Here is a 115,343-nt window from a genome sequence, read left to right on the forward strand (position 1 = left end):
TGCTGTGCACCAGCCCTTTGGGGCGGCCCGTGCTGCCAGATGTGTAAAGCAGAAACAGCGGATCACACGCGTTCATCACTTCTGGCGGGCAATCCGGTATTTCAAGCGCCACTTCTGCTGTGTAGGACAGGTCCCGCCCTTTTTGCATGGGTACATCAGCACCCGTTACAGGCACCACCAGCACATTGCGCACCGCACTTTGTGCCCCGCACAATTTTATGGCCTCATCCATTGTGGTCTTGCTGGGGATTTTCTTGGGGCCACGGCGTGCCACATCTGCGGTAATCACCACCACAGCGCCGCTATCTGTCAGCCGTTCGGCCAGACCCTCGGCAGAAAAACCACCAAACAGCACCACGTGCACGGCCCCAATACGGGCGCAGGCCAGCATGGAAATAACACCCTCTGCCACCATGGGCAGATGGATGGCCACGCGGTCTCCCTTTTTTACACCCAGACGGCGCAGCACATTGCCCAAACGGCACACACGGGCATGCAGTTCACGGTATGAAAGTACCTCGCGGTGGCCGTCTTCCTGCCCCTGCCAGATCAGGGCAGCATTATCGGGCTGATACAGAACGTGCCGGTCCAGACAGTTTTCAGCCGCATTCAGCCGCCCGTCTTCATACCAGGAAATCCGCACATCGCCGGTAAAGTCAGAGCGGGATGCGTGCATGGGTTGCGTATGCCATGCCAGCCTTTGCGCCTGAGCCAGCCAGAATTCCTCCGGATCACGTTGCGCCCGCTGCACAAGATCCTGATACCGATCAGAAACGGGGTTATCCGTTGCGGGGAAAAACGCATCTACCACTCTGTCTGGCCCTTTCGGCTTCTGTTGTTCTTGTTACGAAACAGAACTGGTTTGACCATATTGCACGCCTGCGTGAAAGACCCTGCACCGCATGAACACCAAATAAAGTGCGTTCATACAGAAAAAGGGCCAGCCACTTTGCGTGACTGACCCTTCCATCATGCCGTGTTCAGCGTGATCCGGCCTTATCAACAAAACCGGAATAACAGCCTTGTGCTTACAGAGAAGCCTTGGCCCGTTCCAGCACAGCCTTACAGGTTTTCTGACGCACTGGCAGAATAGCCATGGCAATGGTGTAGGTGCGGTTGTTGGCATGCAGCAGACCGGCAGAACCATTGGCGTAAGACATGTTGCCTTCCTGCCCTTCTGGAACGGCGTTGGTCTTTTTGTTGTATTCCTGCAGCGTGCGCCAGCCGTCGTCGTAATCAACGTATTCGTTCTGCACACAGTAGTTCAGCAGGCCAGCGTTTTCTGCCGGATCAATGGAACCAACAAAGCCAGACGGATCTACATCTGTCAGGCGGGACGTATCTCCGGCGCGTGTTACGGGCGCATCTGTGTTTTCCTGCGCATGGGCAGACACAGCAGCCCCTGCCAGCAGAGATGTGGTGAGGGCAAGCGCCGACAGGGCACGTACGGCAATCAGTTTCATTCAGAATCTCCCTAGCGGAATATGCCTCAAACTGCCCTGTATCTGCCCGAAAGATCAAGCAGCCCCATTGCGCACCCCGCACATGGCAGACCACAGATATATCAGGGTTTTTCCGCAACCCCTCATCCAGCACTTACGTTACGTGTCCTACGCACCTGCCTATATATAGCGCCAGCACCGCAAGCGCCGCCTGCCCGCTTATGCATGGCAAAGATACGAATATTGGTGAATCTGCCTCACTTTTCTCAATTCCACCACAACACGAAAAGTCGGATTTTTGTGAACTTCGCTGTTGCGCTTACCCCGGATGAGCGGGTAGTCCTGAGTGATCTGCGCATGTTATAACAAAGTGCCCAGCAGGTGCTATTGGCGGCTTCTTTCAGCCCTCACGCCAGATCACGATCTAGTGAGTGCATAGGCGAAGTGAGACCATTCACCCAAATATACGCCCAACTTCCACCGAAGATTGGACAGCCAGCCAACCAGCAGGGTACAACGTTAACTTGTATCGAAAAAGAAACGACAAGCGGGAATATCCAGGCATGCTGCCAGCCAGCCTTTTTGCAAAAACAGAAATAACAGGCCACGGCACCGCTTCTGAAGCCATATGCGATGCCCTGCGCCGCGCCATTCTGGAAGATCAGATTCAGCCCGGCCAACCCTTGCCGCAATCTGAACTGGCCAGTGGGTTTGGTGTAAGCATTATTCCTGTACGCGAAGCCCTGAAACATCTGGAAGCCGAAGGACTTGTCACCTTCATGCCCAACAAAGGGGCAATGGTGATTGGCATGAATGAGTCGGATATTCTGGAATACTCCCAGATCCGTGCCATTTTAGAGGAACGCGCCGCCGCAGAAGGTGTGCGCAACATGACACGTGTTGATTTTGCCCGCGTGGAAGATGCGTATGAAGCCTTTGTAGAAGGTGTGCATGGCCCTTCTGGCCGTATCCGCTCTGGCGCGCTCAACCGGGCTTTTCATAATTCCATTTACGCCTCGGCCCGCAGCCCCCGCCTGCTTGAAATGATAGAAGACCTGCACGTGCGGCTTGATCGCTATATCCGTGGGCATCTGGTGATAGAGGGCCGCAAGGATATTACAGATCTGGAACACAAGGCGATTCTGGATGCTTGCCGCAACCGCGATGCCGATTTGTGCGCCAAACTCACACGCGCGCATATTCTGGAAGCGGCTGCCATTTCCATAGATGTGTTCCGCAGCCGCAAAGCCGCAAAAACCGCCGCAACAGGCACCTGAATTCCCCTCACGGGAATTCACAAAAACCCCAGCGCTACAGGTCGGATTTAAAGAGCGGAACACCTCTGCATTTCTGGATAATATATTATGTTGCAAATCATATATTATCATGTCAGGAGGGAATAATCATTATGAAGCCAAAACTACCTGCACACATGGCAGGCCCGGTTCTGGCTCACCAATCCGGAATGAAAAGCCCATGTCATCCACAGACACGTTCGCTCCTGATTTTGCATCCCGCACCCCACTTCGGCAGGCTATTATTGAAGCCATGCGCCGCCCCGAAGCCCAGTGCGTGGAAACCCTGACACCAGATGCCACATTAACAGAGGCAGAAAACACCTCTGTTGCCAGCATGGCTTCCAAACTGGCCGAAGCCCTGCGTGCGCGCCGCAGCCCGGGGCTGGTGGAAACACTGGTGCAGGAATTCTCGCTTTCCTCCACCGAGGGCGTGGCCCTGATGTGTCTGGCCGAAGCGCTGCTGCGTATTCCAGACGTTGCCACGCGCGATGCGCTGATTCAGGACAAGATTGGTGAAAGCAACTGGCTTTCTCATGTAGCGCGCGGCAAGCCCCTGTTTGCCAACGCCGCCGCATGGGGGCTGGCACTTACCGGCAAGTTGGTGACCGAGCATGATGAAGGCACGCTGGCCAGCTCTCTGCTCAACTTTGCCGAACGCACATCCAAACCCATTATCCGCAAGGCCGTAGATGCCGCCATGCGCCTGATGGGCGAACAGTTTGTGCTGGGCCAGACCATTGATCAGGCCCGCAAGAACAGCGCCAAACTGGAAGCAGTGGGTTTTTCCTATTCCTACGATATGCTGGGCGAGGCCGCGTTTACCGCGCATGATGCTGAACGCTACCGGCAGGATTACATCAACGCCATCAACACCATTGGCCGCAGCGCAACCGGCAACAATGTGTATGACCGGCCCGGCATTTCCATCAAACTTTCTGCCCTGCACCCACGCTACGCCCGCGCGCAGTATGACCGCGTGATGGGCGAACTGCTGCCGGTTGTGCAGGAACTTACGCTGCTAGCCCGCAAATACGATATCGGCCTGAACATTGATGCGGAAGAAACAGAACGGCTGGATGTCTCTTTAGATATTCTGGAAGCCCTGTGCGCTACACCGGGGCTGGAAGGCTGGAACGGTATTGGCTTTGTGGTGCAGGCTTACGGCAAGCGCTGCCCCTATGTGCTGGATTACATTATTGATCTGGCCCGCCGCACCAACCGCCGCATTATGGTGCGTTTGGTAAAAGGTGCTTACTGGGATAGCGAAATCAAGAAAGCACAGGTTGAAGGTATGGCGGATTTTCCCGTTTATACCCGCAAGTGCCACACGGATATCAGCTACATTGCCTGCGCCCGCAAACTGCTGAACGCACGAGATGTCATCTTCCCGCAATTTGCCACGCACAATGCCCGCACGCTTTCCACCATTTACACACTGGCGGGTGAAAAATTCAAGCTGGGCTCTTACGAATTCCAGTGCCTGCATGGCATGGGCGAATCGCTGTACAAACAGGTTGTGGGGGCAGACAAGTTCAACCGCCCATGCCGCATTTATGCACCTGTTGGCACGCATGAAACCCTGCTGGCCTACCTTGTGCGCCGCCTTTTGGAAAACGGGGCCAATTCCTCCTTCGTCAATCAGATTGGGGATAGCGCCATTCCGCTTTCATCCCTGATTGAAAACCCCATTGATGTGGCCCGCCGTTACACACCCTACGGCGCACCGCACACAGAAATCCGCAACCCGCGTGATCTGTTTGCGCCAGAACGCATCAACTCCGCAGGGGTGGATCTGGCGGATGACAAGGTTCTGTCCGCACTGGCAACCGGCATTAAAGATGCCCCGCAAACGTGGGAAGCCAGCCCCATGGTTGTGGGCGTGAAAAAGAAAGGCGCTTTCCGCCCCGTTACCAACCCGGCAGACCGGCGCGATGTGGTGGGCAAGGTCTCCTACGCCACGCCAGATGTTGTGAAAAAGCGGTGGATGCCGCGCAGAAAGGCCAGCAGGACTGGGCCAACCGCAGCCCGGCAGAACGCGCAGACATTCTGCAAAAAGCCTCTGACATTCTGGAAGAACGCACAGATGATCTTCTGGCACTTCTGGGGCGTGAAGCGGGAAAATCCCTCCCCAACGCCGTAGCAGAAGTGCGTGAGGCTGTAGACTTCCTGCGCTATTACGGCGCCACCATCCGGCGGGATTTTGATAACACCACCCACAAGCCGCTGGGAATTGTTACCTGCATTAGCCCGTGGAACTTCCCGCTGGCCATCTTTATCGGCCAGATTGCCGCAGCCCTTGCTGCCGGTAACGTTGTGCTGGCCAAACCGGCGGAGGAAACACCCCTTGTTGCCGCCGTGGCCGTGGGCATTTTGCAAGAAGCAGGCGTGCCCCCCGCAGCCCTGCAACTGCTGACTGGTGAAGGTGACGTAGGCGCCGCCGCCGTGGCGGATGAACGCGTAATGGGCGTGATGTTCACCGGTTCCACCACCGTAGCGCAGATTATCAACCGTCAGCTTCTGGAACGGCGTACAGCCACCGGCCAGCCCGTGCCATTTGTGGCCGAAACCGGCGGCCAGAACGCCATGATCGTGGATTCCTCCGCACTGGCAGAACAGGTTGTGGCCGATGTTCTGGCCTCTGCCTTTGATAGTGCAGGCCAGCGCTGTTCCGCCCTGCGTGTTCTGTGCGTGCAGGAAGATTGTGCTGACCACGTTCTGGCCATGCTGCGTGGCGCCATGCGTGAACTGCGCATTGGCAACCCCGCGCATCTTTCCTGCGATGTGGGCCCGGTGATTACCGAGGAAGCTGCTGCCAACATTACCGCGCATGTTAACGCCTTTAAGGCCCGCAAAGCCCCGGTTATGGCGCTGCCTGTGCCAGAAGCCTGCGCCAACGGCAGCTACGTGCCACCCACGCTGATTGAAGTGCTGAACATTCGGGAAATTGGGCCAGAAGTGTTTGGCCCCGTGCTGCATGTTTTGCGCTTTGAGCGTGACAAGCTGGAAGAACTGCTGCTGGAAATTAACGATACCGGCTACGGGCTAACATTCGGCCTGCACACCCGGTTGGATTCCACAATCAAAAGCGTGCTCTCTCAGGTTGAGGCTGGCAATCTTTACGTCAACCGCAACACCATTGGCGCGGTTGTGGGCGTGCAGCCTTTTGGTGGGCGCGGCCTTTCTGGCACCGGCCCCAAGGCGGGTGGCCCGCTTATTCTGCGCCGTCTGCTATCCGAAGCCCCAGCCGTGGCGCAGATTGTGCGTGGCCGCACCACGCCAGAAATGGCGCAGTGGACAGACTGGCTGCGTGAAAAGGGTGAAAGCAAAGCCGCGCAGATTGCTGGCAACCTTGCACGCCTGCCGCTGGTGGGCGGAGAAATCACCCTTCCCGGCCCTGTGGGTGAGCAGAACATCTACCGCCTGAGCGCACGCGGCAACGTGCTGTGTGTGCCCATCACGCTGGCCGGGCTGTATGATCAGATCTCTCTGGCACTGGCTGGCGGCAATACCGCGCTGGTGCTGGCAGAAGAAGAACTGACAGGATGGCTGGACAGACTGCCGGATATTCTGCGCCAGGCCATTCGCCCGGTTGCCAGCGCAACGGCCCTGCCCTGCTCTATTCTGCTGGGAGAAGATGATAACGCCATCTTCCGCAGTGCACGCAGAACACTGGCAGAAGCCAATGGCCCCATTGTTTCCGCCTTTGTAACGGGCGCAACATTGCCTTCTGTTGAAGTGGTGCTGGAAGAACAGTCCCGCAGCATCAACACCACCGCAGCGGGTGGCAATGCCAGCCTGATGACGCTGAACTAATCAGCTTACTCTGAATACACCAAGCCCTCGGCGTTTTTGTGCGCCGGGGGTTTTGTTTGTACGGTTGTGCCTCCAGCGTAGGGCATGGCTCATCTTACCAGAGATCATCTTTTCGTGAGCAGAGATGGTGATATAACGCGCATCCTTCTATTAAAAAATGCGCATAAAACCTCTCTTTTCATTCTTTTTCTTTAGAGGAGAAATCATGACAGCCCGTACGGGACATGATGCCAAGCTGGTTATTGCCATTCTGATGGTTACAATGGCAATGGGCATGCTGGATGCCATATCCCTACTGCATCTCAAGATTTTTGCAGGGTATATGACAGCCACCATTATTCTTATGGCTGTTAACATTGCCACGTCTCAGGCCATTGTTCTTTCTGGCCTGGAGGCCATTGCCTGCTACTTTACGGGGGCCATTATTGGTGGCCGCCTGGTACGGCGAGAACGCCATACGCGCCTTGTGGTGGGGGATATCCTGCTAGGTGTTGGCTGCCTTGTGGGGCTGGCCGCATTTGTGTGGTGCGCACAGCTTAGAGGCGGCATTTACATTACGCTGGGCATGCTCTCGCTAGCCATGGGGCTGCAAACTTCTGCCACGCGCCATGCCAAACTGCCAGATATGGTGCTGCCTGCCGCCACTATGGTGCTGCACGGGCTAGCCCATAACAGCACAGTGGCTGGGGGCACAAACTCTGGCACGTGGCGCAGATTAGCCGCTATTGCCAGCCTGTTTGTGGGGGCCGTTATTGGCACTCTGGTTTCTGATAAAAATGTTGGAATTGGTATTGCCGCTGCGGGTGCTACCGTTTTTGCGGCGGGTGGCCTACTGCATTGGCGCCGCCACCCTCTTGCCCTGCATCTGGACAAAATGAGTATTCCCTAAACAACGGGAATACTCAGTAAATACAAAGCTCAGCCAGCTTTCTTGTTATTGGTGGCAAAGTAAACAGCCATAAGGTAGCACACCACCGAGCTGCCCATGGTTGCCAGAGCTGTCATCCGTTCGGATGGGTTGAGCAACATGGCCACAAACACCAGCACCACACCAGCAAGTGTTACGTAATTGCACAGCGGGAAAAGCGGCAGCGTGTAATTTTCTGCCTCTGTGCCAGCCTGCCGCGCAGCACGGCGCGTAACGATGTAAGATGTTACAATCAGGCTGTAGATCAGCAGGATAACGCCACCGCTACAGCTTAGCAGGAAAGCAAAAATGGTGCCCGGTGCCAGAATGGATGAGAAAGCCACCAACGTGCCCGCAAGGCTGCTGACGATAATGGCCTTACGCGGCACAACAGCAGCAGAGCTACGTGCCAGAAAGCCCGGAGCATCACCCTGAGCCGCGAGCTCTGTAAGAATGCGCGATGTAATATACATAGCGGAGTTCAGGCAGGACAGAATGGCGCTCAGCACCACAATGCGCATCAGCAAACCGGCACCGGGCACACCCATAACATCCATAGCCGCCACAAAAGGAGACTTACCGGCGACAATGTTTGTCCACGGCACCACAATCAGGATCATGCCCACAGCGGCCACGTAAAACAGTGTAATACGGCGGCCAAGGCTGCGGGTTACGCGGGCCACGTTCTTACCCGGTTCTGGAGATTCAGCAGCGGCCACTGTGGCAATTTCTGAACCCATCATGGTGAACAAAATGGTGGGAATAATAGAAAGCAGCGCCACAACACCGTGCGGGAAAAGCCCGCCATGCCCTAGCAGATTTTCCTTTACGGAAACGCCTGGCCCAAACACATGCGCCGCATACAAAAGGGAAATGGCAATAAAGGCGATAATGCTGAAAACCTTAATGGCGGAAAGCCAGAATTCACATTCACCAAAAACGCGTGGGGCAGCAAAGTTGATAAGTTTAAGAACAAGAATAAGCACAACAGAGAGCAGCCAAACCGGCAGATGCACCCAATCTTGCAACAGAATGGCGCCGGCTATGGCCTCACTTCCCAACACCACCACCCAGAAGAACCAGTAAAGCCACCCTGCGGTAAAGCCTACCTTATCTCCATGTGCGGCGCGAATGTATTCTACAAAGGACCCGCGCCCGGGGTCCGCCACCACCATTTCCCCCAGCATGCGCATAACCAGGATAACCAGAAATCCTACCAGCAAAAACGCCAGCAGAACCGCAGGCCCCGTTGCTGCAATGGCAGCGCCACTGCCAACAAACAGACCAGCCCCAATAGTGCCGCCCAGAGCGATCATGGCTATGTGGCGATTACGCAGCCCGTCTGCGGGTTTTCCCGCAGGAAGGGTCGTCGGTTCGGGCATCAGGAAATCCTTTATTCTTGTTGTCCTGTAAGTTTCTACCCCAAAACGAAACGTTTTGGGAAATTCTCGTTAGAAATGCTTGTAAAAATAGGCCTCCAGCACGCCTGCATGCCGCCCGATATTGTGCATGCGGTACCCCGTTGGTACCCCTGCGCGAGAAAGCGCACGCCCTGCCGGGCCACTAAAGGCTGTGCCTGCGGCAACAGCGGCTGATGTGGTTTCGTCCAGCATATATTCGGCCGTAAAATCCACTTCGTTGGAAACATGGCGGCCCACGTTCTTCAGCCCCATGCCGGAGGGATACAGCAGGGAGAGATCGTAAAAATGCACACCCAGCTTAAGCTCATCCTTTTTACGGAACAGGTGCACAGGCGGCGTGCCTGTTAGGTCAAACTGATGCACTTCCAGATCAGAAAGCGGGGCCAGATACATGCCCACAATTTCACCCGGCCAGTACCCGCCATAGGTGTAGCGCTTACCATCATACAAAAAGAACGTATCGTAATTGCGCTTGACCGAACCTTCGGCATTCTTGCCGCCGCCAAAACGCGTGTACCGATAAAACAGATGCGGTTTCCACGGCAGCATGGAGAACGTATAGCCGGGTTCGAAAAACATGCCGTAGGCTTCTACAGATTTGTAGCCATTGCCTGCGTGGCTGTTCTGTTCAGATACAAAGTTTCCATAGAACGTAAAGTTCTTTGAAATCCCTAATGCCTTGACGGGAAACAACGTGCCACCCCAGCTTAAGGCCGCTACGTTCATGCCGTTACGATCTGCACGTGTAGAATAATCGTAATGAGATGACCCATCTGCATCACGCACATGGAAGTAGGTTAACGTTACATACGCCGCACGATCTGCATATGTAGACCCACCATGCCCACCGGGTTTGTTTTTGAACCAGGAGACATCAAACCCGACAAACTTGGTTTTGGGGCGATCATATCCGCGGTCAATGTCATTGTCGGAATTGCTTTCCAACATAAAGACATCCCCACGCACGGAATCACCTTCCAGCTTGATCACACCGGGGCCAGAAAACGCATATCGCGGGGCATACCACCATGCGCCTCTATCACCCGCGCTGTAGGTGCCTTTACCAATCAGAAAGCCATCATCCACCGCAAAGGCCTGTCTGCCGCCCTGCACTGTCAGAATCTGGTGACCGCCTGCCATCTTGAGCGGCACTTCTACGCCCAGATTGGCTTCTTCCAGATAAATGGAGCGCGGCGTACCCGATGTTTGAGAAACTTCCTCCGCATCACCATCACCCAGCGTGGTGGCGCCAATAGCAGAAGCCTTGCCAATAACGGTAAAGCCCCAGCCTGTCTGCCAAGACCCCATAAGCATGGGCTTGCCGTAAAATTCGCCATAGGTGCTGTTTTTATGGCGCACCAGAGCACCAGAGGATTTGGTGCCGTAAGAGCCGGCGCCAAAGTTGGTATTGGGCAGGAAAAAAGCAGACCCACCAATATCCAGCGCACCCTGAAGGGTGATACCCTTAATGGAAACGAGCGTTTGTTCTGCCCGCACCTCCTCTGGTGCGGCAAAAGCCGCCAGACCGAGTGCGACTAAAGAACAGCTTGCCTTAACAAACCCGCGAGACCCGCGACACACTGAAGTGGCATGAGAACGCGCATGCCGGACAAAGGAATTACTCATAATCAGCCAGCGCCTGCATGAAGTTGAAACCCAGACGCACACGCACAAAAAAAGCGGTAAAGCCGTTTCTGTACAAAAATGATATCCTGCATCAGATATGCCACGTGTAGAGGATCTCCTTGTTGCAATCTGTTACGGGACAGATATGTACTGCATATACACATCTCTTTTTATAATCATCACACAACAATATATGATATTCAAGAGATTATAATAAAAAATTCCAAATCTTTTTTACTTCTATATTTTGTATAATCAAGATGTATTGTTAAATAATAAAAAGAGTATTGTGTATTTCTTTTATGTATTCCAAAACAAAGAATGCTTACCATATCGGATGTGAAACAATAATTTCATGAAAAATTATCTTGCGGCATGCACAATGTACATGCCTGCAAGCGCGCGTGCGCCTTTAGTTGGTTCTGATTTTATACACGGTATGTATAATTAATTTTCTTACCAATAAAAAACAGAACGTATTTCTACAAATTTTTCATTTTATAATTATTTTTTATGTTAATACTTTTATACATATCAAAATTATCACACATTTCATGATGATTTCAAATGATACTTTAAATATATATATATCTGATTATTTTTAACGCCAAACCAGCAACACAGAAAATACTCTGCGCGTTTCCGTGCCACAAACGCTATATTTTTTAAACGAAAAAACTGCGCCCTGTTCCAATATTGTGTGAACGATCACAACAACATTAAAACAGGGCCGTCCCGCATTACTGCGGCATGCTGGGGTATTTTACGGGCACGTGCTCAGATATGCCGCCGTCCCACACACCGCCTTTAGTGGTATCCGATGTATCCGGATCTTCCACCTTTACCTTCCTGTCTGTCCCGCCATCCCATACACCGCCTTTAGTGGTATCGGGCTGATCCGGGTTTTTGACCTCAACATGTCTGGAAACGCCACCATCCCATGTGGCGGCAGAAGCACTCTGCACAAACCCGAGGCCAAGAACTGCGACACACATATAAAGTGTCTTTTTCATTTTTCTCTCCTCGTTTAACAAAACTGTAACAGAATGTATTTCTTATTTGTTCTTTTTCAACACGAGTACTGTGCTTTCTCCGTATGTCTGCTCTTTAAAAAGCAGTCATCACGCACTGCCCCGCCCATATGCCGGGCTGCAATATCGCCATAAAAAAAGGAACCCAAATGGGTTCCCTGCGCAGAATTTATGTTGTGTGGAGAAGGCATTTTGCGAATTGAATGCTTTTTCATCCGCAAAACTGCAATGCCCGCCGTGTAACGCAGACTGACAGCGCCAACAGCAGAGGCCAATCACAACCAATTGAAATTTCTGAATTTTAAGGAAATGGAGCGGATGAAGGGAATATCCTTGGAAAAACTCCACCTTCATATAACCCGCAGAAAACTGCCAAAAATCAGCAAGGACTTGTAACGTTTTCAGTCTGTATCTGTGCGGTTGTGAGGTTGGTCACACCTTTTTGCCATCAATGAGACAGCCATAACGGAGCAAAGCAGACCCGGCAAGAGAGCCGTTTCTTCTCCTTTGCCTAATTCACCAGAAGCCCATGCCCGAAGAGTGTTATAACAAGCATCAAATCCGCATCATCACACGAGAAACACCCGCTGCCGTCCAGACCTTCCCGCCTCTTGCCGTCCTGATTCCCTGCTCTGTGAGCTTTGCAGCCACTTGGCGCAATGATAGACCTTGTCCGGTCAATTCCTTCACCATCGGCCCCACCTGCTCAGCAAAGCCCTGTGCTGCTTTCCTGCGTGCTTCTGAGGCTGCTTGTGTGCCCTCCGCTGGATTGAGTGCAGGGCCTCCACGATAGCCCCCAAGCTTCACGCCACGAGCCTTTGCCGCTGCAAGGGCCGCTTTGGTGCGTGCTGAAATAGCTTCCCGCTCCTGCTGTGCCACCAAGGCCATGATGCCGACCGTCAGCCTGTTTGCATGAGGCATGTCAGCAGCCACAAACTCCACCCCAGCCTTTTCCAAACCAATCAGGAAATGAGCATCACGGCTCAATCTGTCGAGCTTGGCTATAAGCAGCACGGCACCTGTCAGCCTACAACGCTGCATGGCCTGCGTAAGCTGTGGCCTGTCATTCCTTTTGCCGCTTTCCACTTCCACAAACTCAGCCAGCACCTTGCCACCAGAGGAAGCCGCATAATCCTGCACAGCCTTCTTCTGAGCTTCCAGACCAAGGCCAGATTGCCCCTGCCTCTGGGTGCTGACACGGAGATATGTCACGAAGGTTGGCAAGTCCCGCATCACGGCTTCCTTGTGTTTCATCATCTGCAACGTTGGTTGTGCGGTATTGATACACACCCAAGCAGACAAGAAACCATGCACACTTTGGAATCGCTGGGATTCCTGCACGGCATGCCTTGCTGACTTGTCAGCCTTGCTGGCTCATAGAAGCTCATAGAAGCCCGCACAGCGCCCTTGCAGACATTCCTGCATGAATGACAGCAGACAAGAAGCAGACCGCACTCAGCGGGCATATATGAGGCTTTTAGAAAAACTTGAAAGAGGCCAAGAAGGTTCCTTGTTTTCAAATCACGGTTTCATGGTGACTTCAAAAAGGGGTATTAAAGCCTGCCATGCTGGTGGTGTTGGATACAAGACTTCCTCTTTGTCCACGATGAGTTCATGAGCCACGCAGGTAACATGCAGGGGATGCGTAAGATCATCTTGGAGATGCTATGGAGGCTCTATGAGAAGTGGTCGCCCAAGGGCTGACAAGGCCAGCATGTGGGCCATCTATGATGAGGCAGGCTTGAGGCTGTCTGATGCAGGCTTCCAGTTGCTTCAAGGAAAGCCTGTTGAGGGTGATAAAAGGAAGCCTGTTGGTCCTCCTCCACTACCCGGTGAGTTGTGTCTTGAAGGGGTTTTAGAGGCCAAATATGCGTTCGCTTAAGGTTTCATAAGGTTGTAGATATATACTAGAAGATACGTGAAAACCTTAACGTAGGTGCCATCCTTACTATAAGACATCTTAAAGGAGCCCTGAAAGCCCATATTGCTGAAGCAAAATCAAGCCATGAAAAGCATGATTATAGAGGCCATAAAGAGGGCCGGATAGATTTCATAAGGTTGTAGATATATACTAGAAGGTTTCTCAAAACCTCAACGTAGGGTCCAAGACTACTATAAGACATCTTAAAGAAGCCATAAAGACACCCAGCAAGATGGTATAATGCTGAAGCATAAATAATGCTATTTGGTGTTAATCCATAAAGACACCCAGCAAGACACCCTGCCAAGACTCTCAGCGATACCACCGAAGGTTTGCTGCTGAGGACACTGGCAGACACTCTCTATCATAACTCACAAGGCTCATTTCTCATGAGCTTCATAATCCAATTCAAACAACATGAAGGCAGGAAAGATCATGCCCACAATGGAGAAGAACACATGCACACAGAAGCATCACACAACCACCATGACACACTAAAAGCCCCCAGCACGGCCCCCAAGCCGCACCGAAAGAAACGTGCAGACGCTGGAAAGCCTCAAGGCCCCAAGAAGCCTCACGCACCCAGCAAGACCATTGCTCTTGATAACGGCACCACCAAGGTTTCCCTGCAAGGTCGGCACGGCAACGGCAAGCACCTGCTGGTGAGCACCCAAGACCTTCCAGACCTCCTCAGCTTCTCAGACAATGGCATCCGCCTGCATGTGGTGAATAACGGCACAGGCCGTCCATATGTCAGCATTCATGGCCACAAGGCTCAGGCATGGAAGCACAGCAGCAACCCTAAAGACCTCCTGACAGTTGCCCGCTTCCTTGTCGGTGAGACACACGGAGGGCGGCGTATCACTTTCAAGGATCACAACCCATTCAATTGCACACGCGATAACTTGGAAGTGCTGGTGCCTGCCATTGAACAGACCTTCACTATCGACTGGGAAAAGGCTGAGGCTGCACGCCACGCCAAGGCTGCTCAAGCACAGAAAGCCCTTTGAAGCCTTCAAGAGCCTCATTCTCAGGCCGCTAGCTGATAGATTGCCCGCACGCTAGAAACTAACGAAGGCTGACAAGCCAGCTAGCCACAGATGAGCCATATAGGCCCATACAGCCTCATATTTGCCCGCTGATAGCCTTCAAGACCTTCTCTGGTGTCATTCACCAGCCGGAAAGCCTGAAAGACTCTCAGCGGGCTTCTTTTTGACTCTCATCAAGCATTGCAGCCCTCACCTTCTCAGACATGCCCTTTTCAACCATGCCAAGGATGGCTTCTGAATAGAGAGACCAATCAAGCTGCTTTGCTGCATAGGTGTTTGCTGCAAGCCTTTCCGCCTTGTGTCCAATGAGGTGATCAATCACCAAATCAGTGCAGGCAGTCACACCATTGGCCCTTGCCACTTCCATGAAGGTTGAGAAGCATCTTCTGGTGCTGTGGAAGTCTGTGCCATTGCCTTCAGCACCCAAGACAGCCTTCCGATAGCGCAGGAAGTCCTTTGAGAACGTCCAGCCCCTTTTGTTATCTTCACCACCCGGAGGGCACTCAGGAAACAAGGGTGCATCCAAGTCATCTGCTAGCGGGCTTGTGCAGTCTTTCAGGCGTCTTTCCACAATCTCTCTTGCCAAGGGATGAAGCGGGATTGTCCTGACGCTGTTTTCCGTCTTGCTGACATCCTCAGTCACCTCAACGCCCCAAAGCTCGGCAGGATCAGCAGGCACCACCACACGGCCTCTTGTGAGGCTGCAAAGCTCATTCTGCCTTGCCCCTGTCAGCAAGCCCAAGCGGAACACATCCTTGATCATCTGGGCACGCTGTCGGCTGCTAGGCTGGCCTTTGAGCAGGAGCAGCAATTCATCATCAGTGAAGGGCCGCTTCTCACCTCTTGCCTTTGCATCCCTCTTGGCAAGCTTCTTCAAGCCCCCAGACATGCCAGACCAAGGATTGCTGTCACTCACCTCCCCAGCATCATCCAGCCACGTCCAGAAAGACCGCAAAGAGGACAAATACGAATTGACTGTGTTTGCTTCCTTGCCCTTGGCTATCAGCCACTCCCTGAAGCGCCTTGCCTGCCTCTTGTCCACCTTCTGCACAACACGCGCCACACCAACGCTGTCCAGATATTTCCAGAAGATCGTCAAGACTCTCCTGTGCCTCTTCAGAAGGCCGTTAGAGACCAAGCGCCTAGCATCAGCCAGCCAACGTTCTGCAAGTGGTTCCAAGGGCGTTTCTTGGCCCTCAGCAATGCCCATGACAGTGTTGTAGTAGCGCAGGCCCTCCGCCGGAGGGAGTTTTTCAGAAGCTTCAAGCACCAAGTCAGCCACAACGGCCCTGATGTGTTCCTTCTCAGACGTGGGAGCGCCTTCTGCAATCGTTCCCGGCACTATCCCTTCACATGGCTCATAAGCTTCTGAGGCTTGATCAATCTGCTTTTTATAATGAAGGCCAGCTTCTACAGCCTTCTCAGGTGCAGCCCACCAGTTAGGCACATAATCACCATGCAAGGGTGGAAGGTTTGCATCTGTCAGCTTGGCGTTGACTTCCTTCCTGATAGCCTCAAGGGCAGCATCACGGCGCTTCACGGCTTCCCGATAGTCACGAGTGCCCAAGGTGCGGACAATCTCATCTTTCATGCCACTCTTGGCACCAAAGACCTTTCCGACATCTGCACGTCTATCTTCAGGCACGTTGAAGCGGACAGAATAACTGTTCCCACGCTTCAGCATATTCCGCATATCTTCAGCACCCTTCTTTGTATCGAAAGGTGTAACGCTGACCCTGTAACGCACGCTTACAGACCGAGTAACGTTGCTATGAGGCAAGTGCTTGATTTCATTAGGTTTTTGGAAGTTGGAGCGGATGAAGGGAATCGAACCCTCGTATGCAGCTTGGGAAGCTGCCGTTCTACCATTGAACTACATCCGCATCTTTGTGGGGCGCACTATACCGATACATTGTGCAAAAGGCAACGCATCAGTTTTACTCGGCCTCCATTTCTGCACTTACCAGATCAGAAATATGGCCGATTTCACGCAGATGCAGCCCCTCCGGCGGGCGAGAACGCGTGTTGCCGCGTGCAATGCGGCGAGGCAGCACGGCACGGTCAAACCCCAGCTTGGCGGCTTCCTTCAAACGGGCATCAGCCTGTGCCACCTGCCGCACCTCGCCCGAAAGACCGACCTCACCAAAATAAACCTCTCCGGGGCTGGTGGGCACGCCACTGGCAGCAGAAACCAGCGCAGCCGCCACAGCCAGATCTGCCGCAGGTTCCGCCACTTTCAGGCCGCCTGCCACGTTCAAATATACATCCATGCCAGAGAGTTTGAGCCCGCAGCGCGTTTCCAGCACAGCCAACAACATGGAAAGGCGGCCTGTATCCCACCCCACCACGGCACGGCGTGGTGCGCCATCTCCACCTTTGGGGGCCAGCAGGGCCTGCACTTCCAGCAAAACAGGGCGCGTACCTTCCAACCCGGCAAACACGGCAGAACCGGCAATATTGCCCCGCCTTTCGGCCAGAAATAGCGCAGATGGGTTGCTCACCTCCTCCAACCCTCGGTCGGTCATGGCGAATACGCCAATTTCATCCGTTGCACCGTAGCGGTTTTTGGCAGCCCGCAAGATACGGAACTGGTGGCCTCTATCGCCTTCAAAATACATTACGGCATCTACCATGTGCTCCAGCACACGTGGGCCTGCCAGCGCACCTTCCTTGGTTACATGCCCCACCAGAATAAGGCTGAAGCCCCGGCGCTTGGCCGCACGTATCAGCTCAAACGCACAGGCCCGCACCTGAGAGACCGTGCCCGGTGCGCTATCTATGGTTTCCAGCCACATGGTCTGGATGGAATCAATCACCACCGCCCGCACATCGGGTTCGGCTTCCAGCGTGGCTACAATATCCGCCACGTTGATAGATGCCGCCAAGTCCAGCTTGGCCCCTGCCACACCCAGCCGCTGGGCACGCAGGCGGATCTGATCCACCGCTTCTTCACCAGAGATATACAGAACCCGCTCGCCCTTGCCTGCCAACTTGCTGGCGGCCTGAAGCAGCAGGGTGGATTTACCTATGCCGGGGTCTCCCCCCACCAGCACAACAGAGGCAGGCACAAGGCCACCGCCCAAAACCCGATCAAGCTCTGCAATGCCTGTTTGGGTGCGTGGTGGAAGTTTGATCTCCCCTTCCAGCGCCTGCAACGCCACGCGCCGCCCCTTACCACCGCGCACTGCGGCAGAAGATGCGGCCAAGGGTTCCACAGCCATTTCTTCCAGCGTGTTCCATTCACCGCAGGCATCGCACTGCCCAGCCCATTTGGCATGTACAGCGCCACAATTGGTGCAAACATAGGTGCGGGAAGGTTTTTTAGCCATCAGGCAAGCTCTTTTGCTGTCCGGTTCATCCCCCTTGATGTGGAATAAAACAGGAACAAACTCAAGGGCTCACCCGCACTGTTTTTACGCGTAACCCAATTGGGCGTTCAGATCGGCCATGCCGGATTTGTGGAAATATGCCTCAAACACATCGCACCACGGGTCTGGCTGCTGCCGGGCTTCGCCAGAAAATGTTGGGGTGCGTGCGCCATAGGTCTGCACAAATGCATCAGACAAACGCTGCGTAAATTCCGGATTGATAGCCTGCAATTTTTCAATGTTATGAGGCTGCAAATCACCCTGCTTCAGGCTTTCATAGCGCAGCACAATGCTTTGGGGGGATGTATCCGCCAGTATCATGCGGGCCATCTGGCGCACATGCTCCAGCCCCCGTTCATGCTCTACGGCCAGAAAAGCTGTTACGCGGGCATCGCCTTCCTGCTCACGCCAGAACTGGCCCAGAAAATCGTCTGGTTCAGGCGGGATCATGTACAGCAAAAAGCGGAACATGCTTTTCATGATATCGCGCAGGTTGCGCACAACAGAAAGCACCAGAATGCCCTGGCTGCGCACATGGTCTATAACATGCTGAAAATCGCAATGCGCCACAACATGCCCACCTTGCAGCGTGGCGGTTACCAGATCCAGCGGGCAATACAGCCGCAGGGTTTCGGGCATAATATGCACGCGCTCATCCGGCAGGCCGCGGTAATCATCCACCACATCCTCACCCCCCAGATGCAGACGGTGGGAAGGGCACCCTGCGGCCTTTAACGCGGCTTCCACATAATACGTGCCAGCTTTGGGAATGGTGTTGACCATAACCGGCGGCAGGCCCGGTGTTTCACACGTATCTGTTGTTATCAGGGTGTTAAGGTAAAGTGGGTATCTGCGGTCTTCTACCGTGCCTGCCCATCCGTTTCCCGTACGATGATACCGACTGCTCACCTGCCCCTGAATATTTAACAGGCACAGTTCTTCCCCATCCATACGCCATGTATGTTCGTTTTCGTGCTGATACCCATAAAGTTGGCCGTTGGGCAGAAAAACAACCTTGCCGTAGTTACTGTTGCAAGGAGAACCAAACACAAAAACAGAACGGGAAACATCATCCATAATTGAACACCCTCATATTCTACCATTTCGCAAAATGGCTGGGCGCTGTTTGCCACCTCTGTTCGTAAATTTAAACAAAATTTATTATTTGAAAACGCAATACCCCCTGCTCCACCACACAACGATGCTTTGACGAACCCGCCCGCACAGGTTACGGCTGCTGGAACTGCCTTTTTCACACTTCAGCAGGAACGGACAGTCCACACTCATGGACATGGTGCTTGATCTTGTGGCCCGCCTTGGCCGCGCTACACTTTCCCTTATTCGCGCGGCGGGGGCTTTGGCCCTGTTTGCGGCTTCTGGGCTTTCGCACATTGTGCGCCCTCCGTTTTATGGGCGAGTGTTTTTATCCACCTTTTTAGAAACAGGCTTTTTCTCTTTGCCTGTGGTGGCGCTTACAGCGCTGTTTTCTGGCGGGGTGATTGCGCTGCAATCCTATACCGGGTTTGCGCAATACCATGCCCAAAGCGCCATTGCCGGTATTGTGGTGCTGGCCGTTACGCGTGAACTGGGGCCGGTGCTGGCTGGGCTTATGGTGGCTGGCCGCGTAGGCGCTGCCATGGCCGCCCAAATTGGCACCATGCGCGTAACAGACCAGATAGATGCGCTTACCACCCTTTCCACCAACCCCATGAAGTATCTGGTGGCCCCGCGCCTGCTGGCCGGGCTTATTGCCCTGCCCCTGCTGGTGCTGGTGGCAGACATACTGGGTGTGGCAGGCGGCTTTACCGTAGCGGTGGTTAAGCTGGGCTTTTCTGCCCCCGCTTACATTACAGCCACGCTGAACTCCCTCAAGGCCATTGATGTAACCGTAGGGTTGGTAAAGGCCGCGCTGTTTGGGTTCCTTATTGCACTGATGGGCTGCTACTACGGCTATAACAGCAAAGGCGGGGCAGAAGGTGTGGGCTCAGCCACAACAGCCGCTGTGGTGGCCGCTTCCATCATGCTGCTGGCCTTTGATTACCTGCTGACAGACCTGTTCTTTTCACAATGAGCCAGACCATGACAGGCACCACGCCTAAAATCCGTATTCGGGACCTGCACAAATCCTTCGGCGCCAAAAAGGTGCTGGATGGTGTTTCCATGGATGTTGCGCAGGGCACATCCTTTGTTGTTATCGGCGGGTCTGGCTCGGGCAAATCCGTGCTGCTGCGCTGCATTCTGGGGCTGATTACCCCGGATTCCGGCGTTATCGAAATTGATGGCGAAAACGTTCTGGAAGCCCCGGAAAAACGGCGTGAAAAACTGCGCAGTGAAATTGGCATGCTGTTCCAGAACGCTGCCCTGTTTGACAGTTTGACCGTATGGGAAAACGTGACATTCGGACTGCTGGCGCTGCACAAAATTACTCGTAAGAACGCCCGCAACCATGCAGGCACCATTCTGGCACAGGTGGGGCTTGATCCTTCTGTGGGGGATTTATATCCCTCCGAACTTTCTGGCGGCATGCAAAAGCGCGTGGGGCTGGCCCGCGCCATTGCTGCCCAGCCGGATATTCTATTTTTTGATGAACCTACCACCGGGCTGGACCCCATTATGGGCGCAGTAATTGATGGGCTGATTGTAGATTGCGTGAAAAAGCTGGGTTCCACCGCTATTGCCATTACGCATGATATGGCATCTGCCCAACGCATTGGGGATGAAGCCGCCATGCTCTACAAAGGCAAGCTGATCTGGCAGGGTGCAGCATCTTCCCTCATGAACAGCGGCAACCCGTATGTAGATCAGTTCACCCACGGGCGGCGTGAAGGCCCCATCAGCATGGAATTGCGGCGTTAATCACACTTGGCTGCAATCTCCACTTGCCCGCGCTGCCCTGCAATGAGATAGAAAAAGCAGACAAAACGGGTAAGGGATATTCGGTAAGATGAAACGCGCGGTTCTGCTGCTGGCCTGCACCTTGGGACTATCCGCCTGTGGCATGTTTAGCTCCAGTGAACCGAAGCATCTGACCACAGCCGCACAGTGGGAAAAATACGGGTATCACGATCACCTCAAAACAGGTGATGACGACTAACCCCACCACGTTTCCCATACGTTAATTTCCACCCCTGCCACCATTGGATGGCAGGGCTTTTGCCTGTTTGAAAGTGCACCGCATTGCGCTGCCTGCACCAAACAGAAACCTGCGCACATTCCCCAACACCACCTCGCCGCTTGCTTAATGGTGGCGCAACCCCCTCTTACGCCGCTACGTTACGGACATAAGGGTTATTTTTTCCAGACACCTGAAACACAAGGTTTTCTGATGCGTTTGAAGCGGTTCTGTTCTCTTTTTCTCGCGTGTTTTGTGCTTACGCAGGGTGCCCTGCTTTTTGCCACCCCTTCCCCTCTTTTGGCAGCGGATACAGAAAACACCTCCGTTACCACCCCTGCCCCAACAACTCTTATTACCAATACTTCTGATATTGTCAGTAACAGCACGCTGGAAAGTATTGGTTCAGAAATAAGCGCCATTTACCAAAGCAGCCAGCAGGAAAGAACCAACGGCCAAAGCACGACCGAGCTTGCAGCCCTACTGCGCCGCGCCAATGCTGTGGCCACACAAACAGATACCCTGCAAGCCCGCTTAAAACCCTACCAAGCGGTTTATCAGAACTTTCTGGATATTCTGGGCAAGCCGCCGGGCAAGGATGAGCCAGCAGAAGCAGCCTCCATTACCGAACAGCGCAAACTCCTGCTTAAAAAACAGCAGGACATCAATTCCCGCATGACGCGGCTGAAGCTGTACCAAGTAGAAGCCCAGCAGCTTGTTAATGAACTGCGCCAGCATGGCACCGCCATACAGCAGGCCACCTTGTGGCAGCGTTTTCCCTCCCCTCTGGGGGTGAACTTCTGGTCTCAGTTTACCAGCAATTTCCATACAGACACCACACGGCTCAGTGCGCTGGGGGGAGAAGCCCTTGGGGTGCTGGGGGTCGCTTTTTCTGGCAAGCGCATCTTTATTTCGCTGGGTGGCATCGCACTTTCTGCGTTGCTTCTGGTGGGGTGGTTTTTCTCACACGGCATTATTCGCCGGTTGGTGGCGCGTGTTTTACCTGCGGGACGTATCCGCCCTATTATTGCAACCCTTTTGTGTGGTGTGCTCAGCCTGCTGGCATGGGGTTTTGCCTTCCAGATTTTCTGGAGCGTTCTGGCCTTTGATAACTCTGCGCTGGATGAAGATTTAACCACCCTTGGCAGCATGATGGGCGCGCAGTTTCCGCTGTGCGGGCTTGTGATTGAGCTGGGGTTTTGTCTGCTTTCACGCCATCCAGAATGGCGCATCTTTCCGATGTCGGACACCATTGCGCGAAATTTACGGCTGTTTCCCCTCTGGTTGGCAGCAGCGCTTATTATGCGCGGGTTCCTACGCTATATTGATACGCAAAGCGGCATTTCCATGCTGTCCGTCCAGCTTATGGATGGACTGTATGTGCTGGCAGTAAGCCCGCTGCTATTTGTTATTCCGCAGGAATTGCGTATTTCCGACCAAACAGACAACACCCCCAGCCAGCCCTCCCGCACGCAGTTTTTAATCAGTCTGGCTATGGGCATTTCCATTGTCTGCTGGCTGGCTGTTTTTACAGGCTACATTCCGCTGGCTTACACCATCATCTCATGGCTGAGCATGATGGCCATTAGCATGACGGGCCTTTTGCTGCTTTCCCTTTTGGTAACGGTTACGGCCAGCACGTTGTTTCCGGCCGGTGCACCCTTGGGGCGGCATCTGGTTGAACTGGGCCTGCCGCCACGGTTTGTAAACCAGATGTGCGTTGTGGTGCCCGGCATTGTAAATGTGCTGCTGCTGGCTGTGGTTTACGCCGTTGCCACCAGTGGCGGAGGGTTTGACCCGCAGCAGATCTGGCACCAGCTTTACTGGCTGTTTCATGGCCAGGCCAGCACCGATGGCTCCCATATCTCTCTGGATGCCATTTTGCTGTGTGCCGTGTTGCCGGTGGCTGGGTATTACGCCATCAGCATTTTAAAATCGTGGTTTCAGCAAAGGTTTTTCCCCATCACGCGGCTGGATATCGGGGCGCAGGCATCTATCCTGAGTATTCTGAGCTATGCCGCATGGATTTTGGTGGGGCTGAGCATGCTGGCGGTGCTGGGTGTAACCGTTAAAAGCATGACATGGGTTGTAAGCGCGCTTTCTGTGGGCATTGGCTTTGGCTTGCAATCCATTGTGCAAAACTTTGTTTCCGGCATTATCCTTATGGCCGAACGCCCGGTTTCCATTGGGGATGTTGTCACCATTGCGGGCGTAACTGGCACGGTGGAACGCATTAGCGTGCGCTCTACCGATATCCGGCTGGATGACCAATCCACCATGATTGTTCCTAACTCGCAGTTCATTACCTCGGCGGTTAAAAACGCCACGCGGGCACAAAAACCCGGTGTGTTCACCATAGAACTCAATCTGCCTTTTGCATCTGATCTAGATAAAGCCATGGATGTCATGGCCCGCACCCTTGCCACCTGTAAGGATGTGGATGAAAGCATGCGGCCAACTGTAAGCATGTCTTCTGTATCTGATGGTTCTGCCTTACTGATTGGATCAGCCAAGGCCATGTCTGGCACAGACGTAAAGGTTGTGCGCAGTGCAGCGCTTTTTGAAATCTGGAAGGCGTTTCAGGAAAACAAGATCCCGGTGACGGTGCGGCAGAACCTGATAACCGTTTAACCAGCACACCCTATTCTGCGGGCTGCCTGTATGGCCCGCAGAAACCAAGCCACGTTGTTTTCAGGAAAAACGCTGGCGCAATTTGTCTATATGCTCACGCCCTCGCCCCGTATTGGCAATAGAGGCCTGTTGCAGAACATGCCATGCTCTTTCCAGTTCGCGGTCATCCACATAGGCAAAACCTTCTGGCCGTGTGCGTAAAACGCGCTCCAGATTTTTCAGGCGCACAACCTGATGATGCACAAATGGGCTGGTATAAGCCCGCCCGGCAAACACCACGACAGACCGCACATTTTCCATTCCGGTAAGGTATTTTACGGCACAGACATGCCGATAATTCTGGTGCACGGGGTCCATAAACAGCCGGTACCCTACGCCGGTAGAATTTGGAAAACTCTGCTTCCACACCCCCGGCGTAGAGGAACCGGAAATAAAGCCATCGTAATTTTTGGTTTCAATAACCACAATGCCCCATGGGGCTTTTACAAGATGATCTATTTCCGTCAGCCCTCTGTCATCTTCCAGCAAAACATTATGTAGGGCAGGCCAACCCATATGTTGGAGAATTGCACATACTTTTTCTTCCCCTTCTCGCCCTTTTTCATGGGCATCAAAATACGGCTTCTCAAAAACCGGTTCTGCCGGGGTTTCATCTTGGGGGGCTAGAGGCGGCGGTAAGTGCTTTTCTGGTTTTTCAATAAAACCAAAAACCAGAAACCCGGCCAGAGCGAGAAGCCCCACAACCAAAGCAATTTTTACAAGCAGGAACAAGAACGCAAAAACTGTTGAAATATTCAGCAAGACAAGAAGACACACTGCCATTGCAATAATGGCACCAAGTTTATCCATTAAAAAATCTGCCCAATCTTATTTGTTCTTTTGGCACGCAGTTTACAGGCTGTTCTTGCGCGTGCATGCAGTGGCACATACGGCGCCATACAGCAAGCGGTATGGTTTTTCAAATTTACGTGGAAATTAGAAGGTTTTTACCAAAAAAAAGGCCCCAACATGGGGGCCTTTTCAACTGGTTTAGTGTTCCTGATGAATGGTATCCAAATCTGCAAAGCGTGTGTATTCGCCTTCGAAAAACAGATTAATGGTGCCCGTGGGGCCATGACGCTGCTTTTCCAGAATAAGCTCGGCCTTGTTATGCACCAGGCTCATCTTGCGCTGCCATTCATCCATTGCCACAGAGTATTTCTCCATGGATTCAAAAGCTGTTTCCTTGGGCATACGCTGTTGCAGGTAGTATTCATCACGGTACACAAACATCACCGCATCAGCGTCCTGCTCAATGGAGCCGGATTCACGCAAATCCGACAGCATGGGCCGCTTGTCTTCGCGGCTTTCCACCTGACGGGAGAGCTGGGAAAGTGCGATAACCGGCACTTCCAGTTCCTTGGCAATGGCTTTAAGGCCCTGCGTAATCATGGAAATTTCCAAAACACGGCTTTCTGGACGCGTGCCAACAGAAGGCCGCATAAGCTGGAGGTAATCCACCACCACAAGGCATAGCCCCTGCGTACGCTTTAACCTGCGGCAGCGTGTGCGCATGGCGGAAAGAGAGATAGCTGGCGTATCATCAATCACCAATGGTAGGCGGGCCAGTTCGTGGCTGACACGCACAAAGCGGTCAAACTCCTTCTGCCCGATATCACCACGGCGGATACGCTCGCCCGAAACCTCGGCCTGTTCAGACAGAATACGAGTGGCCAACTGCTCTGCCGACATTTCGAGCGAGAAAATAGCCACTGCCCCTTTGGGCTTTTCTCCTGTTTCCTCAGCCTCATCCATAATGGCGCGGGCCGCGGAAAAGGCCATTTTGGTGGCCAGCGCCGTTTTACCCATGGCAGGACGCCCAGCCAGAATCAGCAAGTCAGACGGATGCAGCCCACCTGTTTTTTTATCCAGATCACGCAGGCCGGATGTCAGGCCCGTAACGTGCCCTTCGTTCTGAAAGGCTTGGGCCGCGACAGAAATGGCTCCGCTCAGCGCCTTATTGAAGGAAACAAAATCCCCTTCATTGCCTTTTTCCGTCGCCAGTTTGAACAGGGCTTCTTCCCCCGCCTCAATCTGGTCCTGCCCGGAAAGGCCCATGGTGGTGCCAAACGCGCTGTTCACCACGTTTTCACCAATATCAATCAGCTGGCGGCGGATCCACGCATCATGAATGGTGCGGCCGTAATCTCCAGCGTTGATAATCCCGACCATGGAGGACAACAGCTTGGCCATGTAGGCCATACCGCCCACGCTGGCCAAAATGCCGGAATGTTCCAGCTCGGCCCGCATGGTTACGGGGTCTGCCAGTTGTCCGTTTTCAATGCGCCGGGCAATGGCTTCATAAATCTGGCCATTCACACGGTTGGCAAAATGCTCACCAGCCAGAAAGTCCGAAACACGGTCATAGGCGCGGTTGTTCGTCAGCAACGCGCCAAGCAGCGCCTGTTCGGCCTCCACATTGGCCGGGGGCTGCCGAAGGGTAAGGGCCAGAAGGCTTTCGTCCTTCTGGTTGGGGGTATCTGTTGTTGTCATGCTCACAACACCGCTTGTATCAGATTCGCGCTGCCACGTCCTGCTTACAGGCACATTTCCGCACAGCGTTTTTTATGCAGATGGCACGCAGGCTCGCGCAGCCTGATCCAGCGCATCATACGCCGTTACGATATGATAAAGCGAGCTACTTGGTATTTGTGAAGCCGCAGGTGCGCCCTGTGCATCCAGTTGGTCCACCCATGTGCCTGTGGGGCAACCTGTAAAATACCGATCCAGCAAATTACTGGCCATACGCGTGGCCCAACCGGCTTTATCCTGCGGATCATGACACAACGCGCCACGCAAAGCCTCGCCCTGCACCCATAGACGGAATGTTGGCTTAAGTATTTGCCCATCCCGTGCAACGGCATCGCGCACCAATGCAGTTTGGACATCTACACCATACTGATGTGCAAAATGGTAAAGGCACGCGGCTTGGGCTGCGGTATCCACCCCGCTTTGGCGCGCATAAGCCTGCAACAGCCACACCCACTCAAAATGATGCCCCGGCTCACACCACTGGCCTTCTGGCCCTGCCGCGGGTTGCCAGTCTGGCCCAAAATATTCGCCCAGCGTGCCGGTGCGTTCATCCATAAAGTGTTGGCTGAACAGCGCATATAATGCGTGCGCCTGCGCCAGATCTGCAGCATCGCCTGTGGTTTCATGCAGGGCCAGTACGGCTTCCAGCAGGTGCATATGGGGGTTTTGCTGCCGCCATGCATCATTGGCAGGCCGCGTGTTCATAAAGCCGCCATTGGGCAGAGCCATTGTCTGCCCCAGCCACACAAGCGTTTGCCGCGCCAGTTCTACCGCCTGGCCTGTGCGGTCCACACGGCCATACCATGCCAGAGCAAACAGTACGAAAGCGATATCGTACAAATCTGCACTGTCATCCAGCACAGCGCCATCACGCGCCAGCAGCTTAACCCATCTGCCATCTGGCCTATGGGCGTTGAGCAGAAACCTGAAAATACTTTCCGCCCGTTCTGCCGCTGGCTGCCAGCCTTTTAAGGCCGCCCATGAAAACACAAAAAGCTGCCGTGCCTGCACCCTTACGCGCTTGAACGGCGGCAAGGCTGGCGTGCCCTGTAAGGTCAGGCTCTCCTGCGCCCCCAAGGCCGCCGGGTTTGAGGCTGTGCCATCGCACCCCGTGCTGGCCCAGAAAGGCAAGGCATCCTCAAACAGCCAGCGCGCAAAGCGGTTGCGCACGGCAATAAGCGGCAGGTTTTCTGCGCCCGGCAGATCATGCAACGTCATGTATTGCGAATCCGCCCGATTGTGGACGTAGTGGAATGTCCCTGCTGCAAATTGGCCAGCACCAGCCTGCCCCCTGCGGCCTGCACAATATCCGCCCCCACAACCTGTTCTGGCCGATAATCTGCCCCTTTTACCAGCACATCTGGCATCAGGGCACGGATAAGCTCCAGCGGCGTATCTTCATCAAACGCCACAACGGCATCCACATAGCGGATGGCGGCCATAACAGCGGCGCGGGATTCCAGTGAATTTACAGGCCGTGTGTCACCTTTCAGGCGGCGTACGCTTGCATCTGTGTTCAGCGCCACCACCAGCCTGTCACACGCGCTTCGGGCTTCTGCCAGCAGGCTGATATGGCCGGGATGGATGATATCAAAACACCCGTTGGTAAAGCCGACACGCAGGCCACGCGCCTGCCAGCGGGCCACCTGCGCACAAGCGGCCCCTAAAGGCAGCAGGTGCGGCACTTCATCCGGGCCGGATTGCTCTTCCAGTTCGTGCAGAACTTCCTGAATATCCGCCGTGGCCGTGCCCAGCTTACCCACCACCACGCCAGCCGCCGCATTGGCCACACGCATGCCTTGCTCGAACGACAGCCCGGCACCAACAGCCAGCGCCATGGTGGCAATAACGGTATCTCCCGCGCCAGAAACATCAAACACTTCCCGCGCACGGGCGGGCACAGCCAGCACCTCGCCCCCACGCCGCACCAGCATCATGCCTTTTTCCGACCGGGTAGCCAGAATGGCCTGTGCATCGGCCTGAGCCATCACCTTGCTGGCAGCGGCCTCTACATGGGCTGCGGTATCCACCGGCATGTCGGAGGCTGCGGCCAGTTCCTTGGCATTGGGGGTAATGCAGGTAGCGCCTTTATAGCGCGTGTAATCAGTAGATTTGGGATCTACAAAAACAGGCACGCCAGCTTGCCGCGCCACGTGGAACAGATGCGCCAGCACAGCCGGAGCGCACACGCCCTTGCCGTAATCAGACACCACCACAGCCTGGCAGGCTCCGATATGTGCATCAATCTGGCGGCACAGGGCTTCCTGCTCTGGCTCTGCAATGGGGGCGTGGCTTTCTTCATCCACCCGCACCACTTGCTGATGCGCGGCAATAAAGCGTGTTTTGCAAATTGTGGGCCGGGTGGCACTTTGCACCGTAGCATCCACCAGCCGGTTTTTTTCTGCCAATGTGGTGCGCAGGCTGGCCCCGGCCTCGTCCTGCCCACTCAGCCCCACCAGAATGGCACGCCCCCCAAGCGAGATAATGTTGCTGGCCACATTCCCGGCCCCTCCGGGCATTTCGCGCCGGGAATCGAGCAACAACACAGGCACGGGTGCTTCGGGCGAGATGCGGTCCATGCTGCCGTATAAAAAACGGTCCAGCATGACATCACCTAGGCACAGCACGGTAATGGCAGAAAAATCCATGCCGTTCAGGCTCCAAAACTGGCAACAAAATCCAACAGCCCCGTGCGCCGACGGGTTTGCAGGCGTGCCGCCGTTAGCACCGCGCGGGCTTCTGTAATGGCGCGGTCCAGATCCGTATTAATAATCACGTGGTCAAATTCCCGCCAATGCGAGATTTCATCCCGCGCGGCGGCCATGCGGCGGGCAATTTCATCGGGGTGGTCTGATGCACGGCCACGCAGGCGGCGTTCCAGTTCCTCCAATGATGGCGGCAGCACAAACAGGCTCACCACATCATCGGGCAGTGCACGGCGAATTTGCTGGTGGCCCTGCCAGTCTATGTCAAACACCATATCGTGCCCGGCAGCCAAGGCGGCTTCCACCGGAGCGCGGGGCGTGCCGTACCCACGGCCAAACACGGTGGCCCATTCCAGCAACTCGCCATTTGCGGCCATGTGCTCAAAATCTTCCATGGTGCGGAAGTGGTAATGCACGCCTTCCTTTTCCCCCGGCCTTGGCTGGCGGGTGGTAACAGAAACCGAGTGCTTGAGCGCGGGCTCGGAAGCACGCAGTGCATTGGCAATGGTGGACTTACCCGCCCCGGATGGCGCAGAAATAACCAGGCACACACCGCGCCGCCGTTCTGCTCCGTTATGCTTACCCTGTGCGTTGTGCGCCATGCTGCCTTCCCTGCGTGTTCTATCTATCCGTCTTGCGCCTTCATGCCAGAAGCCGCCATGCTATGCCATAACCACCATAAGCAAAGGCCGATCTGTAATATGAAGCATGATACCGTTCTGATTACTGGCGCATCCTCCGGCCTTGGGCAAACATTGGCCCAAACGCTGGCCCGGCCCGGGCGCACCCTGTATCTGGGCGGGCGTCATGCTCAACGGCTGGAAGAAACAGCAAAAGCCTGCATTAGCCGGGGTGCAGCGGTGCATTTGCACCTTGGGGATGTGGCAGACCGTGCCGAAATGGATGCATGGGTCCGCAGCACAAACGGGCTGGATCTGGTTTTGGCCTGCGCAGGCATAACGGGCGGCACGCGCAAGCCGCAAACCCCCGATGGTGCGCCGTATGAACCCACAGCACAGATTTATCGTATTTTTGAAACAGACATGATGGGCGTGCTCAACACCGTGCTGCCTGCGCTGGATGTTATGCAGCATCAGCCGCGTGGGGCAGATGGCATGCGTGGGCGTATCTGCGCCATTTCTTCCGTTGCGGGGGTGGTGTCTTACCCCGGCACGCCCTCTTATTCCGCAGCCAAGGCGGCGGTGGACAGATTTATGGTGGCCACCGGGGGAGATGCCAAAAAGGCCGGTATCTTATTAAGCTCTGTTGTATGCGGGTTTTTAGATACCCCGATGGTGGCCAAAAACGCCTTTCCCATGCCGGGGCTCACAGATGTCAACAGCGCCTGCCGCCGTATTTTGCGTGGGCTAAGCCGGAACGAGCGGCGCATTATCTTTCCGCTATGGCTGGTTGCTGGCTCCCGCTTTATGGACCTGCTGCCCATCCGGCTGGCAGAGTTCTATTACAATAATCAGCCCTCTGGGGCCGCTGGGTCCATGCCCGAACCTGATCTTTCATGATACTGTAGCGCCAGCCCCACCATTCCCCACGCCGCAGGAACACGCCACCCATGATACAATCACCCCCTTCAGCCCCCCAGACCGGTGGCCTGATGGAGGATCTTTCCGCCGCATCTGTAAGGGATCCTGTTCCGGCAGCACTTAAAACCATGCCAACAGACCGGGTGTTCTGGAGCCACTTTTCCCCCAACCTTGGCCCCGGTGGCTGGGTCACGGGGGCGTTGCTTACGGGCATGGGGCTGGATTTTCGGACAGGGGTGGCTGCCATTATTATTGGCAACATCATAGGCGCGTTGCCCGTAGCCCTTGCCGCCGCCATTGGCCCCAAAACCGGGCTGACACAAATGGAGGCCTCTCGCCGCGCGTTGGGGCAAAAAGGTCTGCGTCCTCCGGCGTTTCTGAACTGGATTTATTGCGTAGGGTGGGATGCCGTAAATAACGTGCCCGCCGCCACGGCCCTTATGGCGCTGCTGCTTTTGGCTGGGCTTTCCATGCCCTTCTGGCTGGCTTTGGGCATACTGGCCAGTATTCAGATGGTGGCCTCCATTTACGGGCACCATGTGGTGCAGGCCTTGCAGAAATATCTGGGCACCGTGCTGCTGGTGGTGTTCACGCTTATTGGCATTGTGTTTGCGCTAAAAGGGCAAGCCCCGCTGGCCGCGCATCATGCTGTTAGTTTTTCCACCTTTTTGCTGGCAACGGGTGTGTTGGTCAGCTTCAATCTGTCCTGGGCCTCGTATTCATCAGATTACACGCGGTATCTGCCTGCCAATACCAGCCCTAAAAAGGTGGTGTTGCTGGCTTTGGCAGGGCTTTTGGGCTCGGCCATTCCGTTCCAGATTCTGGGGCTTATTTCTGCCGGGTCTGTGGCAGAGGCCTCACCCACGGCGGTTATTGCCTCGCTCCAGCAGGCTATGGGCCCACTTGGTGCCGTAGCCCTTGGGGCGATTGCGCTTTCATCCATCACCGGCAATTCGTTTAACGATAACACCGCCAGTTACAGCCTTATTTCTGCCGGGCTGCATGTGCCCCGCATTGCTGCGGCCATTCTTACAGCCAGCCTTGGCTATGTGCTGGCTGTGGCCGGTGCTGGCCGCTACACCACACTTTATACAGACTACCTGCTGGTAACCATGTACTGGATTGCCCCGTGGATCGGCATTGTGCTGGCAGACTGGTATTTTGGAGACCGCACGGTGCACCCCATTCCCCCGGGCTGGACACGCGGCGCCACCATTTTTGCCGTAACATCCGTGCTGACCATTGCGCTGTTTTCAACCAGCAGCCTGTATACCGGCCCCATAGCCCGTTGGCTGGGCGGGGCCGATATTGGGTATTACGTGGGCTTTTTTGCTGCGGCTTTCTGGTACGCGCTGGGCATGCCACGGCGCACCAGTTCATAAAGCCCCACAGCAGCGGCCACAGATACGTTCAGGCTTTCCATTTCTCCGGGCATGTAAAGCCCGGCAATTTCATCACAGCTTTCACGCGTTAAGCGGCGCAGGCCCTTGCCTTCTGCACCCAGCACAAGGGCTACGCGGCGGCCATCAAAACTGGCGCCATCTAACGTGGTGCCGCCTGCATCCAGCCCTACTGTCCAGCACCCACTTTTCTGCAACTGCTCGATCGCGCGGGAGAGGTTGACCTCACGCACCATGGGCACGGTTTCCAGCGCGCCAGATGCGGCCTTGGCCAGCACAGCGGTTTCCTCCGGCGCGTTACGGTCCTGCACCACAAGGCAGGCTGCCCCAAACGCTGCGGCTGAACGCAAAATGGCCCCGATGTTCCGTGGGTCAGTCACCTGATCCAGCACCAGCACCGGGCCGGGGCGTTCCAGCGCTTCATCCAGCGGCATGGGGGGCAGAACACGCGCCAGAAGGGCTACACCCTGATGCACCGCATCCGGCCCCAGCAAATCATCCAGCCGCTGGCGCTGCACCAGTTCCGGCGCCACGCGCACACCTCGGCCAGAGCGTGTGGCCTCTTCCAACGCGGGATGATTTTCTTCTGTTACCAGTAGGCGTTCATACACGCGGCGCGGATTATTAAGCGCTGCGGCCACTGCGTGCGTGCCAAACAGCCAGCATGTGCCTGCCGGAGCCGAAGGCGCGCCTTCCCGTCCACCAGCAGAAGAAACACGAGGGCGCCGCGCAGGACGGCCATGACGAGGTTGACGCATAAACACACAGTTCCGGGTTATTAAGGGTATAACAGATCAGGCCCTTCTAGCGCATTCCGCCTGCCTGCGCCTATCCCGCATATAAATGTGCACCGCCGCCATAACAGCGCCATACACAGCGTGCAGGAATGGACATTCCATCACGCCGGCTGTATCGGTCTGGAACACAACAGCATACAGCAACAGAACACGCAGGAGCGGGTTATGACCTCTGCCCCATCCGAAGGTGCCATTACACTGCACCGGAACGATCTTCCAGACAACGTGACCTTTACCGGGTCCGTAGCCGTGGATACGGAAACAATGGGCCTGAACCCGCACCGGGACAGACTGTGCCTTGTGCAGCTTTCTGCCGGTGATGGCACAGCACATCTGGTGCAGATCATCCCCACCTCCCTTGGTGGCAAAGGGTATGATTGCCCCAACCTCAAGCGTGTTCTGGCGGACCCCTCCATTACCAAAATCATGCATTTTGCACGGTTTGACGTAGCCATTCTGCAGCACGCGCTGGGCATTACCGTAAGCCCGGTGGTGTGCACCAAAATTGCCGCCCGCCTTGTGCGCACCTTTACAGACCGCCACGGCCTTGCTGCCCTGTGCCGCGATATGCTGGGTGTGGAACTGAGCAAACAGCAGCAGACATCAGACTGGGGTGCCAAGGAACTTAAGCCCGAACAGTTGGCTTATGCGGCATCGGACGTACTGTATCTGCACGCATTGTGGGATAAAATGTCCGCCCTGCTGGACCGTGAAGGCCGGCGTGAGCTGGCTCAGGCATGCTATGACTTCCTGCCCGCCCGTGCCCGGTTGGACCTGCTTGGGTATGAAGACCCGGATATTTTTTCTCACCGCGCGTAAGCACGCGCCCTCGCATCCCTTTTTCTGATCAACCGGATCGGCTTGGCATGAACATGTCCACCCATATCAGCTCGCAGGCTTCCTCTTCCCCCGGCGTAGAGGCGGCTGACGTTGTGCGCACGGAACGTGCAGGGCTGGATGCGCTGGCAGAAGCACTGGAAAACCCCGTAGGGTTGGGCGGTGCTTTTGCAGAGGCGATAGAAATTATTCTGGCGCTGCCGGGCCGTGTGGTTGTAACCGGCATTGGCAAATCCGGCCATATTGCCCGCAAGGTGCAGGCCACGCTGGCCAGTACCGGCACGCCCGCCATCTTTGTGCATCCGGCAGAAGCATCCCACGGTGATCTGGGGATGGTGCAGAAAGGGGATGCCGTTCTGGCTTTTTCCAATTCCGGGGAAACAACGGAACTGGGAGACATTGCCGCCCATGCCCGCCGCACGGGCCTGCCGCTGCTGGCTGTAACAAGCCGGGCCCATTCCACTTTGGCATCTGCGGCCACGGTGGCACTTACGCTGCCATCTCTGCCGGAATCCTGCCCGATGGGACTGGCCCCCACCACCAGCACCCTCACCCAGCTTGCGTTTGGTGATGCCCTGGCCGTGGCCCTGCTGCGCCAGCGCGGTTTTACCGCCACGGATTTTGGCACCTACCACCCCGGCGGCCGCCTTGGCGCGCGCCTGCGCACCGTGCGGGAGCTGATGCGCACAGATAACGCCATGCCACTGGCCACCCCTAACACCCCCATGCGGGACGTTATTGTGGAAATGACGCACAAGGCGCTAGGATGCGTGGCCATTCTGGGCGAGAATGGTACCTTGGCGGGGCTGATCACGGATGGTGACCTGCGCCGCGCGCTTGATCACGACCTGACGACCACGCTGGCGAAAGATGTCATGAACGATTCACCACTCACCATAGGGCCGGGTATTTTTGCTTCTGAAGCCCTGCGGCTGATGAACGAGCGTAAAAGGCCCATTACATCTCTGTTTGTGTTGGATGATGAGCGCAAACCCTTAGGCGTTGTGCATGTGCATGACCTCATCCGAGCCGGGGTTGGATGACCAGCCCGGAAGACAAACGCCCGCAACGGGCCGATTTTGCCCGCTCGGAAGAAACCATTCGCCGCCAGCGCGAACGGCTTGCGCCCTCCGCCCAGTTGCGCAAACTGCCGGATGCCGCCAAGCTGGCGCGCCGCCGCACCATGCTGCGCTGGGCCAAGTGGGTGCTACCCGCCACAGCCCTGCTGCTGCTGGCCACCATTGCCGTATGGCCAGAAGTGGACAGGCTGCTAAGCGCCAACCAGACCACCATCAAGGAACTGGCCAAGGTTAAGATTGAAAGCGGCAACCTGATAGGTGCCACGTATCGTGGGGTGGATGAACACAACCGCCCGTTCATGATTACGGCGGACAGCGCGCATCAGGTAAATGACAACCGTATGGACCTGATCCGCCCCAAGGCTGACCTACTGACACAAGGCGGAAGCTGGCTTTGGGTTGAATCGGAAAAAGGCGTTTACATGCAGCACGCACAGATTCTCGACCTGACCGGAGAAGTGACCCTGTACCGCGATGATGGCCTGATGATGCGCAGTCCCGTAGCCGATATTGATGTCAAACGTGGCATTATTGCCTCCGATTCATGGGTACGGGCAGAAGGGCCTTTTGGCTCGCTTGATGCCAAGGGCTACCTGCTAGCCCAGCATGAGGGCATTGCCCAGTTCCGCGGCCCCGGCCAGTTGATTCTGAATGATGACCGCCACAGTGATTCAGCCCCCAAAGGCAAGGCTTCTTAATATGCGCCGCCTTTTTTCCCGCTCCCGCCCTGCCCTGCGTGTTGCCTCTGCCGTTATGGCGGCACTGCCATGTGCCATGCTGGCCCTTTCTGGCACCGCGCTGGCGCAGGCCATTGATATGTCCCACGGAGGGCAGATTACCGTTACCGCCGCCGGTGGGTTTGACTGGGACCAGAACCAGAAAAAAGTTACCGCCTACGATCAGGCAAAAGCCATCCGTGGGGATGTTACGGTTACGGCAGATAAGCTGATTGCCTATTACCGCAAAAAAGCCCCTGTCCCCGGCGCGCCAGATGGCAATGCTCCGGCTGCGGCAGATGGTGCAAAACCGGCAAGCGTGCAGGCCCCGGCAGCCAACGGTACCACACCGGCCACACCTCCGGCCAGCACGGATCAGCCGCCACCAGCCCCGGCCACCAATGGCAGCGCAGATGCAGGCGGCCAGAAAGCCGCCGGGGGGGATGATCAGGATTCCGGCGCCAACGAAATTTTCCGGCTTGAAGCCATAGGCCACGTGCACATCTTCACCCAGACCGATCAGGCATGGGGTGATAAAGCCGTGTACGACATGGATCAGGCCGTGCTTGTCATGACCGGCAAGGCCATGAAGCTGACCACCCCGCAGGATGTGCTGACAGCGCGGGATTCGATGGAATATTACTCACAACAGCGTATTTCCATCGGGCGCGGCAATGCCACCGTCACCACCAATGATCAGCGCCAGATCCGGGCAGATGTGCTGGTGGGCTACAGCGCCCCGCCTGATCAGAACGCCCAGCCACAGCAGCAGGCCAGCAACACTAACAGCAACAGTTCAGATCCGCTTAGCAGTGGTTCGGGCAAGCTGGAAAAGGTAAACGCCTTTGGCCATGTGTGGGTGCACACGCAAACAGAAATCGTCACGGGGGAACGCGGGGTGTATGTGCCTGATACTGGCATTGCCCGCATTGTTGGCAATGTCCATATCACCCGTGGGCCAAACCAGATTCAGGGCGCTGCCGCCATTATCAACATGCACACAGGCATAGCCACCATGACAGAACGCCCCGGCAGCCGGGTAAGCGGGTTGGTTGTGCCTAATAACGGCGATACGTCGGACAGGAAATAAGCATGAATCAGGAAGTCACCTGGACGTCGGAAGAAACGGTTCGTGAAGAAGTGGTCGGCGTTGGGCCAGAACCTACGGATATTCATGCCCCACATCGCCCCGGCCACGGCCTGTACGCACGCGGCATTGGCAAAAGCTATAAAAAGCGTGAGGTGGTGAAAAACGTTTCCATCGAGGTGCATCGGGGGGAAGCGGTTGGCCTTCTGGGGCCAAACGGTGCGGGTAAAACCACCAGCTTTTATATGATTGTGGGCCTTGTGCAGCCCGATACCGGCTCCATCACACTGGATGGTGCGGATATTACGCAGTTACCCATGTATCGGCGCGCACGGCTTGGCATTGGTTACCTGCCGCAGGAAGCCAGTATTTTCCGTGGCCTGAATGTGGAACAGAACATTCTGGCTGCATTGGAAGTGGTGGAACCAGACCCCGACCAACGGCAGGTAATGCTGGATGGGCTGTTGAGCGAATTTGGTATCGGCCATCTGCGCCGCTCACCTTCCCTCGCCCTTTCAGGGGGTGAACGCCGCCGTCTGGAAATTGCTCGCGCACTGGCCAGCCAGCCTCATTACATTTTGCTGGACGAACCGCTGGCCGGGATTGACCCCATTGCCGTAGGGGAAATTCGTGATCTGGTATCTCACCTTAAAGATCGCGGCATTGGCGTGCTGATTACCGACCATAACGTGCGTGAAACGCTGGAAGTGATTGACCGCGCCTATATCATGCACAGTGGTCAGGTGCTGATGCAGGGTGTGCCAGAAGAAATTGTGGCCCATGAAGACGTGCGCCGCGTGTATCTGGGTGAAAGCTTCTCGCTCTAGGCTTGAGCCATCTACGCCAACAGGTTGGATGGCCCACAGTCTAATACGGTTACTGGCGCGCCCACCTCTATCATGCCGGGCTGTTCCACCACTGCGTTTTGCGCAAACATCACCCCTTTGGGCGTGCGGTGGAATGCTGCCAGCGTGGCCAGAGGCTCCTTGGGGTTGGGCACTTCTGCTGTGGTCTGATCTATGGTTGTCACCACGCAGCGTGAGCATGGGGCCAGAATACGCAAAATGGCCGCACCAACACGTATGCGCAGCCAGCCATCCTCGGCCCACGGTGTAGCCCCCTGCACCACAATATTGGGCCGAAACCGCGCCATAGGCACAGCCTGCTCTTCAGGCAAACGCGCGTTCAAATCTGCCAAAGATGCCATAGTGGCCACCAGCAGCGGGTATCCATCTGCAAAGGAAACCGGAACCTCGGCCGCATCCAAGTGGCGCAGGCGCGCTTGCTGGGGTGTATCCATCCACACCAACCTGCATGGTTGCGCCAAGGCCTTGGTGAGCCAGACAGCCGCGCCTTCTCCCGCATCCCGCGCCTGCACCGTGTCTTTCCATACAGTAACAGAGAGCGTGGGCGCGTTAGCACCGGGGAACCACACGGAACACGGGGGCATATTGGCCTTGCCCAGTTCCAACCCTTCCGGTGTGGGCACAGCGTTTATCAACGCCATATCCCGGCAGGTTCTTTGGGTGATAAACCGGCCTTGCGGGTCTGTAATCATCCACCGCCGATCTGCCTCCAGCCCCCACGGCCATAATCTGGCTTGGGTGGGAGAAAGCCCCCGTAACCCCTTAACAGGATAAACATGCACGCTGGCAACGCTTAGGCCTGTCATGCGGCATACTCCCGACTGATGGAGATTAATTTCTAACGGCGATGCCCCGCATGGCGCAGCACCAGTTTTGGTGGCGGGAACGAAACCGGCGCAGGCTGTACAAGAACAGGCTCAACAGGTGGCGGCGCAGGCGGAAGCACCATGGGCACCTTGATAAACCGGATGGCAACACGTGCTGCCGGATTGGGCCGTGGAGCTATTTTTTCATGCGCCAGATGCCAGACAAACGCACCATACAACAGCCCAAGCCCGGCCATGCAGCCCAGCTTAACACGCACCATCTGCCCACGTGGCATTTTAGGCATTTCAACCGGCGGAGCAGAGCGCAGCAGCATGGAAAATGTACTCTCCTGTCAGAAAAACATCGTTCTGGCAGACAGGCTGCCCCGTACCGTTTTTGGCTTTAGTGTTTATTGTTAGGCACGCCTGTTTGCCCACTGCAAGCCTGCTGAGCGCTTTTTACGCAGCCATGCAACCGAGAGGCCCAGCCCTGCATTATATTTGAAACAAAGGCATGGACACCAACCGCCACCCATGCCCAAATGTGAAAGAAGCGTTACAGACACTTCGCGTAACGTAACAAGGCTAGCCAGTTGAACCTGAAAAACCCGGTTCTGGTATGGCACCGGTGTTTATTCAGATCTGGAGATTCTGCCACTTAGCAGCAAGGAACGACGTTCTATGCATATTCAGGTTTCAGGTAAACAAATTGATCTGTCCGATGCACTCAAGCACAGAGTCAATTCCCACCTTGGCAACCTAGCGGAACGATATTTTGACAAAGCCCTGCAAGCACAGGTGACGTTTAGCAAGGCGCGTTCCTTCTTTACCTGCGATATCAATGTGCGCACAGGCAGCGGCCTTGTGTTGCGCGGTGAAGGCGAAGCCGCAGATGCCAATGGCGCATTTGATGATGCCGCTGAACATATTGCCAAACGCCTGCGCCGCTATAACCGCCGCGTCACATCCCATGCACGTGGTGCACAACGGCAGGCAGCCGCCCAAAGTGGCCGCACCTATGTGCTGCAACCTCTTAATGAAGATCCGCTACCCTCTGAAAACAGTGCAGAAAAAACCGTGCTGGCCACCCAGCCGGAAGGCACGGATACAGAAACCTTTGCCGCCATTATTGCCGAACAGCCCACGGATATTCCCGTGCTGAGCGTGGGTGAAGCCGTGATGCGGCTTGATCTGGCAGGCATTTCCTTCCTGCTGTTCCGCAACGCGGCCAATGAGCAGGTCAGCCTGGTTTACCGGCGCAATGACGGCAATATCGGGTGGATTGATACCAACCCACGCTAAGCCAGTAGCGTTATGCGCATAAAAAAAGGATCGGCTCTGGCCGATCCTTTTTCTCTGTCTGGCATGGCTGAATGGCCCTTACGCCGCTGCTGTTACTGCAAGCTGGCGGGGATCATATCATTCTGCACAATAGCGCCCCATGCGGTTTCCAGATCTTCCACCACGGCCAGCAAAGACCCGTCAGCCGCGTAAATGGCGCAACCAATTTCATCATCTTCCATCAGCGCCGGGCGCGTATAGGCAACCTCCCGCAGCCCAAGGGAGCGGAACTGGCTTTCTGAAAGCTGGCGAACATTTGCTGGGCGTTCAGCCGCATGCGGCATAACGGGGGCGCTACCGTTGTAGATGGAACTTTTCATGGCGTCCTCCTTATTGGGTCAGCTTTCATCCACGTCCATCACTGGGCGCAGCATGCGCGATGAGCGGGCTTTCAGCACGCTGCCGTTACTGGCAGCAGGCGCGCGGCCATTTTTTTGCCCACCCTGCACAATTTCAATGCGTTTTACACGCACCTCCGGCTGGGGGCGAAACAGGTCTATATGCAACAGACCGTTATCCAGCCACGCCCCGCCAATTTCTATCCCTTCCGCCAGCACAAAGGCTTTCTGAAACTGGCGGGAGGCAATGCCCCGGTGCAGAAAAACGCGTTCTTCTCCGTCTTCCATCTGCCGGCCACGAATAACAAGCTGATTATCTTCCTGCGTAATCTGCAAGTCATCCATTTTAAAGCCTGCTACGGCCAAAGTGATCCGCAGGCCGTTGGGGGCAATCTGCTCAATGTTATAGGGCGGATATCCATCGCCCGACCCCTTGCTGGCGCGTTCGAGCATCTGCTCAAGATGATCAAACCCTAAAAACATGGGTGAGCCAAACAGTCTTCCAGACATCCAAGCCTCCTCCTTCCTTGAGCGAGACAGAAAAATCAGACCCGTTACGGCATCTGATCTTATCACGATATGGGATAGGCCCGCTGACACGCAACCCCGCCCCCATGCCTGTATTCGGCCATATGGGGGTATTGGACAACACACTGTGGCGCACAGGCAACAGGTTTTAAGGCCAGAGGCAGATTTTCCCTGTGTTTTTCTCTGGCATCAGGCGCGGCGGAACGCTACATCCCGCAGTATGACACACGCAGCCAATACAGACATCTCTTTTTCTGCTGCATCGGATGGCGCAGCACCCCTTCAGATCCTTACGCCGCCGCACCCCGTGCTGCGCCAGAAGGCGCGGCTGGTGAAGCCGGAAGACGTGGCAGAAATTCGCAAAATTCTGCCCAACATGTTCTCGGCCATGTATCAGGCCCCCGGCATTGGGCTTGCGGCACCGCAGGTGGGCCTGAGCCAGCGCTTTATTCTGGTCGATCTGGGAGAAAAAGACGCGCGGGACCCGATTGTCATGATCAACCCCGAAGTGATTGCGGAAACGGAAGACATGGCCGTGCGGGAGGAAGGCTGCCTCTCCCTGCCCAACCAGTATGCGGAAGTGGTGCGCCCGGAAAAGATTCGCGTGCGCTGGAACAACGTGAATGGTGATGTGGTGGAGCGCGAAGCCGAGGGCCTGCTGGCCACCTGCATCCAGCACGAAATAGATCATCTGGAAGGCGTGCTGTTTGTGGACCACCTTTCCGCCCTGCGCCGCAACATGATCCTGCGCCGGCTGGCCAAGGAACTAAAGCGTAAATAAGCCTGAGGGGCCGCCAACCATGCGTCTTGTCTTTATGGGCACGCCGGACTTTTCCGTTCCGGCGCTGCGTGCGCTCCATGCTGCGGGGCACGAAATTGTGGCTGTGTACTGTCAGCCCCCGCGCCCTGCTGGACGCGGCAAAAAGCTTCAGGCTTCCCCCGTACAACAGGCGGCGGAAGAACTGGGGCTGGTGGTACGCCACCCGCTCTCGCTCCGTAAAAATGAGCCCGAATGGGCGGATTTTGCAGCCCTACAGGCCGATGCCGCCATTGTGGCCGCCTATGGGCTTATTCTGCCCCAAGCCATGCTGGATGCCCCACGCCTTGGTTGCCTGAACATTCATGCCAGCCTGCTGCCACGCTGGCGCGGTGCCTCCCCCATCCAGAGCGCCATTCTGGCCGGAGATACGCAAAGCGGCGTCACCATCATGCAGATGGAAGCCGGGCTGGATACAGGCCCCATGCTGCTGCGTGAAGCCGTGCCCATTACCGCCACCACAACGGCCACCAGCCTGCATGATGCCCTCAGCGCATTGGGGGCAGATATGGTGCTGCGTGTACTGGCCGATATGCCCACACCCACTCCGCAGCCGGAAGAAGGCGTCACCTACGCTCCGCGTCTGACGCGTGAAGATGGACGCATAGACTGGACCAAAACCGCCACGGAAATAGACCTCCAGATTCGCGCGCTCACCCCGTGGCCCGGCACATTTACTAACCTGCCCGATGGCACGGTGTTGAAAATTGGCGCGGCCACTCCACTGCCCGATATCCAACACACCGCCCAACCCGGCACAGCACTGGATGATGGCCTCACCATTGCCTGTGACAGCGGTGCTGTACGGCTGACACGCCTGCAAAAGCCGGGCCGCGGCATGATGGATGCCGATGCCTTTTTGCGTGGCCAGCCATTGGCCGCTGGCACACTTTTAGGGGCCGAGCAGCAAAACCCCGCATGATGGAAGAAGAACTCGTCCCCGTTCAGCGTTGGGCCGTAAAACTGGAATACGATGGCACCGGCCTTGTGGGCTGGCAGCGCCAGAAATCCGGCCTTTCCGTGCAGTCTCTATTGGAAGAGGCAGCTGCACGGCTGGCCAATAACCGCCCCGTAAGCAGCATTACCGCCGGGCGCACGGATTCCGGCGTGCATGCGCTGGCACAGGTGGCGCATCTGGATTTTCCGGCTGATGTGCGTTTCTCCCGCCATTCCGTGCGGGAGGGTCTGAGCTATCACCTCAAGCCCCATAACGTGGTGGTGCTGGATGCTGCCCAGGTAGATACAGACTGGAGCGCGCGTTTTTCAGCCATATGGCGCTCATACCAGTATCGTATTCTCAACCGCCGCTCGCGCCCTACCTTGCTGGCCGGGCAGGTGTGGCACGTTAAAAGCACGCTAGACGTGGAAAAAATGCAGGAAGCGGCCAATATTCTGGTGGGCTCGCATGATTTCACATCTTTCCGCGCCGTGGCCTGCCAGGCCCATAGCCCTATGCGCACGCTGGATCAGCTAGAAATTTCCCGCCACGGGGATGAGGTGATTGTTTTTGCCAAGGCCCGTTCCTTTTTGCACCATCAGGTGCGGAACATGGTGGGTACGCTTAAACTTGTGGGAATTGGGGCGTGGCAGCCAGAACGCGTTGCAGAAGCTCTGGAAGCCCGTAACCGCTGCGCCGCTGGCCCTACCGCCCCGCCAGAGGGGCTTTACCTGAACGGCGTGGGGTATGATCCAGACCCGTTTGACTAAAACGGGTCTGGCACAAAACTTTCTTCAGGAATTGTTCATCACAATCATGGGCTGAAGCAGATCAGTCAGCACCTTGTAATGGGGCGGCAGCAGTGCGGCCAAACCATACAGCGCCAGCGTGGCCAGCAGCACAGAGGCATACAGCACAAAGGCACGCCCACCGCTAATGCCCAAGCCCACGCGGGCCACAAACCATTGCAGCCAGAGTTCATATACAGCAGCCGTCATCACCAATGCGGCCATAAAGCCCGGCTGTTGTGCAATGGCGGGAAACAGCAGAGCAGCCAGCAACGTGGCGGCCAGAGAAATCAGCACCACCACCCAGTTGCACCATGTAGCTGCCGTAATATAGCGCAGCCACAGCGCCCCACGGCCCCAACGCTGAGCGTAAAAGTGAGATACAACAGCAGGCAGCAAGGTGACGCACAAGGAAAGCAGAACCTTGATAAGCGCCATGATCTTGTCGGTCTGGAGGAAGACCTGCATCAGCCCGACCACCAGAAACGCCAACTGCGGCGCAAGTGCTGCGCCAAAGGCATCCAGCGTGCCATCAAAACACGCTATGCCATCGCGGCGCCCGCTGGCCAGCAGCAACATGCCCTGCAATGTGCGCCGGATCACACCCGGCTTGCTGGTATCGGGAATCATGCCTGCGCTCCTTCCAGAAAAGTCTGATAGATCCGTGTCAGCATTTCCAGATCCGCAACATCCGTGTGTTCATCAACTTTATGAATACTCGCGCCCACCAGCCCGAATTCGGAAACCGCACAATACCGGCTGATAAAGCGGGCATCCGATGTACCACCCCCGGTATCCAGCTTGGGCGTGCGGCCCGTAACCTGCTTGATGGCCTCTACAAGGGCCGTGGTTTCCTGCGTGGGGGACGTAAGGAAAGATTCGCCACTTATCTTGATCTCCACGCGTGAACGCGGGGCATGCTGGCGGCAAACGGTTTCTACCCAACCCTTCAGTGCGGCGCCTGTGTGCAGATCATTAAACCGAATGTTCAGCCGGGCTTCGGCCCGTGCGGGAATAACATTGGTAGCCCCATTGCCTACATCCACACTGGTAACCTGAAGGCTAGAGGGTTCAAAATACTCGGTACCGTTATCCAGCGGTGTGGCGCGCAACGCTTCCAGCACCGCCAGCAGGCGATGCACCGGGTTATCTGCTCGGTGGGGATAGGCCACATGCCCCTGCGTGCCTTCCACCACAATATGCGCGTTTAAGCTGCCACGGCGGCCAACCTTCACCATCTCGCCCAAAACCTTGGGGTTGGTGGGTTCACCTACCAAACAGTAATCCGGGATCTGATTGTGCTGCGCCATCCATTCCAGCACCTTTACCGTGCCATAGGTGGCGGGGCCTTCTTCATCCCCCGTGATCAGAAAACTGATGGAGCCTTTGCCCGGCCCAGCCGCTACATGCCGCGCTACGGCAGACACAAAAGCCGCAATGCCGCCCTTCATGTCACACGCGCCACGGCCATACAGCACGCCATCCACAATATCCGCCGCATAAGGGGGGTGAGACCAATCGGCCTCGTTCCCCGGCGGCACCACATCGGTATGACCAGCGTAACAGATATGGGGGCTGCCCGTGCCCAGACGGGCAAAGAAATTGGGCGTGCGCTCCGCACCCTCGCCAAACGGAAGGTGCGTGACCTCAAACCCCAGACGCTCCAGCATGGCTGCAAGCAGATGCTGCGATGCCCCGGGATCTGGCGAGACAGAAGGCAGACGGATAAGCGCCTGCGCCACTCCAACCGGATCTGTCAGTGCCAGATTGGCCGGAATACTCACCTGCGCTGCGTCCGCCATGCTTTTCTGCCTCTTTTTTCGCTTTTTAGTCTGCCTGATCAGTCACGCAGCAGATCGTTAATGGAGGTTTTGGAACGTGTGCGTTCGTCCACCCGCTTCACAATCACGGCGCAAGCCAGAGCAGGATTGGGGCGACCATCCGGCCCAACCGGCTTGGAAGACGGCATGGTGCCCGGCACAACAACGGAATAAGCCGGCACACGGCCCATGTAGATTTCACCCGTTGCACGGTCCACAATCTTGGTGGAAGCGCCAAGGAACACACCCATGGAAAGCACGGAGCCGCGTTCCACAATCACGCCTTCTGCCACTTCGGAACGTGCACCGATAAAGCAGTTGTCTTCAATAATTACCGGAGCAGCCTGCAGCGGTTCCAGAACGCCACCAATACCTGCGCCACCGCTGATATGGCAGTTCTTGCCAATCTGGGCACAGCTGCCAACAGTGGCCCATGTGTCCACCATGGTGCCGCTATCCACGCGGGCGCCCACGTTTACAAAGCTGGGCATCAGCACAGCGCCGGGGGCGATAAAGGCGGAGCGACGCACAACAGCACCCGGCACCACGCGGAAACCAGCCTTATCAAAACGGGCCTGATCCCAGCCAGCAAACTTCAGCGGCACTTTATCGTAAGCCGGGGCACCGGCTGCGCCACCGGGAATGGCCACGCTATCGTTCAGACGGAAGGAAAGCAGAACAGCTTTTTTCAGCCATTCATTTACCTGCCAGCCATCTTCCTTGGGTTCGGCCACACGCAGCGCACCAGAATCCAGAGCTTCCAGAGCCGTTTCAATGGCTTTGCGGTCTTCTCCCGTTGTAGCGGAGGAAATCTGGTCCCGCTTTTCCCACAGGGCTTCAATATGCGCGCGCAAAGTTTCGTTGGTCATAACACACCGTCAGACAGGATGGACAAACACCGGGCCTGCACCACAGCCCCGGCAGAAAAAATACAGAGCGACCATGCGGACACACACGCGGCGTGTCAACGCATGGCACCCCGGAAAATGGCTGGCAACCGCGGCGTTATTCCGCCCGGATCATGGTGCCGGAGCCAGATGCCGTAAACAGTTCCAGCAGGCAGGCATGGGGCATACGGCCATCAATAATCACGGCTGCACGCGCACCGGCCTGCACGGCCTGAATGCAGGTTTCCACCTTGGGGATCATACCGCCAGTAATCACACCATCCTCAATAGCCTGCATGGCCTGCGCGGCTGTGAGTTCTGGTATCAGCTTGCCATCGGCATCCAGCACGCCGGGCACGTCTGTCAGCATCAGCAGGCGTGTGGCATGCACCGCACCGGCTACAGCACCGGCAGCCGTATCGGCATTGATGTTGTAGGTGGCACCATCTTCCCCAAAGCCTACCGGCGCAATAACCGGAATAAGGCCAGAGCCGGAGAGCGCATAAATCACGCGCGGGTCCACCTTTATGGGTTCGCCCACAAAGCCCAGATCCAGCACGCGTTCAATCTGGCTTTCCGTATCCCGCACCTTGCGTTGCAATTTGCGGGCGGTAATCATTTTACCGTCCTTGCCGGAAATACCAACAGCCAGCGCGCCTTCTCGGCTGATAAGCTCCGCCACTTCCTTGTTCACGGAGCCAGCCAGAACCATCTCGATAACATCCACCATATTGGCATCTGTTACGCGCAGGCCATCTACAAAGGTGGAGGGAATTTCCAGCCGCTTGAGCATCTGGTTAATCTGCGGCCCGCCACCATGCACCACAACCGGGTTGATACCCACCAGCTTGAGCAGCGCAATATCCCGCCCAAAGGTTTTGGCCAGATCTGCATTACCCATGGCGTGGCCACCATACTTGACCACAATGGTATCCCCCGCATAGCGGCGCAGATACGGCAGGGCTCCGGCCAGAATGGCGGCTTCCTGCGCCGCATCATGATGGGAATGGGAAGAAGGAACCCGTGGTTCTGTCATGCTCTGCACTTCCTGCTTGTCATCAATCAGATCATGGCGCCTTGGGCAGGGCAAATTCTGCCAGTTCCGCCCGCAAGCCCTCAATACCTTCACCTGTCTGGCTGCTTGTTAAAGACAGGTAGGGAAAAGCCGCGGGGTGGCGGCGAATTTCCGCTTCAACTTCTGCCTGCTTGCGTGCCAACGGGCCGGGTTTAACGCTATCGCACTTGGTCAGCACCACCTGAAAGCTGACAGCTGCTTTATCCAGCAGGTCCATCACTTCCAGATCATGCGCCTTCATTTCCACCCGTGCATCCAGCAGCAGCACAACACGCTGCAAACTTGGCCGACCGCGCAGGTAATCAAACATCATATCCTGCCAGTCTTCCTTTACGGATTTGGCAGCCTTTGCGTAGCCATAACCCGGCATATCCACCAGCATCAGCCGGTCTGCCAGATTGAAGAAGTTGAGCTGCTTGGTGCGCCCCGGCTCGGAGGAAGCCCGCGCCAGCGTTTTGCGGCCCGTAAGCGCGTTCACCAAGCTGGACTTACCCACATTGGAGCGCCCGGCAAACGCAATTTCCGGCAGGGTTTGCGGCGGCAGTTGCCCCAGCTTTTGCGCGCCAAACACAAATTCGCATGAACCCGCAAAAAGCCGCCGCCCCTCTTCCAGGGCGGCGGCAATACGGGCTTCATCCTTTAGTTCTCGAAAAGAGGATGCGGCATCATCTGTCATTTGGGCTTAACCAGTTGGGGTTTGGCATCTGCCGCTTTCAGACGGGAGATGATGATAACCTGCTGCACAGCCGTAAGGATGTTGCTCCAGCAGTAGTAGATCACCAGCCCGACCGGCTGCCGCGCCATGAAGAACGTGAACAGCAGCGGAATGAACATCATCACCTTCTGCTGTGATGGGTCCATGTTGGCAGAGCTGGAGCTCACCTTCTGCATCAGGAACAGCGTGGCACCATACATGATGGGCCAAGCCCCCAGCGCCAGAAACGGCGTGATGTGGGTGGGATCAAACGGCACAAGGCCAAACAGATTGAACAGGTTGGTGGGGTCTGGCGCAGAAAGATCCTTCACCCAGCCCACAAACGGTGCATGCCGCATTTCGATCGTGACATACAGATCCTTATACAGGCACCAGAACACAGGAGCCTGAATAAGCAGCGGCAGAAAGCCTCCGAACAGATTAACGTTTTCCTGCCGATACAGCGCCATGATCTGCTGCTGCATGGCCATTGGGTCATCCTTCAGGCGGGAGCGGATCAGGTCCACCTGCGGCTTCAGGCGCGCTGTTTTCCATGTCATGCGCATCTGCTTGATGGTGAGCGGCAGGAAGGCCACTTTCACAATCACGGTAAACGTCAGCAGGGCCAGACCAAAGCTGCCCAGATGTTCGTTCAGCCAATCCAGCACAAAGAACACGGGGCGGGTAAGGAAGGAAAGCCAGCCAAAGTCCACGGCTTTCCAGAACATGGGCACGTGTAGGTCTTTTTCATACTGCTCGAGCAGACGCACTTCCTTGGCGCCCGCAAACACGTGGGCCTCGGTAGAGGCAGTCTGCCCCGCAGCCACCTGCACAGGTGCCGTAGCCGTAAAGCCAACCTGATACGCGCCTTGCGCCGCCTGAAAACCATAGGTGCCAATCACGTTGGCGTTCTGGTCTGGCAGCACGGCCATCAGCCAGTATTTGTCTGTAATACCAGCCCAACCGCCGGTGCCCTGATGGCTCCATGCAATGTTGTCTGGCGGCACGCCACCTGTACGCACCGTTTTATAGGAACCTTCGTTCAGGCGGCCATCAATAACCGAGATCGGGCCTTCATGCACCAGCATGCCGCCGGTTTCTTCCGGCGTGTAACCACGGTTCACACGGTAGAAAGGATACAGCGCCACAGCCTGCCCGGTGCTGTTATGCACCTGCTGGCTGATGGTGAACATGTAGTTCTGATCCACCGACATGCGGATATCAAAGGTCAGCCCCTGCCCGTTATCCCAGGAAAGGGTGAGCGGGTGTTCGGCATCCATCTGGGTGCCAGAGGCTTTCCACAATGTGTTGGCATCTGGCAGACGCACGGAAACATCGGACGGCGCACGCCAGCCGAAATCTACATAATCTGCATGGGTGGAAGCGGAGTTAAGAACACGCACATCCGGGCTATCTGGCTTTACGGTTTCCCGATAATGCTTGAGCACCAGATCATCCAGCCGTGCGCCACGCAGGTTTAACGTGCCCTGTACGGCGGGAGCGTTAATGGCCACACGGGTTTCCGGGCCATCCTTTACGGGAGCCGCGGCTTCTGCCTGCGTGTTTTCAGCCGGAGCAGCCGCACCAGAAGAAGCCGGTGCCGGAGGCGCTACAGCATGCACACCCGGCTGCGGCGGGGGTACGGGCTGATGCTGCGGGAAAAGATAGTCATACCCGATAAGTACCAGAGCTGACAGCGCTGTTGCCAGTATTAGACGTTTTGGATCCATAAGCTCCGGCCTTGCGGCCCCCTGCACATACAAATTGGAAAACTTAACACCCGTAAAAAACCCGGAGTCTTAAACGGCATACAGGTTCCAGCGCAGGACGCACACGAATGCAAGGCAGGATATCAGGAATCCCGCTGGCACAACGTTAATGCTTTACGGAAATCAGCCACCAGCGCCGTAAATGGGCGATTTATGGTGGCACCACGGCCTATAAGAACAAGGTCCAGACCGTTTAGCGGCGTATCGGCTTCTACAATACGCACAACTTCGCGCAACCTGCGGCGCACGCGGTTACGCACCACGGAGTTGCCGACCTTTTTGGTAACCGTAAAGCCTACACGCGCGACATCCGTATCCGGACGCCGGAAAAGCTGCAAAACAAGCCCCGGCACAGGCGCTTTACGCCCGCGAGAAGCCAGAAAGAGGAATTGCTTCCTCTTTTTAAGCCGCAGAGATCGTGCAGATTCCGCCGCTGGCTGCTCCTGCGCTGCAGGCCCGTCCATCAAGCCGGACTGCCGGGCAGTTCTTACGCGGAAAGGCGCTTACGGCCTTTGGAACGACGGTTGCCAATGATCTTACGGCCACCAACGGTTGCCATACGCGCGCGGAACCCGTGACGACGCTTGCGAACCAGCCGGGACGGTTGATAAGTGCGCTTCATGGCGGCACTCCCTTACTATTTGAATACGGTTATCCGGTGGCCTGTTAAAGACCACGCCTCTTGAAGCTGCGGCTTATAGAGTTCAGATAAGGAACCGTCAATCTATACCGTAGAGTCGTGAATGCAGCCTTGCGGCAGAATCCCCCGCAAGATGGAGAAAAACATGAACAACATGCCCTTTCCTATCCGTGCCGCAGCCGTTATTTTCTGCCTGCCTGTAGCGGGTGCTGTGCTGGCCGGAGTGCTGGGGCTTTCCTTCCCCGCAGCGTTAGGGCCAATTATATGCGCCGCAGCTTTGGGCGCATGGCTGGGCATCAAGCTTCAGCCTCATTATGCAGCGGCACCTGCTCCGGTAGCTGCACCTCAAGCACCTGCCCCTACAGCGGATTCTAAACTGCGGCACGATATTCGGGGAATTGTCTCCCCCGCCATGCTGGCAGCAGAGCAGCTTGATACCTTTGCCGACCCAGACGTGCAGAAGGCCGCCAAAACCATTAATGATTCGCTAGACCGCCTGACTGCACGCTTAAAGCAGCGCCCGCAAAGCTGAACAGCCTTTATTCAGCGCGTTCGATCAGCTCGACCTTATAGCCATCGGGGTCTTCAACAAAGGCAATCACGGTGGTGCCAAATTTTACTGGCCCGGCTTCTCGCGTCACCTTGCCACCACCAGCCCGCACGCGCGCAACCATTTCCGCCACATTAGGCACGCCTACGGCAAAATGGCCAAACCCGGTGCCCAGTTCATAGCCGTCATCTTCGCCCCAGTTATAGGTCAGCTCAATTTCAGCCTGCCCGGCGGCGTTATCTGCATAGCCAATAAACACCAGCGTATAACGCCCTTCCGGCACCTCGCGCCGACGGAGTTCGTGCATGCCTAGCAGCTTATAAAACGCCAGACTTTTTTCCAGATTGCGCACTCGCACCATGGTGTGCAGAAAACTTGCCATCTGTTTGCTCCTTATTTTGAAGTATCAGGCAGGCGCTGTGCGTGTTCCCGCACCTTCAACAGAATCAAAAGCCAGAAGAAACAGGCCCAGCCGGTCAGCTTCCTCTATACAGCGCTGCCTGTCTGTCAGCAGTGTGTGGGCGGCCTCAAACGCAATACCACGCAGGCCTGCCGCATGAGCATTCTGCACCGTTACAGGCCCTATTGTGGGCATATCTGCCCGTTTTTCCTGCCCCGGCTTAAGCATTTTTACCAGAACACCGCCTTCACCCGGCTGCCTGCATTCTCCTGCGCGGGCCAGCATGCGGTCTGTGCCTTCCATGGCTTCCACAGTCAGCACCACGCCATTTTGCACCACGCAGCCCTGCCCTATGTCCAGCCGCCCCAGCGCCTGCACCACGGTTATGCCGCGCTGAATATCGGCCTGCGCCTGCGCATCTGGCTGCACGCGCCCCAACACGCCCGGTTGCGCCACAGCCTGCGTAAGAAATTCATGCGCCCCACGAATGTGAAAGCCTTCCTCACCCAGAATACGCACAAGCGCACCCAGCAAGCCGTCATCCCCGGCAAACAGAGCACGGCCCAAGCGCGCCATAATGCGCGCACCCTCGGCATCTGGCCGCAGATTGCGCAGGGATGGCCGACGGATTGGCCCGATAAGCACCAGATCCGAACAGTTGTGTTGCTTCAAAAGGGAGAGCATACGCCCGGCTGCTCCCAGCCGGACAAATTCGTGCGGCCAGGGGCCTATCACTTCGGGTTCGGCAAAACCTTCAAACCCGAGAATAAAAACGGGCCGCCCTGCTGCGGCTGCCGCTTCTGCCACTCTGCCCGGCAGAGGGCCACCGCCTGCAAGAATACCAACAGCAGAGGGAGTGCTCACGCGCCCTCGGTTTCTGCGCGCTCCAGATCCTGCCGTGCGGGACGCACAAGGCCACGCCGGCTTGGAGCATCTATAAAGTCCAGAATTTCGCGCACACGTGGGTTATCACCAAATTCCGTACGCACTCGTTCCAGACGCACGGAGAAAGGATCTTCCGCATTGCCGTTTTTGGGGTACAGCGTGAGGAACGCCTTACGCATGCGGTGAATTTCATCAGACTGCACACCATTGCGGCGCAGCCAGATCCAATGCAGGCCAATCAGCCGTGCACGGTTACCCAGCACACTGCCGTAAGGAATAACATCGGCTTCCACCCCAGCCACACCGCCTACAAGGGCAGCATGCCCGATACGGACAAACTGATGGATGGCGGCAGAACCCATAATACGGGCATCGTCCTCAATGGTGACATGCCCGCCCATCACCACGTTATTGACGATAATAACGCGGTCACCCAGCACGCAATCATGCGCCACGTGGGCGTTGGCCATGATCAGCACATTCTGGCCAACCTTGGTTAGGCCAGAACCCGTGGCCGTGCCACGATGGATGGTAACGTGTTCACGCACCACCGTGCCAGCCCCGATCTCGCACCGGGTTGGCTCACCTTTATACTTTAGATCCTGCGGGGCCATGCCCACGGTGCAAAACGGAAAATAGCGTGAACCCGCCCCCAAACGCGTGTGGCCATCGACCACCACATGAGAGATCAGCTCAACCCCGTCTTCAATCGTGACATCTGGCCCGACAGAACACCAAGGGCCGATAACCACCCCCTGCCCAAGCCGCGCACCGGGAGCAACAAGAGCCGTTGGGTGGACAACGGTTGATCTGGCTTCCTCTGCAGCGTGCACCAATTCAGTTCCTTATTTCCGTTCACCGTTGGCCGGGCAGATCTGCCCTAACCTTACCCTTTTGCAAAAAATCTGGGCAGTTTAGGGGCAAACCTGACTTGCCTTAACAGAATGATGTGAACAGGCCGGGTTCTCAACCCATAATCATGGCGCTGAATGTGGCTTCCGCCACCACAGTGCCTTCTACGCGGGCTTCACCACGGAATTTCCATACATTGGAGCGGTGGCGTTCCTTGGCGACATGAATGCGCACCTGATCACCCGGTTCTACCGGGCGGCGGAACTTTGCGCCTTCAATGGTCATGAAATAGACCAGCTTGCCCTCAAAATCCTTGCCCAGTGTTAGCACAACCAGCGTTGCTGCGGTTTGCGCCATGGCTTCAACCAGCAATACACCCGGCATAACAGGGCGTGCAGGAAAATGCCCCTGAAAGAATGGTTCATTGACCGAAACATTCTTGATACCTGTTGCCTCTTCTCCCAGGACGATATCTTCCATCCGGTCGATCAGAAGAAAAGGATATCTGTGCGGAATCGCCTGCATGATACGGTTGACGTCAATTCTGTCGATCGTCTGAGCGTCCTGCTGCGATTCTTGTTTCGTCTCCACGTCCCCGAAACCACCCTTTGCGCCGGTTACCAAGCACCGACCTTAGTTTATCCCTTGTCCGAACCGTTCTTGGCCGATCCAGACGCTTTTTTTGCCAGCTTGCGCAATACCGCCACGTTCCGGAAAAACTCCCTGAACGGCATAGCCGGGCTGCCAATTACATCCGCGCCGCCTTCTATATCCGACATTACGCCACATTGCGCGCCAATACGCGCCTTTGCGCCAATGCGGATATGGCCGATAAGGCCAGCCTGCGCGGCAATCGTTACATAGTCTTCCAGCACGGTGGAGCCAGAGATTCCGGCCTGCGAAACCACAATACAACACCGCCCCAGACGGGCGTTGTGACCGATCTGCACCAGATTGTCGAGACGTGATCCTGCACCAATAACCGTATCATTCACCGAACCACGGTCAATTGTGCTGTTGGCACCAATCTCTACATCGTTTTCCAGCACCACGCGGCCAAGCTGTGGCACGGTTTCAAACCCCTGCGGGCCAACCGCAAAACCGAACCCATCCTGCCCAATGCGTGAACCGGGCAGAATAATAACCCGCTCACCCAACACGGCATGAGAAAGCGTGACATGGCTGCCAATACGGCAATCCTGCGCAAGCTGCACACCATCACCCACCACTGCGTGGGAGCCAATAATACAGCCCGGCCCAATTTCCGCCTTGGCTCCAACCACCACAAACGGCCCAATTTCTGCCGTGGGGTCTATGCTGGCTGTGGGGTCAATACATGCAGAAGGATGCACACCTGCACGCGCTGGTACCCGCGGATGAAACAACCGTGCAACGCGAGACCACGCCAGATAGGGCGCAGCCGTTACCAGTGCGGCACATCCGGCAGGCACCTTATCTGCAAAAGCGGGTGCAACAATAACCAGCCCAGCCTTGGTTTGCTCCAGCAAAGGAGCATACCGACGGTTATCCAGAAAGCTGACATCACGCGGGCCTGCGGCCTGCAAAGGCGCAATACCCACAAAGCCTTCTTCTGGCACTGCGCCAGCTTTGGGCAGCACCAGTTCCGCCCCTGCGGTTTCAGCCAGCGTGGCCGCGTCAAACGGCCCCGCACGGGTGAAAAAGCGCGGGTCTGCCGGCCCGGAAAATGTTGTACCCTCAGCCACGATTACTGCTGCCCGGCTGCCGGTGCCACCACTGGGGCTGGGCCTGTGCGCGGGCCCTGATCTGCATCAGCCGTTGTGGGCATCTTGCCAGATTTTGCCAGCTCTTCCGGGTCAACATTGGCTTCCGGAATGAACACGGACGGCAGAATCTTGTTCAGCTGCACGGCCACTTCGTTGGTGATATCCTGCCCATCAACATGCAGGGCCACCTGTTCGCTGTGCAGAACAAGGTTCATGCCATGTGCAGCGGCCACTTTCTGGATAACCTGCACCAGTTCACGTTCGATCTGGCCCAGAGAAACCTGCGCCGCTTCCTGAATGATGCGGTTGCGGTTACGGAAATCACGCTGGGCTTTCATCACGCGGGCCTGAAGGCTGCGTTCACGCGTCTGGATCTGTTCGGATGTCAGAGACTTGGCCTGTGCCTGCAGCTTCTGCTGCTCATCACGCCAACCAGCCTGTTCCTTCTGGAGATCCTGCGCCAGTTCATCACGGCGACCACCCAGAGTGCGCTCAACCTGCATAGCTGCGGAAGACTGACGCATAACGCCACCAACGCTGATCACACCAATAACGGTTGTGGGTGGAGGAGCTTCCTTGGCAACTTCTGGCGCAGATGGAATAGGCGGCAGCGGCAGTACGGGCGGAGCCTGATCTGCTTCCTGGCTATCAGCCGGCGGTGCGGGCAACTGCACCGGAGCCGGGGCGCGACGAGCCGCAGCCGGATGCTGTGCCGGAGCCTGCGCGGCAGGCTGCTGGGTTTTGGGCACAAACCACCCGCCCCCACTCTGCGCCTGTGCAGATGGCACAAGTGCGGATGAGAAAGACAGGACAACAGCCCCCAGCAGGGCAGTTCTGGTGGAAAAACGCATCATTACCTCAGAATTGCTGGCCGAAGCCAAAGCGAAGGAGCTGCGTGCGGTCATTATGGCTCCGCATAACGGGCACACCCAGATCGATGTTCAGCAGACCAAACGGACTTTTCCATGAAAAACCAGCACCAGCACTTACACGTGGGCGCAACGTATCACCGCTGATGGGCGTGTAATAGATACCATCATTCGCCTTGCTTGTATAAAGGCGCTTCACACGCAAACCAGCGACACTCCCGGTATCCACAAACGCACGTCCGCCAATACCCATGTCAGACAGGAACGGAATAGGGAAGTTAAGCTGGGCGGAAGCGTTATACATAAAGCGCCCACCCAACAGATCTTCGGATGAATGGTTCAGGATACCCACACTACGCGGGCCTGCACCACCATCCAGGAAGCCGCGCAGGTTGTTACCACCCAGATAGAAGTTATCGATAATATCGTGGCGGCCATTGCCCCAGTCAGCCATGTACCCGGCACCACCGCGCACCATGAACGTCCAGCTATGGCTGTTGGTGATATCATCCAACGGCACATAATACGCACCGTTAACCTTACCGCGGACGTATTTTTCATCGCCGCCAATACCGGCAAAGTCACCACCCACAGACACATAGTACCCACTATGCGGCGCCATGCGGTTATCACGCGTATCATACATAAGGGTTGTGCCGATCTGCGAGAGCAGAGACTTACCCTTCTGGTCCAGCACGTAGTAGGAGGACTGATCCCACGTATCACCCACCCAACGGCGGATCAGGCTGTAGTTCCAGGACTGGGACAGATAGCGGTTGTACGAATACCCCATACGCAGGGTGATACCGTAGCGGCCTTCAGAATAGTTCTGATAGGTCTGGTAGTTGTTTTCAACAAAGAAGATATCCGCACCGGCAACAAGGTTGCGCCCCATGAATGCCGGGTTGGTGATGGAGATATCTGCCTGCTTCTGCCACTGCGAAACCGTGCCGGAGAACCCGGCATCAACCCCGGTGCCCAGCAGGTTGTGCTGTTTCAGCCCGACGTTACCGATCACGCCCACGTCGGTGGAGTAACCACCACCCAGCGAGAATTCGCCAGTGGGTTTTTCCACCACGTTAACAGCCACGTTGGTGCGATCAGGCGCAGAGCCTTGAGAGGTGGATACATCCACACTCTTGAAGAAGCCCAGATCCTGCACCGCTTCCTTGGCGTATTTCTTGTAGCTGGTTGTGTAGGGGTCACCCTCAGCAAACGGCAACTGGCGGCGCACCACGTTATCCTGCGTGATGGTGTTGCCGTTCACGTCAATACGCTCAACGTAATGGCGCGGGCCTTCGCTCACATCAAACAGCAGGTTTACAATCCGCTTTTCCGGATTGCGGGCAATGGTGGGGCGTACCTGCGCAAACGGATGCCCTTCGGCCTGAAGGATTTCCTCCATATCCGTGGCGTTATCCTGCACGGCCTTGCCATCGTACCACTGGTGCGGGAACAGCTCGACATACTTACGCAGAGATTTAGCCGGCACATGGCGCAAGCTGGAGCGGATATCCACCTTACCCAAACGGTAGCGCACACCTTCATCCATGGTGAAGGTGACGTAGAAAGACTTCCGATCCGGCGAGAGCTCGCCTTTTACGTCCTTGATCTGAAAATCCACAAACCCGTTGCGCAGGTAAAACCGGCGCAGCAATTCCGCATCGTATTTAATACGTTCGGGGTTGTACTCATCGGATGAGGACAGGAAGTGGTACCAGGCTGTTTCCTTCGAGGAAACAACACCCGCCAGACTGGATTCGCTGTAAGCCTTGTTGCCCACAAACGCGATCTTGCTGATGAGTGTCTGCGGCCCTTCGTTAATCTGGAAAACCACATCCACACGGTTATGGGCCAGCTTGATAATCTGGGGTGTGACCACAGCCGCAAAGCGGGCCTTCTGGGCATACACTTCCAGAATGCGCTGGCGGTCATCCGCCGTGGTTTCGGCCGAGAACACCGCACGCGGGCGCAGCGCCAGCACCTTGCGCAGGTCTTCATCCTTGGCCGCGTGGTTCCCCTCGAACACGATACGGTTGACGATGGGATTTTCCTTCAGGCGCACCAGAAGGATGTTGCCATCACGCCGCAGCGTTACGTCCTTGAACAGGCCGGTGGCGTAAAGGGTCTTGAGCGAACGGTCCAGATCATCCTGGCTGAACGGGTCCCCCACACGTGCAACCATGTAGGACAGCACGGTGTTGGTTTCGATACGGGTGTTACCCGATACCCGGATATCTTCAATATATCCGCCCGTAGGCGCAACAGATGATGTGGATTCGGAAATGCGCGGCGTGCGCGCATGTATAGCGCGGGATGGCGCCACCACTGCCGCTGGTGCGGCAGCACTTGTACCTTCTGTTGATGCGGCGGATGCCTGTCTGCCATCCACCATCACAAAAGGTAGCACACAGACAGAAACGAACAGGGCTGAACGCTTACCCGTCAAGATCTGCTTCCTTCCATCCGGGTCGCTTTTCGTACGAAAGCCCATCTTCCGTTCTCATTCCGCCCGCAACGGGAGGTATCCGAAATCACCCCTGTCACGCAAGCACTTCCCTTCCTGTTCCCGCCGTCATTCATCCTACAAGCGAAGCAATCCACCTGAACAGGCCAAAACCTGAAAGGTCATTGAACGTGGAGAACAGGAACAGGCCTGCAAGCAATGCAAATCCAACCTGAAAACTGATCTCTTGCACCCGCTTGGAAACCGGGCGGCCTCTTATTGCCTCTATGGCATAAAAAACCAGACGTCCACCATCAAGAAGCGGCACGGGGAAGAGATTAATCAGCCCAAGGTTAACAGAAAGCAGCGCCATAAAGGACAACAGGCTGGCAAACCCATACTGCGCCACCTGCCCGGAAAGTTGCGCAATCTTGAGCGGACCGCCCAAATCTTTGGCTGTATGCTGGCCAGAGAGAATCTGCCACACGCCATCCAGCGTTTGCACGCTGGCGTTCCACGTGGCTTTTACGCCCGCCACCACAGCCTGCGGAAATGGCAGTGGCTTGCCCACTTCCGTGGCAAAAATAATGCCAAGCTGGCCATGCGGTTTTTGAGGAGTCGAATCCGGGGCCTTGCCGATGGTGATCGGCAACGTCACGCTCTGTTCGCCGCGTTTGACGGTCAGCGTGGTTTGTGCGCCAGCCTGTGTGGAAATGGTGGCCTGAATATCCTCCACACCCGTTACATCGTGGCTGCCGATACGCTGAATGACATCGCCCTGTTGCACGCCAGCCACAGCCGCCGCGCCATTTGGCATGACGGTTGCAATCTGATCACGCACATGCGGCTGGCCCGTTGTGGCAAACAGCAGCGCAAACAGCACAAAGGCCAGAATGAAGTTAAAAATCGGCCCCGCCAGAATAACGATGGCGCGGGAGAAAACCGATTTATCGTGGAAGGTGCGGCCCTTAATCCACGCCGCTTTTTGCTCTGGCGTGGCGTCTTCGGGGTCTTCAAACCCGTGGGGGCGTACGTAACCACCCAAGGGGATGGGGCAGACACGCCATTCCGTGCCAGATTTATCGCGCCAGCGGAACAGGGCCGGGCCAAACCCGAGCGAGAACACCTCCACATGCACGCCGCGCCACTTGGCCGCCAGATAGTGGCCAAGTTCGTGAAAGCTCACCAACACACCCAGCACGAAAACGAAGGAAAGCAGTGTACGCAGGTAATCGTGTATCATCATTCTTCCGATATCGGCTGGGGGCTGCGTTTTCTCAAGCCGCGTGGACGGGAATCAGGCGCTGTGCGGCACGGCGTGCCTCGGCATCCCAATGCAGCACGGCATCCAGCGTATCTGCTGGCGGTGCGCCAAGGGCCACCATCACCTCTTCCACAATGCGGGAGATATCCAAAAAGCCGATCTGTTCATGCAGGAAGGCATCAACCGCAATTTCATTGGCAGCAGAAAGAATGGCAGATGCTGCCCCACCCTTACGCAGAGCCTCACGCGCAAGGCGCAGCGCGGGAAAGCGCACTTCATCCGGCGCATAGAATTCCAGCTTGCCAAAAGCTGCCAGATCCAAACGCGGAGACGTGGTGGCCATACGCTTGGGCCATGTGAGTGTGTGGGCAATGGGGATACGCATATCGGCAGAGCCCATCTGAGCAATCAGGCTGCCATCTGTGTACTGCACCATGCCGTGCACCACAGATTGCGGATGCACCAGCACATCAATCTTGTTTTCCGGCAGGTTAAAAATACGGGCGGCCTCAATAACTTCCAGCCCCTTGTTGAACATGCTGGCAGAATCGATGCTGATTTTGGCCCCCATGCTCCATGTTGGATGCTTGAGCGCCTGCGCACGGGTGGCCACGCGCATTTCTTCCAGCGTGGAGGTGCGGAACGGCCCACCCGATGCGGTGAGAATAATTTTTTCAACCTGATCAATCTGCCGATCGGCCATAGCCTGAAAAACAGCGTTGTGCTCAGAATCCACAGGCAGCAGCGTGGCACCCGCTTCCTTTACGGCACGTAGCATCACATCACCGGCGCACACCAAGGCTTCCTTGTTGGCCAGCGCAATGCTTTTGCCGTTTTTAACCGCTGCCAGCGTAGGCTCTAGCCCCGCAGCACCCGTAATGGCAGCCATTGTCCAATCTGCCGGAAGGGCTGCGGCATCAATAACCGCCTGACGGCCACAGGCTACTTCCGTGCCGCTGCCTACCAGCAGGGTTTTCAGTTCTTCAAACGCGCTTTCATCCGCCAGAACGGCCAGTTCTGCCTTTAAGCTGCGGGCCTGCTCTGCCAATTTGGCAGCATTTTTGCCCCCCACAAGCGCCCGTACCCGAAACTGGTCTCGCGCCTGCTCCAGCAGATCTACGGTTGAACAGCCAATGCTGCCTGTGCTGCCCAGAACGGTTACGGTTCTCATGCTTAACGTCTTTCCAAACCTGAAAATACAAACGGCGGTAGACCGCCCAACAGGCGGCCACACCACCTATTGGCCCTACCCCGGCAGATGGCCTGCCAGAGCCCTTAAAATGGTGCGTGCGCCCACTGCCCAAAACGGCATGGAAGCTCCCGCACATACAGAAACCAGTGCAGCCACAGGTGCAGCCACCACCAGTCCATCAAACCGATCCAGCAGCCCACCATGCCCCGGCAGCAGCTTGCCCGAATCTTTCACGCCCAAGGCACGCTTCATCGCGCTTTCGGCCAGATCCCCCGCTTGAGCGGAAATACCCAAAATGCCACCCCACACCAGTGCGGAACCCACGCCACCTAAGCCGGAAAGTGTGGCAACAATACCGCCGGTTGCCACAGCGCCAACCAAGCCGCCAACAGCGCCGGAACGTGTTTTACCCGGAGAGATACGCGGTGCCAGTTTGGGGCCACCAAAAATACGCCCAGCCACGTAGGCCGAACTATCGCTGGCCACCACAACGGCAATCACAAACAGAACGGGCCAGAAGCTACCCTGCCGGAGCCACAACAGCGCGGTGCCTGCCAGAATAATCACGCACATAATGGCACAAAGCGGGGCACCAAACACCAGAGAGCTGATGCAGAAAACGCTAAAATAGGCCCAATGCCCAGTAGCCGCAGAAAGCCCCGCGCACACGGCCCACAGCAGATACAGCACGCCGCGCCAGCTTTTAACGGAAAGCCCAAACAGGGCTGCGGCCTCTACCGCCATGCCGCCCATCATACCCAGAATAAGGGCATCATACGCCAAGCCGCCCAAGCCGATGCACGTGCCAGCCACAGCCACCAATACGGCGGCAGACATCAGCCGTGGGCGCAGATCACGCCAAGCCGAGGTATCCTGCGCGTTCGTGCTCATGCCGGGCCTTGCGGGCGGGCGCCAAAGCGCCGCTCTCGTTGGGCGTACTGGTCTAGCACCATCGCAAAATGTCGTTCGTTAAAATCGGGCCAGAACACGTTCAGAAACACCAGTTCGGCATACGCGCTCTGCCACAGTAGAAAGTTGGAAAGCCGGCATTCACCACTGGTGCGCACCACCACATCGGGGTCTGGCACGCCGCTGGTCCAGAGAAAGTTGGTGAATACGCTTTCTGTAATCTGTTCTGGCGCAATGCGGCCATCCTTGGCCTCCTGCGCCAAACGCTGCGCAGCCTGCACGATATCCAGCCGCCCACCGTAAGAGAGCGCCAGAATAAGCGTGAGCTTGCTATTGCCGCGGGTTAAGGATTCGGCCTGCGCCAGTTCTTCCCGCAAGCTGTCATCAAAACGGGCCAGATCACCAATAAAGCGTAGGCGCACGCCTTCCTTATGCAGTTCCCGTACCTTGTGGCGCAGGTAATACCGCAAAAGGCCGGTGAGGTCTGAAACCTCCTCCTGCCCGCGCGCCCAGTTTTCTGATGAAAACGCATACAGCGTTAGATACGCCACACCACGCTGCATGGCTGCGCGCACGCAACGGGCCACGGCTTCCGCCCCTGCCCTGTGCCCGGCAAGGCGCGGCAGGCCGCGTTCGCGCGCCCAGCGCCCGTTTCCATCCATGATGACAGCAACATGGGTTGGAATTGCCGGTTTTTTATCAGTTAGCCGCGTGGACATAACAGGCAGGGTTCCACCCCATTAACGTGCACAAACACATCCGAAGAAGCACCAATACTGCCTCAGACCTGTTTGATTTCCTTGTCTTTATCGGCCAGCATGTCATCAATTTTTTTCACATACTGGTCGGTCAGTTTCTGAATGGCGTCAGACCAGGTTTTAACATCATCCTGGCTGATTTCACCTTTCTTTTCAAAGCCCTTGGCTTTGTCCATGCCATCACGGCGCACGCCACGCACGGCCACTTTGCCGCCTTCTGCATAACGGGCGGCAGCTTTTGCCAGCTCGTTACGGCGTTCTTCCGTCAGCTGCGGAATGGGCACACGAATGGTCTGGCCTTCACCCGCCGGGTTCAGGCCCAGACCGGAATCACGGATAGCGCGTTCTACGGCGCCAGCCAGTGCACGGTCCCACACCTGCACGGTAATCATACGGGCTTCTGGTACAGCAATGGAGCCAACCTGTGTAAGCGGCACTTCACCGCCATAGGCTTCCACCCGCACAGGTTCCAGCAAAGCCGGGCTTGCGCGGCCAGAGCGCAGGCCGGAAAAATCACGGCGCAGGCTATCCAGCGCGCCATCCATACGGCGCTTCAGGTCATCCAGCAGAGCATTCAAGTCAGACACGGTGTTTTCTCCCGTTGCATCCTACAGCAGGGCATGGCCTTACATGCCCCGTTCAGTTTGTCGGTCATTCTGGTGGCATAGGCGTGCCAGAATGATGCGGCGCTTTTCAGGCGGCTTCGATAATCCGTGTGAAAGGTCCTTCATTGCGCATCACACGCGGGAAGGCCCCTTCCGCGCCAATATTGAAAACAATGATAGGCAGACGGTTTTCACGCGCAAGGCTAATGGCGGCGGCATCCATCACGTTTAGCTGGTTGGCCAGCACGTCCATGTATGTCAGCTCTTCATAGCGCTTGGCGGAAGGATCTTTTTTAGGGTCTGCGGAATACACGCCATCTACCTGCGTGCCTTTCAGCAGCATGTCGCATTCCATTTCCGCAGCACGCAGGGCGGCGGCCGTATCCGTGGTAAAGAACGGGTTGCCTGTGCCTGCGGCAAAAATAACCACACGCCCTTTTTCCATGTGCCGCACGGCGCGGCGGCGGATATATGGCTCCGCAATGGAGGACATATGGATGGCGGACATCACCCGCGTTGCAATCTGCTCGCGCTCCAGCGCGTTTTGCAGCAACAGTGCGTTAATAACGGTGGCCAGCATACCGGCGTAATCACCCTGCGCACGGTCCATGCCCTTGGCGGCTGCCGCCAGCCCGCGGAAGATGTTGCCACCCCCCACAACAAGGCACACTTCCGTGCCGGAACGCACCACTTCGCCAATATCATGGGCAATGCGTTCTACCGTCTGCTGATCCACTCCGAAGGCGCCATTCCCCATCAGGGCTTCCCCCGACACCTTGAGCAACACGCGTTTACGGCTTGGCTTTTCGCCTACAGAAGCAGTCATTGGCCCTCGATCTTGCAGAAAGTCCCACACAGATCCCACACCGTATGCAGATACGGCGAGATCGCCCCCTCTTATCCTTCATGGCCCACGGCCACAAGCGCCCATGCGGTAGTTTATGGTACGTCGTCCAGACCAATGGCACGCAAACGCGCGCGCTCCTCATCCCATCCACCGCGTTCCTTTACGTTCAGAAACAGGTGGCAGGGGCGTTCCAGTAGGCTGGAAAGCTGCTTGCGTGCGCGTTCCCCAATCTGGCGAATTTTTTGCCCGCCATTGCCGATCAGAATAGCTTTGTGCCCCGCGCGGGAGACATAGATGGTGGCATCTATGCGCACAGATCCATCTGGCCGTTCCTTATAGCTTTCGGTTTCCACCGTGGCGCTGTAGGGCACTTCCTCATGCGTTTGCATAAAAATCTGCTCACGCACCAGTTCGGCAGCTAAAAGCCGATCTGGCAGGTCTGTCAGATCATCTTCAGGGTACAGATACGGACCTTCGGGCAGGCTTGCGGCCAGCTTATCCAGCAAGTCTTCCACACCATTGCCGGTGCGTGCGCTTACCATGAACACATGCTCAACGGGCAGCTTTTCCGTAATGGAAGCCGTAAGCGGCAGCAGGGCTGTGGCAGGCACAAGATCGGTCTTGTTCAGCACCAGCCAGACCTTGCGCTTGGTTTCTGCCAGACGCTCGATAATGGTCTGCACCGCTTCTGTCAGCCCGCTGCGAGCATCTACCAGCAGCAGCGTGATGTCTGCATCTTCGGCACCCGTCCAAGCCGCAGCCACCATGGCGCGGTCCAGCTTGCGGCGGGGGCGGAAAATTCCCGGCGTGTCCACCAGCAAAATCTGGCTATGCCCGCGCATAAGAATGCCCAGAACCCGAAAGCGCGTGGTTTGCGCCTTGGGAGAAACGATGGACAACTTGGCCCCGGCCATGCGGTTAAGAAGTGTTGATTTGCCTGCGTTTGGCGCCCCCACAAGGGCAGCAAAACCGCAGCGCGTGGTATCGTCAGCCATGCTGGGCTACCCCTCCAGTTTTTCTAGTAAATCAGCGGCGGCGGCACTTTCCGCAGCACGTTTGCTGCCTGCCCGGCCTTCACCAAACAGGCCACCCGCTGTAACGCGCACCACAAACAGCGGTGCGTGAGAGGGGCCATCTGCCCCTATTGTTTCATACACAGGCAGACTTTGCCCACGGCCAAGCACCCATTCCTGCAATGCGGTTTTAGGGTCCTTGGGCGGATGCGCCTGTGCATCCAGCGCAGATTTCCACCAGTCCCGCACCATCTGGCGTGCAGGCTCCAGCCCGCCATCCAGAAAAACCGCACCAAGCACGGCTTCCAGCGCATCGGCCACTACGTTGGCGGCCGTTTGCACACCAGCGCGGGCTTCATGCGCGGCAACGGTAAGAGACTGCGGCAGATCCAGCCTATCCGCAATTTCTGCCAAGGACACGCGAGAGACCAGATGCGCCAGCCGAGAACCCAGCGCGCCTTCCTGCTCGTTGGGGAAGCGCTCTAGCAGCCATTCAGCCATCAGCAGACCCAGAACGCGGTCACCTATAAATTCCAGCCGCTCGTTAGAGCCTGCGCCCTTGGCTTTCTGCCGCTTGCGCCCGCCTGCCTTCTGGTGCGCGGCGGAACGATGCGTAAGCGCCTCCTGCAACAGATCAGGATTAACAAAGCGATAGCCCAAGCGCACTTCCAGCTCTTCCAGCCGGAAACGTGCGGCATCGGACATGTTGTTTGGTTTTCTCACGATACGCCCCGCAGAATACGCGCCCAGCGGATTTCAGCCGGCCAGTACCAGACCTGCCAGAACGGATGGGAAGACTGAACCGAGAAGAAGATACGCTGCGCCCGGCCTACCAGATTTTCCATGGGCACAAAGCCCAGATCCTTGGGGCCATCACCCATAAAGCGGCTATCGGCGCTGTCATCCCGATTATCACCCATAGCAAAGAAGTAACCCGGCGGCACAACATATTCAGGCGTGTTGTTCTGCGGGCCTTCATCCGTCAGCTTAAGGATATCGTGCTTCACCACCGTGCCGTTGGCGCTGCCGGGCAGTTGCTCGGTGCAGGCTTCGCCTTCCATATCCACCTGCGTTTCATCCCGCGTGGTGTAGTTATGGGGGTTCAGGCACGGCACTTCCTGCCCGTTCAGGATCAGATGGCCGTTGGTGACCTGAATGTGGTCTCCCGGCAGGCCCACAATGCGCTTGATGTAATCAACCGATGTATCTTTGGTGTAGCGGAAAACAGCTACATCACCCCGATGCGGTTCCGCCCCAAAAACACGCCCTTCAAACAGGTTGGGTGAGAACGGGAAGGAATATTTGGAATACCCGTAGCTGAATTTGGACACCCAGATGTAATCCCCCACCTGTAGGGTTGGGATCATGGAGCCCGATGGGATCACAAAAGATTCAAACAGGAAGGTGCGCACCACTGTCACCACCAGCACCACCGTTATGATGGTGCGCAGGGAGTCCAGCACGGTATTTCCGCCCTTTTCGGGCTTGCTTGCCCCGGTGGTGGGAGGATGTTCCGGTGTGCTCATACGCTGTCTCGCCCGTTCCTGCGGTTCAGTAAAAAAGAAAAATCCGGCGGATCAAGCCGTGCAGGGCGCTGGATGTCAAGGCAGGTGTTCATGCCTTGCGGGCTGATACCAGCACCTGTGCCAGCGCGTATGGGGGCTCATCCGTCATGCTCAGCACAATATGGGGCACAGTGCCGGGGGGCATAAGCTGCGCCAGTTTTTGTGCGGCCGCCCCGGTAAGCACCAATGTTGGCTGGCCGGATGGCAGGTTATGCACGCCTATCTGGCTATGCGCCACCCCTTGCGCAAAGCCGGTGCCCAATGCTTTTGCGCAGGCCTCTTTCGCGGCCCAGCGTTTGGCATAGGCCCCAATGCGTGCCTGGCCGGATCTGCTTTCTGCCTTTGCGCGTTCCTGCTGGGTAAACACGCGCTGCGTAAACCGATCTCCAAACCGTTCCAGGGCCTGAGCAATCCGCCGCATATCGCACAGATCCACTCCGGCGGAAATCAGTGTCATGATTTCACCCTGTCTGCCTGCGTAATGCCGGGAGCCGCGCGTAGGCTAGCGATAACCGAGGAGAGATGGCGCAGATCGCGCACTTCCACATCCACAAGAATTTCTGTGAAATCAAGCTGGCGATGCACGATTTTGAGGTTCACCATTGCTGCATCGGATTTGGAAATGGAGTTGGTGATGTTGGCCAGCACGGCGGCCTCGTTTTCCGCCACAATGCTGATACGGCCAACCCGCATCTGCCCGGCGCCGCCAGAGCGGGCCATGGCATCGTAATCCCAATCCACATCCAAAAAGCGCTCTGGCGTTGCGGAAAAACTTTCCAGCGTCTGGCAGGTGCGGGTGTGAATGGTCACACCACGGCCTGTAGCCACCACGCCCACAATTCTGTCCCCCGGTAGGGGATGACAGCATGCGGCGTAATGCACGGCCACACCGGCACCCAGCCCCACCAGCGGCACAGCAGCGTTGGAAGAGCGGCGACCAGAGCCACCACCTGCCCCACGCGCACGCGGCCCCGCAGTACCCAGCACGCCCGGCAGGCCAGAGAGCATACGCGGCACACGCTGCACGCGCTTGAGTTCGGGGTACGCTGTATGCACCACGTCCCGCGCGGCCAGATTACCCGCGCCCACGGCCACATACAGATCTGTCAGCGAGCTTTGTTTGAGCGGCTTAAGCGTGGTTTCCAGAATCTTTTCAGAGCCATCCACACCTTCCTGACGGAAGGCTTTAGCCAGTGCGGCGCGCCCACCATCCAGCGAGACCTGACGCTGCTGCTGTGCCACATAACGGCGGATACGTGCGCGCGCCTTGCCGGTAACAACAAACCTTTCCCACGAAGGAGAAGGCGCGCCGCCACGGGCCGTCATGATTTCAACCTGATCGCCGTTTTCCAGCTCATGCCGCAAGGGCATCAGGCGACCATTGATTTTGGCCCCCACACAGGTATCACCCACATGGCTGTGCACGGCGTAGGCAAAATCTACCGGAGTGGCCCCACGTGGTAGGGAAATAAGCTGACCCTTGGGCGTGAAGCAGAAAACCTGATCCTGATACAGTTCAAGCTTGGTGTTTTCCAAAAACTCATCCGGGGCGGATGAGGCTTCCAGAATTTCCAGCAGATCCTGCACCCAGCGGGGGCGACGCAGGCCGCCATAGCCGCCCTCTTCCGTGCCGGAGCCTTCCTTGTAGGCCCAGTGCGCGGCCACACCGTTTTCTGCCACATCGTGCATATCCTGCGTGCGGATCTGCACTTCAATCTTCTGGTTGCGGGGGGAGCGTAGCGTCACCCCCGTATGGAGGCTCTGATATCCGTTGGCTTTGGGGGTGGAGATATAATCCTTAAACCGCCCCGCTATCATGGGGTAGGCCGCGTGCACGGCGCCCAGCGCCATGTAGCAATCCTCCCGCGTATCCACGATCACACGGAAAGCCATGATGTCTGAAAGCTGCTCGAACGCCACATTGCGGCGCTGCATTTTCTCCCAGATAGAATAGGGAGATTTCTCGCGCCCCGAAACCTGAACATTTTTCAGCCCGGCTGCATGGCACAGGCGCAGCAGTTCACGCCGCACTTCTTCAATAACATCCGCACCCTGCCCGCGCAGATAGTTCAGGCGTGTGCGGATGGTGGCATCGGCTTCTGGCTCAAGCTGCGCGAAGGACAGGTTCTGCAACTCTGTCTTAACGCGGTCCATACCAATGCGCTCGGCCAGCGGCGCATAGATATCCAGCGTTTCACGCGCAATGCGCTGCCGCCGGTCCTGCCGTTCCACAAAATGCAGGGTGCGCATGTTGTGCAAACGGTCTGCCAGCTTGACCAGCAGAACGCGGATGTCCTTGGACATGGCAAGCACAAGCTTGCGGAAGTTTTCCGCCTGCTTGGTGCGGTCTGATTGCAGCTCCAGCCGGGTAAGTTTGGTAACACCATCTACCAGATCGGCCACTGTGGGGCCAAACTGCGCCTTGAGCGTATCGTAGGTAACGCCGGTATCTTCTATGGTGTCGTGCAGCAAAGCAGTGCAGATGGACTGCACATCCAGCCGGAAGCGGGCCAGAATCATGGCCACGGCAAGCGGATGGGTTATGTACGGATCACCATTATCGCGCTTCTGGTTTTCGTGCGCCTTGTAGGCCACGGCAAAAGCGCGGCGAATGCTGTCTACATCCGCCTTGGGTGCGTAACTGAGCACCCGGTTAACCAGACGTTCACAGTTCAACTCACTCCGCCCGCCATTTTCTGCGGCGGGAACCGGAGCGGTGTTTTCTTCTACTGGAGCGTCCGTTTTAACAGGCTGCATGATCCCCTCCCCCGAGTCCTTAACGGAAACCGGAACCGGAGGGGAATGATCGCCGCCCGTATGCGCCACCCGAATTACCGACGTGCGCGACCGGTAAGTGCAGCTTCAATAGCCCGCACATCATCAGCAGCTTCTTCTTCTGCAGAAACTTCCTGCAAGCCAAAGATGTTCTGCTCGGTGGGAACCAGATCCTGCACTTCTTCTTCCACGGGTTCGGGCTCGGGTTCACGGGCCTGAGAGCGGATCAGATCATTGCGCAGAGCGGGCAGAGAGACGGTTTCGTCTGCAATTTCACGCAGAGCAACAACGGGGTTTTTATCGTTATCCCGATCAACTGTCAGCTCTTCCCCGCGGGAGATATTGCGGGCGCGCTGTGCGGCATAGACCACCAGTTCAAAACGGTTCGGGACCTTTTCCACACAGTCTTCAACGGTGACGCGGGCCATTGCGGAGAGCCTCCAGACAAGTTTCAGCTTATAGATGCTTACAGGAACAGAAAGAGTATATTACCGCATCCGCCCCGCCTACGAAAGAGTTTATTCCTTTGCGGGCTGTATTTCCTGCCCTGCAACGCCTTTAAGCAGGGTATCCAGCCCCTTGCCGGTTGTGGGGTCTTTCCATTCCGGCGCAACATCGTGCAGGGGGTACAGCACAAAAGCGCGCTGGGTTGCGCGGGGGTGCGGCAATATAAGTCGCTCTGTATTTAGCTGTATATTGTCTATTGAAATAATATCCAAATCAAGCGTGCGCGCTGCATTTGGCACGGAACGTACACGCCCCAACCGCGTTTCCACCCCTTGAAGCGCATCAAGCAGGGCCAGAGGCTCCAGCGTGGTGCGGCAACGCACAACCCCATTCACATAAGGAGGCTGCCCAGATGGTGGCACAGGTGCACTTTCATACCAGCGAGAAACAGCCTCAACCTCCAATTGGGGTAGGTTTTTCAAGGCCTGCACGGCTTGTTCACATGTCTGGCGCGCGCTTAATCGCAAATGCGGAAGATTCGCACCTATCGCTATCAGCACTAATCTGGTATTCATTTCCGACATCGTTATAAACCCGCTCCCGCAGCTAATTCTGCCACATTTGATGGATATCGTTATCCGATGATCTTACCATTCTTTCTAGCAGAACCGAAAAGACCTCAGACCATTTCATAATAATGCCCAAAACAGCACCCCAAAGTATTTAGAGGAAACCCACTATGAACCTTCAGAAAACCGAAAAGACCTGCCTTTTCATTGATGGCTCCAGCCTTTATTCTACATCCCGCAGCCTTGGTTTTGATGTAGACTATAAAAAGCTGTTGGATTTCTTTGCAGCAAAAACACACATCATCCGCGCTTATTATTACGCTGCCATTTTGGATACGGAAGATTACTCCCCGCTTAAGCCCCTTACGGACTGGCTTTCCTATAACGGGTATTTTCTTGTCACCAAACCTGCGCGCGAATTTACCGATTCCACCGGCAAGCGCCGCGTAAAAGGCAATATGGCCATAGAAATTGCCGTGGACATGATGGAAATGGCCCCGCATATCGACCACGCCATTCTGTTCAGCGGCGATTCCGATTTCCGCCGCGTGGTGGAAGCCGTGCAGCGGCAGGGCACGCGGGTTTCCGTTGTTTCCTCCATGCGCTCCACCCCGCCGTTGATTGGGGATGATTTGCGCAGGCAGGCTGACCAGTTTCTGGAACTTTCCGCTCTGGCTGGCAACTTTACCCGTAGGCAAACAGAAAACCCCCGCCCCGTGCGCACCAATGCCCCACCCGTGCGCCACCCGGCAGACCAGATGAGCGAACCGGATGAAGATGATCCGCTAAGCTAAGCGCACCATGCAAATGCCACCTTCCAACAGAGGGTGGCATTTTTTTTCATCTGCGTGCAAAACTCTCAAGTTGTCTTGCCGTTATTTAACCGTCACCATTGTTGAAGCCCTTTTGTTACAAGGGTGAACCGACATAGTAATTTGCCGGAGTTTTTATATGCCCTCATGTTCTGAAGCCAGAAGCAGCCTTCTTTCCCTGCTGCGTGGCGTTGAGCACTTCAACACCGAAATTTTCCCTGCCAAGAAAGAACTGTTTGCCAGTCTGGCAAAAGGGCAAGCACCAGAAGCTCTGTTTATTGCATGTGCAGATAGCCGCATTAACCCCAACCTGATTACCCAGACAGGGCCGGGTGATCTGTTTATTCTGCGCAACATTGGCAACCTTGTGCCCGCATATGGTGAAATGCTGGGTGGTGTGTCCTCCGCAGTGGAATATGCTGTTCTGGGCCTTGGGGTTTCCACCATTATTGTGTGCGGCCATTCTGATTGCGGTGCCATGAAGGCCCTGCTGGAACCAGAAAAGAACGGGCTGGATAAAATGCCAACCGTGCGCAAATGGCTGCGCAATGCAGAAGCCGCTCGCGCGGCCACGCTGCACACCTTTACGGGCGAAGATGTTGGCCCCGCCACCGTGCGCTCTGTTGCAGAACAGAACGTGCTGTTGCAGTTGGCCCATTTGCGTACGCACCCTGCCGTGGCCGCTGGTCTGGCAAAGGGCACGCTGTTCCTGCAAGGGTGGTTTTATGATATCGGCACCGGTGAAATTACGGTGCTGGATGAACAAACACGTAAAAGCCTGCCCATTAAAACTGTTATTACACAGATGGAAGAAAAAGCCGCCTAAAGGCCCTTCGTTCTTCTTCTCTGCACTTGTTCTGGTTGCGTGTTGCCTGAGTTTTACTTCGGCAACCGCAGCAGACACACTTAAACTCAGCACATGGAATTTAGACTGGCTGCTTGATCCGGTACATCCCAGTTACGCACAAGCACCGCCAGATATTCCCCATCGTACCTCTGCCGATATTTCCACCCTTGCCAGCTATGCCGCCCATTTGCACGGCGATGTTGTGGCCTTGCAGGAAGTAGAAAGCCCCGCCAGTGCCGGGCAGCTTTTTCCATTCGCGCATTATCGCCTTGCTATCAGCCAAGACCATATATTGCAGCATACGGCGTTGGCTGTGCGGGCAGATATTCCGTTTGAACAAAACCCGGATGTTACGGCGCTGGATGCCTACGCAACAGCCCCGGCCACGCACCATCACTTACGCAGTGGGCTGGATATTACGCTGCACCAGAATGGGCAGGCCCTGCGTATTCTGGTTGTGCATCTTAAAGCCGGATGCCCAGATAACCTGCCCCATGCTTCCCGCCCTGCCTGCACAACCCTTTGGCAGCAATTTGCCGCACTGGATGATTGGGTGGCCGACCGCACCCAACACCATGAAGCCTTCGCCATTATGGGAGATTTTAACCGCCACCTTACGGTGCATGATCCGCTATTTCTTACGCTGTTACGCATTGCACCGCTGGATCTGGCAACCGCTGGCATGGCAAGCCCATGCCAAGGTGGCAGCTATTTTATAGACCACATTATTCTGGGTGGGGCCGCACGGGCATGGAAAGTCCCTAACTCCTTACGCGTGATACCTTTGGCGGAGGAAACCGGGCAAAACCTTTCCGATCACTGCCCCGTTTCCATCTCACTACGCCTGCCATCCACCAATCAGCCGCCACAGCCTTAGCACGCCCCAAAACAAAAAAAGCTGCCGCACCCAAAGGATGCAGCAGCCTTATTTTGCAAGCTATGCGCCTGAAATATTACATGCGGCCAGCAGGTGCACCGGAACGGCCACCGCTGCGAGCACCACCACCGGAACGGCGCGGGCCACCACGACCACCACCGGGAGCACCCCCACGAGGTGCGCCACCACGTGGAGCACCACCGCCGCGCGGGCCACCACGGCCACGGCCACCGCCACCCAGAACAGGCGGACGCATGGTGGAAGCTTCGGCCTCAGCCGAGTGCCACGGATGATCCCGAACCACCGGCACAGTCTTGCCAATGGTGCGTTCAATATCACGCAGCCAAGCCCGCTGTTCTGCATCGCAGAAGGAAACAGCCCAGCCATCACGCCCCGCACGTGCTGTACGACCAATGCGGTGCACGTAGCTTTCCGGCACGTTTGGCAGATCGTAATTGAACACGTGGCTTACGTCGTCCACATCAATACCGCGGGCAGCAATATCTGTTGCCACCAGCACCTTAACGGAACCGGAGCGGAAGCCCTTCATGGCCCGCTCACGCGCACCCTGAGACTTGTTGCCGTGAATGGCCTCTGCCACCACGTTGTTCTTGTTCAGAAATTCCGCAACCTTGTTGGCTTCATGCTTCATAAGCGTGAACACCACAGCGCGGGAAACCTTGGGAGATTCCACCATGTTCAGCAGCGCATCGCGCTTATCGCCCGCGCCATTTACGAACATGACAGCCTGCTGAATACGATCCACCGTACTGGAAGGCGGTGCCACTTCAACGCGTGCCGGATCATTCAGCAGAGATGCTGCCAGATCTTCAATGCTGCGCGGCATGGTGGCAGAGAACAGAAGCGTCTGACGCTGCTCTGGCACAAAGGTCATGATACGGCGGATATCGCGCACAAAACCCATGTCCAGCATGCGGTCGGCTTCGTCCAGCACCAGAATTTCCAGACCGGACAGGTCAATAAAGCCTTGGCCCATCAGATCAAGCAGACGGCCCGGTGCAGCCACCAGCACATCTACGCCACGGCGCATGGCTTCAACCTGCCTGCCCTGGCCTACACCGCCGAACACAACGGCCTGCGTAAACTTCATGTGGCGGGCGTAAGCCTTAAAGCTATCGCTAATCTGGGCCACAAGCTCACGCGTGGGGGCCAGCACCAGAACACGCGGCTGCTTGGGCGTGTTTGCACGTGGGTTTTTGATCAGATGTTCCAGAATAGGCAGCGCAAAAGATGCGGTTTTGCCTGTGCCTGTCTGGGCCAGACCCAGCAGATCACGCCCCTGCAACAGATAGGGGATGGAACGTTCCTGAATAGGAGTGGGTGTATCATAACCCTGCTCTGCCAGTGCTTTCAGCAGTGGTGGAGCAAGTGCTAGATCGGAAAATTTGGTCATCAGGGCCAACCTTATTTGTGCAGCCTGAAAACGAGATCGAGAGACCGCACCCTTTTCAGTTATGCACTGTATGTTTTGTGGCGCACACGGAACATTTTTGCACCGGTTTTTAGCTGAGCACCCACAAATTTTTGAACACATCAAGATCCGATAAGGAAGTTTTCAAACTGAGTTCGTTCCTCACAAACCTTGTAAAAGTGTATATAAGGGGACTTCCCAAACCCCGCAAGGCTTCCGTACCATATTAGTCCTAAAATGATGTTCGTGTAATGTTGAGGAATTTTTAGAAATCAGGGTAAAAATCGTTATAACATTGTCGGTTTTAAACGGTTTATGCTGATATCTTAAAGGTCTTTTTAAAATATTGCCATTTAGAGCATTTAGCGGATCATTCACGCAAATGGCATAAATCTAACATAATTTTTAGGCAACTTATTGGCGCCCAGCCTTCACCCCTTAGCCATTTCGGCGCCGGAGAAGGAAAAGTGCCTGCTCCCCAAACAGGTTCGCCAGCCGGATAGAGCGCCGCCACGGAGCGCGTTCACCCTCCTCATCCACGGCCATCCATTGCTCTACAATGTAGCCATCCTGCTTACACAGCTCTAGAAAATCCCGGATTGTACAGGGGTGGATGTTCGGGGTTTCATACCACGGTGTGTGCCAGACAGATGTCATGGGCATACGGCCACTGAGCAGCAGCTTGAGCCGGAGTTCCCAATGTCCAAAATTGGGGAATGAGACAATGGCATGCCGCCCAATACGCAGCATTTGCCGCAGCACCTCCCGCGGGCGGGCCACAGCCTGCAAGGTGCGTTGCAGCACCACGTAATCAAACGCATGGTGCGGATAATGTGCCAGATCGTGGTCTGCATCACCATGCACCACAGGCAACCCATGTGCGACGGACTTGGTAACAAGCTCCATATTCAGCTCAATACCGCGCGCATCACACCCACGGTAACGGAACAAATGGTCAATAAGCGTGCCATCTCCGCTGCCAATATCCAGCACGCGGGTACCGGGGGCTATCATTTCGGCAATCAGCCGCTGGTCAAGACGCATCAGGCAAGCCCCGCATGTTCGGCCACACCACACAAAAAGCCACGTACCGTGCGGTCAAAATCCGGTTCTTCCAGCAAGAAAGCATCGTGCCCTTTGTCTGTCTCGATTTCTACAAACGAGACATTGGCCGCAGCCCGGTTGAGCGCACGCACCAATGTGCGGGCCGCCGATGTGGGGAACAACCAGTCGGACGAGAACGACACCACACAAAACCGCACCGGTGTGCCAGCAAAGGCGTGTGTGAGTTCCCCATCATGATCTGCGGCAATATCAAACCAATCCATCGCACGGGTGATGGTAAGGTAGGAGTTGGCATCAAACCGGCGTACAAAGGTAGAGCCCTGATAACGCAGGTAAGATTCCACCTCGAAAATATCGCTGAACATGGAAACAGGGCCTTCTGGCCCCTGCCCGCCAACAGGCCCGCGCCGCATACGGCGGCCGAACTTGCGCGTTAAGGCTTCTTCCGAAAGGTAGGTGATATGGCCCATCATACGGGCCACAGCCAAACCACGGGCAGGCACAACATCATCCGCCCAATAACGGCCACCGCGCCAGTCCGGGTCTGCAATAATGGCCTGCCGCCCAACCTCGTTAAACGCAATGTTCTGGGCGGAATGGAAAGGTGCCGTGGCAATGGGCATGGCAGCCAGCATCATCTGCGGGTAGGTAACTGTCCATTCCAGCACCTGCATGCCGCCCATGGAACCACCAATAACGGCAAACAGCTTTTCTATACCCAGTGCCTGCACAAGCTTGTGCTGCGCGCGCACCATATCCCGAATGGTAATGGGCGGAAACGCCGTGCCCCAAAGCTCTACGCCATCACCTTCCCCATCCGTGCGGGTGGAGCGTGGGCCGGTGCTGCCCATACAGCCCCCCAAAACATTGGAGCAGATAACAAAAAACCTGTTGGTATCAATGGGCTTTCCCGGCCCTACCATGCGGCTCCACCAGCCGGGCTTGCCCGTAAGCGGGTGTTCCTCCGCCACGTACTGGTCCCCCGTAAAGGCGTGGCAGATCAGTATGGCGTTATCCCGCTTTTCTGAAAGCGTGCCATAGGTGCGGTAGGCAATATCAACAGGGGCAAGCGTAACGCCGCAATCCAGCCCCAGCCCTTCGGCAAACCGGACATGCTGCTGTTCACCAATGGCCAAGGGTGTTGTGCTGTTCATAAAAACGCCGAATGCTCCAAACAATCCTCTCCGGCATACGGACGTTTACAGGACAAGGCAAGTCCGGTTTCCAACGGCCCTGCCCTGTTACGCCCGATGTGCTGGAAAGTTCCGCCCGGTCCCGTTTCAGTGTTCCATTTTAAGCGCGGCCAGGAAGGCGCTTTGCGGAATTTCCACCTTACCAAACTGCCGCATGCGCTTTTTACCTTCCTTCTGCTTTTCCAGAAGTTTGCGCTTACGGGAGATATCACCACCATAACACTTGGCCGTCACATCCTTGGAGAGTGCGCCAATGGTTTCACGCGCAATCACCTTGCTGCCAATGGCCGCCTGAATGGCGATCTTGAACAACTGGCGGGGGATAAGATCCTTCAAGCGTGCGCAAATGGAACGCCCGCGAGATTCCGCCGCCGTGCGGTGCGCAATGAAGGACAGCGCATCCACTGGTTCCTGATTGACCAGAATGGAAATACGCACGAGGTCGCTCTCCTCATACCCATCCATCTGATAATCGAAGCTGGCATATCCACGGGTGAGAGATTTCAGGCGGTCATAGAAATCAAACACCACTTCGTTCAGCGGCAGGCGATACACAGCCATGGCACGGCTGCCCACATAGGTCAGATCCACCTGCACGCCGCGCCGCTCTGTGCACAGCGTCAGCACCGCACCCAGATATTCATCCGGCACCATGATGGTGGCTTTAATCCACGGTTCCTCAATGGTTTCAATCAGGGAGGAATCGGGCATGTCCGCCGGGTTGTGCAGTTCTTCACGCTCACCATTGGTGCGGGTGATCTTGTACACAACGGAAGGTGCGGTTGCGATCAGATCCAGATCGAACTCGCGCGAGAGACGTTCCTGAATGATTTCCAGATGCAGCAGACCAAGGAAGCCGCAACGGAAACCAAAGCCAAGGGCTGCTGAGGTTTCGGCCTCATAGTGGAAGGAGGCATCGTTCAGGCGCAGCTTGGCAAGGCTATCGCGCAGTTTTTCAAAGTCATCGGCCACAACGGGGTACAGGCCACACCACACCACGGGGATGGAGGGTTTGAACCCGGGCAGCGGCTTTTCTGCCGGGCGGCGATCATCCGTAATGGTGTCACCCACATTACAGTCCGCCACAGTTTTAATAGCCGCGTTAATAAAGCCCATTTCACCCGGGCCAAGGCTTTCAACGCTGGTCATGCGTGGGGCAAACACCCCCACCTGATCCACCTGATGCACCGCACCGGAGGACATCATGCGCACCTTCATGCCGCGCTTGAGCCGCCCTTCCTTAATACGCACCAGCACGATCACACCCAAATACGGGTCGTACCAGCTATCAATCAGCATGGCCTGCAGTGGCTTTTCCGCATCACCCGTTGGGGGAGGCAGGCGGGTCACCACAGCTTCCAGCACACCTTCAATATTCAGGCCGGTTTTGGCGGAAATTTCCACCGCATCATCGGCCGGAATGCCAATAACTTCTTCAATCTGAGCCTTTACACGCTCGGGTTCTGCGGCTGGCAGATCCACCTTGTTGAGCACGGGCACAATTTCATGGTTGGCATCAATGGCCTGATATACGTTGGCCAGTGTTTGCGCTTCCACCCCCTGAGAGGCATCCACCACCAGCAGAGAACCTTCACACGCCGCCAGAGACCGGCTGACTTCGTAAGCGAAGTCCACGTGTCCGGGGGTGTCCATCAGGTTCAGCACATAGGTGTTGCCATCCTTGGCCGGATAGGTCAGCCGGACGGTTTGCGCCTTAATGGTAATGCCACGCTCACGCTCCAGATCCATGTTGTCCAGAACCTGATTGGTCATTTCACGCGCGGTCAGGGCACCGCACGCCTGAATCAGGCGGTCAGCCAGAGTGGATTTTCCATGATCGATATGTGCGATGATGGAAAAATTGCGGATGAGCGAAAGGGGTGTATCGGTCATGCTGCTCCTTTAAGCGAAACGGAAAGAAAAGTCAGCCGCTTCCGCACGGGCTTGGGCCATTATCAGGTAAATTTTTTCCCTATTGCGCACACTGCCGCATTTGGCACCAGCCCGCAGCCTGTTTTTTAACCCGATATCAGCACAATACGGTGCAGCCATACGCCTGCCGCCGCCTGTGGCACAGGTTGCAGGGCGCTGCGCCCAAAGGGCTGAATGGCCAGCACGGGTTTTTCCTGCAAAATACCCACCACGGGGGCTTGACCCGGGCGTATCAGCACCACGCGGTCTGCCCCACGCGGGTACAATGCAGGCTGCACCACCAAGGAACACCCAAGCCGCAATATGGGCTCCATACCTTCCGTATCCACCCGCAACATATAGGCCGAAGATGACGGCAGGCTGAAAAATGTTTCTTCCTGCTCCCACAACCCTCCGGCGGGCAGACCTGCCCGGTCCAGCACCCCTTCCTGATTCAGCCAGGAAAGCGGCAGACTGCGCATAAAACATGGTGCCGGAGCTTCTACCCCATCTGGTTGTTCATACCCCCAGATATGGCCCTCAAACTGCGCAAGGGAAACGCGCAACACATCCAACGCACGCAGCAGGCTTGGCAGCGCAGGCCAGCGCCACACACCCTGACCGGTATGGCGGCGCGAGGGGTTAAAAGTAGTGGCATCCAGCCCCGCTGCCCGTGCCAAGCCAGAAGGCGTAAGCCCACGCTCCTGCGCCAGTGTATCCAGCGCGTGCCATATACGCTCTGCCGGTATCATGGTTTTTTGGTGTGGAGTTCTTCCTGCTTCAGCACTTCGCTGGCGTGGCGGGCCGTGCCTTCATCCGTAATAAAAAAACGCCCCTGCCCGTTCTGCCGCGCAAGGCCCTTACCTGCCAGACGTGTCAGGCAGGGGTCATCCTTCATGCCCGTTGGGCGGCCAACCTCACCGGCAAGGCAAAGCCTGTGCAGGGCGGCGCGGCAACATGTTTCAAGGTAGGGTTCGTTCCACATCAATGCAGGATCACGCATCCCGCACCCGGCGGCAAGAGGATGTTTTCACACACGGCACTTCTCCCAAACGCAAAGCGGGCACACGCATGATACGTGTGCCCGCCAAAGCCTGCCCAAACTGGAGTGGCGTTAGTGTTTTGCCTGCGCATCTGGCAGCGCATAGGCCACCACGTAATCCCCCAGCTTGGTGCCGAAGGAGCCATGCCCGCCATCTACCGAGAGCACATATTGGTGGCCATTTTGCTCATACGTCATGGGAGTGGATTGCCCCCCTGCGGGCAGACGGTCCTGCCAGAGCTGCTGGCCTGTCGTGACATCATAGGCGCGGATATACAGATCTAGCGTGGATGTCAGGAACGCGACACCGCCAGCGGTAATAATAGGCCCACCCAGAGAAGGCACCCCAACACGGAAGGCCAGCGGCACGGGGGAACTATCCCGCGTGGTGCCATTGCGGTGCTTCCACAAAATTGTGTTGGTACGCAAATCCAGCCCTGCCACATAGCCCCAGCCCGGCTGCTTGCACGGAATACCAATGGGGGACAGGAACGGGTGCAAATCCACCCCAAACGGTGTGCCGTATTGTGGCTGCAAACCAGCCTCTCCGCCAGAAGGACCAGCATTCTGTGGCGGCTGCGCCGGGTTATTCGGCCCACGCGGCACTAGGCGAGAAACAAACGGCACGGCAATGGGGTTGGTAAATGCCACCTCACGCACCGGGTCCACCGCCAGGCCACCCCATTCAAACATGCCCAGATTACCGGGGAACACCAGCGTGCCCTGTGTGGAAGGCGGCGTAAACGGCCCTTCATACCGCAGGCGCTTGAACATGATGCGGCAGGCCAGTTGGTCCAACATGGTCGCACCCCACATATCCGCATCCGTCAGGTTATTTTTGGGGCGGAATGTGAGAGCCGAGAACGGCTGAGTGGGAGAAAGGTGATCCCCCGGTGCAGGCCCCTGTGGCACGGGCATTTCTGGCGCAGGCACCAGCAAATGGCCGTTGCGCCGGTCCAGCACAAAGATGTTGCCTGTTTTGGCTGGCGCATACAGCGCTGGCACTACGGACCCATCACCCTGCTTGATATCCACAAGGCTGGGTTGGGATGGCACATCCATGTCCCATAGATCGTGATGCACTGTCTGGTAAAACCATACCTTGCGCCCGGTATCGGCATCCAGCGCCAGAATGCCAGAAGCATAGCGTTCCTGATCCGGCGTGCGGTGGCCGCCCCAGATATCCGGCGTAGCCACACCTGTTGGAATGTAAATCTGATTCAGCCGTGCATCATAAGCCGAGGTGATCCATGAATTGGGGGAATTGGCTACATAATGATGCGTGGCGGAGGGCAGTTCGTTCGGGTTTGGGTTGCCCGGATCAAACGCCCATACCAGCTTGCCGCTATACAGATCATACCCGCGTGTCACGCCTGAAGGTTCGTGCGTGGAATAGTTATCCGTCACCGCGCCAGAAATAATGGCCACCTTGGACGTGATAACCGGCGGAGATGTGGGTTCATAAAACCCCGGCGTGCGCATGGGCATGCCATCTGTAAGGTCTACCGCGCCATCACGACCAAAACCACGGCACAGGGCACCGGTATCAGCATTCAGGGCAAACAGGCGGCCATCATTGGTGGGCAGGAAGATACGGTGTGCGCACTCATCCGCCACGGCCGCATCGTGGGCCTGTTCTTCCGCCACCGGGGTTTCTGCGTAAGACACGCCGCGGCATGTCATGTGCTGATAGGAGGCGTTGTAGGTAATTTTGGGGTCAAAATGCCAGCGCTCATGCCCCGTGGCGGCGTCTATCGCAAACAGGATCTGATGCGGTGAGCACAGATACAACGTATCACGCACCTTTATAGGCGTGGCTTCATCTGTAATTTCGTCCGGATCATCCGCGCGTTTCAGGTCATGCGTACGGAACACCCATGCCACTTTCAGATCATGCACATTGCTGGCATTGATCTGTGCAAGTGGGGAGTATCTGTTTCCCGCCTGCGTGCGGCCATAAGCGGGCCAGTCTGCCGCAGGCACCTCTGCATTATCCCCTGGCAACGGGGCGGATGAAGCCTGCACATTCGCGCGGGGCAACACACCGGCAATATCCTGCGGGTCCTGCGTAAGGGCATAACCATATACACCAGCCCCCACCACAACACCGGCCAGCAATGGCGCACTGTTCCAGCGCGAAGACGGCAACAGGCGAGAAGACACAAAAGGCAACACAAGCCACAGGCCCAGCGGCAGCAGCACATCACCACGCGGGGCTAGGGCCCAGAAATCAAACCCGGCTTCCCCCACAGACCACACGAGTGTGGCCGCAACCAGCACCGCGTAAAGCCACAGGGCCTCGCGCCGCCGCTGCCACAGCAACACTGCCGTGGCCAGCAGCACAACACCGCACACCACGTAAAAGCAGGAGCCGCCCAACAGGGCCAGCCAGAGGCCTCCGCCCGCAAGAAAAACGCCCAATATTGCAAAAACTGCTGCGGTAATCCGCAATACAATATCTGGCCGGTGACTATTCGTTTGTATCATGTTGCCTGTTTTCTGCCCTGCACACGTTCACATCCCAATTTTTCTGCACAAGAAAAACCGTTTCAGAACAATCAATACAACAGCGGGGCATTGCAGCCCAAGAAAATACTGTAAAAGACACAAAAAACCGCCTGCATTTTCATAAAACACAGGCGGTTACAGAAGTTTTCACTTCAATACCTTGGGGCTTGATACTTGGCCGTATCAGTCCAGCTTGAAGCGTACGGTAAACACATGGCCTTTAACACCATCTGCAACATTGTTACCCGAAAGGGCAAAACGCACCTGCTGCAAATATGTTAGCGCACTTTTTGTAAAATTTGCGCCGCCCATGGTTTTAAGCACCACACAGTTGGTAGGAGCACCTGCCGCAGTAATATCGCACCGGGCCAGCACGCGGCCTTCCAGATTTTTGTTTTCTTCCGCTGCCGGGTAAACGGGGGCTGCATTGTTGATACGGTTAAGCCGTACGGTTTTATCTACGGCAGACATGGCGTTGATAACGGCGTATTCGTCCTTATCTTCCGTTGTGTGGCGCCAGTTATACAGGGTTTCCAGACTTTTGGATAAACCCTCTGTACCGTAATGCAGCGTATAAGGTGCCTGCCCCGGCACTTTGACTTTCACGCTCAGCTGGGGCGCTTTTGCAAGCTCCTGCAATGTGGCAATCGGCAAAAAGATGCCGAACAATTTTTGCGGCGTATCTTTGGCAAACACCAAGGGGAAATTATAGTGGTGCCTGTCTGGCGTATCTGCCTGTAACTGTGCAGAAACCCCCTCGGTTGAGCGGGTTTTGGGCCACTGTAAGCCTATTAAAAACTGGCTGTATGTTAGGGAATTCAAGGACAAAGCAGTGGTATCTGCCAAATCCGCCCCTGTAAGAACATACATGCTCATCACCATAAGGCCATTGCTTTGCCCATCAGCCGTAAACAGCGGCTGTGTGGATGCCTGGGCTGGGCGAGAGTAAATAAAGCACGCCTGTAACGGCTTGGCGTTTTTCAGGCTTTTGGCAATATAATCTTTATCATCCTGCTGAAGCGGCAGTTGCACAGCCAGCTTGCTAATATCCTGCGCACAGTAAACCTCCCCCCATGAAGGGGACAGAGAGGTGACATTCAGCAAGGAAGGCTTATCAGCCGAAAGCACAGGATTTCCCGCGCCAGAAGCCGTTGCAGATGCCGGGGGCTGCGGCTGCGCAATAGCGTGCGGCGCAGTGGCAACATGCCCACCGGGCACAGAGCCAGAGGTTGCACACCCTGCCAGACACAACAGCCCAAGCGCAGAAAAAATACGTGTTTTCAATACCATTCAGCAATCCAATACAAAAAAGCGCGGCCCCCGAAGGAACCGCGCCTTTTATTTCCGATATCTTCCCTAAAGGAAAAGAAAATCAGACGGAGTAGTACATTTCGAATTCAACCGGGTGCGGTGTGTGTTCGAAACGGTACACATCATCCCATTTCAGGGTGATGTAGCTTTCGATCTGGTCTTTGGTGAACACGCCACCAGCCAGCAGGAACTCATGATCCGCAGCCAGAGCTTCCAGAGCTTCACGCAGGGAGCCGGCAACTGTCGGGATCTGCTTCAGTTCTTCTGGCGGCAGGTCATACAGATCCTTGTCCATGGCATCGCCCGGGTGGATCTTGTTCTTGATGCCATCCATACCAGCCATCAGCATGGCAGCGAATGCCAGATACGGGTTGGCTGTGGGGTCCGGGAAGCGTACTTCAACGCGCTTGGCCTTGGGGCTTGTTGCGTACGGAATACGGCAGGAAGCAGAACGGTTGCGGGCGGAATATGCCAGCAGCACAGGTGCTTCAAAGCCCGGAATCAGGCGCTTGTAGGAGTTGGTGGACGGGTTGGTGAAGGCGTTCAGTGCCTTGGCGTGCTTGATAATGCCGCCAATGTAATACAGGGCCGTGTCGGACAGGTCTGCATAACCATTGCCAGCAAATGTGGGCTTGCCGTCTTTCCAGATGGACTGGTGAACGTGCATGCCGGAGCCGTTATCACCATAGATGGGCTTGGGCATGAATGTTGCGGTCTTGCCGTAGGAATTGGCAACATTGTGCACACAGTACTTATAGATCTGCATGAAGTCTGCTGCGCGTACCAGCGTTTCAAACTTGGTGCCAAGTTCGTGCTGAGACTGCGCCACTTCATGGTGGTGCTTTTCAATAGCCAGACCCATTTCGCCCATGGCTGCCAGCATTTCTGCGCGCAGATCGCTTTCGCTATCCACTGGCGGCACGGGGAAGTAACCACCCTTCACACCCGGACGGTGGCCCATGTTGCCTTCAGGATATTCCTTCAGGGATGCATCGGGGCCTTCAATGCTGTCGAGCTGGTATTTGCCGTAGTTCGGGCCAGTGCCAAACAGCACGTTGTCGAAAATGAAGAATTCAGCTTCCGGACCAAAGAACGCCGTATCACCCAGACCGGAGGACTTGAGATACTGCTCAGCCAGCTTGGCGGTGGAGCGCGGGTCGCGGTTGTAAGGCTGCCCGGTGGAAGGTTCGATAATATCGCAGAACAGGATCAGCTGCGGACGAGCAGAGAAAGGGTCCATCACTGCGGATGTCGGATCCGGCAGCAGAACCATGTCGCTTTCGTTAATGGCTTTCCACCCGCCGATGGAGGACCCATCAAACATGAAGCCATCGGTAAAGCTATCTTCCTCGATGGTGCTGACATACTGGCATGTGTGATGCCACTTGCCCTTTGGGTCTGTAAAACGCAGATCCACCAGTTCCACAGAGTGTTCCTGAATCAGATCAAAAACCTTGGCAATTGCAGCAGCCTTGCTGTCACCCGCCGGAGCTGTTTTCTTTACCATGCTCTCTTCACCTAAGCTTTGTCAGCATGCCGCACTTTGCGGGCACGCGGTCTGCGGGAATAATGTACGCGCACGTTCGCGCCCCATACTTACGCATGGAGCGTGTTAGATTGCGTCTTCCCCTCGTTCCCCGGTACGGATTCGCACCACGTCATCCACCGGACTCACGAAAATCTTGCCATCACCAATGCGGCCTGTGCGGGCCGCAGCGGAAATGGCTTCTACCGCCCGCTCCACCATGGAAGCAGGGCAAACAACTTCAATCTTCATCTTGGGCAGGAAATCAACAATGTATTCCGCGCCGCGATAAAGCTCCGTATGCCCCTTCTGCCGCCCGAAACCCTTGGCTTCGATCACGGTAATACCCTGCAACCCAAGCTCATGGAGGGCTTCTTTTACCTCATCCAGCTTGAAGGGCTTGATTATGGCCTCGATCTTCTTCATCGCGCGTCGTCAACACACCATTGTTGTGCCCGTAATTTTGGGCCTGTCCGTTCATGATGCCACCCTGCCCCTATAGGCAGAATGCACCTCATACCGTTACACTTGCACGGCTTGCCCGTGCGGGCAATCAGGCAGATGCAAATTTGTATCGATAAAGCACCAAATCAACTGTTTACGCCAAATGTTTCGGTATCGCGTCTTATTCGCCTCTTTCCGCCAGCGGGGCAAGGAACTTTGTAATGACAAAATTGCTTAACAGGCAGATTGCCAACCAGCCTGTCACTATTTTCACGCTTATGTCCGAGCTGGCGCGCAAGCATAACGCCATCAATCTTGGGCAGGGTTTTCCTGATACGGAAGGCCCGCAGGACATGGTACAACTGGCCGCAGATGCCCTGTTGGATGGGCGCAACCAGTATGCACCCCTTACAGGCCTGCCAGAACTGCGTGCCGCCGTTGCAGATGCCTCTGCCCGATTCCAGAACATTCCCGTTGATGCCGAATCGGAAGTGGTTGTCACCTCCGGCGCGACTGAGGCCCTAGCCGCATCTTTCATGGCGCTGATAGAACCGGGTGATGAGGTGGTGCTGATAGAACCGCTTTACGATACCTACCTGCCGGTTGTGCGCCAGCTTGGGGGTATCCCCCGCCTTGTGCGGCTGGAAGCACCGGATTGGGCGCTCCCGCGTGAGGCCCTGAAGAACGCCTTTGGCCCCCGCACCAAAGCCATTGTGCTGAACACCCCCATGAACCCCACCGGCAAGGTGTTCACCGCCGAGGAACTGGCCTTCATTGCCGACCTCGTGCGTCAGCACGATACCTACGCCATTTGCGATGAGGTGTATGAACACCTTGTATTTGGTGCGCCGCACCTCTCGCTCATGGCGTTACCGGATATGCGTGAACGCTGCATCCGTATTGGCAGCGCAGGCAAAAGCTTTTCCTTTACCGGGTGGAAGGTGGGTTACGTTACCGCCCCTGCCCCGCTGGCAGCCGTTATAGCCAAGGCGCACCAGAACCTTGTGTTTGCCACAGCCCCCAACCTGCAACGCGCCGTGGCCTTTGGGCTGAACAAGGATACCGCCTACTTCACCCAACTGGCGCAGGAGATGGATACAAAACGCCAGATTCTTTCTGCCGGGCTGGCGCGTGTGGGCTTTGGTGTGTTGCCCTGCCAAGGCAGCTACTTTGTGATGGCGGATATTACCCCGCTGGCAAACGGGCTGGATGACATGGCCTTCAGCCGCCTGCTGACAGAGCAGGCCGGTGTGACCACCATTCCCGCATCTGCCTTTTATGATGCGCAAAGCGGCACGCCCCCGCGCAACCTGATTCGCTTTGCCTTTTGCAAGCGTGAGGAAGTGCTGATTGAGGCTGTGGCCCGTCTGGAACAGTGGAAAAGCCGCCAGAGCTGATTTTTCTACATAAAAACGCCAGAAGTGATTGACGAACGATGCAGTTTTCTCTAAACGTCCGCTTGCTGTGTGGCGGACGTAGCTCAGCTGGTAGAGCGCCGGTTTGTGGTACCGGTGGTCGCGGGTTCAAGTCCCGTCGTTCGCCCCAGCATATTCCCTTAAAATTCAAAATACATTCTGCACAGCACCCATACTGCGTGCCATGCCGCTAGCTTATGTCTGCGCCTGCGCGACTACCCTGCTGGCTTGCATCTGCTGCAACCGGTTGCAGGCGCTGCGCCACTATATACTTTGGGTTCAGACGCCCCGGACTTGAGTTTATAAAAAAGCCGGTCAGACCAAACTGACCGGCTTTTGCCAAAACACTCTTAAGCGTTGTCCTGCATGAACTGGCGCAGGTCTTGCTCGGAAACCGCGCCATCGTGTTCCAGCAGCGCATCTTTGCCGCCCACATGGTGTGGCATCACCATCAGGGGTGTGCCTTCATCCATGAAACGTATCCGCAGGTCATTCCAGCGCGGTGCAACAAAGCGCGCATAAGCCTGTGCTAGCGCGCACTGGTCAATACACCAGTTGGTTGGGTTTTCCGGGCTGTATGTCCGCTGCACATAATTGTGCAGATACCGCCCGATCTGCGGCAGAAGCTCCGTTTCCCCAAAATAGGACAGGCCCGCACCAAAGCCCCACGGTTCTCCGGCTATTTGCTTGCCTTCATGGTTATACGCATACAGCCGGAACCCGTAATCCGAACCGGATGTGAGCTCCTGCCACAAGGCCAGGAAATCCTGCGGGAAGTAACCATCGCAATCTGCTGTCAGCACCGGGCAGTGCCATTGGCTCACAATATGCGGCAGCATAAGGTAGCGGATGCAGGTATAGGTGGCCTCGTTCGCATGGTTCAGTTGCCCGTGCGTGAAGGACACATCCATTCCCCGGTCTTTTTCCGAGAAAAAGGCCACCAGATCCTGCATCAGGGTTAACTGTTCATCCGTGCGCCGATCCACGCCCAAGCATAGGCGGAAACGCCCGTGTTCCAGCTGCGTCTGACACGCCCGCATCAAAGACATGACGAGCTTGGGCACAAAGCGGAAATACGCACTATCGCACCCAAAAACCAGACAGGCATCTGGCGCATCGGCCTCGGTCCGATCAGGCGCTACGCTGGAATGCCAGTTCCAGCCCGCAATGCCCAACTGGTCTGTTACCTGTTGTTCATGCAGGTTGTATGCCGCGGCTTCCGGCAGCCATGTATAAACACCGCAATTATAATCAATGGCCTTGATGCCTGAATCTCTGGAGAGCTTGCGGGCCGTAACATAATGCGGGTCTGCGCTGGCGCGGTCCTGATTGAGCCAGGCGTAATGGCCAGCCACAACCTGGTTCCAGTATTGCGCCCTGTTCTGGGCCTGATCGGCCTGTGCCAGTTGCAGCCGTTCTTCCTGCGTGCAGGCAGAAGCCACTTGCTCAAACTGGTAAGAATAGGCCTGCCGCACATCTTCTGCCCTCAACATAGAGGCCGGCAAAGGCACCATCAAAAAATTAAAGGCGGGGTCAAACTCTTCTGTATCCGGCAGGTCTTTCAAAGCCGCAGGCAGCAAAAGCAGTGTGGCCTCCCCCTGCGCTGTCCGCTGCACCAGATGTGTGAGCTGTTCGGGTATGGGGGCATCACCAAACCGGCCCTTCAGGGCCAGATTGGCCAATTCCGCGGCCTGCTGGGCCTCCCCTTCCCGCAACGCCAGAATGGCGGAAAAGAAGTATAAATCTGGCCGGAAATCCTGCAACGCGGCGCACAATACCGCAGTGCGCGCCAAGCCGAATTGCCCAACCTTGGCGCAATCTTTTGCCAGCTCCAGCAAACAGCCAGAATCTTCGGGGGCCACAAGCAAACGTTGGCGGGCGGCCTGCGCGGCCTGCACAAACGGGCTATCCCCCATTGCCTTCATCTGGGCAGACAGCGCTGCCATAAAGGTTTTCTGCACCGCCACGGGGCTGGGCTGGAGCACGCTTTCCTGCTCACGCCCATCAGAAACAACAATGGCATCGCCTTTTTCACGCAGGAAAAGGGTGCGCAGGTCCCACTTATGCTCACCAAGCTGGAGGGAGTGGTTTAAAAACAAAACCTGCTCAGCCTGCTGTTGTCCGGCAATAAGCCATTTGCCCTGTGCCAAACGCACAAGCAGAGGCACATGCTGGCTCAACACCGGTGCAAACAGTTCCCATGTGAGAACATGCTGCATCCATGTCAGTTCACCTTCCGGGTGGGCGCACAAAAAGTTTGTGCCATCCCCCAGCGTCACCAGCCCTCTGTTATCACCATCTTCCACAACGCTTACGGCAATATCTGCAAACCCTTGCAGATTATTGCCTGCGGGATTCAGCTGAACCACGTTCCACTGCGGAGAAACGGCTTGCGCAACCGGAATTCCCGTAAGGTAGAAATCACGATGAGCCAGAATGTGCCCGTGAAGTGATATAAAAGAAAACATGCCTCAGCTTACCCCGGCTGCCCGTTCCATATGCGGAATCATGGTTGTGGCTGACACGTGCATACAGGCGGCCAGCCATTTTTCCTTAATGATGCACATGGTTAGCATAACATCTCCCGCGCGGGCACCTCTTGACCGAGATGGGATGATCCACCAGCCCAAACCCTGACATGTTTGTGATAACAGGGCCCATCCCGCACAAAACAAAGATTTTTGCCCGCGCGTAAGCCCTATTGCGCCCAATAGGGCCTGTTCTGTCCTGATCGTGAACAGCGCAGTGTTGCATCCCCGCTTATGGTCTCAATTCGCGCACTGCATGATGCCTATGCGTATTCCGCATCTGCGCGCAACGAATGCAAGACACTCTTCGAATCGGATGCAGTATTATGGCTAAAATCAAGGTCAAGAACCCGGTGGTGGAAATGGACGGGGATGAAATGACCCGTATCATCTGGCACTTCATTCGTGAGCGCCTGATTCTGCCCTATCTGGATATTGACCTGAAATATTACGATCTGGGCATAGAAAACCGCGATGCCACGGATGACAAGGTAACCGTAGAAGCCGCAGAAGCCACCAAACGCTACGGCGTGGCTGTAAAATGCGCCACCATCACCCCCGATGAAGCACGGGTGAAGGAATTCGGGCTGAAAAAGATGTGGCGTTCACCCAACGGCACCATCCGCAACATTCTGGATGGCACCATCTTTCGTGAACCCATCATCTGTTCCAACGTGCCGCGCCTTGTGCCGCACTGGACAAAGCCCATCGTGATTGGCCGCCATGCCTATGGGGATATCTATCGCGCTGCGGAAACCAAGATCCCCGGCCCCGGCAAGGTGACGCTCAACTACATTCCCGAAGATGGCGGTGAGCCCATTACGCTGGATGTGCATGACTTCAAAGGCCCCGGCGTGGCGCTGGGCATGCACAACACCCGCGCATCTATCGAAGGCTTTGCCCGTGCATCCCTCTCCTACGGGCGGGACCGCAAGCTGCCGGTGTATCTGTCCACCAAGAACACCATCCTGAAAGCCTATGATGGCATGTTCAAGGATGTGTTTCAGGAGGTGTACGAAAAGGAATTCAAGGCCGAGTTTGAAAAGCTGGGTCTGACCTACGAACACCGCCTGATTGATGACATGGTGGCCTGCGCCCTTAAATGGCCGGGCGGCTACGTATGGGCCTGCAAAAACTACGATGGCGATGTGGAAAGTGACATTGTAGCGCAGGGCTTTGGCAGCCTTGGGCTGATGACATCCGTGCTGCTCAGCCCCAAGGGCGACGTGGTGGAAGCCGAAGCCGCGCATGGCACCGTCACCCGCCATTACCGTGAGCATCAGAAAGGCAAGCCCACCAGCACCAACCCCATTGCCTCCATTTTTGCATGGACACGTGGGCTGGCTTATCGCGGCCGCTTTGATGATACGCCAGACGTTGTGCACTTTGCCAACACGTTGGAAAAAGTGTGCGTAGATACCGTGGAAGGCGGGCAGATGACCAAGGATCTGGCGCTACTGGTGGGCAACGGCACCAAATGGCTGGACACGCAGCCCTTCCTTGATGTGCTGGATGAAAAACTCAAGCAGGCCTTGGCCAAGGGCTGATTTTTCTGCCGCACGTCTTTTGACCTGAATAACACCAGCACACCCCGGAGCAAATTTCTGCTTCGGGGTGTTGCTTATTCTAGGCCATTGCGCACCGGCCCGTGCTGGCGCAAAACAGAAACTGTATTTTAATGTAACCAGATAAGGGAGCATCACGCCACGCCATGACTGATACGCCAGCAGAAACAGACGTAGCCATAATTGGCGCTGGCCCAGCCGGGCTTTTTGCCGCTTTTCAGTGCGCCATGCTGCGGCTGAACTGTGTGCTGATTGATGTGCTGCCAGAAGTGGGCGGCCAATGTGCGGCCCTGTATCCGGAAAAGCCGATTTACGATATTCCCGCCTGCCCCGCCGTAGAAGGCGCGCAGCTTATTGCCCGGCTGGAAGAACAGATTGCCCCTTTCAACATCCCGCGCCTGCTCAAGCACCGGGTGGAAAGCCTTGAAGGCCACCGGGGCAACTTTACGCTGGGCACCAACCAGGGCACCACGCTGAAAGCCAAGGCCATTATTATTGCCGCCGGTGCCGGTGCCTTTGGCCCCAACCGCCCGCCGCTGGAAGGTTTGGAAGCGTTTGAAGATACCGGGGCCGTGCAATACTACGTGCGCCGCAAAGCCGATTTTGCAGGCCGCCGTATTGTGATTGCCGGTGGCGGCGATTCCGCGCTGGATTGGGCTCTTTCCCTGAAAGACAATGCAGAAAAGCTGTACCTCGTGCATCGGCGCGACAGGTTCCGTGGTGCGCCAGAAAGCCTGCGCCAGTTGGATGAGGCCGTAGCCGCCGGGCAGATTGAAAAGGTTGTGCCTTATCAGCTCCACGCCCTGCACGGCCAAAACGGTGCGCTGGAAGGCGTGGAAGTGGCTGATCTGGATGGGGCAACCCGCATGCTGGAAGCCGATGTGCTGCTGCCTTTCTTTGGGCTGGCAACAGATCTGGGGCCAGTAGCGCGGTGGGGTATGGATACCATGCGCTCCACCATTCCCGTCACCCCTTCAAGCTGTGAAACCAGCCTGCCGGGCGTGTTTGCCGTGGGCGATGTGGCCACCTACCCCGGCAAGCTCAAGCTGATTCTGCAAGGGTTTAGCGAAGCCGCCATGGCCGCTCACGCCATTTACCCCATTGTGAACCCGGATCAGGCGCTGCACTTTGAATATTCCACCAGTAAAGGTGTGCCCGCCTAAACCCCACGCCATCATGGCGGCATGGCTCCAAGCGGGCGCTACATGCCGCCATTTTTTATAAACGCACTTTTGTTGCGCAATGGGTTGGGCAGGGGCTGCTTTGCTGGCGCATAGCTCCATACAACGTGCGCCATGCCAGTTTTCTTACGGGTTCTGGCGCGGTTGGCTGCGGCAAGCTATGGTGCGTGCCTGATCCATTGACCTTGTGAGTAAGGATAAAACCGTGCAAGTCATCATTCTCGGCGCTGGCGTTATCGGGGTGACATCGGCCTGGTACCTGGCCAGCCTTGGGCATGAAGTCACGGTTATAGACCGCCAGCCCGCCCCAGCACTTGAAACATCGTTTGCCAATGCGGGGCAGGTTTCCCCCGGATATTCCACACCTTGGGCTTCTCCCGGCCTGCCGCTTCAGGCCGCAAAGTGGATGCTGCACCCCAAAACCAGCCCGCTGGTTATTCGCAAACGGTTTGATCTGGCCATGTTGCGCTGGATGGAACAGCTTTTAAAAAACTGTAACGCCCATGCGTATGACATCAACAAATCCCGCATGTTGCGCATTGCCGAATACAGCCGCGATTGTCTGGACGCCCTGCGAGCTGAAACCGGCATTACGTATGATGACAGGCAGCGCGGGCTGATCCAGCTTTTCCGCACCAACAAGCAGATAGATACCGCCCAGCACGATATGCGCCTGCTGGCAGAAGCCAACATTCCGCACCAGCTTTTGGCGGTGGATCAGGTTCTGGAGCATGAACCCGGCCTAGCCCATGCCAAGCATCTGCTCACAGGTGGGCTATATTTGCCCAATGATGAATCGGGCGATGCACATATTTTCACCCAAAGGCTGGCCCGCATGGCAGAAGCCAAGGGTGTAAAGTTTGTATATGACACCACCATTCTGGGGCTGGATGCCGCGGCGGACGAAATTATGTCTGTGCGCACCAGTGCCGGGCACTTCCGGGGTGATGCCTATATTGTGGCCATGGGCAGCTATAGCCCCCTGTTGCTGCGCCCGTTGCGCGTGCATCTGCCGGTTTACCCCGTAAAAGGCTATTCCCTCACCTTGCCCCTTACGGATGAAACCCACGCCCCCACATCCACCGTGAATGATACATCCTACAAGCTGGCCATTACGCGGCTTGGCAACCGTATCCGGGTAGGTGGCACGGCGGAACTGACGGGATATAGCCAGAAGCTGAGCCCCGACCGGCGTGAAACGCTGGAACTTTCTTTTTCTGAACTATTTGGCGGCGGAGACCTGACCGCCGCAACATACTGGACAGGCCTGCGCCCCTGCACGCCAGATGGCACACCCGTTATTGGCCCCGTGCCCGCCTTTACAAACCTGTGGCTGAACACCGGCCACGGCACGCTGGGTTGGACAATGGCCTGTGGTTCTGGCCGCCTGATTGCAGACCTTGTGCACGGCAAAAAGCCCGATATTCCGGCGCTGGATCTTTCCATCAGCCGCTATAACTAAGCTGGCGCAGGGCTTATGCACGCTGTGGCGCAAAACCATGGCGGTAAGCAGCACACACACGCTTGCCATTATAGACACACCTGCCCGCTATACCGCTAATCTATCTTATTTATAAAAAACAGCGTTGTGCTTCAGGTACAAAAAAGGCCGCGGTGGCAAAACCACCAGCGGCCTTTTTGTATTCCGCAGCTTTACGCCACAGCAGGCAGGAAGCACCGCGCCTGTAACGCAGTGCCCCTTTCTGCCAGGTTATTACTGAGCAGATTCGGAAGAAGAGTCAGAAGCCGGAGCTGCGGACTTCTTCTTGCCGTGGTGTTTGCCACCTTTGTGCTTGCCTTTGTGGCCTTTGTGCTTGCCCTTATGCGCAGCAGCACCTTTGCTTTCTTCCGTGCGACCAGCTTCTTCAGCAGCCGGGCCAGCGCCTTCTGGGGCCTGAGCACCAGCTTCTGGGCCACTAGCAGCGGGAGGAGCAGGAGGTGCAGCTTCCTGAGCGAAGGAAGGAGCAGCAGCGCCCAGCAGGGCAACGGTGGACAGAGCCGCAAGCAGACGACGAGAAATCATAGAATGTCTCCAAAAACCTGTGGTCCACTCCGCCTCATGCAGGACAACCCTGCATCCAGCACATAGACCGGTTTATGCTTTGCTTATTATCACGGCAAAAGCACAGCGTCTTGAGCTAAAATTTGTGCAATCTTTGCACATATCATCACTCAGTCACTTGACAGCCGTAAACCAGCCATATTGGCATTGGCAAAACCTAAAAAACCGCCCAGTAACAGGCGGTTTTCATAGGAAAAAGCGCTTTGAACGCTCTGTATGTGACAAAATGGTGTAACTGAAAAAAATATCCCCACACCACAAACGCGCCACACTTACAGGCTGCCCAAATGTCGGGCAGCCCACAAGTTACAGAGAATCAGTCTGCCTTTTTGCCGCGCTTCTTGCGTTCGTTGGGATCCAGATACCGCTTACGCAGGCGGATGGCAGATGGGGTAACTTCCACCAGCTCATCATCTTCAATGTAAGCAATAGCCTGTTCCAAAGACATACGGCGCGGCGGGGTCAGCAGCAGGGCTTCGTCCTTACCGGCGGCACGCATGTTGGTCAGCTTCTTTTCACGGATCGGGTTTACTTCCAGATCATTCTCACGGGAATGCTCACCGATGATCATGCCCTGATAAACCGTTTCACCCGCATCCACGAACAGCGTGCCACGATCCTGCAGGGAGAACAGGGAGTACTGCGTGGTAGCCCCGTTTTCTGCAGAGATCAGAGACCCGTTGCGGCGGCCTTCTACGGTGCCAGCATAAGGCCCGTAGTGGGAGAACAGACGGTTCATGATACCCGTGCCGCGCGTGTCGGTCAGGAATTCACCGTGATAGCCGATCAGCCCGCGAGACGGGATGACGAATGTCAGGCGCACCTTGTCACCGCCGGAGGGGCGCATGTCCTGCATCTGGCCTTTGCGGAGGGACATCTTTTCCACCACAACGCCGGAATAGGGTTCGTCCACATCAATGGTAACTTCTTCGTAAGGCTCTTCGCGCTCACCCGTTTCTTCATTGGTGCGGAACAGCACGCGCGGGCGGCCGATTGTCAGCTCAAAGCCTTCACGACGCATGGTTTCAATCAGCACACCAAGCTGAAGTTCACCACGGCCAGCCACTTCAAACGCTTCGCTTTCCGGGCTGTCTGTCACGCGAATAGCAATGTTGCTTTCGATTTCCTTGAACAGACGGTCACGAATCTGGCGAGACGTTACCTTCTTGCCTTCACGACCACCCAGCGGGCCATCGTTCAGGCGGAAGGTCATGGACAGTGTCGGCGGATCAACCGGAATAGCTTCCAGCGGGGCTTCCACTTCCGGGGCAGCAATGGTGTCTGGAATGGTGGCTTCAGACAAACCGGCCACGGCCACAATGTCACCAGCTTCCACTTCTTCCACACCCACGCGGTCCAGACCACGGAAGGAAAGCAGCTTGGTCAGGCGGCCTGTTTCCACCACGGAGCCATCGGCCCGCAGCACCTTAACAGGCATGTTCACCTTGGCGCGGCCCTGTTCCACACGGCCTGTCAGCACGCGGCCCAGAAAGTTGTCACTTTCCAGAATGGTGGCTGTCATGGCGAAGGGCTTGTCTTTGTCCAGATTCGGAGCTGGCACATGGCGCAGGATCAGCTCGAACATCGGGCTCAGGTCCTTGCGGGCACCGTCCAGCGTTTCATCTGCCCAGCCCTGACGGCCAGAAGCAAACAGCATCGGGAAGTCAAGCTGTTCATCATTTGCGCCAAGGGCTGCAAACAGATCGAAAATTTCGTTGTGCACTTCATCGGGGCGGGCATCGCCACGGTCAATCTTGTTCACAACCACAATTGGCTTCAGGCCGCGGGCCAGTGCCTTGCCAACCACAAACTTGGTCTGCGGCAGCGCACCTTCGGCGGAGTCCACCAGCACAATGGCGCCATCCACCATGCTCAGAATACGTTCCACTTCCCCGCCAAAGTCGGCGTGTCCGGGTGTATCAATAATGTTGATACGGGTATCTTTCCAGACAACGGAAGTGCACTTGGCAAGAATGGTAATGCCACGTTCGCGTTCCAGATCGTTGCTGTCCATTGCGCGTTCGGCAACGTGCTGGTTTTCGCGGAACGAACCCGACTGCTTGAGCAGTTCGTCAACCAGAGTCGTCTTGCCGTGGTCAACGTGGGCAATGATGGCGATATTGCGGATATCCATGTAAAGGCCTGATATTCCCTGCGGGCCACGCCACCGCTTTCTGCCTGAAAGGGTGGAGAATGGCTTTGCTGATGTTTGCTTGGGCAGACAAATAGCCGCCCGCGCGCAGGAATGCACGCAAAATCCTCACCAGTGCGTATCATGGCTGCCACCGGGGGTGGCCGCACACGGGCCGCATGGCTTGCATTTGCCCCCTTATGGTGGTGTGCTCGGCACCTTGGAACACATTATATTGAAAGGGTTTTTAGCATGGATATTCAGGCCATAGATCAAACCTACAACCAGTTTCAGGCACAGGCCCAACAATCTGCCACCGCGCTGCAAACGCTGTGCGCCAAAATGCAAACCGCAGCCGATGGCGGAGATATGCAGGCCCGTGAATGGCTGCTGGACCTGAAGGAACTGGCCCTTTCCCTGCGTGATGAGCAATCTCAGGTTATCAACCTGCTTCAGGCTTTGCACACGGCCCTTGCCACACAGGTGCAGCAGAATGTGGCCCCGCCGCAGCCCTCCGCCCTTAGCTCCGTGAAGCCGGAAGTGGAAAACGTGCTGGATGATGTCATCAACTCCGGCTTTGCCCATTCCCTTGCATCTGGCGCAGGGTTTGGCATTGGCAACACGCTTATCAACAAACTGTTCTAAATACGCGCACGCCTGAGGGCGTGAAGGCTGGCTCCGGCGCACGCAACCGGCTACAAGCCAGCCTATGCTGCTTCACTCTCCTGCGCGTTCTGCTGTAAGCGCCGCCCCTACCCTTTCCCTTACCGTTGTAGGGCTGATGTTCGGGCTGGTTATGGGGCTGGGTGCGCCCCTATTTACGCTGGAAATGGTGGATCTGGGGTTTGGCACCGGCATGATTGCCGCCAACACCATGATGCACGCTGTGGGCTCTCTGGCCATTGCGCCGTTTATCCCGCGCATCAGCATGGCTTTGGGGCCCAAGCGGGCTGTAACTCTGGCTTTGCTTACGGGCGCTGCCACGCTGGCCCTTTTTCCGCTGTTGCCCTCCATCTGGGTGTGGTTTGGCTTGCGCACCGTGCTGGGGGCTGCGTGCGAGATTATTCTGGTGCTTTCTGAAAGCTGGCTGAACCAGATTACGCCCGACCACGCCAGAGGCCGCGTGATGGGGCTTTACAGCACGCTGCTTTCCATTGGCATTGCCGCAGGCCCCGCCTTGCTTACCGTTACAGGCCGCACCAGCGCCCTGCCCTTTGCCTGCGCCAGTGTTGCCCTGTTGGTTACCACCGGGCTTGTGGCAGCACCGTGGTTACCACACCCGCAGCTTACGCCCCCGCAGCGCCCCAGCCTGCTGCGCTATCTGCCTCTGGCCCCCATTGTTATTGCCGCAACATTGCTGATTGCCATGCTGGATTCGGCCGCCACCTCTTTTCTGGCGCTTTATGCCATGCACTCCGGGTGGTCAGAACACGCGGCTACGCTGTTACTCAGCATCATGCTGCTGGGGGCTACGGCGTTTCAGATTCCCATTGGCTGGATAGGAGACCGCACAAGCCGCCGCTGGCTTTTAGTCTCATTGGCAGGATTGGCTGCTGGGGGCGCGTTGCTGTGGCCGGTGGCTATCCATCACCCCGGTTTGGCCCATGTGCTGCTATTTGCGTGGGATGGCGTGTTTGCCAGTATTTACACAGTGGCCATGTCTGTTGTGGGAGACCGCTATAAGGGCGGAGACCTGATAGCCATTTACACCCTCAGCTCCCTTGCATGGGGTGCGGGTGCGTTTGCAGGGCCTGCGCTGGCTGCCAGCTCCATGGCGGCAGCGCCAGATGGCTTGGCATGGTTTGCCGCCATTACCTGCGCGCTATTTGGCCTGCTGCCCCTGTTCCTGAAAAAAAGCGCCTAAACGCTGCCTTCTCAGGCCGGGGCGGCGCCTTGGGTGTTCACCTGCAAACGGTAGAGCGAATCCCCCGCGCACATAAACAGCCAATCACGCTTGGGGCCACCAAATGTGAGGTTGGAAACACTCTGCGGCAGGCGAATGCGGCCAATAAGGTGACCTTCGGGGTTAAACACAAACACACCGCACAGCCCCACCGGCCCGCTGACACCGCACCAGATATTGCCGTGCACATCGGCCTTCATGCCATCCGGCCCCATCTGCACACCTTCAAACCGCATGTTGGTGAACAGGCGCGGGTTGGAAAGCGGCAGTTCCTCCTTGTGCAGATCAAACACATGCACGGCCTGATCTCCATCATGCCCATGCCCGCCCGGCTGCTTGCCGGATGAAATAACATAAAGCCGCGAAAAATCGGGTGAGAAGCACAGCCCGTTGGGGTTGGGCAACTGCGCCTGCGTGAGCACCACATCCAGATGGCCCGTGGCATCTACACGGAAGGTATGGTCTGCCTGCCGACGCGAACCACCCAGTGTGCCAATAAGTTCTTCCCCTATTTTCCAGCGGATATGCCCATCCGGGTTGGCCTCACCGCCCGGCATGTCGGCATGGCCTTCGGCCACGTTGTCTCCATACCCCGGATCGGTAAACCAGATGCTGCCATCCGGGTGGGCTATCACATCATTGGGGGAGTTGAGAGAGTGGCCTTCAAACTTGTCGGCCACCACATGGGCGGAACCATCGTGCTCCCACCGGATCACGCGGCGCAGAAAGTGTTCGCACGTAATCTGGCGGCCCTGATAATCAAACGTGTTGCCATTGGCGTGGTAGGATTCCGGACGAAAAACCGTCACCTCCCCCGTTTCCCACAAATAGCGATACTGCCGGCTTGCCACCACATCGCTAAACAGCAGATACCGCCCTTGGGATGACCACGCAGGCCCTTCCAGCCATGTGCCTTTATCCCACACACGGTGCAGGGCGGCGTTGCCGTACAGCAGATCGCGGAAGGAACGATCAATCACCAGCACATCCGGGTCTGGCGTATAAACCGGCGGGGCGTTTACCCCCCATTGGCGCGGCGGATTGGTGGTAACATCGGGCGGGCGCACGGTATCGGGCAGAACCTCATCCGCCCCACGCGCCAGCACCGGCGCTGCCACGGTTGCAGAAAGCGCGGTTATGCCTTTCAGCATTGCACGTCTTGCCAGCCTGCTACGTGGGGGTGCCATTGAGCCTCCTGCGTTTACCGGGCAATTTCTGCCATATGGAGCGGGTGCATACTGCCTTGGCCCTGCACTGTCACCCCTTTGGCTGTGGCAACCCCTTTGCGCAAGGGCATGGGGCCATTGCAAACCCTCTGCCCTGCACGGTTTTCAGCCAATACGCGCCACGCGCAAAAGGTTGGTGGACCCGCTTACGCCAAAGGGCACACCGGCGGCTATCACCACAGAATCCCCTTCTGCCCCTATGCCTGCCCGGTTCACCACATCCAGCGCGGCCTCCACCACATCTTCCACCGTGGTTGTGGGTTTGTGCGGCGCGCTTACAAATGCCCGCACACCCCATACCAGCGCCATGCGCCGGGCAGATGTATGTGTGGGTGTAATACCCAGAATGGGGCATGTGGGCCGTTCACGCGCAATGCGCAGCGCCGTGGGGCCGCGGTGCGTATAAGCCACAATGGCCGGAGCCTTGAGCGTATCCGCCACCTGCTGCACGGCGCTGGCAATGGCATCGGCCACGTAATCTTCCGGGGCCAGACGGGCTGCGGCCATATGGGCCTGCCAGCCGGCATCTTCTTCCACCCGCCACAAAATGCGGTTCATAATCCGCACAGCCTCACGCGGATATTTGCCTGCTGCGGATTCGGCAGAAAGCATCACCGCATCTGCACCATCAAACACGGCTGTTGCCACATCCGATGCCTCGGCCCGTGTGGGGGTTGGAGCAGAAATCATGCTTTCCAGCATCTGGGTGGCCACCACAACGGGTTTGCCCAGCCTGCGGGCAGCGCGGATAATGCGCTTTTGCACCAGCGGTACGGTTTCGGGCGGCAGTTCAACGCCCAGATCCCCACGCGCCACCATAACAGCATCAGACAGTTCCAGAATGGCGTCCAGATTTTCAACAGCCTGTGGTTTTTCCAGCTTGGTCAGCACGGCGGCGCGTTCACCCACCAGCGCACGGGCCTGTGCCACATCCTCGGCCCGCTGCACAAAGGAGAGGGCCACGTAATCCACCCCCAGATCCAGCGCAAAGGCCAGATCCTTGCGGTCTTTTTCTGTCAGGGCGGGAATGGGCAGCGCCACATCTGGCACGTTCACGCCTTTATGGTCAGAAAGCGGGCCGCCTACATCCACCCGCGTTTCTATCCAGTCTGGCCCTACCTTTTCCACCACAACGGCCAGCTTGCCATCATCCATCAGCAGGCGGCTGCCGGGGCGCACGGCACTGATAATTTCCGGGTGCGGCAGGTTTACGCGGTGCTCATCCCCCGGCACGTCAGACAGATCAAACCGAAAGGTGGCACCCGGCTGCAAGATAATGCGGCCTGCGGCAAAACGGCCCACGCGCAGCTTTGGCCCCTGCATATCGGCCAGAATGCCAATAGGTGTGCCCAGTTCTTCTTCCAACCGCCGCACAATGGCGTGGCGGGCGGCGTGATCTTCATGCGTGCCGTGGGAGAAGTTGAAGCGGAACACATCCGCCCCGGCCAAAGCCAGATCGCGGATGGTTGCATAATCTGAAGAAGCCGGGCCGAGTGTGGCCACAATTTTAGTACGGCAGGTTTGCGCCTGTTCTGCGCCCGAACCCTGTTGTGTGGATTCAGCCATATCTGTTTCTCCTTCTAGTCCGCTGGGGTCTTTCAGGAGGGGTTGACGGCCTCATCAGCATCCACACCCCAGATCGCCTTGCGTGGCACCCAGCCATTATACTGTTTAACGGAAACCCTGCACCAGGCAGAGCCCGCCGCACATTCCTTAACAGAGCCTACAGCACCCGGTTTCAGCACCGCTACAACGGGGGCATCATCACTGGCACTTGCACGGAGCATAACGGCACCTGCAATGCTTTTGGCATCATCCAGCGTAGGCACTGTTTCTACAACGCGCGTATCCATGTGGCCGGATGCGGGAATTTTCTCACCATTCTTGTCCAGCTTGGGCGCTATGGGGGCATCATCCCCCGGTGGTTCACCTGGCACCAAAAAATCTCGCCCGCCCGCAAGGGTGGCCTGCTGCATCCAGCCCTTCTGGCCCGTGGGGTCTTCTACCAGACGCCACACATCAAATTCACGCTCGATCCGCACCGGCATACCGCGGCGATGATATACCCAGATAATGGGGAAACGCTGCCCCGGCCCGGCACGCATGTTCACTTCATCCGCCCGCAATGCCGCATAACGTGGCAGCGGCAGGCCCGTTACGGTGCCTTTTGGCGGTTCTGGCGCAGCATCTGCCGGGGGTGTGGCCGGGTTTGCGGCATCTGCTGCGGCAGTGCCCGCGGCAACTGCACCTGCCCCCGCTGCGGCCCCAGCGGCAGCCGTGGCTACGGGGTGATGCTTGGTGGCTGCGGTATGCGTGGCCTCATGCCCTGCGGCATGGTGCTTTTTATGATGCTTGCTCTTTTTGGCGTGCTCGGCCTTGGCCTCTGCACTGTTTGACTTTGCGGTGTCCGACTTGGCGGAAGCCTTTTTGCCCACCTTGGCAGAAGCACCTTCATGCGTGGCCCCGGCATGATGCGCATGGTGGCTGTGCGCCGAGGTTTTTTTCTGCTCTGCCGCATTGGCAGAAACCGTGGGAACACTGGCAAAAGCCACGGCACAGCCTGCCGCACAGGCAAGCAGGTGAAGCCGGAAAATGGAAGAGCGTGTGAACATCATGCCTGCATCCCTGCCAAGAGAGACGCGCCGGGGCAAGAGGCATCACACCTTATCCCGCGCGTGGAGGCAGATAAGGGTGCACGCCCTGCCCTGCCAAAGCCGCAACAAATCTAAGCCAAACCTTGCGTTCCCGCCAGACATGCCCCGCACATGCAGCCTATGCCCAACACATCCCGCCTGCATAGCCTTTGGGGGAAAGGCCTGTATTCTCCGCTGCTTGAAGGTGCTGCATGCGTAACTGCAACAGGAGTCGCAGCACATATGTGTTTGTGGCGGCTTACCCGGCGGAAGGTGCAGCCTGTTGTTGGGGTGTGTGAGCGTGTTCCGCCCCCATGCCGCCGCATACGGGGCAGTTAGGGTCTACCTCTAACATAATGGTGGTAAAGCGCGTGCGCAGGGCATCCCACATCAGCAAACGCCCGGCCATGCTTTCCCCTATGTTCAAAAGCTCCTTCAGGGCCTCGGTGGCCTGCAAGGTGCCCATCACACCCGTTACGGCACCAAACACTCCGGCCTCACCACAGCTTAGGCCAGAGGCTTCACCATCGGTTTGGGGGTAAAGGCAGTGGTAACACGGCCCACCGCGCCACGGGCGAAAGGTGGAAAGCTGGCCCTCAAACCGCTGCACGGCGGCGGAAACCAGCACCTTGCGGGTTTTTACGCAGGCGGCATTCACCACATAGCGGGTGGCAAAGTTATCGCACCCATCACACACCAGATCGTACTGGCTTATCAGCCCTTCTGCGGATGCGGCATCCAGCCGCTGGGGGTGTGTTTCCACCACAATACCGGGGTTGAGGGCTTCCAGCGTAGCACGGGCGGAATCTATCTTCCTGTGCCCCACATCGGCCGTGGCGTGCAGGATTTGGCGCTGAAGGTTGGAAAGCTCCACCACATCATCATCCACCAGCCCGATGCGCCCCACACCGGCTGCGGCCAGATACAGTGCCGTGGGCGAACCCAAGCCCCCCGCACCAATAATCAGCACGGAAGCCCCTTTCAGCGCCATCTGCCCGATTCCGCCAACCTCGGGCAAAAGAATGTGGCGGGAATAGCGCTGGATCTCGTCTTCAGAAAACTGCGAAATCATGGTGGGGCGTCCTGAAAAAAGTAAAAAAGGCAGTGAACCGATCGGTCAGAATGGCGTTAAACAGCCATCATGCTTCGTGTTGTGGCAGAAATCACGTTTTTGTAATAACACCCAAAACATGACATGTTAGTGTGCATCAGAGGTATGCTTCTGTTATAGTAACCTGCAAAATCAACATAAGAGGAATGCAAACATGATATCCCTTCCTCAGTTTGGGCAGCCTGCCCGAGCAGCCAGTCTGACCCCGCGCCAGACCGCGCGGGGGATATGTGTTGCCTCAGCCGCAGCAGCGCTGGGTGTGTATCTGGCTTCCCCTTTTGTAACGCTGTGGAGCGTGGGTTCCGCCCTGCGATCGCACGATATGACGGCCCTTGGCCAGGTCATCAACTGGGGGGCACTGGATGCCTCCATCAAGCACCAGACGCTTAATGGCCTGCACCTTATACCTGCCTCGGACGATCTGCCCGAGTTTGGTGAATCCTTTGCCGCCACGGCTGTTTCCAATGCGGTGGATACCACGGTCACGCAAAACAATCTGGGCATGCTGGTCGATCAGGCCATTCCGGCAGCGGTGCCGGTCAGCCAGCCCAATATTTCCTTCGCCTCTCTGGCGGCCCATGCTTCCGTAAGGTTTGCACGGCTTGATCAGTTTGTGGCGGAAGTGCCTCTGCCGGGGCATGAGCGCGAAACGCCCTTGCGCATTGAAATGCGGATACAGGGCTGGCGCTGGAAAATTACCAATGTGGAATTCCCCACTGCGCGGGCTCCAGTGCTTCAGGCTTCTGCGGCGCCGTCCAACGCCTGAACTCTAACCCGCCTTCTCCCTAGCGCATGTGGGTGGCCCTTATAAAAAAGGCCACCCACCCGCAGGCGGCAACATAATTGCCAGCCTACGCATGAAGTGGCCTTGCAAGCCTGTGCGCCAGATTTATTTGGCGGCGGGCAGGTCTTCTTCCAGCACCACAATGTTTACGGCGTAGGACACATCACCATCTTCATCATCACGATGGATGGTGCCGATCACTTCACCATCTGCTGCCAGTTCAACAGACATACCTGCACGGGGTGCGGGGTTGATGGTCAGCTTTTCGGAACCCAGCAGCCTGCGCAGAGCTGTCTGGAGCCGGGAGATTTCTGAAGGAGATATGGAACCGCTCATGTCATTCTTTTCCTGCTGGCATAACTTTGCGCCAAAATAAGACAAGCCGCGCAGGCATGGGCCACCCCGCCCAAAAATGGTGGAGCGACCGGGCACTGGCGCGGCCGCCTTTCCGATCTGTGGCCCCGCTATAGGACAACCACCCACGCTGCCGCAACCTTTCCGCAGCATTGCCCTGCCAGCGCCACTTTCTGCAGTGCATGTAACCCACAGGTTAGAGGAGGATCTGCCATTGCGTTTCTTGCGTGCTCTTGTGCCGGTGCTTTCTGCCTGCGTGCCGGTAGGGATGTGCCTTTTTGCCCTGCAACATGCCCCGCTGCCAGAACGGCAGCCAGAACGCACCACCCATATTCTGAACATGGTGGAACATGATGGCGCAGCCCAGACGGCGCAAGCCCTCTCCCGCCAGAAAGGCTGGGCGGATGTGCAGCACGCCGTAGCCTCTGGCCAGCCCGATGCCGCACGGCTTGTGCCCGCACTTTTGCCCGCAGCAGATTCGCGCACAACGCGCACGCTTTATAAAACCATGCAGGCCGCCCTGCCCAAGCACCCGGCCATTGTGCTGGCCGCCACCAAACAGGGTGGCCCTGTGCAGGCCGATGTACAGGCTGTGTGCTCCCCCATAGGTATGAGCCACGCATGGCGCCAACAGGCCCGCCAAGCTGTGACCCATGTGCATGATGTTCATCTGTCTGACCGCGCGCAGCGGTGCCTGAACAGGCTGGATGGCTGAACACTTTTTTGTTGATTTTTTAAAACAGTTTTTATGAAACCCTGAAGCTGGCACAAAAAACCAAGAAATACTGCCAGTTTCAGCCGGTTTATACGCACCTGTTCAGCCCAAAACGCTGCACAGGGTAGAAATGCACCACACGCAATTTAGATATGACCTGAGCGCGTGAAGTGGTAACATCCAAATATTAGATATTCATTATTAGAATATCTCTCAAAAAAAATAACAAGAAGCGAACCCCGGCCCATGACCGCATACCCCGGATTTTCTCGTCCCGGACAGGCCATTGCCGCCGTTTACTGTCCGGCTTTTTCTCCTCCTGCCTTGCCTGCCCGCACCCCTGTTTATTGGCCCGCCTTTGGCCTGCACATTCTGCTTGCAGCTTCTGCAGCCGGGTGTGCCGTGTGGCTTGCCCCATCTGCACATGCGGCAGAAACAGCGCCTAATGCTGCGCATCTGCATTATCCGCACACATCTGTTCCTGTACGCAGGGCTCCTGCAACAACCGTTGTACCCGCCAAGGAAGCCCCCGCAGAAGTGACATCCTCTGCCGCGCCCGCTGCCAAACCGGGGTTTTGGGACAATGAGCGCCTGCTGCCACCGCTCACCAGCCGGCCAGAAGCGTATGGTCAGCCGCAGTCTCTGGAACTCGCCCCCCTGCCTACGGCCCTGCTGCATCAAGGCCCGTGGGGCGTATTTAACGCCAATACCGGAGCCGCCGCAGGGTTTGGCACCGTGGGGTATTATGCTGTTTCACGCTGGGCGGAGGATTGGTCCAGCCTACGGGATAAGCGCAACCGTCTGGATGCCATGGATGCGCTCAAATACATTCCCTTCAATCAGGAAGGCGATATTTACCTGTCCTTCAGCGGCAACTTCCGCCAGCACAACTTTTACGATCAGCGCGCAGGGTTTGGCACCATCAAAAAAGACCCGGCCTATCGCAACAACTTCCGCTGGAATTTGGGCGCAGACCTGCACTTGGGCAAACACGTCCGCCTGTATGGGGAGCTGATGAGCGGGCAGGCCGCAGGTGTAAACTACTATGGCTATGCCGGGGGCCGCTGGCGTAGCAAACTGGATGCCCAGCAGGCATTTGTAGAAGTGCGCGGCAAGGTGCTGGGCGCCACCGTAGGCGGCATGGCCGGGCGCATGACCTTTTTGGATGCACCCCCGTATTTTACGGCAGGAAGCGTGTACCCCACGCTGCCGTATTCATGGAACGGCCTACGCGGCTATGCCTTCTGGAAGAACTTTCGCGTAGATGGCTTTTACCTGACCCTCACAGATAACAGCCCGCCCATTGCCTTCCATGATACCGTGGGGTGGCGGTCTCGCCTGTTTGGGGCTTACACATCTTACGCGCTGCCCAAATTCTCGTTTCTGGGCAAAAGCAGCCAGGTGTTTGTAGATAGCTTTTACTACGGCATCATTCTGGCCAGCAGCGCCCTGCCCACCGCAGCAGGCGGCAGCATTGCGGGTTCTACCCACCGTGATACGCCGGGCATGCGCGTATGGGGTAACGCCGGGCCGGTTGAATTTTCTGTAGGCGGAATGTGGCAGGGCGGAGAATTCCGCGCGGCCAAAAGCGGCCCTACGCGGCCTGTTTCTGCCTATTCCGTCAACGCCACACTCTCATGGCGCTTTGCCAAATGGGCGGGGCATCCGGCTGTGGGCATTCAGGTGGATGATGTCTCTGGTGGCAACATGAACAAAAGCCAGACCAGCAGTTGGGGCAGCTTTCTTTCACCCTACGTGCCCAGTGCCTACTACCTGGATATCAGCACCTATATCGGGCAATCCAACATCATAGATGTAGGGCCTATTGCCACGGTTTCTCCCACCCCTAACACCACCTTGCTGATGAAGGTGCCCGTGGTGTGGCGCAACAGCAAACAGGATGCCATTTATGCCAGCGGCACGGCTTTTTATAACCTGCGCCCACACGGGGCCTATACAGCCACCATGCCGCAGGCCAGCTTTACGTGGCGTGCCACGCGCCACATTACGCTAAGCATTGATGGCGAATATATTTTTGCCTCCAAAACCATGATCAACGCGGGCGCATCCTCCGGCGCGTTCGTGCAGAGCAACTTGGAACTGACGTTTTAACACCACCCTTGCGTGCCCCATAAGGGCACTGCGGTACAGACAAACTGCCCCGTCCATCGTAATGCTTGCAGCATATACAAACCAGACGGGGCAGCCCCACGCGCCACGCATGTCCTGAACATGCACCCATCGGGCCGCCTTGCCAGACCAAGCAGCAGCCCGAGGCCCCAGCATGACGCCATCCCCCACCCGCCGAGAACTCACCCTGCGCGGGCTTATACTGGGCGCGCTTATCACCATCGTTTTTACAGCTTCCAACGTGTATCTGGGCCTGCGTATCGGGCTTACGTTTGCCTCCTCCATTCCGGCAGCGGTTATTTCCATGGCCGTGCTGCGGATGCTGGGTGGTGGCTCCATTCTGGAAAACAACATGGTGCAAAGTCAGGCCTCGGCAGCGGGCACGCTTTCATGCGTGTTTGCCACTTTTCCGGGGCTGGTGATGGCGGGGTACTGGCAGAACTTTCCGTTCTGGCAAACGGCGGGGCTTTCCCTCGCCGGGGGCATATTGGGCGTGCTGTTTACCATCCCGCTGCGGCGTGCGCTGGTAACAGAAAGCAGTCTGCCTTACCCAGAGGGGGTGGCTGCGGCAGAAATTCTGCGCGCCGGGGCAGAAAAAGGCCATAGCCAAGGGCTGCGCGCCCTTATTGGCGGCGGTGTTATTGCCACGCTTTTCTCATTCGCCAGTGCCGGGCTGCGGCTTTTGGCAGATACACTTACTCTTACGGCCTCGGCTGGGGCAGCGGTGTTTCAGTTTTCCGGCGGGCTTTCCCTCGCTCTTGTGGGCGCGGGGTATCTGGTGGGGTTGGCAGGCGGGCTGGCCATGCTGCTGGGCTGCATTTTGGCGTGGGGTATGGGTGTGCCGTGGCTTACGGCCCATTTGCCCAACCCGCAACATCTGGCCCCTGCCGCCTTTGCGCATGATGTGTGGCTGCACAAGGTGCGCTTTATTGGGGCGGGTGCCATTGCCGTGGCCTCACTCTGGACATTGGTGGAGCTTATGCCGCCTGTGCTGCGTGGCCTGCGCGCCATGTTTGCAGGCCGTGGCCAAACGCTGGTGCCCGATGCCGAGCGTGATATGTCTGGCCGCAGCATGGGGCTGTTGCTGCTGCTTTCTGCCGTCATGCTGGCCGGGCTGTTTGCATATTTTCTGGCCCCTGTTGCGGTGGGGTTCTGGCCTGTTGTGACCGCTGCCGTGCTGTTTTGCATTGTGTTCGGTTTTATTATGGCCGCTGCCTGCGGCTATATGGCGGGCATTGTGGGCTCATCCTCCTCCCCCATATCGGGCATTATCATTATTGGCGCTGTGCTTTCCGCCCTGATGATACTGGCACTAGAAGCCTTGGGCCTTGCCCCCACCAGCATGATGGCAGAAGGGCAAAAGCTGGCCACGGCTTTTACCATTTTAGTGCTTTCGGCCATTACCGCCACGGTAGCTATTTCCAACGATAATTTGCAGGATCTTAAAACCGGGCAGCTTGTTGGGGCCTCACCGTGGAAGCAGGAAGTGGCGCTGATTGTAGGCTGCGTGGTGGGCGCTGCGGTTATTCCGCCCGTGCTGAACCTGCTTTATCAGGCCTATGGTTTTGCTGGCACCATGCCCCGCCCGGGCATGGACCCCACACATGCGCTTTCTGCCCCACAACCCGCGCTGATAGCCATGATTGCCAATGGCATTTTTACGCACTCGCTAGATTGGAGCATGCTCTCAATCGGCATGGTGCTGGGGGCTGTTCTGGTGGGGGTGGATCAGCTTTTGCGCCGCCGCCATATGGCATTGCCGCCTTTGGGTGTAGCGGTGGGGCTGTATCTGCCGGCCTCTGTCAGCATTACGCTGGCTTTTGGGGCCATTCTGGGCTGGGTGCTGAAACACCATATCAAAACCCGCCGGGCGCAAACCGCGCAGGATGCACCTGCTTCCAACGCCGCCATTGGCACCATGCTGGCCTCTGGCTTTATTGTGGGTGAAAGCCTGACAGGCGTGGCGCTGGCCGTGCTTTCTGGTGCGCTGGGGCAGGATGATGCCCTCTCCATCGCACAATATGTGCCCCAAAGCCTGCCGCATGTGCTGGGCGTTGCGGCTTTTGGGGCCGCGTGCTGGTGGTTTGCCCGCAAAACCCTGCAAGCCGAAGCACTGGGCCGTTAACGCTGTCCACGCCGGAAACCCAGCCCCAGCAGGGCCAGCCCAAACACCAGCCCTGCCCAGCCCCATGCCATACCGGGTGGAGTGAAGGAAAAGCGAATATCCGCCTGCCCATTTGGCAAAGCTATGCGCTGGAACAGGTTTTCTTCATACCCAAGGGCTGCCTCCTGCCCATTTATGCGCACGTGCCAGCCGGGTAGCATGAGTTCGTGCCGGATAAGCGTGGCAGGCGTGCGGCAGTTTGTGCGCAGTGCGGTGCGAGAAAGCGGCTGGATCTCGCAGTTCTCAGGTGCCTCAAAATACGGGACGGGATGCGGTAGGCGGTACAGATCATTCGCCGCACTGCTGTAAAGCAGTTGCAGGCGTTTTTCGGCAGGTGTCTCCTGCTGGCCCGGCAGTTCCATACCGTGTGGCACCACGGCCAACGCTACGCCCAAACGTTCCAGCACCTCCGGCCTCTGGCCCAGCACATCCTGCAAAAAGAAGTGCCCATTTGGGGTGTTGGGCGTAATGCCATCAAACGTCACGGGGTTGAGGTTCGGGCCAAAATCATGCTGCAAACGGGCAATCCACGCCGCAGGCATGGGCACGCCGTTGTGGTTGATGGATGCCAACCCAAAATACGCGCCATAATTAGGGGCCAACCCACCGAGGGAAACAAACCTGTTCAGCCCGATCTGGGCCTTCATGATGTTTATCAGCGTGACATCTACCGGCAACACGCTGCGGGTAGATAACAGCGGCACACAAAACAGAAAAAGCGCTTCTGCCACCATGGCACTTGCCAGAACTGTCACCCGCCACCGCGCCAGAATGGGCAGCAGCAACGCGGCAAGGCATAGCGCCACCAACACACCACCGGCCAGCACGGAACCAAACGCATAAAAGCGCGAAGATACCGGCCCCTGCGTAAAGCCCCATAAATCCGCCCGCGCGGGGGCATTCCAGCGCCATACGGCATATGTGGCCAGCAACAGAACGCCTCCAGCACACAGCGCAGGCCATGCTGTTGCCAACCAGTTTTTGGTGCGCTGTTTGGCACCCTCCGCGCCTGACCAAATAGCGGCATTGCGGCACACATCATCCAGCCCGAAGGCGGCCAGAAGAAGAAGCGCCATTTCCTCCATCGGGTAACAAAAGCGATGGAAAAACGTCAGCGCTATGCCGGGTATCATATCCACAAGCGGAGCGATGCCGGGCAGGTTGGCCTGCTTACCCACACACGCCACAAAATAGGCCGCCAGCAATATGCGCGCGGCCCGCTCCCTTCGCCCCCATAGGCCCAGAATGGCCAAAAACGGCAGCACAGCTCCCCAGTATCCGCCCACACTCCACCATGCCTCGTACCGAGAAGCAGGGCCGTAAAAGATGGGGCCATTGATGTAGGGAAACAGCGCCATAGCCCAGCACGTTATGGGCTGGGTGATGGAAATACCCGCTGCGTGGTCTCCCACCCACGCATGAGGCAGATAGGTGGCAAACGCCACAAGCTGCGGGGCTGCCAGAAGCAGGGCCGTGCAGCCCCCAACCGCAATGGCGGCGGCAAACGGTGCGCGCGCCTCCGCAGGCTGTTGCGCCAACCGCAAAAGTGCCCAGCACAATACCAGCGTGCCTTGCAAAAACGCGGTTTCGGGAAAGCTGGAAAGCACCATGCCGCCCAAGCCAAGGGCCAGAATGCTCCAGTTACGCACACCGGCCCAGCCGCGTGCTGTGCCGCGCAAGACCTCCACCCCCAGCAGGGCCAATGCCAAAAAGGCCAGCGGCTGGCTTGGCCCATCCGATGCCCATGCAAACGTGCCGTTAAACGCCCACAGCACAGCCCCCACCAACACCACGCGCGCATCTATCCCCAGTTTGCGCAGCAGGGCGTACATGCAAAAACCTGCCAGAATTTGCAGCGTAATTTTAAGAAACAGCAGACCACCGGGCAGGCCCAGAAGCAGCACAAAAGGCTGAAAGAACGCGCCGGGCTGATACTCCCCCGCAAGCGGCATGCCCACACCGCTATACGGGTTCCACCACGGCAGAATACCATGCCGCCAATCTGCCGCGGCCAAGTGCCCCAGTGCCTGCACAATTACACCCGCGCAGCCATCTATCCACCCCGGCAGGCCGGGCAGAATACCGCCTTCCAGCCAGTTGCGCCGTGTTTGCGTACCTGCCGAAAGCACGGAAATGGGGTCTGACGTTGCACCACCCCACAGGGCCGGGCCAAGCAGTTCTGGCAGATGCACCAGCACAGGCAGCAGCACCAGCACAACCACGTGCCACACGGGCCAATGTGCACAAAACCGATGGCGGGCAGAAAAAGAAAAAGCGGGCATATGCCCGCCTTAGCAAAGGGGAGGCCGTATTCCTACACAATACGCCCCCTTGTATATGCGTTAGTGCTGCAAAAAGACCGGCACATCCGGGTGGGCCAGAATGTAATCCGTAGCACTGCCCATAAGCCGGTTATACAGCATGTTGTGCTGATACCCGCCTATCACCAGCAGATCCGCCCGCCGGGCATCGACCTCATCCAGAATGGATTGTGCGGCCTTGCTGGCATCATCACTTGGTTTTAGCTCCACCCGTTCGGGCGTAATGCCGGGCAGGATATCCATGGGCATGGGGGAATCCGGCGTTTGCAGCACATCCACCTGCTTGGCCTGCGCCAGCAGCACACGAGCAGAGGCAAACGCCTTGCGGCAGCCATCTGTATCCTTCCATGCCATCAGAATATGGTCCCCACTTGGGCGGTCCCAAAATGGCGGCACAAACAGAACGGGGCGGCCTGTCTGAAAAATGGCTGAACGGGTAGCCAGTTTTTTCTGGTCACTATCCCGGCTATCGGGAAAGTTCATAATCAGCAGATCAGCATCCTTGCCATAACCGCTAATAATTCTGTCCACCGTAATTTCGGGGTCCAGCCAGTTTACTTCCACCTTGTTCAGCCGCTCTGCGCCAGAACCATATTCCTCCGCCAGCCAGCGATGGAAAGTTGTGTGCAGGCTATCGGCCCATTCACGCTGGTTTTCACGCAGCACGGCGGCACTTTCATCCGTCAGGCCCATATTGCCCAGCACCTGCGTGGGTGGCTCCCGCGCGGCCAGAACATCCATACGGTTGCCATTTACGCGGGCCAGAAACTGTGCCGCCATATTAAGCAGCACTTCCGCCTGATCCTGCTGGCTGAGAATAACAAGACATCTCTGCATTGCCTGCGCTCTCCCTTTCTTATCTGTGGCGTGTCACCACGCACACCTATGGTGGGCCAGCGCCAGAAAGCATCCGCACCAAACGTGCCTGCCGGCTGAAGGGTTGCCCATCCCCCCAACTGTGCCACGGCTGCCCTCTCTCTGGAAGGTGAAGAAAAAACATGCCGCCCCCTCTCGCATTTCGGGGCAAAGCGCGGCACAACCGCAAGAATTACACCAGCCCTTACGCAAGAAAAGGATACGGCCACCGTGTTGCTGAACGTGATTGAACGCGGCCCCGATGCCCCCTCTACCCTGCCGCCGGTTGTGCTGTTGCACGGGCTGTTTGGCCGCGCGCGCAATCTGGGTTTTGTGCAACGTAAGCTGGCCGCCACCCGCCAGACACTGGCAATGGATTTACGCAACCACGGCAACAGCCCCCACGGCCCCATGAGCTACCCCGCCATGGCGGAGGATGTGCTGGAAACCATGCACCATTATGGCATGCAAAAAGCCATGGTGCTGGGCCATTCCATGGGTGGCAAAACTGCCATGATGCTCTCACTCATTCACCCACAGGCCGTGCAAAGCCTGCTGGTGGTGGATATTGCCCCCGGCCAGGGCGGCTTTGCCCGCATGGACCTGCCACCGGGGCTGGATAAGCTGGCCTTTCCCCCGCATCTGGACCTGCGCAGCGCGGATGAGCTGTTGCGCCCACTTATTGCCAATGATGCCGTGCGGCAGTTGATGATCCAGAACATCCGCATGGGGGATAACCCCGGCTGGGCCATTGGCATGCACGATATTCTGGCCGGCATGCCCGCCATGATGGGCTGGCCCACACTGCCCGCCAGCGCGCAGTATAGCGGCCCCACGCTGTTTATCCGGGGGGAAACATCACCCTATATTCAGCCCACCAATTACCCGCAGATGCGCCACCTGTTCCCGCATTATCGGCTGGAAACCATTAACGGCGCAGGCCATTGGGTGCATGCAGATGCCCCGCGCCGGTTTATGGAACTGGTGGAAGAATTTGCCACCCAGACAGAAAACGCCACCACGGCCTAAAGGCACAAAAACGCGCACTGCCGCCAGTTTATTAGCGTGGCGGCAGTGTTACGGGCTTGCCTGCCATGTCCAGCGCCACGGCCTCGGCAATGCGAATACCATCCATGGAGGCAGAAAGAATACCGCCCGCATAACCAGCCCCTTCACCCGCCGGATACAGGCCTGGCGTGTTGATGGACTGCCCGGCCTCATTGCGCGGAATACGCAGGGGTGAGGACGTACGGGTTTCAACCCCCGTCATCACCGCATCTTCCATGGCAAAACCCCGGATCTTGCGGTCAAACTTTGGCAGGGCCTCACGCAGGGCTTCCACTACAAAATCCGGCAGGCATTTTGAAAGATCGGTTGGGGTAACGCCCGGTTTGTAAGATGGCACCACATCCCCCAGCGTGGTGGAGGGGCGGCCTGCCAGAAAATCTCCTACACGCTGGGCGGGGGCGCGGTAATCCTTACCCCCCAGTTCAAACGCCTTGCGCTCCCACTGGCGTTGAAAGGCCATGCCTGCCAGCGGGTCATCGGGGTAATCCACACCGGGGCGCAGTTCCACCACAATGCCAGAATTGGCGTTACGCTCGGCGCGGGAATACTGGCTCATGCCGTTGGTGACCACCTGCCCTTCTTCCGAGGTTGCCGCCACCACGGTACCGCCGGGGCACATGCAAAAGGAATACACGCCCCGCCCGTTACTGGCATGGTGCACCAGCCGATATTCCGCCGCACCCAGCAGCTCATTACCTGCACTGGGGCCAAACTGCGCCACGTCTATAACAGATTGCGGGTGCTCTATGCGCACCCCAATGGAAAACGGCTTGGCCTGCATGGCCACATCTTCGGCCTGCAACATGGCAAACGTATCACGCGCACTGTGGCCCACGGCCAGAATAACGTGGTCGGAGTCTATAACCTCCCCATCAGCCGTGCGCACACCTTCTACCGCGCGGGTTTGCGGGTTGAGCACCAGCCCATCCACACGGGTTTGAAAACGGTATTCCCCACCAGCTTCCTCTACCTCGCGCCGGATGTGCTCCACCATGGAAACAAGGCGGAACGTGCCAATATGCGGGTGGGCCAGATACAGAATATCCTCCGGCGCGCCAGCCTTTACAAACTCCTCCAGCACCTTGCGGCCCAAAAAGCGCGGGTCTTTTACCTGACTGTACAGCTTGCCGTCAGAAAACGTTCCGGCCCCGCCTTCACCAAACTGCACGTTGCTTTCTGGTGTGAGTTCAGAGCGCCGCCACAGGGCAAACGTATCCACCGTGCGCTCGCGCACCACCTTGCCGCGTTCCAGCAACAGCGGGCGCAGGCCCATGCGGGCCAGCACAAGGGCGGCCATAAACCCGCACGGCCCGGCACCTATAACAATAGGGCGCTTGTATCCGGGCTTTGCCGCCAGTTCCGCCCCATTGGTAATGGGGGGCACCCACTCCATGTTGGGGGAAGGCTGCACGTGGTTATCCTTGGGGTGGGCCGCACGATAACGCGCCAGCACGGCGGCCTCGTCCTTCACGGTGCAATCCGCGGCATATACCAGCTTGATAGCCACGCGCTTGCGGGCATCGTGCCCGCGTTTGAACACGCTGTAATGCTCCAGCGCATCTGGGCTGATGTTCAGCCGCTCACAAATGGCCTGTGCCAGTGCCTGTGGCGAATGGTCGAGCGGAAGCCGTAATTCGGTCAGTCGGAGCATGCGCTGTGCCCTTACCTTTCAAGCAGCCGTGAAAAAAATCTGCTCTTTCCCTAGGCCGCTCCGCCGTGTGGCGCAATATTGGCTTGGTGGGTCACAAAAAAGATGTTGCCCTTCCATGCCTTTCTTAGCAGACATAAATAAGACAGACCGGGTTGGTCCTGTTAGCTTGCACCCACCCCGGCTATTCGTGTCCCATTCATTCAGGAATGCGCCTTTCCATGCCTTCGCCGCACGATCATACGCCACCTTCTCAGCCTGCGGGTTCTGCCTGTGGTCATGCACACCACACGCCGGGCCAGACAGACGGACACAGCCATGCAGAAGAAACCTGCACCGCAGGGCATGATCACGCAGCAGATACGCATGCGTGCAGCGCGGAAGATCATGACCACGCCCATGATGCGCATGATGATCACACCGGGCACGATCATGCAGCAGGTGGAAGCTGCGGGCATAGCCACGGTTTTGGGCACGCCCATGTGCATACCCCTTCCTCCTTCGGCAAGGCGTTTGCCATAGGTATTGCGGCCAACAGCCTTTATCTGGTGGCCGAGGCACTGTGGGGCTTTTTCTCACACTCACTCGCATTGCTGGCCGATGCGGGGCACAATCTTTCCGATGTGCTGGCACTGGCCGCGGCATGGATGGCGCAGCATCTTTCCCAACGCTCACCCTCTTTGCGGTTTACGTATGGGTTGCGCCGGTCTTCCATTCTGGCGGCGCTGGCCAATGCGCTGGTGCTCATGCTGGTAACGGGCGGCGTGGCGTGGGAGGCCATAACCCGGCTGTTTGACCCCGCCCCCGTAGCTGGCAAAACCATGATGATTGTAGCCGCCCTTGGCATTGTGGTGAACGGTGCCACCGCCCTGCTTTTTGCCTCCGGGCAGAAGGGAGACCTCAACATTCGCGCGGCCTTCATGCACCTTATGGCAGATGCCGTTACCTCCCTTGCTGTGGTGATAGCGGGCGGGCTGGTGTTGCTAACGGGCCTGAACTGGATAGACCCCGCCATAAGCCTTGCCATTTCCGTTGTGGTGGTGGCCAGCACGTGGTCCTTGCTGCGGGATTCGCTGGATATGGCGCTGGATGCCGTGCCCCGCACAGTGGATGCCGGGGCCGTGGAGGGCTTCTTGCGCACGCTGCCCGGTGTGGCGGATTTGCATGATCTGCACATCTGGCCCATCAGCACCACGGAAACCGCGCTGACGGTGCACCTGGTGCGCACCTCCG

The 115,343-nt window shown here is 56.9% G+C and carries 102 protein-coding genes, 2 tRNA genes and 1 pseudogene (2 of these 105 cut by a window edge); 36 read left to right on the plus strand and 69 right to left on the minus strand.

From position 1 onward, the window contains the following. Both acs and FCN51_RS15855 read right to left on the minus strand, forming a co-directional pair. Positions 1–811, minus strand: partial view of an acetate--CoA ligase gene (gene acs, locus FCN51_RS15850; RefSeq protein WP_160256325.1) — the 5' portion only. It extends 1,112 nt beyond the left edge of the window; 811 of the gene's 1,923 nt are visible here — the first part of the coding sequence; its start codon is at positions 809–811; its stop codon lies off the left edge, out of view. 217 nt (positions 812–1,028) lie between these two features. Then, positions 1,029–1,463, minus strand: a complete 435-nt coding sequence (locus FCN51_RS15855) for a DUF4148 domain-containing protein (RefSeq protein WP_003628464.1) — start codon at positions 1,461–1,463, stop codon at positions 1,029–1,031. 542 nt (positions 1,464–2,005) lie between these two features. On the opposite strand from FCN51_RS15855, the gene FCN51_RS15860 reads away from it, so the two are divergent. From FCN51_RS15860 to FCN51_RS15870, 3 genes and pseudogenes are all read left to right on the plus strand, one after another. Continuing rightward, complete coding sequence (locus FCN51_RS15860) at positions 2,006–2,719, plus strand: GntR family transcriptional regulator (protein ID WP_003628465.1); 714 nt, start codon at positions 2,006–2,008, stop codon at positions 2,717–2,719. Between the two features lie 109 nt (positions 2,720–2,828). Further along, a pseudogene (putA, locus tag FCN51_RS15865) lies at positions 2,829–6,553 on the plus strand (bifunctional proline dehydrogenase/L-glutamate gamma-semialdehyde dehydrogenase PutA). 157 nt (positions 6,554–6,710) lie between these two features. Next, positions 6,711–7,442, plus strand: a complete 732-nt coding sequence (locus FCN51_RS15870) for a YoaK family protein (RefSeq protein WP_160256326.1) — start codon at positions 6,711–6,713, stop codon at positions 7,440–7,442. A 29-nt stretch (positions 7,443–7,471) separates the two neighbouring features. Here the strand turns inward: FCN51_RS15870 and FCN51_RS15875 are convergent, their stop codons facing one another. From FCN51_RS15875 to FCN51_RS15890, 4 genes are all read right to left on the minus strand, one after another. Beyond that, positions 7,472–8,842 (minus strand): amino acid permease, encoded by a 1,371-nt coding sequence (locus tag FCN51_RS15875; RefSeq protein WP_004448887.1) that lies wholly within the window; start codon positions 8,840–8,842, stop codon positions 7,472–7,474. A gap of 69 nt (positions 8,843–8,911) precedes the next feature. After that, complete coding sequence (locus FCN51_RS15880) at positions 8,912–10,507, minus strand: hypothetical protein (RefSeq protein WP_003628469.1); 1,596 nt, start codon at positions 10,505–10,507, stop codon at positions 8,912–8,914. Positions 10,508–11,247: 740 nt separating this feature from the next. Continuing rightward, complete coding sequence (locus FCN51_RS15885) at positions 11,248–11,520, minus strand: hypothetical protein (RefSeq protein WP_003629145.1); 273 nt, start codon at positions 11,518–11,520, stop codon at positions 11,248–11,250. Positions 11,521–12,093: 573 nt separating this feature from the next. Next, positions 12,094–12,750, minus strand: coding sequence for a recombinase family protein (locus tag FCN51_RS15890; protein WP_310257829.1), 657 nt, complete (start codon positions 12,748–12,750; stop codon positions 12,094–12,096). 1,167 nt (positions 12,751–13,917) lie between these two features. Here FCN51_RS15890 and FCN51_RS15895 point away from each other — a divergent pair. Then, entirely contained in the window at positions 13,918–14,469 is a 552-nt protein-coding gene (locus FCN51_RS15895; RefSeq protein ID WP_160256328.1) for a hypothetical protein, read from the plus strand. Between the two features lie 187 nt (positions 14,470–14,656). Here FCN51_RS15895 and FCN51_RS15900 read toward each other — a convergent pair whose 3' ends face one another. The 4 genes from FCN51_RS15900 to FCN51_RS15915 form a co-directional block, all read right to left on the minus strand. Further along, complete coding sequence (locus FCN51_RS15900; RefSeq protein ID WP_160256329.1) at positions 14,657–16,192, minus strand: DUF6538 domain-containing protein; 1,536 nt, start codon at positions 16,190–16,192, stop codon at positions 14,657–14,659. Positions 16,193–16,317: 125 nt separating this feature from the next. Further along, a tRNA-Gly gene (locus tag FCN51_RS15905) sits at positions 16,318–16,391 on the minus strand. A gap of 54 nt (positions 16,392–16,445) precedes the next feature. Beyond that, positions 16,446–17,837, minus strand: a complete 1,392-nt coding sequence (gene radA / locus FCN51_RS15910; protein WP_004448875.1) for a DNA repair protein RadA — start codon at positions 17,835–17,837, stop codon at positions 16,446–16,448. A gap of 84 nt (positions 17,838–17,921) precedes the next feature. Continuing rightward, entirely contained in the window at positions 17,922–18,953 is a 1,032-nt protein-coding gene (locus tag FCN51_RS15915; protein WP_160256330.1) for a hypothetical protein, read from the minus strand. Between the two features lie 208 nt (positions 18,954–19,161). Between FCN51_RS15915 and FCN51_RS15920 the strand changes: the two genes are divergently transcribed. From FCN51_RS15920 to FCN51_RS15935, 4 genes are all read left to right on the plus strand, one after another. Further along, complete coding sequence (locus tag FCN51_RS15920) at positions 19,162–19,947, plus strand: MlaE family ABC transporter permease (protein WP_003629138.1); 786 nt, start codon at positions 19,162–19,164, stop codon at positions 19,945–19,947. Then, a complete protein-coding gene (locus FCN51_RS15925; RefSeq protein ID WP_003629137.1) occupies positions 19,944–20,732 on the plus strand; it encodes an ABC transporter ATP-binding protein in 789 nt (262 codons plus the stop codon). Before FCN51_RS15920 ends, FCN51_RS15925 begins: the two co-directional genes overlap by 4 nt. An 88-nt stretch (positions 20,733–20,820) precedes the next feature. Further along, entirely contained in the window at positions 20,821–20,970 is a 150-nt protein-coding gene (locus FCN51_RS15930; RefSeq protein WP_003629136.1) for a hypothetical protein, read from the plus strand. 231 nt (positions 20,971–21,201) lie between these two features. After that, positions 21,202–23,619: a mechanosensitive ion channel domain-containing protein gene (locus tag FCN51_RS15935; protein ID WP_160256331.1), complete on the plus strand. Its 2,418-nt coding sequence runs from the start codon at positions 21,202–21,204 to the stop codon at positions 23,617–23,619. Positions 23,620–23,679: 60 nt separating this feature from the next. Here FCN51_RS15935 and FCN51_RS15940 read toward each other — a convergent pair whose 3' ends face one another. The 5 genes from FCN51_RS15940 to gmk form a co-directional block, all read right to left on the minus strand. Further along, positions 23,680–24,468, minus strand: coding sequence for a nuclease-related domain-containing protein (locus FCN51_RS15940; RefSeq protein WP_160256332.1), 789 nt, complete (start codon positions 24,466–24,468; stop codon positions 23,680–23,682). Between the two features lie 180 nt (positions 24,469–24,648). Beyond that, the gene (locus FCN51_RS15945; protein ID WP_035362011.1) at positions 24,649–26,151 is read right to left on the minus strand and encodes a replicative DNA helicase; all 1,503 of its coding nucleotides are present in this window, start codon (positions 26,149–26,151) and stop codon (positions 24,649–24,651) included. 72 nt (positions 26,152–26,223) lie between these two features. Beyond that, a complete protein-coding gene (locus FCN51_RS15950; RefSeq protein WP_160256333.1) occupies positions 26,224–27,408 on the minus strand; it encodes an AGE family epimerase/isomerase in 1,185 nt (394 codons plus the stop codon). Continuing rightward, positions 27,405–28,838, minus strand: coding sequence for a D-glycero-beta-D-manno-heptose-7-phosphate kinase (rfaE1, locus tag FCN51_RS15955; protein ID WP_160256334.1), 1,434 nt, complete (start codon positions 28,836–28,838; stop codon positions 27,405–27,407). The genes FCN51_RS15950 and rfaE1 overlap by 4 nt, the downstream gene beginning before the upstream one ends. A 5-nt stretch (positions 28,839–28,843) precedes the next feature. Next, complete coding sequence (gene gmk, locus FCN51_RS15960) at positions 28,844–29,497, minus strand: guanylate kinase (protein WP_160256335.1); 654 nt, start codon at positions 29,495–29,497, stop codon at positions 28,844–28,846. Positions 29,498–29,596: 99 nt separating this feature from the next. Here gmk and FCN51_RS15965 point away from each other — a divergent pair, with 99 nt between their 5' ends. Further along, on the plus strand, positions 29,597–30,415 hold the full coding sequence (locus tag FCN51_RS15965) for an SDR family NAD(P)-dependent oxidoreductase (RefSeq protein ID WP_201762592.1): 819 nt from the start codon (positions 29,597–29,599) through the stop codon (positions 30,413–30,415). A 50-nt stretch (positions 30,416–30,465) separates the two neighbouring features. Continuing rightward, entirely contained in the window at positions 30,466–31,818 is a 1,353-nt protein-coding gene (locus tag FCN51_RS15970; protein ID WP_160256337.1) for a purine-cytosine permease family protein, read from the plus strand. Here the strand turns inward: FCN51_RS15970 and rlmB are convergent. Next, positions 31,752–32,594, minus strand: coding sequence for a 23S rRNA (guanosine(2251)-2'-O)-methyltransferase RlmB (gene rlmB / locus FCN51_RS15975; protein ID WP_042788716.1), 843 nt, complete (start codon positions 32,592–32,594; stop codon positions 31,752–31,754). The genes FCN51_RS15970 and rlmB overlap by 67 nt on opposite strands. Before the next feature lie 204 nt (positions 32,595–32,798). Between rlmB and FCN51_RS15980 the strand changes: the two genes are divergently transcribed. The 5 genes from FCN51_RS15980 to lptB are packed head-to-tail and all read left to right on the plus strand — an operon-like array spanning position 32,799 to position 37,179. Beyond that, the gene (locus FCN51_RS15980; RefSeq protein ID WP_012812633.1) at positions 32,799–33,452 is read left to right on the plus strand and encodes a ribonuclease D; all 654 of its coding nucleotides are present in this window, start codon (positions 32,799–32,801) and stop codon (positions 33,450–33,452) included. Positions 33,453–33,499: 47 nt separating this feature from the next. Then, a complete protein-coding gene (locus FCN51_RS15985) occupies positions 33,500–34,513 on the plus strand; it encodes a KpsF/GutQ family sugar-phosphate isomerase (RefSeq protein ID WP_004448855.1) in 1,014 nt (337 codons plus the stop codon). After that, positions 34,510–35,247 (plus strand): LPS export ABC transporter periplasmic protein LptC, encoded by a 738-nt coding sequence (lptC, locus tag FCN51_RS15990; protein ID WP_160256338.1) that lies wholly within the window; start codon positions 34,510–34,512, stop codon positions 35,245–35,247. The genes FCN51_RS15985 and lptC overlap by 4 nt, the downstream gene beginning before the upstream one ends. 1 nt (position 35,248) lies before the next feature. After that, positions 35,249–36,355 carry an LptA/OstA family protein gene (locus tag FCN51_RS15995; protein WP_160256339.1) on the plus strand — a complete coding sequence of 369 codons (1,107 nt, stop codon included), beginning with the start codon at positions 35,249–35,251 and terminating at the stop codon, positions 36,353–36,355. A gap of 2 nt (positions 36,356–36,357) precedes the next feature. After that, positions 36,358–37,179: an LPS export ABC transporter ATP-binding protein gene (gene lptB, locus FCN51_RS16000; RefSeq protein ID WP_003629116.1), complete on the plus strand. Its 822-nt coding sequence runs from the start codon at positions 36,358–36,360 to the stop codon at positions 37,177–37,179. A gap of 11 nt (positions 37,180–37,190) precedes the next feature. Here the strand turns inward: lptB and FCN51_RS16005 are convergent, their stop codons facing one another. Next, the gene (locus FCN51_RS16005; protein WP_160256340.1) at positions 37,191–38,024 is read right to left on the minus strand and encodes an MOSC domain-containing protein; all 834 of its coding nucleotides are present in this window, start codon (positions 38,022–38,024) and stop codon (positions 37,191–37,193) included. Between the two features lie 32 nt (positions 38,025–38,056). Further along, positions 38,057–38,359: a hypothetical protein gene (locus FCN51_RS16010; RefSeq protein ID WP_050819407.1), complete on the minus strand. Its 303-nt coding sequence runs from the start codon at positions 38,357–38,359 to the stop codon at positions 38,057–38,059. 346 nt (positions 38,360–38,705) lie between these two features. Between FCN51_RS16010 and hpf the strand changes: the two genes are divergently transcribed. Continuing rightward, positions 38,706–39,326, plus strand: coding sequence for a ribosome hibernation-promoting factor, HPF/YfiA family (gene hpf, locus FCN51_RS16015; RefSeq protein ID WP_160256341.1), 621 nt, complete (start codon positions 38,706–38,708; stop codon positions 39,324–39,326). A gap of 92 nt (positions 39,327–39,418) precedes the next feature. On the opposite strand, the gene FCN51_RS16020 is transcribed toward hpf, so the two are convergent. Continuing rightward, on the minus strand, positions 39,419–39,685 hold the full coding sequence (locus FCN51_RS16020; protein WP_003622604.1) for a hypothetical protein: 267 nt from the start codon (positions 39,683–39,685) through the stop codon (positions 39,419–39,421). Between the two features lie 18 nt (positions 39,686–39,703). After that, on the minus strand, positions 39,704–40,213 hold the full coding sequence (locus FCN51_RS16025) for an Hsp20 family protein (protein WP_160256342.1): 510 nt from the start codon (positions 40,211–40,213) through the stop codon (positions 39,704–39,706). A gap of 238 nt (positions 40,214–40,451) precedes the next feature. Between FCN51_RS16025 and def the strand changes: the two genes are divergently transcribed. Genes def through truA form a run of 3 tightly spaced genes read left to right on the plus strand, consistent with a single transcriptional unit; the run spans position 40,452 to position 42,755 of the window. Further along, positions 40,452–41,012 (plus strand): peptide deformylase, encoded by a 561-nt coding sequence (def, locus tag FCN51_RS16030; RefSeq protein ID WP_012812631.1) that lies wholly within the window; start codon positions 40,452–40,454, stop codon positions 41,010–41,012. Positions 41,013–41,031: 19 nt separating this feature from the next. Further along, positions 41,032–41,970 (plus strand): methionyl-tRNA formyltransferase, encoded by a 939-nt coding sequence (gene fmt / locus FCN51_RS16035; RefSeq protein ID WP_160256343.1) that lies wholly within the window; start codon positions 41,032–41,034, stop codon positions 41,968–41,970. After that, positions 41,967–42,755: a tRNA pseudouridine(38-40) synthase TruA gene (truA, locus tag FCN51_RS16040; RefSeq protein WP_160256344.1), complete on the plus strand. Its 789-nt coding sequence runs from the start codon at positions 41,967–41,969 to the stop codon at positions 42,753–42,755. The genes fmt and truA overlap by 4 nt, the downstream gene beginning before the upstream one ends. A gap of 24 nt (positions 42,756–42,779) precedes the next feature. On the opposite strand, the gene FCN51_RS16045 is transcribed toward truA, so the two are convergent. From FCN51_RS16045 to rpmH, 8 genes are all read right to left on the minus strand, one after another. After that, positions 42,780–43,403, minus strand: coding sequence for a hypothetical protein (locus FCN51_RS16045; RefSeq protein ID WP_003622590.1), 624 nt, complete (start codon positions 43,401–43,403; stop codon positions 42,780–42,782). Further along, positions 43,400–44,575, minus strand: coding sequence for a succinyl-diaminopimelate desuccinylase (dapE, locus tag FCN51_RS16050; RefSeq protein ID WP_003629108.1), 1,176 nt, complete (start codon positions 44,573–44,575; stop codon positions 43,400–43,402). Before dapE ends, FCN51_RS16045 begins: the two co-directional genes overlap by 4 nt. A gap of 38 nt (positions 44,576–44,613) precedes the next feature. Then, a complete protein-coding gene (gene dapD / locus FCN51_RS16055; protein ID WP_003622584.1) occupies positions 44,614–45,462 on the minus strand; it encodes a 2,3,4,5-tetrahydropyridine-2,6-dicarboxylate N-succinyltransferase in 849 nt (282 codons plus the stop codon). Between the two features lie 136 nt (positions 45,463–45,598). Beyond that, positions 45,599–46,516: an acetylglutamate kinase gene (argB, locus tag FCN51_RS16060; protein ID WP_012812628.1), complete on the minus strand. Its 918-nt coding sequence runs from the start codon at positions 46,514–46,516 to the stop codon at positions 45,599–45,601. Positions 46,517–46,547: 31 nt separating this feature from the next. Then, positions 46,548–47,231, minus strand: coding sequence for a ribosome biogenesis GTP-binding protein YihA/YsxC (gene yihA / locus FCN51_RS16065; RefSeq protein ID WP_003622581.1), 684 nt, complete (start codon positions 47,229–47,231; stop codon positions 46,548–46,550). After that, on the minus strand, positions 47,228–48,979 hold the full coding sequence (yidC, locus tag FCN51_RS16070) for a membrane protein insertase YidC (RefSeq protein ID WP_003622578.1): 1,752 nt from the start codon (positions 48,977–48,979) through the stop codon (positions 47,228–47,230). Before yidC ends, yihA begins: the two co-directional genes overlap by 4 nt. Before the next feature lie 122 nt (positions 48,980–49,101). Then, positions 49,102–49,482 carry a ribonuclease P protein component gene (rnpA, locus tag FCN51_RS16075; protein WP_003629106.1) on the minus strand — a complete coding sequence of 127 codons (381 nt, stop codon included), beginning with the start codon at positions 49,480–49,482 and terminating at the stop codon, positions 49,102–49,104. Positions 49,483–49,505: 23 nt separating this feature from the next. Beyond that, positions 49,506–49,640, minus strand: coding sequence for a 50S ribosomal protein L34 (gene rpmH, locus FCN51_RS16080; protein ID WP_003622574.1), 135 nt, complete (start codon positions 49,638–49,640; stop codon positions 49,506–49,508). A gap of 121 nt (positions 49,641–49,761) precedes the next feature. Here rpmH and FCN51_RS16085 point away from each other — a divergent pair, with 121 nt between their 5' ends. Next, positions 49,762–50,190 carry a hypothetical protein gene (locus FCN51_RS16085; RefSeq protein ID WP_201762593.1) on the plus strand — a complete coding sequence of 143 codons (429 nt, stop codon included), beginning with the start codon at positions 49,762–49,764 and terminating at the stop codon, positions 50,188–50,190. 7 nt (positions 50,191–50,197) lie between these two features. Here the strand turns inward: FCN51_RS16085 and gloA are convergent, their stop codons facing one another. The 20 genes from gloA to folK form a co-directional block, all read right to left on the minus strand. After that, positions 50,198–50,590 carry a lactoylglutathione lyase gene (gene gloA / locus FCN51_RS16090; RefSeq protein WP_003622570.1) on the minus strand — a complete coding sequence of 131 codons (393 nt, stop codon included), beginning with the start codon at positions 50,588–50,590 and terminating at the stop codon, positions 50,198–50,200. 24 nt (positions 50,591–50,614) lie between these two features. Next, positions 50,615–51,472: an LpxI family protein gene (locus tag FCN51_RS16095; protein ID WP_160256346.1), complete on the minus strand. Its 858-nt coding sequence runs from the start codon at positions 51,470–51,472 to the stop codon at positions 50,615–50,617. After that, positions 51,469–52,326: an acyl-ACP--UDP-N-acetylglucosamine O-acyltransferase gene (lpxA, locus tag FCN51_RS16100; RefSeq protein ID WP_003622565.1), complete on the minus strand. Its 858-nt coding sequence runs from the start codon at positions 52,324–52,326 to the stop codon at positions 51,469–51,471. Before lpxA ends, FCN51_RS16095 begins: the two co-directional genes overlap by 4 nt. 133 nt (positions 52,327–52,459) lie before the next feature. After that, positions 52,460–52,888, minus strand: a complete 429-nt coding sequence (gene fabZ / locus FCN51_RS16105) for a 3-hydroxyacyl-ACP dehydratase FabZ (protein ID WP_414144931.1) — start codon at positions 52,886–52,888, stop codon at positions 52,460–52,462. Between the two features lie 95 nt (positions 52,889–52,983). Next, positions 52,984–54,069 carry a UDP-3-O-(3-hydroxymyristoyl)glucosamine N-acyltransferase gene (lpxD, locus tag FCN51_RS16110; RefSeq protein ID WP_003629099.1) on the minus strand — a complete coding sequence of 362 codons (1,086 nt, stop codon included), beginning with the start codon at positions 54,067–54,069 and terminating at the stop codon, positions 52,984–52,986. Between the two features lie 2 nt (positions 54,070–54,071). Continuing rightward, complete coding sequence (locus tag FCN51_RS16115; protein WP_160257145.1) at positions 54,072–54,944, minus strand: OmpH family outer membrane protein; 873 nt, start codon at positions 54,942–54,944, stop codon at positions 54,072–54,074. 4 nt (positions 54,945–54,948) lie between these two features. Continuing rightward, positions 54,949–57,453, minus strand: coding sequence for an outer membrane protein assembly factor BamA (gene bamA / locus FCN51_RS16120; protein WP_012812624.1), 2,505 nt, complete (start codon positions 57,451–57,453; stop codon positions 54,949–54,951). 85 nt (positions 57,454–57,538) lie between these two features. Then, positions 57,539–58,651 (minus strand): RIP metalloprotease RseP, encoded by a 1,113-nt coding sequence (rseP, locus tag FCN51_RS16125; protein WP_012812623.1) that lies wholly within the window; start codon positions 58,649–58,651, stop codon positions 57,539–57,541. A gap of 31 nt (positions 58,652–58,682) precedes the next feature. Next, the gene (gene dxr / locus FCN51_RS16130; RefSeq protein WP_160256347.1) at positions 58,683–59,840 is read right to left on the minus strand and encodes a 1-deoxy-D-xylulose-5-phosphate reductoisomerase; all 1,158 of its coding nucleotides are present in this window, start codon (positions 59,838–59,840) and stop codon (positions 58,683–58,685) included. 75 nt (positions 59,841–59,915) lie between these two features. Continuing rightward, positions 59,916–60,752, minus strand: coding sequence for a phosphatidate cytidylyltransferase (locus tag FCN51_RS16135; RefSeq protein ID WP_160256348.1), 837 nt, complete (start codon positions 60,750–60,752; stop codon positions 59,916–59,918). Further along, positions 60,749–61,489 (minus strand): polyprenyl diphosphate synthase, encoded by a 741-nt coding sequence (uppS, locus tag FCN51_RS16140; protein WP_003629090.1) that lies wholly within the window; start codon positions 61,487–61,489, stop codon positions 60,749–60,751. Before uppS ends, FCN51_RS16135 begins: the two co-directional genes overlap by 4 nt. Before the next feature lie 62 nt (positions 61,490–61,551). Further along, positions 61,552–62,073 carry a ribosome recycling factor gene (frr, locus tag FCN51_RS16145; protein WP_044583078.1) on the minus strand — a complete coding sequence of 174 codons (522 nt, stop codon included), beginning with the start codon at positions 62,071–62,073 and terminating at the stop codon, positions 61,552–61,554. A 148-nt stretch (positions 62,074–62,221) separates the two neighbouring features. Beyond that, on the minus strand, positions 62,222–62,959 hold the full coding sequence (gene pyrH / locus FCN51_RS16150) for a UMP kinase (RefSeq protein ID WP_003622547.1): 738 nt from the start codon (positions 62,957–62,959) through the stop codon (positions 62,222–62,224). Between the two features lie 113 nt (positions 62,960–63,072). Then, positions 63,073–63,975, minus strand: a complete 903-nt coding sequence (gene era, locus FCN51_RS16155; protein ID WP_003622545.1) for a GTPase Era — start codon at positions 63,973–63,975, stop codon at positions 63,073–63,075. 6 nt (positions 63,976–63,981) lie between these two features. Then, positions 63,982–64,698 (minus strand): ribonuclease III, encoded by a 717-nt coding sequence (gene rnc, locus FCN51_RS16160; RefSeq protein ID WP_003622542.1) that lies wholly within the window; start codon positions 64,696–64,698, stop codon positions 63,982–63,984. Positions 64,699–64,712: 14 nt separating this feature from the next. Next, positions 64,713–65,519 carry a signal peptidase I gene (gene lepB / locus FCN51_RS16165; protein ID WP_003622540.1) on the minus strand — a complete coding sequence of 269 codons (807 nt, stop codon included), beginning with the start codon at positions 65,517–65,519 and terminating at the stop codon, positions 64,713–64,715. Between the two features lie 88 nt (positions 65,520–65,607). After that, entirely contained in the window at positions 65,608–66,015 is a 408-nt protein-coding gene (acpS, locus tag FCN51_RS16170) for a holo-ACP synthase (RefSeq protein WP_003622537.1), read from the minus strand. Beyond that, a complete protein-coding gene (locus tag FCN51_RS16175; RefSeq protein ID WP_201762594.1) occupies positions 66,012–68,384 on the minus strand; it encodes a RelA/SpoT family protein in 2,373 nt (790 codons plus the stop codon). Before FCN51_RS16175 ends, acpS begins: the two co-directional genes overlap by 4 nt. Positions 68,385–68,389: 5 nt before the next feature. Next, positions 68,390–68,761 (minus strand): DNA-directed RNA polymerase subunit omega, encoded by a 372-nt coding sequence (gene rpoZ / locus FCN51_RS16180; RefSeq protein ID WP_003622533.1) that lies wholly within the window; start codon positions 68,759–68,761, stop codon positions 68,390–68,392. A gap of 90 nt (positions 68,762–68,851) precedes the next feature. Then, complete coding sequence (folK, locus tag FCN51_RS16185) at positions 68,852–69,364, minus strand: 2-amino-4-hydroxy-6-hydroxymethyldihydropteridine diphosphokinase (protein WP_160256350.1); 513 nt, start codon at positions 69,362–69,364, stop codon at positions 68,852–68,854. Positions 69,365–69,519: 155 nt separating this feature from the next. Between folK and FCN51_RS16190 the strand changes: the two genes are divergently transcribed. The 3 genes from FCN51_RS16190 to FCN51_RS16200 all read left to right on the plus strand — a co-directional run bounded on the left by FCN51_RS16190 (position 69,520) and on the right by FCN51_RS16200 (position 71,885). Continuing rightward, a complete protein-coding gene (locus FCN51_RS16190) occupies positions 69,520–70,143 on the plus strand; it encodes a LabA-like NYN domain-containing protein (RefSeq protein WP_160256351.1) in 624 nt (207 codons plus the stop codon). Positions 70,144–70,300: 157 nt separating this feature from the next. Beyond that, positions 70,301–70,987: a carbonic anhydrase gene (locus FCN51_RS16195; RefSeq protein WP_003622524.1), complete on the plus strand. Its 687-nt coding sequence runs from the start codon at positions 70,301–70,303 to the stop codon at positions 70,985–70,987. Then, the gene (locus FCN51_RS16200) at positions 70,920–71,885 is read left to right on the plus strand and encodes an exonuclease/endonuclease/phosphatase family protein (protein WP_160256352.1); all 966 of its coding nucleotides are present in this window, start codon (positions 70,920–70,922) and stop codon (positions 71,883–71,885) included. The genes FCN51_RS16195 and FCN51_RS16200 overlap by 68 nt, the downstream gene beginning before the upstream one ends. A gap of 76 nt (positions 71,886–71,961) precedes the next feature. On the opposite strand, the gene FCN51_RS16205 is transcribed toward FCN51_RS16200, so the two are convergent. From FCN51_RS16205 to FCN51_RS16250, 10 genes are all read right to left on the minus strand, one after another. After that, positions 71,962–73,299 (minus strand): DEAD/DEAH box helicase, encoded by a 1,338-nt coding sequence (locus FCN51_RS16205; protein ID WP_003622519.1) that lies wholly within the window; start codon positions 73,297–73,299, stop codon positions 71,962–71,964. 456 nt (positions 73,300–73,755) lie between these two features. Beyond that, positions 73,756–74,361 carry a methionine biosynthesis protein MetW gene (gene metW / locus FCN51_RS16210; protein WP_003622517.1) on the minus strand — a complete coding sequence of 202 codons (606 nt, stop codon included), beginning with the start codon at positions 74,359–74,361 and terminating at the stop codon, positions 73,756–73,758. Continuing rightward, positions 74,361–75,536, minus strand: a complete 1,176-nt coding sequence (metX, locus tag FCN51_RS16215) for a homoserine O-acetyltransferase MetX (RefSeq protein ID WP_003622514.1) — start codon at positions 75,534–75,536, stop codon at positions 74,361–74,363. Before metX ends, metW begins: the two co-directional genes overlap by 1 nt. Before the next feature lie 126 nt (positions 75,537–75,662). Continuing rightward, positions 75,663–77,468 (minus strand): translation elongation factor 4, encoded by a 1,806-nt coding sequence (gene lepA, locus FCN51_RS16220; RefSeq protein WP_012812615.1) that lies wholly within the window; start codon positions 77,466–77,468, stop codon positions 75,663–75,665. A 125-nt stretch (positions 77,469–77,593) separates the two neighbouring features. Continuing rightward, positions 77,594–78,238 (minus strand): helix-turn-helix transcriptional regulator, encoded by a 645-nt coding sequence (locus FCN51_RS16225; RefSeq protein WP_160256353.1) that lies wholly within the window; start codon positions 78,236–78,238, stop codon positions 77,594–77,596. After that, positions 78,235–78,489 carry a hypothetical protein gene (locus FCN51_RS16230; protein ID WP_003622507.1) on the minus strand — a complete coding sequence of 85 codons (255 nt, stop codon included), beginning with the start codon at positions 78,487–78,489 and terminating at the stop codon, positions 78,235–78,237. Before FCN51_RS16230 ends, FCN51_RS16225 begins: the two co-directional genes overlap by 4 nt. Before the next feature lie 111 nt (positions 78,490–78,600). Next, positions 78,601–81,015: a glucose/quinate/shikimate family membrane-bound PQQ-dependent dehydrogenase gene (locus tag FCN51_RS16235; RefSeq protein WP_160256354.1), complete on the minus strand. Its 2,415-nt coding sequence runs from the start codon at positions 81,013–81,015 to the stop codon at positions 78,601–78,603. 204 nt (positions 81,016–81,219) lie between these two features. After that, positions 81,220–82,326, minus strand: coding sequence for an energy transducer TonB (locus FCN51_RS16240; protein ID WP_160256355.1), 1,107 nt, complete (start codon positions 82,324–82,326; stop codon positions 81,220–81,222). Between the two features lie 82 nt (positions 82,327–82,408). Further along, entirely contained in the window at positions 82,409–83,854 is a 1,446-nt protein-coding gene (gene glnA, locus FCN51_RS16245) for a type I glutamate--ammonia ligase (protein ID WP_003622499.1), read from the minus strand. 105 nt (positions 83,855–83,959) lie between these two features. Then, positions 83,960–84,298, minus strand: a complete 339-nt coding sequence (locus tag FCN51_RS16250; RefSeq protein ID WP_003622497.1) for a P-II family nitrogen regulator — start codon at positions 84,296–84,298, stop codon at positions 83,960–83,962. A 239-nt stretch (positions 84,299–84,537) separates the two neighbouring features. Between FCN51_RS16250 and FCN51_RS16255 the strand changes: the two genes are divergently transcribed. After that, entirely contained in the window at positions 84,538–85,713 is a 1,176-nt protein-coding gene (locus FCN51_RS16255; RefSeq protein ID WP_160256356.1) for an aminotransferase, read from the plus strand. A 72-nt stretch (positions 85,714–85,785) separates the two neighbouring features. Then, positions 85,786–85,861 (plus strand) — tRNA-His (locus tag FCN51_RS16260). A gap of 220 nt (positions 85,862–86,081) precedes the next feature. Here the strand turns inward: FCN51_RS16260 and FCN51_RS16265 are convergent. Continuing rightward, positions 86,082–88,199 carry a hypothetical protein gene (locus tag FCN51_RS16265; RefSeq protein ID WP_160256357.1) on the minus strand — a complete coding sequence of 706 codons (2,118 nt, stop codon included), beginning with the start codon at positions 88,197–88,199 and terminating at the stop codon, positions 86,082–86,084. A gap of 386 nt (positions 88,200–88,585) precedes the next feature. On the opposite strand from FCN51_RS16265, the gene FCN51_RS16270 reads away from it, so the two are divergent. The 3 genes from FCN51_RS16270 to FCN51_RS16280 all read left to right on the plus strand — a co-directional run bounded on the left by FCN51_RS16270 (position 88,586) and on the right by FCN51_RS16280 (position 92,467). Further along, positions 88,586–89,806 (plus strand): NADP-dependent isocitrate dehydrogenase, encoded by a 1,221-nt coding sequence (locus FCN51_RS16270; protein ID WP_003622491.1) that lies wholly within the window; start codon positions 88,586–88,588, stop codon positions 89,804–89,806. A gap of 164 nt (positions 89,807–89,970) precedes the next feature. Beyond that, positions 89,971–90,987, plus strand: a complete 1,017-nt coding sequence (locus FCN51_RS16275) for an NAD(P)/FAD-dependent oxidoreductase (RefSeq protein WP_003622489.1) — start codon at positions 89,971–89,973, stop codon at positions 90,985–90,987. A 223-nt stretch (positions 90,988–91,210) separates the two neighbouring features. Beyond that, on the plus strand, positions 91,211–92,467 hold the full coding sequence (locus FCN51_RS16280; protein WP_012812608.1) for a D-amino acid dehydrogenase: 1,257 nt from the start codon (positions 91,211–91,213) through the stop codon (positions 92,465–92,467). 252 nt (positions 92,468–92,719) lie between these two features. Here the strand turns inward: FCN51_RS16280 and FCN51_RS16285 are convergent, their stop codons facing one another. Both FCN51_RS16285 and typA read right to left on the minus strand, forming a co-directional pair. Beyond that, on the minus strand, positions 92,720–93,028 hold the full coding sequence (locus FCN51_RS16285; protein ID WP_003622486.1) for a hypothetical protein: 309 nt from the start codon (positions 93,026–93,028) through the stop codon (positions 92,720–92,722). A 355-nt stretch (positions 93,029–93,383) separates the two neighbouring features. Next, positions 93,384–95,201 (minus strand): translational GTPase TypA, encoded by a 1,818-nt coding sequence (gene typA / locus FCN51_RS16290; RefSeq protein WP_012812606.1) that lies wholly within the window; start codon positions 95,199–95,201, stop codon positions 93,384–93,386. A 141-nt stretch (positions 95,202–95,342) separates the two neighbouring features. On the opposite strand from typA, the gene FCN51_RS16295 reads away from it, so the two are divergent. Together FCN51_RS16295 and FCN51_RS16300 are read left to right on the plus strand one after the other, a co-directional pair. Beyond that, positions 95,343–95,843 carry a hypothetical protein gene (locus tag FCN51_RS16295; protein WP_080713418.1) on the plus strand — a complete coding sequence of 167 codons (501 nt, stop codon included), beginning with the start codon at positions 95,343–95,345 and terminating at the stop codon, positions 95,841–95,843. 64 nt (positions 95,844–95,907) lie between these two features. Beyond that, entirely contained in the window at positions 95,908–97,062 is a 1,155-nt protein-coding gene (locus FCN51_RS16300) for an MFS transporter (RefSeq protein WP_064776116.1), read from the plus strand. A gap of 11 nt (positions 97,063–97,073) precedes the next feature. Here FCN51_RS16300 and FCN51_RS16305 read toward each other — a convergent pair whose 3' ends face one another. The 4 genes from FCN51_RS16305 to FCN51_RS16320 all read right to left on the minus strand — a co-directional run bounded on the left by FCN51_RS16305 (position 97,074) and on the right by FCN51_RS16320 (position 102,032). Continuing rightward, a complete protein-coding gene (locus tag FCN51_RS16305) occupies positions 97,074–98,288 on the minus strand; it encodes an SMP-30/gluconolactonase/LRE family protein (protein WP_012812603.1) in 1,215 nt (404 codons plus the stop codon). 144 nt (positions 98,289–98,432) lie between these two features. Further along, complete coding sequence (pyk, locus tag FCN51_RS16310; protein ID WP_003622475.1) at positions 98,433–99,893, minus strand: pyruvate kinase; 1,461 nt, start codon at positions 99,891–99,893, stop codon at positions 98,433–98,435. A gap of 32 nt (positions 99,894–99,925) precedes the next feature. Next, positions 99,926–100,942, minus strand: coding sequence for an SH3 domain-containing protein (locus FCN51_RS16315; RefSeq protein WP_160256358.1), 1,017 nt, complete (start codon positions 100,940–100,942; stop codon positions 99,926–99,928). Positions 100,943–101,219: 277 nt separating this feature from the next. Next, positions 101,220–102,032 carry a HesA/MoeB/ThiF family protein gene (locus FCN51_RS16320; RefSeq protein WP_160256359.1) on the minus strand — a complete coding sequence of 271 codons (813 nt, stop codon included), beginning with the start codon at positions 102,030–102,032 and terminating at the stop codon, positions 101,220–101,222. A 193-nt stretch (positions 102,033–102,225) separates the two neighbouring features. Between FCN51_RS16320 and FCN51_RS16325 the strand changes: the two genes are divergently transcribed. Next, positions 102,226–102,837 (plus strand): DUF2939 domain-containing protein, encoded by a 612-nt coding sequence (locus FCN51_RS16325; RefSeq protein WP_003622469.1) that lies wholly within the window; start codon positions 102,226–102,228, stop codon positions 102,835–102,837. 123 nt (positions 102,838–102,960) lie between these two features. Here the strand turns inward: FCN51_RS16325 and FCN51_RS16330 are convergent, their stop codons facing one another. Continuing rightward, positions 102,961–103,191, minus strand: coding sequence for a DUF3126 family protein (locus FCN51_RS16330; RefSeq protein WP_012812599.1), 231 nt, complete (start codon positions 103,189–103,191; stop codon positions 102,961–102,963). Between the two features lie 76 nt (positions 103,192–103,267). Between FCN51_RS16330 and FCN51_RS16335 the strand changes: the two genes are divergently transcribed. From FCN51_RS16335 to FCN51_RS16345, 3 genes are all read left to right on the plus strand, one after another. Then, positions 103,268–103,924, plus strand: a complete 657-nt coding sequence (locus FCN51_RS16335) for a hypothetical protein (protein WP_201762595.1) — start codon at positions 103,268–103,270, stop codon at positions 103,922–103,924. Between the two features lie 246 nt (positions 103,925–104,170). Continuing rightward, complete coding sequence (locus FCN51_RS16340; RefSeq protein ID WP_160256360.1) at positions 104,171–106,036, plus strand: alginate export family protein; 1,866 nt, start codon at positions 104,171–104,173, stop codon at positions 106,034–106,036. A 172-nt stretch (positions 106,037–106,208) separates the two neighbouring features. Further along, positions 106,209–108,179: an OPT family oligopeptide transporter gene (locus FCN51_RS16345; RefSeq protein ID WP_160256361.1), complete on the plus strand. Its 1,971-nt coding sequence runs from the start codon at positions 106,209–106,211 to the stop codon at positions 108,177–108,179. On the opposite strand, the gene FCN51_RS16350 is transcribed toward FCN51_RS16345, so the two are convergent. Continuing rightward, positions 108,176–110,500: a hypothetical protein gene (locus FCN51_RS16350; RefSeq protein WP_160256362.1), complete on the minus strand. Its 2,325-nt coding sequence runs from the start codon at positions 110,498–110,500 to the stop codon at positions 108,176–108,178. The genes FCN51_RS16345 and FCN51_RS16350 overlap by 4 nt on opposite strands. A 60-nt stretch (positions 110,501–110,560) precedes the next feature. Beyond that, entirely contained in the window at positions 110,561–111,376 is an 816-nt protein-coding gene (locus tag FCN51_RS16355; RefSeq protein WP_160256363.1) for a universal stress protein, read from the minus strand. A gap of 249 nt (positions 111,377–111,625) precedes the next feature. On the opposite strand from FCN51_RS16355, the gene FCN51_RS16360 reads away from it, so the two are divergent. Next, positions 111,626–112,423 (plus strand): alpha/beta fold hydrolase, encoded by a 798-nt coding sequence (locus FCN51_RS16360; RefSeq protein ID WP_003629041.1) that lies wholly within the window; start codon positions 111,626–111,628, stop codon positions 112,421–112,423. A 31-nt stretch (positions 112,424–112,454) separates the two neighbouring features. Here the strand turns inward: FCN51_RS16360 and FCN51_RS16365 are convergent, their stop codons facing one another. Continuing rightward, positions 112,455–114,113, minus strand: a complete 1,659-nt coding sequence (locus tag FCN51_RS16365; RefSeq protein ID WP_160256364.1) for an NAD(P)/FAD-dependent oxidoreductase — start codon at positions 114,111–114,113, stop codon at positions 112,455–112,457. A 206-nt stretch (positions 114,114–114,319) separates the two neighbouring features. Between FCN51_RS16365 and FCN51_RS16370 the strand changes: the two genes are divergently transcribed. Continuing rightward, positions 114,320–115,343: the 5' portion of a cation diffusion facilitator family transporter gene (locus FCN51_RS16370; RefSeq protein WP_160256365.1), read on the plus strand. Its footprint extends 146 nt past the window's final position; only the first 1,024 of its 1,170 coding nucleotides appear in the window; the start codon lies at positions 114,320–114,322; the stop codon falls past the right edge of the window.

The sequence above is a fragment of the Acetobacter pasteurianus genome (assembly GCF_009914215.2).
GTDB lineage: Bacteria > Pseudomonadota > Alphaproteobacteria > Acetobacterales > Acetobacteraceae > Acetobacter > Acetobacter pasteurianus.

Coding starts and splice junctions, on each gene's coding strand:
- FCN51_RS15855 (WP_003628464.1), bottom strand. CDS start 1,463: ATGAAACTGATTGCCGTACGTGCCCTGTCGGCGCTTGCCCTCACCACA.
- FCN51_RS15860 (WP_003628465.1), top strand. CDS start 2,006: ATGCTGCCAGCCAGCCTTTTTGCAAAAACAGAAATAACAGGCCACGGC.
- FCN51_RS15870 (WP_160256326.1), top strand. CDS start 6,711: ATGCGCATAAAACCTCTCTTTTCATTCTTTTTCTTTAGAGGAGAAATC.
- FCN51_RS15875 (WP_004448887.1), bottom strand. CDS start 8,842: ATGCCCGAACCGACGACCCTTCCTGCGGGAAAACCCGCAGACGGGCTG.
- FCN51_RS15880 (WP_003628469.1), bottom strand. CDS start 10,507: ATGAGTAATTCCTTTGTCCGGCATGCGCGTTCTCATGCCACTTCAGTG.
- FCN51_RS15885 (WP_003629145.1), bottom strand. CDS start 11,520: ATGAAAAAGACACTTTATATGTGTGTCGCAGTTCTTGGCCTCGGGTTT.
- FCN51_RS15895 (WP_160256328.1), top strand. CDS start 13,918: ATGCACACAGAAGCATCACACAACCACCATGACACACTAAAAGCCCCC.
- FCN51_RS15900 (WP_160256329.1), bottom strand. CDS start 16,192: ATGCTGAAGCGTGGGAACAGTTATTCTGTCCGCTTCAACGTGCCTGAA.
- radA (WP_004448875.1), bottom strand. CDS start 17,837: ATGGCTAAAAAACCTTCCCGCACCTATGTTTGCACCAATTGTGGCGCT.
- FCN51_RS15915 (WP_160256330.1), bottom strand. CDS start 18,953: ATGGATGATGTTTCCCGTTCTGTTTTTGTGTTTGGTTCTCCTTGCAAC.
- FCN51_RS15920 (WP_003629138.1), top strand. CDS start 19,162: ATGGACATGGTGCTTGATCTTGTGGCCCGCCTTGGCCGCGCTACACTT.
- FCN51_RS15925 (WP_003629137.1), top strand. CDS start 19,944: ATGAGCCAGACCATGACAGGCACCACGCCTAAAATCCGTATTCGGGAC.
- FCN51_RS15930 (WP_003629136.1), top strand. CDS start 20,821: ATGAAACGCGCGGTTCTGCTGCTGGCCTGCACCTTGGGACTATCCGCC.
- FCN51_RS15935 (WP_160256331.1), top strand. CDS start 21,202: ATGCGTTTGAAGCGGTTCTGTTCTCTTTTTCTCGCGTGTTTTGTGCTT.
- FCN51_RS15940 (WP_160256332.1), bottom strand. CDS start 24,468: ATGGATAAACTTGGTGCCATTATTGCAATGGCAGTGTGTCTTCTTGTC.
- FCN51_RS15945 (WP_035362011.1), bottom strand. CDS start 26,151: ATGACAACAACAGATACCCCCAACCAGAAGGACGAAAGCCTTCTGGCC.
- FCN51_RS15950 (WP_160256333.1), bottom strand. CDS start 27,408: ATGACGTTGCATGATCTGCCGGGCGCAGAAAACCTGCCGCTTATTGCC.
- rfaE1 (WP_160256334.1), bottom strand. CDS start 28,838: ATGGATTTTTCTGCCATTACCGTGCTGTGCCTAGGTGATGTCATGCTG.
- gmk (WP_160256335.1), bottom strand. CDS start 29,497: ATGGCGCACAACGCACAGGGTAAGCATAACGGAGCAGAACGGCGGCGC.
- FCN51_RS15965 (WP_201762592.1), top strand. CDS start 29,597: ATGAAGCATGATACCGTTCTGATTACTGGCGCATCCTCCGGCCTTGGG.
- FCN51_RS15970 (WP_160256337.1), top strand. CDS start 30,466: ATGATACAATCACCCCCTTCAGCCCCCCAGACCGGTGGCCTGATGGAG.
- rlmB (WP_042788716.1), bottom strand. CDS start 32,594: ATGCGTCAACCTCGTCATGGCCGTCCTGCGCGGCGCCCTCGTGTTTCT.
- FCN51_RS15980 (WP_012812633.1), top strand. CDS start 32,799: ATGACCTCTGCCCCATCCGAAGGTGCCATTACACTGCACCGGAACGAT.
- FCN51_RS15985 (WP_004448855.1), top strand. CDS start 33,500: ATGAACATGTCCACCCATATCAGCTCGCAGGCTTCCTCTTCCCCCGGC.
- lptC (WP_160256338.1), top strand. CDS start 34,510: ATGACCAGCCCGGAAGACAAACGCCCGCAACGGGCCGATTTTGCCCGC.
- FCN51_RS15995 (WP_160256339.1), top strand. CDS start 35,249: ATGCGCCGCCTTTTTTCCCGCTCCCGCCCTGCCCTGCGTGTTGCCTCT.
- lptB (WP_003629116.1), top strand. CDS start 36,358: ATGAATCAGGAAGTCACCTGGACGTCGGAAGAAACGGTTCGTGAAGAA.
- FCN51_RS16005 (WP_160256340.1), bottom strand. CDS start 38,024: ATGACAGGCCTAAGCGTTGCCAGCGTGCATGTTTATCCTGTTAAGGGG.
- FCN51_RS16010 (WP_050819407.1), bottom strand. CDS start 38,359: ATGCTGCTGCGCTCTGCTCCGCCGGTTGAAATGCCTAAAATGCCACGT.
- hpf (WP_160256341.1), top strand. CDS start 38,706: ATGCATATTCAGGTTTCAGGTAAACAAATTGATCTGTCCGATGCACTC.
- FCN51_RS16020 (WP_003622604.1), bottom strand. CDS start 39,685: ATGAAAAGTTCCATCTACAACGGTAGCGCCCCCGTTATGCCGCATGCG.
- FCN51_RS16025 (WP_160256342.1), bottom strand. CDS start 40,213: ATGTCTGGAAGACTGTTTGGCTCACCCATGTTTTTAGGGTTTGATCAT.
- def (WP_012812631.1), top strand. CDS start 40,452: ATGACACACGCAGCCAATACAGACATCTCTTTTTCTGCTGCATCGGAT.
- fmt (WP_160256343.1), top strand. CDS start 41,032: ATGCGTCTTGTCTTTATGGGCACGCCGGACTTTTCCGTTCCGGCGCTG.
- truA (WP_160256344.1), top strand. CDS start 41,967: ATGATGGAAGAAGAACTCGTCCCCGTTCAGCGTTGGGCCGTAAAACTG.
- FCN51_RS16045 (WP_003622590.1), bottom strand. CDS start 43,403: ATGATTCCCGATACCAGCAAGCCGGGTGTGATCCGGCGCACATTGCAG.
- dapE (WP_003629108.1), bottom strand. CDS start 44,575: ATGGCGGACGCAGCGCAGGTGAGTATTCCGGCCAATCTGGCACTGACA.
- dapD (WP_003622584.1), bottom strand. CDS start 45,462: ATGACCAACGAAACTTTGCGCGCGCATATTGAAGCCCTGTGGGAAAAG.
- argB (WP_012812628.1), bottom strand. CDS start 46,516: ATGACAGAACCACGGGTTCCTTCTTCCCATTCCCATCATGATGCGGCG.
- yihA (WP_003622581.1), bottom strand. CDS start 47,231: ATGACAGATGATGCCGCATCCTCTTTTCGAGAACTAAAGGATGAAGCC.
- yidC (WP_003622578.1), bottom strand. CDS start 48,979: ATGGATCCAAAACGTCTAATACTGGCAACAGCGCTGTCAGCTCTGGTA.
- rnpA (WP_003629106.1), bottom strand. CDS start 49,482: ATGGACGGGCCTGCAGCGCAGGAGCAGCCAGCGGCGGAATCTGCACGA.
- rpmH (WP_003622574.1), bottom strand. CDS start 49,640: ATGAAGCGCACTTATCAACCGTCCCGGCTGGTTCGCAAGCGTCGTCAC.
- FCN51_RS16085 (WP_201762593.1), top strand. CDS start 49,762: ATGCAGCCTTGCGGCAGAATCCCCCGCAAGATGGAGAAAAACATGAAC.
- gloA (WP_003622570.1), bottom strand. CDS start 50,590: ATGGCAAGTTTTCTGCACACCATGGTGCGAGTGCGCAATCTGGAAAAA.
- FCN51_RS16115 (WP_160257145.1), bottom strand. CDS start 54,944: ATGATGCGTTTTTCCACCAGAACTGCCCTGCTGGGGGCTGTTGTCCTG.
- bamA (WP_012812624.1), bottom strand. CDS start 57,453: ATGGGCTTTCGTACGAAAAGCGACCCGGATGGAAGGAAGCAGATCTTG.
- rseP (WP_012812623.1), bottom strand. CDS start 58,651: ATGATGATACACGATTACCTGCGTACACTGCTTTCCTTCGTTTTCGTG.
- dxr (WP_160256347.1), bottom strand. CDS start 59,840: ATGAGAACCGTAACCGTTCTGGGCAGCACAGGCAGCATTGGCTGTTCA.
- FCN51_RS16135 (WP_160256348.1), bottom strand. CDS start 60,752: ATGAGCACGAACGCGCAGGATACCTCGGCTTGGCGTGATCTGCGCCCA.
- uppS (WP_003629090.1), bottom strand. CDS start 61,489: ATGTCCACGCGGCTAACTGATAAAAAACCGGCAATTCCAACCCATGTT.
- frr (WP_044583078.1), bottom strand. CDS start 62,073: ATGGATGGCGCGCTGGATAGCCTGCGCCGTGATTTTTCCGGCCTGCGC.
- pyrH (WP_003622547.1), bottom strand. CDS start 62,959: ATGACTGCTTCTGTAGGCGAAAAGCCAAGCCGTAAACGCGTGTTGCTC.
- era (WP_003622545.1), bottom strand. CDS start 63,975: ATGGCTGACGATACCACGCGCTGCGGTTTTGCTGCCCTTGTGGGGGCG.
- rnc (WP_003622542.1), bottom strand. CDS start 64,698: ATGTCCGATGCCGCACGTTTCCGGCTGGAAGAGCTGGAAGTGCGCTTG.
- lepB (WP_003622540.1), bottom strand. CDS start 65,519: ATGAGCACACCGGAACATCCTCCCACCACCGGGGCAAGCAAGCCCGAA.
- acpS (WP_003622537.1), bottom strand. CDS start 66,015: ATGACACTGATTTCCGCCGGAGTGGATCTGTGCGATATGCGGCGGATT.
- rpoZ (WP_003622533.1), bottom strand. CDS start 68,761: ATGGCCCGCGTCACCGTTGAAGACTGTGTGGAAAAGGTCCCGAACCGT.
- folK (WP_160256350.1), bottom strand. CDS start 69,364: ATGTCGGAAATGAATACCAGATTAGTGCTGATAGCGATAGGTGCGAAT.
- FCN51_RS16190 (WP_160256351.1), top strand. CDS start 69,520: ATGAACCTTCAGAAAACCGAAAAGACCTGCCTTTTCATTGATGGCTCC.
- FCN51_RS16195 (WP_003622524.1), top strand. CDS start 70,301: ATGCCCTCATGTTCTGAAGCCAGAAGCAGCCTTCTTTCCCTGCTGCGT.
- FCN51_RS16200 (WP_160256352.1), top strand. CDS start 70,920: ATGAACAAACACGTAAAAGCCTGCCCATTAAAACTGTTATTACACAGA.
- FCN51_RS16205 (WP_003622519.1), bottom strand. CDS start 73,299: ATGACCAAATTTTCCGATCTAGCACTTGCTCCACCACTGCTGAAAGCA.
- metW (WP_003622517.1), bottom strand. CDS start 74,361: ATGCGTCTTGACCAGCGGCTGATTGCCGAAATGATAGCCCCCGGTACC.
- metX (WP_003622514.1), bottom strand. CDS start 75,536: ATGAACAGCACAACACCCTTGGCCATTGGTGAACAGCAGCATGTCCGG.
- lepA (WP_012812615.1), bottom strand. CDS start 77,468: ATGACCGATACACCCCTTTCGCTCATCCGCAATTTTTCCATCATCGCA.
- FCN51_RS16225 (WP_160256353.1), bottom strand. CDS start 78,238: ATGATACCGGCAGAGCGTATATGGCACGCGCTGGATACACTGGCGCAG.
- FCN51_RS16230 (WP_003622507.1), bottom strand. CDS start 78,489: ATGCGTGATCCTGCATTGATGTGGAACGAACCCTACCTTGAAACATGT.
- FCN51_RS16235 (WP_160256354.1), bottom strand. CDS start 81,015: ATGATACAAACGAATAGTCACCGGCCAGATATTGTATTGCGGATTACC.
- FCN51_RS16240 (WP_160256355.1), bottom strand. CDS start 82,326: ATGGTATTGAAAACACGTATTTTTTCTGCGCTTGGGCTGTTGTGTCTG.
- glnA (WP_003622499.1), bottom strand. CDS start 83,854: ATGGTAAAGAAAACAGCTCCGGCGGGTGACAGCAAGGCTGCTGCAATT.
- FCN51_RS16250 (WP_003622497.1), bottom strand. CDS start 84,298: ATGAAGAAGATCGAGGCCATAATCAAGCCCTTCAAGCTGGATGAGGTA.
- FCN51_RS16255 (WP_160256356.1), top strand. CDS start 84,538: ATGACAAAATTGCTTAACAGGCAGATTGCCAACCAGCCTGTCACTATT.
- FCN51_RS16265 (WP_160256357.1), bottom strand. CDS start 88,199: ATGTTTTCTTTTATATCACTTCACGGGCACATTCTGGCTCATCGTGAT.
- FCN51_RS16270 (WP_003622491.1), top strand. CDS start 88,586: ATGGCTAAAATCAAGGTCAAGAACCCGGTGGTGGAAATGGACGGGGAT.
- FCN51_RS16275 (WP_003622489.1), top strand. CDS start 89,971: ATGACTGATACGCCAGCAGAAACAGACGTAGCCATAATTGGCGCTGGC.
- FCN51_RS16285 (WP_003622486.1), bottom strand. CDS start 93,028: ATGATTTCTCGTCGTCTGCTTGCGGCTCTGTCCACCGTTGCCCTGCTG.
- typA (WP_012812606.1), bottom strand. CDS start 95,201: ATGGATATCCGCAATATCGCCATCATTGCCCACGTTGACCACGGCAAG.
- FCN51_RS16295 (WP_080713418.1), top strand. CDS start 95,343: ATGGCTGCCACCGGGGGTGGCCGCACACGGGCCGCATGGCTTGCATTT.
- FCN51_RS16300 (WP_064776116.1), top strand. CDS start 95,908: ATGCTGCTTCACTCTCCTGCGCGTTCTGCTGTAAGCGCCGCCCCTACC.
- FCN51_RS16305 (WP_012812603.1), bottom strand. CDS start 98,288: ATGGCACCCCCACGTAGCAGGCTGGCAAGACGTGCAATGCTGAAAGGC.
- pyk (WP_003622475.1), bottom strand. CDS start 99,893: ATGGCTGAATCCACACAACAGGGTTCGGGCGCAGAACAGGCGCAAACC.
- FCN51_RS16315 (WP_160256358.1), bottom strand. CDS start 100,942: ATGATGTTCACACGCTCTTCCATTTTCCGGCTTCACCTGCTTGCCTGT.
- FCN51_RS16320 (WP_160256359.1), bottom strand. CDS start 102,032: ATGATTTCGCAGTTTTCTGAAGACGAGATCCAGCGCTATTCCCGCCAC.
- FCN51_RS16325 (WP_003622469.1), top strand. CDS start 102,226: ATGATATCCCTTCCTCAGTTTGGGCAGCCTGCCCGAGCAGCCAGTCTG.
- FCN51_RS16330 (WP_012812599.1), bottom strand. CDS start 103,191: ATGAGCGGTTCCATATCTCCTTCAGAAATCTCCCGGCTCCAGACAGCT.
- FCN51_RS16335 (WP_201762595.1), top strand. CDS start 103,268: ATGGTGGAGCGACCGGGCACTGGCGCGGCCGCCTTTCCGATCTGTGGC.
- FCN51_RS16340 (WP_160256360.1), top strand. CDS start 104,171: ATGACCGCATACCCCGGATTTTCTCGTCCCGGACAGGCCATTGCCGCC.
- FCN51_RS16345 (WP_160256361.1), top strand. CDS start 106,209: ATGACGCCATCCCCCACCCGCCGAGAACTCACCCTGCGCGGGCTTATA.
- FCN51_RS16350 (WP_160256362.1), bottom strand. CDS start 110,500: ATGCCCGCTTTTTCTTTTTCTGCCCGCCATCGGTTTTGTGCACATTGG.
- FCN51_RS16355 (WP_160256363.1), bottom strand. CDS start 111,376: ATGCAGAGATGTCTTGTTATTCTCAGCCAGCAGGATCAGGCGGAAGTG.
- FCN51_RS16365 (WP_160256364.1), bottom strand. CDS start 114,113: ATGCTCCGACTGACCGAATTACGGCTTCCGCTCGACCATTCGCCACAG.